The sequence below is a fragment of the Mycolicibacterium sp. SMGY-1XX genome (assembly GCF_059132455.1).
This window is the reverse complement of the sequence record NZ_CP101139.1, coordinates 1775305-1890647: the sequence shown is the minus strand read 5'-3', so window position 1 is coordinate 1890647 and position 115343 is coordinate 1775305. Positions and strand designations below refer to the sequence as shown.

110 protein-coding genes and 1 riboswitch (2 of these 111 only partly in view) are annotated in these 115343 nt (G+C 67.4%); of the genes, 43 read left to right on the top strand and 67 right to left on the bottom strand.

Annotation, left to right across the window (positions count from 1 at the left end):
- Both satS and NL241_RS09300 read left to right on the top strand, forming a co-directional pair.
- Positions 1-366, top strand: partial view of a protein export chaperone SatS gene (satS, locus tag NL241_RS09305; protein ID WP_487691142.1) — the end only. Its footprint begins 918 nt before the window's first position; only the last 366 of its 1284 coding nucleotides appear in the window; the start codon falls outside the window, past its left edge; the stop codon is at positions 364-366.
- Between the two features lie 196 nt (positions 367-562).
- Positions 563-1030, top strand: a complete 468-nt coding sequence (locus NL241_RS09300; RefSeq protein WP_487691140.1) for a peptidoglycan-binding domain-containing protein — start codon at positions 563-565, stop codon at positions 1028-1030.
- Between the two features lie 54 nt (positions 1031-1084).
- Here NL241_RS09300 and NL241_RS09295 read toward each other — a convergent pair whose 3' ends face one another.
- Genes NL241_RS09295 through NL241_RS09285 form a run of 3 tightly spaced genes read right to left on the bottom strand, consistent with a single transcriptional unit; the run spans position 1085 to position 3860 of the window.
- Positions 1085-2170: an adenosine deaminase gene (locus NL241_RS09295; RefSeq protein ID WP_487691138.1), complete on the bottom strand. Its 1086-nt coding sequence runs from the start codon at positions 2168-2170 to the stop codon at positions 1085-1087.
- A complete protein-coding gene (locus NL241_RS09290; RefSeq protein WP_494397357.1) occupies positions 2167-3453 on the bottom strand; it encodes a thymidine phosphorylase in 1287 nt (428 codons plus the stop codon). The genes NL241_RS09295 and NL241_RS09290 overlap by 4 nt, the downstream gene beginning before the upstream one ends.
- Positions 3450-3860 (bottom strand): cytidine deaminase, encoded by a 411-nt coding sequence (locus NL241_RS09285; RefSeq protein WP_487691135.1) that lies wholly within the window; start codon positions 3858-3860, stop codon positions 3450-3452. The genes NL241_RS09290 and NL241_RS09285 overlap by 4 nt, the downstream gene beginning before the upstream one ends.
- Positions 3861-4106: 246 nt before the next feature.
- Between NL241_RS09285 and sdhC the strand changes: the two genes are divergently transcribed.
- From sdhC to NL241_RS09260, 5 genes are all read left to right on the top strand, one after another.
- Positions 4107-4523, top strand: a complete 417-nt coding sequence (sdhC, locus tag NL241_RS09280; protein WP_487691133.1) for a succinate dehydrogenase, cytochrome b556 subunit — start codon at positions 4107-4109, stop codon at positions 4521-4523.
- Positions 4520-4987 carry a succinate dehydrogenase hydrophobic membrane anchor subunit gene (locus tag NL241_RS09275; protein ID WP_494397356.1) on the top strand — a complete coding sequence of 156 codons (468 nt, stop codon included), beginning with the start codon at positions 4520-4522 and terminating at the stop codon, positions 4985-4987. Before sdhC ends, NL241_RS09275 begins: the two co-directional genes overlap by 4 nt.
- 5 nt (positions 4988-4992) lie before the next feature.
- On the top strand, positions 4993-6747 hold the full coding sequence (gene sdhA / locus NL241_RS09270) for a succinate dehydrogenase flavoprotein subunit (protein ID WP_487691129.1): 1755 nt from the start codon (positions 4993-4995) through the stop codon (positions 6745-6747).
- Entirely contained in the window at positions 6747-7529 is a 783-nt protein-coding gene (locus NL241_RS09265; RefSeq protein ID WP_487691127.1) for a succinate dehydrogenase iron-sulfur subunit, read from the top strand. The genes sdhA and NL241_RS09265 overlap by 1 nt, the downstream gene beginning before the upstream one ends.
- A 185-nt stretch (positions 7530-7714) precedes the next feature.
- Positions 7715-8530 carry a type IV toxin-antitoxin system AbiEi family antitoxin gene (locus tag NL241_RS09260; RefSeq protein ID WP_494398274.1) on the top strand — a complete coding sequence of 272 codons (816 nt, stop codon included), beginning with the start codon at positions 7715-7717 and terminating at the stop codon, positions 8528-8530.
- Between the two features lie 57 nt (positions 8531-8587).
- Here the strand turns inward: NL241_RS09260 and NL241_RS09255 are convergent, their stop codons facing one another.
- Positions 8588-9451: an alpha/beta fold hydrolase gene (locus NL241_RS09255; protein WP_494397355.1), complete on the bottom strand. Its 864-nt coding sequence runs from the start codon at positions 9449-9451 to the stop codon at positions 8588-8590.
- 84 nt (positions 9452-9535) lie between these two features.
- Here NL241_RS09255 and NL241_RS09250 point away from each other — a divergent pair, with 84 nt between their 5' ends.
- Together NL241_RS09250 and NL241_RS09245 are read left to right on the top strand one after the other, a co-directional pair.
- Positions 9536-10036, top strand: coding sequence for a CGNR zinc finger domain-containing protein (locus NL241_RS09250; RefSeq protein WP_487691121.1), 501 nt, complete (start codon positions 9536-9538; stop codon positions 10034-10036).
- Between the two features lie 105 nt (positions 10037-10141).
- Positions 10142-10720, top strand: coding sequence for a carboxymuconolactone decarboxylase family protein (locus NL241_RS09245; protein WP_487691119.1), 579 nt, complete (start codon positions 10142-10144; stop codon positions 10718-10720).
- Here the strand turns inward: NL241_RS09245 and NL241_RS09240 are convergent.
- On the bottom strand, positions 10677-11594 hold the full coding sequence (locus NL241_RS09240; RefSeq protein ID WP_494397354.1) for a sigma-70 family RNA polymerase sigma factor: 918 nt from the start codon (positions 11592-11594) through the stop codon (positions 10677-10679). The two genes, NL241_RS09245 and NL241_RS09240, sit on opposite strands and share 44 nt — an antisense overlap.
- A 184-nt stretch (positions 11595-11778) precedes the next feature.
- Between NL241_RS09240 and NL241_RS09235 the strand changes: the two genes are divergently transcribed.
- Positions 11779-13287, top strand: a complete 1509-nt coding sequence (locus tag NL241_RS09235; RefSeq protein WP_487691115.1) for an APC family permease — start codon at positions 11779-11781, stop codon at positions 13285-13287.
- 15 nt (positions 13288-13302) lie between these two features.
- Positions 13303-14163, top strand: a complete 861-nt coding sequence (locus NL241_RS09230) for a universal stress protein (RefSeq protein ID WP_487691114.1) — start codon at positions 13303-13305, stop codon at positions 14161-14163.
- A gap of 5 nt (positions 14164-14168) precedes the next feature.
- Here NL241_RS09230 and NL241_RS09225 read toward each other — a convergent pair whose 3' ends face one another.
- The 9 genes from NL241_RS09225 to NL241_RS09185 form a co-directional block, all read right to left on the bottom strand.
- Positions 14169-15317 carry an FAD-dependent oxidoreductase gene (locus tag NL241_RS09225; RefSeq protein WP_494397353.1) on the bottom strand — a complete coding sequence of 383 codons (1149 nt, stop codon included), beginning with the start codon at positions 15315-15317 and terminating at the stop codon, positions 14169-14171.
- A 10-nt stretch (positions 15318-15327) separates the two neighbouring features.
- Positions 15328-15696, bottom strand: a complete 369-nt coding sequence (locus NL241_RS09220; protein ID WP_487691112.1) for a cupin domain-containing protein — start codon at positions 15694-15696, stop codon at positions 15328-15330.
- Positions 15697-15721: 25 nt separating this feature from the next.
- A complete protein-coding gene (locus NL241_RS09215) occupies positions 15722-17140 on the bottom strand; it encodes an NAD(P)/FAD-dependent oxidoreductase (protein WP_494397352.1) in 1419 nt (472 codons plus the stop codon).
- A 48-nt stretch (positions 17141-17188) separates the two neighbouring features.
- Positions 17189-18280: an ABC transporter ATP-binding protein gene (locus tag NL241_RS09210; protein WP_487691108.1), complete on the bottom strand. Its 1092-nt coding sequence runs from the start codon at positions 18278-18280 to the stop codon at positions 17189-17191.
- Positions 18270-19070 carry an ABC transporter permease gene (locus NL241_RS09205; RefSeq protein ID WP_487691106.1) on the bottom strand — a complete coding sequence of 267 codons (801 nt, stop codon included), beginning with the start codon at positions 19068-19070 and terminating at the stop codon, positions 18270-18272. Before NL241_RS09205 ends, NL241_RS09210 begins: the two co-directional genes overlap by 11 nt.
- On the bottom strand, positions 19067-19957 hold the full coding sequence (locus NL241_RS09200) for an ABC transporter permease (RefSeq protein ID WP_494397351.1): 891 nt from the start codon (positions 19955-19957) through the stop codon (positions 19067-19069). Before NL241_RS09200 ends, NL241_RS09205 begins: the two co-directional genes overlap by 4 nt.
- A 12-nt stretch (positions 19958-19969) precedes the next feature.
- A complete protein-coding gene (locus NL241_RS09195; protein WP_487691102.1) occupies positions 19970-21103 on the bottom strand; it encodes an ABC transporter substrate-binding protein in 1134 nt (377 codons plus the stop codon).
- A 31-nt stretch (positions 21104-21134) separates the two neighbouring features.
- Positions 21135-21722, bottom strand: coding sequence for a type II toxin-antitoxin system RelB family anti-toxin (locus tag NL241_RS09190; protein WP_487691100.1), 588 nt, complete (start codon positions 21720-21722; stop codon positions 21135-21137).
- A gap of 246 nt (positions 21723-21968) precedes the next feature.
- A complete protein-coding gene (locus NL241_RS09185; RefSeq protein WP_487691098.1) occupies positions 21969-23459 on the bottom strand; it encodes a gamma-aminobutyraldehyde dehydrogenase in 1491 nt (496 codons plus the stop codon).
- Between the two features lie 134 nt (positions 23460-23593).
- On the opposite strand from NL241_RS09185, the gene NL241_RS09180 reads away from it, so the two are divergent.
- The 3 genes from NL241_RS09180 (at position 23594) to NL241_RS09170 (ending at position 26864) form a co-directional block, all read left to right on the top strand.
- Positions 23594-24100: an Lrp/AsnC family transcriptional regulator gene (locus NL241_RS09180; RefSeq protein ID WP_487691096.1), complete on the top strand. Its 507-nt coding sequence runs from the start codon at positions 23594-23596 to the stop codon at positions 24098-24100.
- Complete coding sequence (locus NL241_RS09175) at positions 24097-25485, top strand: aspartate aminotransferase family protein (protein WP_494397350.1); 1389 nt, start codon at positions 24097-24099, stop codon at positions 25483-25485. Before NL241_RS09180 ends, NL241_RS09175 begins: the two co-directional genes overlap by 4 nt.
- Before the next feature lie 155 nt (positions 25486-25640).
- Positions 25641-26864 (top strand): D-alanyl-D-alanine carboxypeptidase family protein, encoded by a 1224-nt coding sequence (locus NL241_RS09170; RefSeq protein WP_494397349.1) that lies wholly within the window; start codon positions 25641-25643, stop codon positions 26862-26864.
- Here NL241_RS09170 and yhjD read toward each other — a convergent pair.
- The 3 genes from yhjD to NL241_RS09155 are packed head-to-tail and all read right to left on the bottom strand — an operon-like array spanning position 26839 to position 29784.
- A complete protein-coding gene (yhjD, locus tag NL241_RS09165; RefSeq protein ID WP_487691091.1) occupies positions 26839-27903 on the bottom strand; it encodes an inner membrane protein YhjD in 1065 nt (354 codons plus the stop codon). The genes NL241_RS09170 and yhjD overlap by 26 nt on opposite strands.
- A gap of 30 nt (positions 27904-27933) precedes the next feature.
- Complete coding sequence (gene trpS / locus NL241_RS09160) at positions 27934-28956, bottom strand: tryptophan--tRNA ligase (RefSeq protein ID WP_487691089.1); 1023 nt, start codon at positions 28954-28956, stop codon at positions 27934-27936.
- 27 nt (positions 28957-28983) lie between these two features.
- Positions 28984-29784: an exodeoxyribonuclease III gene (locus tag NL241_RS09155; RefSeq protein ID WP_487691087.1), complete on the bottom strand. Its 801-nt coding sequence runs from the start codon at positions 29782-29784 to the stop codon at positions 28984-28986.
- 135 nt (positions 29785-29919) lie between these two features.
- On the opposite strand from NL241_RS09155, the gene NL241_RS09150 reads away from it, so the two are divergent.
- From NL241_RS09150 to NL241_RS09135, 4 genes are all read left to right on the top strand, one after another.
- Entirely contained in the window at positions 29920-30771 is an 852-nt protein-coding gene (locus tag NL241_RS09150) for an epoxide hydrolase EphH (protein WP_487691085.1), read from the top strand.
- 174 nt (positions 30772-30945) lie between these two features.
- Positions 30946-31065: riboswitch (SAM riboswitch) on the top strand.
- A gap of 42 nt (positions 31066-31107) precedes the next feature.
- A complete protein-coding gene (locus NL241_RS09145) occupies positions 31108-32454 on the top strand; it encodes a bifunctional o-acetylhomoserine/o-acetylserine sulfhydrylase (protein ID WP_494397348.1) in 1347 nt (448 codons plus the stop codon).
- Between the two features lie 14 nt (positions 32455-32468).
- Positions 32469-33590, top strand: a complete 1122-nt coding sequence (gene metX / locus NL241_RS09140) for a homoserine O-acetyltransferase MetX (protein WP_487691083.1) — start codon at positions 32469-32471, stop codon at positions 33588-33590.
- Positions 33587-34330, top strand: coding sequence for a class I SAM-dependent methyltransferase (locus NL241_RS09135; RefSeq protein ID WP_487691081.1), 744 nt, complete (start codon positions 33587-33589; stop codon positions 34328-34330). Before metX ends, NL241_RS09135 begins: the two co-directional genes overlap by 4 nt.
- 266 nt (positions 34331-34596) lie before the next feature.
- On the opposite strand, the gene NL241_RS09130 is transcribed toward NL241_RS09135, so the two are convergent.
- Together NL241_RS09130 and NL241_RS09125 are read right to left on the bottom strand one after the other, a co-directional pair.
- Positions 34597-34866: a DUF3017 domain-containing protein gene (locus NL241_RS09130; protein WP_487691453.1), complete on the bottom strand. Its 270-nt coding sequence runs from the start codon at positions 34864-34866 to the stop codon at positions 34597-34599.
- 8 nt (positions 34867-34874) lie between these two features.
- Positions 34875-35723, bottom strand: a complete 849-nt coding sequence (locus NL241_RS09125; protein ID WP_487691079.1) for a bifunctional methylenetetrahydrofolate dehydrogenase/methenyltetrahydrofolate cyclohydrolase — start codon at positions 35721-35723, stop codon at positions 34875-34877.
- A gap of 65 nt (positions 35724-35788) precedes the next feature.
- Between NL241_RS09125 and NL241_RS09120 the strand changes: the two genes are divergently transcribed.
- Genes NL241_RS09120 through NL241_RS09110 form a run of 3 tightly spaced genes read left to right on the top strand, consistent with a single transcriptional unit; the run spans position 35789 to position 41068 of the window.
- Positions 35789-36970 carry an NADH:flavin oxidoreductase gene (locus NL241_RS09120; protein WP_494397347.1) on the top strand — a complete coding sequence of 394 codons (1182 nt, stop codon included), beginning with the start codon at positions 35789-35791 and terminating at the stop codon, positions 36968-36970.
- A 54-nt stretch (positions 36971-37024) separates the two neighbouring features.
- A complete protein-coding gene (locus NL241_RS09115) occupies positions 37025-38404 on the top strand; it encodes a cytochrome P450 (RefSeq protein WP_494397346.1) in 1380 nt (459 codons plus the stop codon).
- A 57-nt stretch (positions 38405-38461) separates the two neighbouring features.
- A complete protein-coding gene (locus NL241_RS09110) occupies positions 38462-41068 on the top strand; it encodes an FHA domain-containing protein (RefSeq protein WP_494397345.1) in 2607 nt (868 codons plus the stop codon).
- Between the two features lie 268 nt (positions 41069-41336).
- Here NL241_RS09110 and NL241_RS09105 read toward each other — a convergent pair whose 3' ends face one another.
- From NL241_RS09105 to NL241_RS09080, 6 genes are read right to left on the bottom strand one after another with little or no spacing between them, the layout of a single operon-like run.
- Entirely contained in the window at positions 41337-43106 is a 1770-nt protein-coding gene (locus NL241_RS09105) for a BamB-related PQQ repeat family beta-propellar protein (RefSeq protein ID WP_494397344.1), read from the bottom strand.
- A gap of 36 nt (positions 43107-43142) precedes the next feature.
- Positions 43143-43700, bottom strand: a complete 558-nt coding sequence (locus NL241_RS09100) for a pentapeptide repeat-containing protein (protein WP_494397343.1) — start codon at positions 43698-43700, stop codon at positions 43143-43145.
- Complete coding sequence (locus NL241_RS09095; protein WP_487691072.1) at positions 43697-44269, bottom strand: GTP-binding protein; 573 nt, start codon at positions 44267-44269, stop codon at positions 43697-43699. Before NL241_RS09095 ends, NL241_RS09100 begins: the two co-directional genes overlap by 4 nt.
- Complete coding sequence (locus tag NL241_RS09090; protein ID WP_487691070.1) at positions 44250-44621, bottom strand: DUF742 domain-containing protein; 372 nt, start codon at positions 44619-44621, stop codon at positions 44250-44252. The genes NL241_RS09095 and NL241_RS09090 overlap by 20 nt, the downstream gene beginning before the upstream one ends.
- 6 nt (positions 44622-44627) lie before the next feature.
- A complete protein-coding gene (locus NL241_RS09085) occupies positions 44628-45050 on the bottom strand; it encodes a roadblock/LC7 domain-containing protein (RefSeq protein WP_487691069.1) in 423 nt (140 codons plus the stop codon).
- Positions 45047-47746 (bottom strand): sensor histidine kinase, encoded by a 2700-nt coding sequence (locus NL241_RS09080; RefSeq protein ID WP_494398273.1) that lies wholly within the window; start codon positions 47744-47746, stop codon positions 45047-45049. The genes NL241_RS09085 and NL241_RS09080 overlap by 4 nt, the downstream gene beginning before the upstream one ends.
- 269 nt (positions 47747-48015) lie before the next feature.
- On the opposite strand from NL241_RS09080, the gene NL241_RS09075 reads away from it, so the two are divergent.
- Complete coding sequence (locus tag NL241_RS09075) at positions 48016-48480, top strand: tRNA (cytidine(34)-2'-O)-methyltransferase (RefSeq protein ID WP_494397342.1); 465 nt, start codon at positions 48016-48018, stop codon at positions 48478-48480.
- 80 nt (positions 48481-48560) lie between these two features.
- On the opposite strand, the gene NL241_RS09070 is transcribed toward NL241_RS09075, so the two are convergent.
- Positions 48561-49202, bottom strand: a complete 642-nt coding sequence (locus NL241_RS09070; RefSeq protein ID WP_487691065.1) for a nitroreductase family protein — start codon at positions 49200-49202, stop codon at positions 48561-48563.
- A gap of 23 nt (positions 49203-49225) precedes the next feature.
- Here NL241_RS09070 and NL241_RS09065 point away from each other — a divergent pair, with 23 nt between their 5' ends.
- Complete coding sequence (locus tag NL241_RS09065) at positions 49226-49639, top strand: TIGR03667 family PPOX class F420-dependent oxidoreductase (RefSeq protein WP_487691063.1); 414 nt, start codon at positions 49226-49228, stop codon at positions 49637-49639.
- Between the two features lie 129 nt (positions 49640-49768).
- Complete coding sequence (locus NL241_RS09060; RefSeq protein ID WP_487691062.1) at positions 49769-50605, top strand: alpha/beta hydrolase fold domain-containing protein; 837 nt, start codon at positions 49769-49771, stop codon at positions 50603-50605.
- Between the two features lie 3 nt (positions 50606-50608).
- Here the strand turns inward: NL241_RS09060 and NL241_RS09055 are convergent, their stop codons facing one another.
- The 4 genes from NL241_RS09055 to NL241_RS09040 form a co-directional block, all read right to left on the bottom strand.
- Entirely contained in the window at positions 50609-52078 is a 1470-nt protein-coding gene (locus tag NL241_RS09055) for a wax ester/triacylglycerol synthase family O-acyltransferase (RefSeq protein WP_494397341.1), read from the bottom strand.
- 87 nt (positions 52079-52165) lie between these two features.
- Complete coding sequence (locus tag NL241_RS09050) at positions 52166-52363, bottom strand: hypothetical protein (protein ID WP_487691059.1); 198 nt, start codon at positions 52361-52363, stop codon at positions 52166-52168.
- 122 nt (positions 52364-52485) lie between these two features.
- Positions 52486-52668, bottom strand: coding sequence for a DUF6307 family protein (locus NL241_RS09045; RefSeq protein WP_487691057.1), 183 nt, complete (start codon positions 52666-52668; stop codon positions 52486-52488).
- 109 nt (positions 52669-52777) lie between these two features.
- On the bottom strand, positions 52778-53872 hold the full coding sequence (locus NL241_RS09040) for an aldo/keto reductase (RefSeq protein ID WP_494397340.1): 1095 nt from the start codon (positions 53870-53872) through the stop codon (positions 52778-52780).
- Positions 53873-54167: 295 nt separating this feature from the next.
- On the opposite strand from NL241_RS09040, the gene NL241_RS09035 reads away from it, so the two are divergent.
- A complete protein-coding gene (locus NL241_RS09035; RefSeq protein WP_494398272.1) occupies positions 54168-55094 on the top strand; it encodes an alpha/beta fold hydrolase in 927 nt (308 codons plus the stop codon).
- Between the two features lie 63 nt (positions 55095-55157).
- On the opposite strand, the gene NL241_RS09030 is transcribed toward NL241_RS09035, so the two are convergent.
- Complete coding sequence (locus NL241_RS09030) at positions 55158-58415, bottom strand: error-prone DNA polymerase (protein ID WP_494398271.1); 3258 nt, start codon at positions 58413-58415, stop codon at positions 55158-55160.
- Between the two features lie 109 nt (positions 58416-58524).
- The gene (locus NL241_RS09025) at positions 58525-59172 is read right to left on the bottom strand and encodes a hypothetical protein (protein ID WP_487691053.1); all 648 of its coding nucleotides are present in this window, start codon (positions 59170-59172) and stop codon (positions 58525-58527) included.
- Between the two features lie 122 nt (positions 59173-59294).
- Between NL241_RS09025 and NL241_RS09020 the strand changes: the two genes are divergently transcribed.
- The gene (locus tag NL241_RS09020) at positions 59295-60323 is read left to right on the top strand and encodes an Acg family FMN-binding oxidoreductase (protein WP_494397339.1); all 1029 of its coding nucleotides are present in this window, start codon (positions 59295-59297) and stop codon (positions 60321-60323) included.
- Here NL241_RS09020 and NL241_RS09015 read toward each other — a convergent pair.
- The 5 genes from NL241_RS09015 to NL241_RS08995 all read right to left on the bottom strand — a co-directional run bounded on the left by NL241_RS09015 (position 60314) and on the right by NL241_RS08995 (position 65593).
- A complete protein-coding gene (locus NL241_RS09015; RefSeq protein WP_494397338.1) occupies positions 60314-61507 on the bottom strand; it encodes an enhanced intracellular survival protein Eis in 1194 nt (397 codons plus the stop codon). The genes NL241_RS09020 and NL241_RS09015 overlap by 10 nt on opposite strands.
- 123 nt (positions 61508-61630) lie before the next feature.
- A complete protein-coding gene (locus NL241_RS09010) occupies positions 61631-62077 on the bottom strand; it encodes a hypothetical protein (protein ID WP_487691049.1) in 447 nt (148 codons plus the stop codon).
- Positions 62078-62231: 154 nt separating this feature from the next.
- Positions 62232-63776, bottom strand: coding sequence for an APC family permease (locus tag NL241_RS09005; RefSeq protein ID WP_494397337.1), 1545 nt, complete (start codon positions 63774-63776; stop codon positions 62232-62234).
- Positions 63773-64660, bottom strand: a complete 888-nt coding sequence (locus NL241_RS09000; RefSeq protein WP_494397336.1) for a universal stress protein — start codon at positions 64658-64660, stop codon at positions 63773-63775. The genes NL241_RS09005 and NL241_RS09000 overlap by 4 nt, the downstream gene beginning before the upstream one ends.
- A 63-nt stretch (positions 64661-64723) precedes the next feature.
- Positions 64724-65593, bottom strand: coding sequence for a MaoC/PaaZ C-terminal domain-containing protein (locus NL241_RS08995; RefSeq protein ID WP_487691044.1), 870 nt, complete (start codon positions 65591-65593; stop codon positions 64724-64726).
- A gap of 82 nt (positions 65594-65675) precedes the next feature.
- Here NL241_RS08995 and NL241_RS08990 point away from each other — a divergent pair, with 82 nt between their 5' ends.
- The 5 genes from NL241_RS08990 (at position 65676) to NL241_RS08970 (ending at position 72517) form a co-directional block, all read left to right on the top strand.
- The gene (locus tag NL241_RS08990; protein WP_487691042.1) at positions 65676-66545 is read left to right on the top strand and encodes an acyl-CoA thioesterase; all 870 of its coding nucleotides are present in this window, start codon (positions 65676-65678) and stop codon (positions 66543-66545) included.
- Positions 66546-67238, top strand: coding sequence for a histidine phosphatase family protein (locus NL241_RS08985; RefSeq protein WP_487691040.1), 693 nt, complete (start codon positions 66546-66548; stop codon positions 67236-67238). It abuts the gene before it with no gap.
- Positions 67235-69394 carry a molybdopterin-containing oxidoreductase family protein gene (locus NL241_RS08980; RefSeq protein ID WP_494397335.1) on the top strand — a complete coding sequence of 720 codons (2160 nt, stop codon included), beginning with the start codon at positions 67235-67237 and terminating at the stop codon, positions 69392-69394. The genes NL241_RS08985 and NL241_RS08980 overlap by 4 nt, the downstream gene beginning before the upstream one ends.
- Before the next feature lie 66 nt (positions 69395-69460).
- Positions 69461-71416 (top strand): SDR family oxidoreductase, encoded by a 1956-nt coding sequence (locus NL241_RS08975; RefSeq protein WP_494397334.1) that lies wholly within the window; start codon positions 69461-69463, stop codon positions 71414-71416.
- 39 nt (positions 71417-71455) lie between these two features.
- The gene (locus NL241_RS08970; protein WP_487691035.1) at positions 71456-72517 is read left to right on the top strand and encodes a nucleoside hydrolase; all 1062 of its coding nucleotides are present in this window, start codon (positions 71456-71458) and stop codon (positions 72515-72517) included.
- 9 nt (positions 72518-72526) lie between these two features.
- Here NL241_RS08970 and NL241_RS08965 read toward each other — a convergent pair whose 3' ends face one another.
- The 4 genes from NL241_RS08965 to imuA' are packed head-to-tail and all read right to left on the bottom strand — an operon-like array spanning position 72527 to position 75810.
- Positions 72527-72949 (bottom strand): organic hydroperoxide resistance protein, encoded by a 423-nt coding sequence (locus NL241_RS08965; RefSeq protein WP_494397333.1) that lies wholly within the window; start codon positions 72947-72949, stop codon positions 72527-72529.
- Between the two features lie 45 nt (positions 72950-72994).
- On the bottom strand, positions 72995-73438 hold the full coding sequence (locus NL241_RS08960) for a MarR family winged helix-turn-helix transcriptional regulator (RefSeq protein ID WP_487691031.1): 444 nt from the start codon (positions 73436-73438) through the stop codon (positions 72995-72997).
- Positions 73439-73496: 58 nt separating this feature from the next.
- Positions 73497-75074, bottom strand: coding sequence for a DNA polymerase Y family protein (locus NL241_RS08955; protein ID WP_494397332.1), 1578 nt, complete (start codon positions 75072-75074; stop codon positions 73497-73499).
- A 46-nt stretch (positions 75075-75120) separates the two neighbouring features.
- Complete coding sequence (gene imuA' / locus NL241_RS08950; RefSeq protein WP_487691028.1) at positions 75121-75810, bottom strand: DnaE2-dependent mutagenesis accessory factor ImuA'; 690 nt, start codon at positions 75808-75810, stop codon at positions 75121-75123.
- Positions 75811-76044: 234 nt separating this feature from the next.
- Here imuA' and NL241_RS08945 point away from each other — a divergent pair, with 234 nt between their 5' ends.
- The 5 genes from NL241_RS08945 to NL241_RS08925 are packed head-to-tail and all read left to right on the top strand — an operon-like array spanning position 76045 to position 81164.
- Positions 76045-77010 (top strand): alpha/beta hydrolase, encoded by a 966-nt coding sequence (locus NL241_RS08945; RefSeq protein WP_494397331.1) that lies wholly within the window; start codon positions 76045-76047, stop codon positions 77008-77010.
- The gene (locus NL241_RS08940) at positions 77007-77840 is read left to right on the top strand and encodes an SDR family NAD(P)-dependent oxidoreductase (protein ID WP_494397330.1); all 834 of its coding nucleotides are present in this window, start codon (positions 77007-77009) and stop codon (positions 77838-77840) included. The genes NL241_RS08945 and NL241_RS08940 overlap by 4 nt, the downstream gene beginning before the upstream one ends.
- Before the next feature lie 9 nt (positions 77841-77849).
- Entirely contained in the window at positions 77850-78764 is a 915-nt protein-coding gene (locus tag NL241_RS08935; RefSeq protein WP_494397329.1) for a ferritin-like domain-containing protein, read from the top strand.
- Positions 78765-78768: 4 nt separating this feature from the next.
- Positions 78769-80268, top strand: coding sequence for a flavin-containing monooxygenase (locus NL241_RS08930; RefSeq protein WP_494397328.1), 1500 nt, complete (start codon positions 78769-78771; stop codon positions 80266-80268).
- Positions 80268-81164, top strand: coding sequence for a MerR family transcriptional regulator (locus NL241_RS08925; protein ID WP_494397327.1), 897 nt, complete (start codon positions 80268-80270; stop codon positions 81162-81164). Before NL241_RS08930 ends, NL241_RS08925 begins: the two co-directional genes overlap by 1 nt.
- On the opposite strand, the gene guaA is transcribed toward NL241_RS08925, so the two are convergent.
- On the bottom strand, positions 81165-82727 hold the full coding sequence (gene guaA, locus NL241_RS08920) for a glutamine-hydrolyzing GMP synthase (protein ID WP_487691018.1): 1563 nt from the start codon (positions 82725-82727) through the stop codon (positions 81165-81167).
- Between the two features lie 120 nt (positions 82728-82847).
- Here guaA and NL241_RS08915 point away from each other — a divergent pair, with 120 nt between their 5' ends.
- Entirely contained in the window at positions 82848-83597 is a 750-nt protein-coding gene (locus NL241_RS08915; RefSeq protein WP_487691017.1) for a beta-phosphoglucomutase family hydrolase, read from the top strand.
- On the top strand, positions 83594-85951 hold the full coding sequence (locus tag NL241_RS08910; protein ID WP_494397326.1) for a glycoside hydrolase family 65 protein: 2358 nt from the start codon (positions 83594-83596) through the stop codon (positions 85949-85951). Before NL241_RS08915 ends, NL241_RS08910 begins: the two co-directional genes overlap by 4 nt.
- Positions 85952-86014: 63 nt before the next feature.
- On the opposite strand, the gene NL241_RS08905 is transcribed toward NL241_RS08910, so the two are convergent.
- The 3 genes from NL241_RS08905 to guaB form a co-directional block, all read right to left on the bottom strand.
- Positions 86015-87751 (bottom strand): FAD-binding protein, encoded by a 1737-nt coding sequence (locus NL241_RS08905; protein WP_494397325.1) that lies wholly within the window; start codon positions 87749-87751, stop codon positions 86015-86017.
- Between the two features lie 243 nt (positions 87752-87994).
- Entirely contained in the window at positions 87995-89122 is a 1128-nt protein-coding gene (locus NL241_RS08900; RefSeq protein WP_487691012.1) for a GuaB3 family IMP dehydrogenase-related protein, read from the bottom strand.
- Between the two features lie 22 nt (positions 89123-89144).
- Complete coding sequence (gene guaB / locus NL241_RS08895) at positions 89145-90725, bottom strand: IMP dehydrogenase (RefSeq protein ID WP_494397324.1); 1581 nt, start codon at positions 90723-90725, stop codon at positions 89145-89147.
- Between the two features lie 166 nt (positions 90726-90891).
- Here guaB and NL241_RS08890 point away from each other — a divergent pair, with 166 nt between their 5' ends.
- Complete coding sequence (locus NL241_RS08890; protein ID WP_068915726.1) at positions 90892-91296, top strand: DUF5319 domain-containing protein; 405 nt, start codon at positions 90892-90894, stop codon at positions 91294-91296.
- Between the two features lie 40 nt (positions 91297-91336).
- Here the strand turns inward: NL241_RS08890 and NL241_RS08885 are convergent, their stop codons facing one another.
- The 3 genes from NL241_RS08885 to NL241_RS08875 all read right to left on the bottom strand — a co-directional run bounded on the left by NL241_RS08885 (position 91337) and on the right by NL241_RS08875 (position 94043).
- Complete coding sequence (locus tag NL241_RS08885; protein WP_487691008.1) at positions 91337-92524, bottom strand: anti-sigma-D factor RsdA; 1188 nt, start codon at positions 92522-92524, stop codon at positions 91337-91339.
- The gene (locus NL241_RS08880; protein ID WP_487691006.1) at positions 92517-93095 is read right to left on the bottom strand and encodes a sigma-70 family RNA polymerase sigma factor; all 579 of its coding nucleotides are present in this window, start codon (positions 93093-93095) and stop codon (positions 92517-92519) included. Before NL241_RS08880 ends, NL241_RS08885 begins: the two co-directional genes overlap by 8 nt.
- A 141-nt stretch (positions 93096-93236) precedes the next feature.
- Positions 93237-94043, bottom strand: a complete 807-nt coding sequence (locus tag NL241_RS08875) for a tetratricopeptide repeat protein (protein ID WP_494397323.1) — start codon at positions 94041-94043, stop codon at positions 93237-93239.
- Positions 94044-94451: 408 nt separating this feature from the next.
- Between NL241_RS08875 and NL241_RS08870 the strand changes: the two genes are divergently transcribed.
- Positions 94452-94742 carry a WhiB family transcriptional regulator gene (locus NL241_RS08870; protein ID WP_099023226.1) on the top strand — a complete coding sequence of 97 codons (291 nt, stop codon included), beginning with the start codon at positions 94452-94454 and terminating at the stop codon, positions 94740-94742.
- A 65-nt stretch (positions 94743-94807) separates the two neighbouring features.
- Here NL241_RS08870 and NL241_RS08865 read toward each other — a convergent pair whose 3' ends face one another.
- The 3 genes from NL241_RS08865 to NL241_RS08855 form a co-directional block, all read right to left on the bottom strand.
- Positions 94808-95563, bottom strand: a complete 756-nt coding sequence (locus NL241_RS08865; protein WP_494397322.1) for a hypothetical protein — start codon at positions 95561-95563, stop codon at positions 94808-94810.
- 48 nt (positions 95564-95611) lie between these two features.
- Entirely contained in the window at positions 95612-96481 is an 870-nt protein-coding gene (locus NL241_RS08860) for a DUF4349 domain-containing protein (RefSeq protein ID WP_487691449.1), read from the bottom strand.
- Positions 96482-96598: 117 nt separating this feature from the next.
- Entirely contained in the window at positions 96599-97654 is a 1056-nt protein-coding gene (locus tag NL241_RS08855) for a 3-deoxy-7-phosphoheptulonate synthase (protein WP_494397321.1), read from the bottom strand.
- A gap of 291 nt (positions 97655-97945) precedes the next feature.
- Here NL241_RS08855 and NL241_RS08850 point away from each other — a divergent pair, with 291 nt between their 5' ends.
- A complete protein-coding gene (locus NL241_RS08850) occupies positions 97946-98452 on the top strand; it encodes a nuclear transport factor 2 family protein (RefSeq protein ID WP_494397320.1) in 507 nt (168 codons plus the stop codon).
- Positions 98453-98482: 30 nt separating this feature from the next.
- Here the strand turns inward: NL241_RS08850 and NL241_RS08845 are convergent, their stop codons facing one another.
- From NL241_RS08845 to NL241_RS08780, 14 genes are all read right to left on the bottom strand, one after another.
- Positions 98483-99061, bottom strand: coding sequence for an HD domain-containing protein (locus NL241_RS08845; protein ID WP_494397319.1), 579 nt, complete (start codon positions 99059-99061; stop codon positions 98483-98485).
- A gap of 271 nt (positions 99062-99332) precedes the next feature.
- Positions 99333-100001 carry an RICIN domain-containing protein gene (locus NL241_RS08840; protein ID WP_487690994.1) on the bottom strand — a complete coding sequence of 223 codons (669 nt, stop codon included), beginning with the start codon at positions 99999-100001 and terminating at the stop codon, positions 99333-99335.
- Positions 100002-100081: 80 nt separating this feature from the next.
- The gene (locus tag NL241_RS08835) at positions 100082-101584 is read right to left on the bottom strand and encodes an adenylate/guanylate cyclase domain-containing protein (protein ID WP_494397318.1); all 1503 of its coding nucleotides are present in this window, start codon (positions 101582-101584) and stop codon (positions 100082-100084) included.
- Between the two features lie 201 nt (positions 101585-101785).
- Positions 101786-103411: a chaperonin GroEL gene (gene groL, locus NL241_RS08830; RefSeq protein ID WP_487690991.1), complete on the bottom strand. Its 1626-nt coding sequence runs from the start codon at positions 103409-103411 to the stop codon at positions 101786-101788.
- Between the two features lie 83 nt (positions 103412-103494).
- Positions 103495-103797 carry a co-chaperone GroES gene (gene groES, locus NL241_RS08825; RefSeq protein ID WP_003929249.1) on the bottom strand — a complete coding sequence of 101 codons (303 nt, stop codon included), beginning with the start codon at positions 103795-103797 and terminating at the stop codon, positions 103495-103497.
- A gap of 189 nt (positions 103798-103986) precedes the next feature.
- Positions 103987-104409 carry a nuclear transport factor 2 family protein gene (locus NL241_RS08820; RefSeq protein ID WP_494397317.1) on the bottom strand — a complete coding sequence of 141 codons (423 nt, stop codon included), beginning with the start codon at positions 104407-104409 and terminating at the stop codon, positions 103987-103989.
- Positions 104406-105431: a tRNA (adenosine(37)-N6)-threonylcarbamoyltransferase complex transferase subunit TsaD gene (gene tsaD, locus NL241_RS08815; RefSeq protein ID WP_487690986.1), complete on the bottom strand. Its 1026-nt coding sequence runs from the start codon at positions 105429-105431 to the stop codon at positions 104406-104408. The genes NL241_RS08820 and tsaD overlap by 4 nt, the downstream gene beginning before the upstream one ends.
- Positions 105428-105907: a ribosomal protein S18-alanine N-acetyltransferase gene (gene rimI, locus NL241_RS08810; protein ID WP_494397316.1), complete on the bottom strand. Its 480-nt coding sequence runs from the start codon at positions 105905-105907 to the stop codon at positions 105428-105430. Before rimI ends, tsaD begins: the two co-directional genes overlap by 4 nt.
- The gene (tsaB, locus tag NL241_RS08805) at positions 105904-106542 is read right to left on the bottom strand and encodes a tRNA (adenosine(37)-N6)-threonylcarbamoyltransferase complex dimerization subunit type 1 TsaB (RefSeq protein ID WP_494397315.1); all 639 of its coding nucleotides are present in this window, start codon (positions 106540-106542) and stop codon (positions 105904-105906) included. The genes rimI and tsaB overlap by 4 nt, the downstream gene beginning before the upstream one ends.
- The gene (gene tsaE / locus NL241_RS08800) at positions 106539-107006 is read right to left on the bottom strand and encodes a tRNA (adenosine(37)-N6)-threonylcarbamoyltransferase complex ATPase subunit type 1 TsaE (protein WP_487690981.1); all 468 of its coding nucleotides are present in this window, start codon (positions 107004-107006) and stop codon (positions 106539-106541) included. The genes tsaB and tsaE overlap by 4 nt, the downstream gene beginning before the upstream one ends.
- Positions 106999-108102 carry an alpha/beta fold hydrolase gene (locus tag NL241_RS08795; protein WP_487690979.1) on the bottom strand — a complete coding sequence of 368 codons (1104 nt, stop codon included), beginning with the start codon at positions 108100-108102 and terminating at the stop codon, positions 106999-107001. Before NL241_RS08795 ends, tsaE begins: the two co-directional genes overlap by 8 nt.
- Positions 108099-109208, bottom strand: coding sequence for an alanine racemase (gene alr / locus NL241_RS08790; RefSeq protein ID WP_494398270.1), 1110 nt, complete (start codon positions 109206-109208; stop codon positions 108099-108101). Before alr ends, NL241_RS08795 begins: the two co-directional genes overlap by 4 nt.
- Before the next feature lie 78 nt (positions 109209-109286).
- On the bottom strand, positions 109287-110669 hold the full coding sequence (gad, locus tag NL241_RS08785) for a glutamate decarboxylase (protein ID WP_494397314.1): 1383 nt from the start codon (positions 110667-110669) through the stop codon (positions 109287-109289).
- A 14-nt stretch (positions 110670-110683) separates the two neighbouring features.
- Complete coding sequence (locus tag NL241_RS08780; protein WP_487690973.1) at positions 110684-112096, bottom strand: NAD(P)H-hydrate dehydratase; 1413 nt, start codon at positions 112094-112096, stop codon at positions 110684-110686.
- 76 nt (positions 112097-112172) lie between these two features.
- On the opposite strand from NL241_RS08780, the gene NL241_RS08775 reads away from it, so the two are divergent.
- Entirely contained in the window at positions 112173-112559 is a 387-nt protein-coding gene (locus NL241_RS08775) for a DUF4440 domain-containing protein (RefSeq protein ID WP_487690971.1), read from the top strand.
- Here the strand turns inward: NL241_RS08775 and NL241_RS08770 are convergent.
- Complete coding sequence (locus tag NL241_RS08770; RefSeq protein ID WP_494397313.1) at positions 112550-113458, bottom strand: alpha/beta fold hydrolase; 909 nt, start codon at positions 113456-113458, stop codon at positions 112550-112552. The two genes, NL241_RS08775 and NL241_RS08770, sit on opposite strands and share 10 nt — an antisense overlap.
- A 266-nt stretch (positions 113459-113724) precedes the next feature.
- On the opposite strand from NL241_RS08770, the gene NL241_RS08765 reads away from it, so the two are divergent.
- The gene (locus NL241_RS08765; protein WP_487690968.1) at positions 113725-114117 is read left to right on the top strand and encodes a hypothetical protein; all 393 of its coding nucleotides are present in this window, start codon (positions 113725-113727) and stop codon (positions 114115-114117) included.
- Positions 114118-114233: 116 nt separating this feature from the next.
- On the opposite strand, the gene glmS is transcribed toward NL241_RS08765, so the two are convergent.
- Positions 114234-115343: the 3' portion of a glutamine--fructose-6-phosphate transaminase (isomerizing) gene (glmS, locus tag NL241_RS08760; protein ID WP_487690966.1), read on the bottom strand. The gene runs 759 nt beyond the window's last position; 1110 of the gene's 1869 nt are visible here — the last part of the coding sequence; its start codon lies beyond the right edge, outside the window; its stop codon occupies positions 114234-114236.

The following is a 115343-nucleotide window of genomic DNA, read 5'->3' as shown; positions in this document are numbered from 1 at the left end:
GACCTGTCGGATCTGAGCACCTACGACGACATCCGCACCGCCGCCACCGATGGCTCGCTCGACGTCGACGTCACCGATGAGAACGTCTATGTGCTCGCGGGTCTGGCCGAGGAATTGGCCGAAGGCCCCGACGGGATCGACCGGGATCAGCTCGCGCTGGCCGTCGAACTGCTGCAGGACGTGGGCGACTACTCCGAAGACGACACCGTCGACCGGACCTTGACCGCCGATTCTGCGCTGGGCAAGTTCGTCGCCTACGTCAGCGATCCCGACGCCAACGACCGCCCCGCCGCCCCCCACGCCAAGGCGGTCGCGGAGTTCGAGAAGCTGGAGCGGTTCCTGGAGTCGCGCCTGCGCCGCGAGTAAACCGCGCGCAGCGCCCGTGCGATCTCCCGCGAGCGCGCGTGTCTGTACGTCGCACAGGGGCGTGTCGCGTACAAATACGCGCGCTGGCGCGTACCTGAAACCTGGCTTCGGGTAGTGCTTTACGCTGTTGTGCCCCCTGGTCGCGGGACGAGCATTCCGAGTGTCCGACAAACACACTCATCCAAGGAGTGCGATCATGAGCGATCCGATCATCAAGCTGGGTTCCACCGGCGAGGCCGTCAAGAAGGCCCAGCGTGAACTCATCTACCGGTATTACCTTCCCGACGGCACCGATGACGGCATCTTCGGCCCCGTCACGCGGAACCGAGTACTGCGCTACCAACTCGACCGAAGCGTCGGTGAGTACAGCGCCTACTCGTTCCCGCTGGAGGTCGACGGCATCGTCGGTCCCCAGACGTGGGCGCGGCTGGCACCGCCGACCGTCAAGGAAGGCTCGACCGGCAACGCGGTCTATCTGGCGCAGGAGATTCTGAAGAACTTCAAGTACCCGCCGTACGACCCGGGTCCCATCGATGGTGTCTTCGGCCCGCTGACCAAGGCCGCTGTCGAGAAGTTCCAGACCGACTTCCTCGACTACTACGGCAACCAGCTCAAAGTCGACGGAATCATCGGGCCGGTCACCTGGCGCGCCCTGTGGAGCTGATGTCAGCGGTTTCGGCGCGTTCGTAACCGCTCAGCGGTTACGAACGCGCCGAAATCACCCGATGAGGACGGCGAAGCGCGGCTTGATGATCTCGTCGATGATCGCCAGCCGCTGGTCGAACGGGATGAACGCCGACTTCATCGCATTGATGGTGAACCGCTCCAGGTCACTCCAGCCGTAGCCGAACGCCTCCACCAGGCGCAGCATCTCCTGGCTCATGGTGGTGTCGCTCATCAGCCGGTTGTCGGTGTTGACGGTGACCCGGAACCGTAGCCGGGCCAGCTTGTCGAACGGATGCTCGGCGATGCTGTCGACGGCCCCCGTCTGCACGTTCGAACTCGGGCACAGTTCAAGCGGGATGCGCTTGTCACGCACGATCCCCGCGACGCGGCCCAGCCGGGCGGCACCGTCGGGTGAAAGCTCGATGTCGTCGACGATCCGCACCCCGTGCCCGAGCCGGTCGGCGCCGCAGAACGCGATGGCCTCGTGGATCGACGGCAGACCGAACGCCTCGCCGGCGTGAATGGTGAAGCGTCCGTTGTTGTTCCGCATGTATTCGAACGCATCCAGATGCCGGGTGGGAGGGTAGCCGGCTTCGGCGCCGGCGATGTCGAAGCCCACCACGCCCTTGTCGCGGAACCGGATCGCCAACTCCGCGATCTCCCGTGAGCGCGCGGCGTGGCGCATGGCCGTCACCAGGCAGCGCACCGTGATGGTCTTGCCGTCGGCTCCGGCGGCCTTCTCCCCGTCGGCGAACCCGGCCAGCACCGCGTCGACAACGGCGTCCAGCGACAGCCCCTCGTCGATGTGCAGTTCCGGGGCGAAGCGGACCTCGGCGTACACCACCGAATCGGCAGCCAGATCCTCCACACACTCGTAGGCCACCCGGTGCAGCGACTCCGGAGTCTGCATGACGGCCACGGTGTGCGCGAACGGCTCCAGGTAGCGCACCAGCGACCCGGAATGGGCTGCGGTGCGGAAGAACTCCGCCAACCCGTCGATGTCGGTGGCGGGCAGCTCGTCGTAACCGATCTCGGAGGCGATCTCCAGCACGGTCGACGGCCGCAGGCCACCGTCGAGGTGATCGTGCAGCAGCGCCTTCGGCGCCTGCCTGATGTTGTCGAGCGTCAGTGGAGTCATGACTCAATCCGATCGATGAGGAGGGGACGTGACGCCGGCGCCTGGTCCTGCACACTCCAGGCGCCGTCGAGTTCAGCCAGCGACGCGCTGAACCGTTCGGGAGTGTCGGTGAACAAGGTGAACAACGGGTCACCCGGGGCGACGGGCTCGCCCGGACGGCGGTGGATCTGCAGCCCGGCGCCGGCTTGCACATGCTCACCCGGGGCCGCGCGGCCCGCTCCGAGCCGCCACACCGCCATACCCACCGCCAATGCATCGATGTCCCCCATTGTGCCGCCTCGGGGTGCGGTGACGGTCTCGGAATGCGCGGCTTGCGGCAACGGCGCGGTCGCGTCGCCGCCCTGGGCGGCGACGATTGCGCGGAAGCTGTCCATGGCGGTTCCGTCGCGCAGGGTGTCGGCCGGATCGCGGCCGTCGAGACCGACGGCGGCGAGCATCTCCCGCGCCAACGCCAGCGTCAGCTCCACCACGTCCGCGGGCCCGCCGCCGGCCAGCACCTCGACGGACTCGGCGACCTCCACCGCGTTGCCCACCGCGCGGCCCAACGGGCAGGCCATGTCGGTCAGCAGCGCCCGGGTCGGGACGCCGTGCGCGGCGCCCAGCGCGACCATGGTGCGCGCCAACTCCCAGGACTCCTCGCGCTTCTTCAGGAACGCCCCCGAGCCCACTTTGACGTCGAGCACCAGCGCGTCGGCTCCCTCGGCGAGCTTCTTGCTCATGATCGAGCTCGCGATCAGCGGCAGCGACTCGGTGGTGGCGGTGACATCGCGCAGCGCGTAGATCTTGCGGTCGGCCGGCGCCAGATCGCCGGCGGCGAAGATCGCCGCACCGACCTCACACAGCTGTTGGCGCACTTGGCCTTTGCTGATCTCGGCGGTGAAACCGGGGATGGCCTCCAGCTTGTCCAGGGTGCCGCCGGTGTGGCCGAGCCCGCGGCCGGCGGCCTGCGGGACAGCGGCGCCACACGCGGCGACGATCGGCACCAGCGGGATGGTGATCTTGTCGCCGACTCCGCCGGTGGAGTGTTTGTCGACGAGCCGCAGACCCAGATCGGAGAAGTCGAGCCGCTCCCCCGAGGCGATCATCGCCGCTGTCCACCGTGCGATCTCCTCGCGATCCATTCCGCGCAGGAAGATCGCCATCAGCAGAGCCGCCATCTGCTCGTCGCCGACGCGGGAGTGGGTGTAGGCGTCGATCACCCAGTCGATGGCGTCGCCGGAGAGCCGGCCGCCGTCGCGCTTGGTGCGGATGACGGTCGGAGCGTCGAATGTGAACTGGGTCACTGCCTTTGGCCTCCGCGGGTCAGATCGTCGGGCCCGAATGCGTCGGGCAGCAGTTCGGCCAGCCGCTTCGGGCCGGCGGGGTGGCCGATCAACAGCTCGGCCCCGCCGTGTTCGAACAGCACCTGCCGGCACCGTCCGCAGGGCATCAGGAGTTCGCCGTCGGCGGCCACACAGGCCAGCGCGATCAGCCGTCCGCCACCGCTGGAATGCAGGGCGCAGGCCACAGAACACTCCGCGCAGAGACCCAGGCCATATGAGACATTCTCCACATTGCATCCGGAGACAATTCGCCCATCGTCGACTAGCGCGGCCGCCCCGACCGGAAAACCCGAGTACGGCGCATAAGCCCGCTTCGATGCCTCAATTGCCTTGTCCTGCAGGACATTCCAGTCAATTTCAGTGCTCATCGAGCCCGCCGGCGATTCTCTCTGAATGCATTCACCACACCCCTGTCCTGACCAGGCTATTTAGCAAGGCCACCCTAACTTTGGCGTCACATGCATACCCGGCATCGATTCGGCAATTAGTTGGTTACTACAAATGGGATTAGAGTCCACCCGACGGTTGCCCGAAGCAACAATTGGGAATCGAACACCGCCACGTTGGGGCGCGACGCGCGGCCCCGGCGTCCACCGATGGCGTTGGAGGCGCTGATGAGTACAGCGGCACCGGCACAGCCTGCCAAGCAGGAGAAGCCACGCCGGCGCACCCTGTATCGGGGCGATCCAGGAATGTGGTCCTGGGTCTTGCACCGCATCACGGGTGCAACCATTTTCTTCTTTCTTTTCGTGCACGTGCTCGACACCGCACTGGTCCGGGTCAGCCCCGAGGCCTACAACGCCGTCATCGAGACCTACAAGACGCCGATCATCGGCCTCATGGAGGTCGGCCTGGTGGCCGCGGTGCTGTTCCACGCACTCAACGGCATCCGGGTGATCCTGGTGGACTTCTGGTCGGAAGGACCCCGGCATCAGAAGAAGATGCTGCTGGGCGTCGCGGTGATCTGGTTGTTGGTAATGGTGCCCGCCCTCGTGGTGCTGGGCATGCACATGGCGGAGCGATTCCTATGAGCGCACCTGAACAGTCCCGTGAACGGCCGATCGCGCCGATCCTGGAGAAGAGCTTCGATCGTCCGGCCGGGCTGGACAACCCCCGCGCGCCCCGGCGCCGCGGCGGCATGCCGAACTTCGAGAAGTACGCGTGGTTGTTCATGCGGTTCTCGGGGATCGTGCTGGTGTTCCTGGCGCTGGGCCACCTGTTCATCATGCTGATCTGGGAAAACGGCGTCTACCGCATCGACTTCAACTACGTCGCGCAGCGCTGGGCATCGCCGTTCTGGCAGACCTGGGACCTGCTGCTGCTGTGGCTCGCGCAGCTGCACGGCGGCAACGGGATGCGCACCATCATCGCCGACTACAGCCGCAAGGACTCGACGCGTTTCTGGCTGAACACCCTGCTGGCGCTGTCGATGATCTTCACGCTGGTACTCGGCACCTACGTGCTGCTGACGTTCGACGCGAACATCGGGGGTTGAGAGCAATGATCCAAGAACATCGCTACGACGTCGTGATCGTCGGCGCCGGTGGCGCCGGTATGCGCGCCGCCGTCGAGGCGGGCCCCCGGGCCCGCACCGCGGTGCTGACCAAGCTGTACCCCACCCGGTCGCACACCGGCGCGGCCCAGGGCGGTATGTGCGCCGCCCTGGCCAATGTCGAAGAGGACAACTGGGAGTGGCACACCTTCGACACCGTCAAGGGTGGCGACTACCTGGCTGACCAGGATGCCGTCGAGATCATGGCCAAAGAGGCCATCGACGCGGTGCTCGACCTGGAGAAGATGGGGATGCCGTTCAACCGCACCCCGGAAGGCCGCATCGACCAGCGTCGCTTCGGCGGTCACACCCGTGATCACGGCAAGGCCCCGGTGCGCCGGGCCTGTTACGCCGCCGACCGCACCGGCCACATGATCCTGCAGACGCTGTACCAAAACTGCGTCAAACACGACGTCGAGTTCTTCAACGAGTTCTACGCCCTCGACATCACCCTGACCGACACGCCCAACGGTCCGGTGGCCACCGGTGTCGTCGCCTACGAACTCGCGACGGGCGACATCCACGTCTTCCACGCCAAGGCCATCGTCTTCGCCACCGGCGGCTCGGGCCGGATGTACAAGACCACCTCCAACGCGCACACCCTTACCGGCGACGGCCTGGGCATCATCTTCCGCAAGGGGCTTCCCCTGGAGGACATGGAGTTCCACCAGTTCCACCCGACCGGCCTGGCCGGTCTCGGCATCCTGATCTCCGAGGCCGTGCGCGGTGAGGGTGGACGTCTGCTCAACGCCGACGGGGAGCGCTTCATGGAGCGCTACGCCCCGACGATCGTCGACCTGGCACCGCGCGACATCGTGGCGCGGTCGATGGTGCTCGAGGTACTCGAAGGCCGCGGTGCGGGCCCCAACAAGGATTACGTCTACATCGACGTGCGCCACCTCGGTGCCGACGTGCTCGAGGCCAAGCTGCCCGACATCACCGAGTTCGCCCGCACGTACCTCGGCGTGGACCCGGTCACCGAACTGGTGCCCGTCTACCCCACCTGCCACTACGTGATGGGCGGCATTCCGACCACGATCACCGGCCAGGTGCTGCGCGACAACGACAACATCATCCCGGGCCTGTTCGCCGCCGGGGAGTGCGCGTGTGTCTCGGTACACGGCGCCAACCGGCTGGGCACCAACTCGCTGCTGGACATCAACGTGTTCGGCCGCCGTGCGGGTATCGCCGCTGCCGAGTACGCCGCCAAGCACGATTTCGTGGAACTGCCGCCGGCCCCCGCGTCGATGGTCGTCGACTGGGTGGGTGACATCCTCTCGGAGCACGGCCACGAGCGCGTCGCCGACATCCGCGGCGAGCTGCAGCAGTCGATGGACAACAACGCCGCGGTGTTCCGCACCGAGGAGACGCTCAAGCAGGCGCTGACCGACATCCATGCCCTCAAGGAGCGCTACTCCCGAATCACCGTGCACGACAAGGGGAAGCGTTACAACAGCGATCTCCTGGAGGCCATCGAGCTGGGCTTCCTGCTCGAGCTGGCCGAGGTCACCGTCGTGGGCGCGCTGAACCGCAAGGAATCTCGTGGCGGACACGCGCGCGAGGATTACCCGAACCGTGACGACACCAACTACATGCGTCACACGATGGCCTACAAAGAGGGTTCTGACCTGTTGAGTGACATCCGGTTGGACTACAAGCCCGTGGTCCAGACCCGGTACGAGCCGATGGAACGGAAGTACTGATGACTGCTGTTCTGGACAAGCCCGAAGCCGGCGATTCGCCTCTGCCCCCCATCCCCGACGAAGCGGTGATGGTGACATTGAAGATCGCCCGCTTCAACCCCGAAAACCCGGACGCCGCAGGCTTTCAGAGCTTCCGGGTGCCCTGCCTGCCCACCGACCGGCTGCTGAACCTGCTGACCTACGTGAAGAGCTACCTCGACGGCACCTTCACGTTCCGCCGGTCCTGTGCCCACGGTGTGTGCGGCTCGGATGCCATGCGCATCAACGGTGTGAACCGGTTGGCGTGCAAGGTGCTGATGCGCGACATGCTGCCGAAGAAGGCCGGCAAGCAGCTGACCATCACCATCGAGCCGATCCGCGGCCTGCCCGTGGAGAAGGACCTCGTGGTGAACATGGAGCCGTTCTTCGACGCCTACCGCGCGGTGAAGCCGTTCCTGATCACCTCCGGCAACCCGCCCACCCGTGAGCGGATCCAGAGCCAGACCGACCGCGCCCGCTACGACGACACCACCAAGTGCATCCTGTGCGCCTGTTGCACCACCAGCTGCCCGGTGTTCTGGACCGAGGGTTCGTACTTCGGCCCGGCGGCGATCGTCAACGCGCACCGGTTCATCTTCGACTCGCGTGACGAGGCCGCCGCGGAGCGGCTCGACATCCTCAACGAGGTGGACGGGGTGTGGCGCTGCCGGACCACGTTCAACTGCACCGAGTCCTGCCCCCGTGGTATCGAGGTGACGAAGGCGATCCAGGAAGTCAAGCGCGCGTTGATGTTCGCCCGCTGAGTTCTTTCGCGCGAGCGCGCGTGTTTGTACGGGAACACTCCGTGTTCCGTGTACAAACCCGCGCGCTCGTTGCTCTATCCACAGGGTGACTTTCCGAGTTCCGGGTATCGCCCGACGATCCCGAGGTGCTCAGCGACCTCTTCGACGCCCAGGGCGGCGTAGCGACCTCGGGGCAGATTTTGCGCATGCTCAGCCGTCGCGCCATGCAGTCAGCGCTGGACAGCGGCGAGCTGTGGAAGGTCTGGCCCGGCGTCTACAGCCCGGATGAACCCGACCCCCTCATCAGGCTGAGCGGTCTGGACTTGCGGGCCGGCGAGCCGGTGGCCATATGTCTCGGAACCGCCGCGGCAGCATACGGTTTCGACACCCAGGACGTGATGGATCTCCACGTGCTCAATCCGGCGGGCCAGCTGCTGCGCGACAGTGACGGCCTGGTGGTGCACCGCCGCGAGGGCGCACCGCTGACTGTTGTCGACGGCCGGCCGGCCACCACCGCCGCATGGACCGCCGTCGAAGTGGCCCGCAGTCTGCACCGACCCCGCGCTCTCGCCACACTCGATGCCGCATTGCGCAGCGGCACCTGCACTCCGACGGCGCTGACTCTGGCCGCCGCGCGCCAGAAGGGCAGGCGCGGGATAGTTCAGGTGCGCGAACTGATACCGCTGGCCCGACCCGAAGCGGAGTCTCCGATGGAAAGCGAAGCGCGTCTGGCGATGCGCGACTGCGGCGTACCTGATCCCGAGCTGCAGTACCAGATCGTCGACCGGGACGGACGGCTCTGGCGGGTGGACTTCGCCTGGCCGGAGTTCGCGGTGGCAGTCGAGTACGACGGGTACGACTGGCACTCCGAGCCCGACGACTTCGCAAGAGATCGCCAGAAGCGGGCCGCGTTGATCGAAGTCGGATGGTCGGTCTTGTCGATCGTGGCCGATGACGTCCGCCAGGCCAAGTGGGCGATGGCCCGCCGCATCAAAGGCCAGTTGGTCCGCGCTGCTGCGTGAGCGCGCGCGTTGGTACGCCGGGCACGGAGTGTCGGCGGACAAACACGCGCGTTCGCCCTAGGAGAGGCGGCGGGTCAGGAAGTCGCGGATCAAGGCGACGACCTCGGCCAGATGGCTCTCGAGCAGGAAGTGGCCACCGTCGACCAAGTGGATCTCGGGGTTGACGGCGTCCTCGGCGAATGCCCGGGCACCGTCGGGACCGAAGAACGGGTCCTTGTCACCCCACACCGCGAGCACGGGAACTCTGCTGGCGCGCAGGTATTCGTGCAGCGACGGGTAGAGCTTGGGATTGGTGGCGTAGTCGAGGAACAGCTTGAGCTGGATCTCGGTGTTGCCGGGGCGCGACAGCAGTGCGAAGTCGTGATGCCAGGTGTCGGGGCTGATCAGGCTCTCGTCGGGAACACCTGCGGTGTACTGGAACTTGGTGGCGTCGAAACTGAGGAACTCGGTGAGCGCCTTGGTGGTCTCGGGGGTCTGTTCGCGTTGGTAATCCCACACCGTCTGCCAACCGTCCGTGACGAACCCGGCGTCGTAGCCGTTGCCGTTCTGCGTGATGATCGCCGTGACGGCCTGCGGGTCGCGCAGCGCCAGGCGCCATCCCACGGGCGCACCGTAGTCCTGCACGTACATCGAATACCGGCTGATCCCAAGGCTTTTTAGCAGATCGGCCGTCAGGTCGGCCAGCGCGTCGAAGGTGTAGTCGAATTCGTCGACCGAGGGCGCATCCGAATACCCGAACCCCAGGTAGTCGGGTGCGATCACGTGATACCGGTCGGACAACTCCGGGATCAAGTGGCGGAACATGAACGAGCTGGTGGGGAAACCGTGCAACAGGACGATGACCGGCGCGTCGGGGTCACCGGCCTCACGGTAGAAGAGCTGACGTCCGGCGACGGTGGCGCAGCGATGATGGACGGACATATCTAACTCCTAAAATTATTTTTGGCGGTTACCCCATGGAACACGAGATCGGGTAACCTGTCAACAGGACTTTGGAGGTTAGACATGGATGTGGTTGCCGCCGGCGCCGACGACGAGGTGCTGCTGCTGGATCTGCTCAATACGACGCCGGTCATCGACGGCACCCCCACCGACGGACTGGCCGTTTTCGACACTGCCGCGCACTGGATGACCGACCACGCCATCTCAGCCACCGAGCAGGAGTGGACCGCGCTGCTCCAGGCCCGGGCAGTCCTTCAGGCGATCGTCCGGGGCGACCAGCCGCCGTCGGCCCTGCAGCCCATTGTGGCTGCAGCTCAGTTGGTTCCGACGGCCTCCGAACGCGGCATCGACTGGCAGCTGACCTCGCCGACGGGCGCCGTGCGCGCGGCGCTGGCGTGGGACCGCCTGCGAATCACCAGTCCCGGGCGGATCCGGCCCTGCGCCAACACCGAGTGCCGCCTGTTCCTGATCGACCGCAGCAAGCCGAACACTGCGCGCTGGTGCTCGATGGCAGTGTGCGGCAACCGCATGAAAGCGCGCCGGCATCACAGCCGCAAGTCTTGACGAGCGCACGCTTTTGTACGGAAATGGCCGCGTGTTGACGTACAGACACGCGCGGTCGGCCGAGAGGGATTGTCACACTATCGGGGGCTGGCTCGTCTTGAGTGCATGACCACTTCACGCATCGCACCGGTGCCACCCGACAACGCTCCGCTGCTGACCCGCCTGCTCTACCGCTACGCAAAACGCCGCTTCGGCGCCGTCCCCGAACCCTTCGCCGTCTACGCTCACCATCGCAAGCTCCTGCTCGCGGGCGGGATGCACGAGGGCATGCTCGAGCGCGCCTCCACCACCCTGCCCGCCAACATCCGCGAGCTTGCCGTGTTCTGGACCGCCCGCACGGTCGGCTGCTCGTGGTGTGTGGACTTCGGCTCCATGCTGATGCGACTCGACGGTCTGGACATGGACCGACTGACGCACATCGACGAGTACCGCACCTCGGAGCTGTTCACCGATGACGAGCGCGCGGCCATCGCCTACGCCGACGCCATGACCACCGACGTGCACACCGTCACCGACGAGCAGGTCGCCGATCTCCGGCGACGGTTCGGCGACGCCGGCGTGATCGAGCTGACCTACCAGATCGGCGTGGAGAACATGCGGGCGCGCATGAACAGCGCACTGGGCATCACCGAGCAGGGGTTCAGTTCGGGCGACGCGTGCCGGGTGCCATGGGAGACCCGGTGAACTTGTCCGGATTGGCGACGTCCCAGACCGCGCTGACCTTTCCGTCCACCACCGTGAGCGCGATGATGTGCGGCTGCATGGCCGGGAACCCATCCCCCTCCGGTTTGCCCGGTGTGTAGACGCCCAGGTCTCCGTTGACGGCCGCCAAGCGGCTGGACGTCACGAAGCCCGGACCGTACCGGTGCGCCAACCCGAACAGGAAACGAGCCACCTTGTCCGGCCCGCGGATCACCTGAACAGCGGTGGGTGCACGGCGGTTGGAGTCGCCGGTGAACGTCACCTCGGGATGCAGGAGTGCGACGACGGCAGCCAGGTCACCGCGGGCCATCGCAGCCAGGAGAAGCCCGACCACCTCGTCGTGCTCGTCGGCGCGTGGCGGCGCCGGGGCGTCCGCCACGAGACGCCGCGCGCGTGACGCGAGTTGACGCGCGGCGGCCGCGCTAGCACCGAGCACTTCGGCGATCTCCGAGAACGGCATCCCGAACCCGTCGTGCAGGACGAACGCCACCCGCTGATCGGCGCTGAGCCGTTCGAGCACCACCATCGCGGCGAAGCGGGCGTCCTCGTCGGCCACCACCGCCTCCAACGGATCCGACCCTGCCGCCGTCACCACTGGTTCCGGGAGCCAGTGACCCGCATAGGTTTCGCGCCGGTGCGCCGCAGACCGCAGCCGGTCCAGGCTGAGCCGGCTGACCACCGTCGTCAACCACGCCCGTGGATCGGCGACGTGCTGGTCGGAACGGTCCCAGCGCAGCCACGCATCCTGCACCGCATCCTCAGCGTCGGCAAACGTTCCGGTGAGCCGATACGCGACCGCGAGCAGGTGCGGTCGCAGCGCCTGAAACAGGTCTGCCCGAGCGGCTGCCGACGTCACGAAACCGAGCGTAACCTCGCACCCGAAGGTCGTGGGCGGGCACAGAACACGGGCGGATCGGCCGGGGTCCACCCACACGCACAGGTAGCCAGCCAGCAACGAAATCAGTTGCTGTGTTACTCGCAGGAAAACTATTCCGTCGTAAAGTGCCGCAGCAACCACTCGAACCGTATATTTTGCGACCATGGCAATCGCTGAACCGCCGGCCCCCGCCACCACCGGCAAGGGCCTGCAAGCCGGTGCCCTCGGGCTCGTCGGAAACATCGTCATCGGGCTGGCCGCCGTCGCTCCCGCCTACAGTCTGGCCGCCACCCTCGGCTACGTCGTGCTGGCAGTCGGGGACAAAGCGCCGTCGATGTTCGTCCTGGCGTTCATCCCCATGCTGCTCGTGGCCTTCGCCTACAAGGAACTCAGCCAGGACACGCCGGACTGCGGCACCACCTTCACCTGGGGCGTGAAGGCCTTCGGCCCATGGATCGGCTGGATCGGCGGCTGGGGTCTGGCCGTGTCGGCAATCATCGTGCTGGCCAACGTCTCCGAGGTCGCTGCGATCTATCTGTTCAAGTTCCTGGGTCTGGATTCCCTGGCCGACAACCTGACGGCCAAGGTGCTGCTCGGGTCGTTCTTCATCTTCGCGATGACCCTGCTGAGCGCCCGCGGCATCGTGGTGTCCGAACGTGTGCAGAACGTCCTGATCGCCATCCAGTTCGGCGTCCTGATCGTCGTCAGCGTGTGGGCACTGGTACGCGTCTTCTCCGGTACCGCAGGTGAGCAGGCCATTTCCCCGTCGCTGTCGTGGTTGCTGCCCACCGGCCTGGACTCCTCTTCGATCGCCGCGGCCATCATCTTGTGCATCTTCATCTACTGGGGCTGGGACGCCTGCCTGGCCGTCGGCGAGGAGACCAAGAACCCGGGCAAGACACCCGGGATCGCCGCCGTCATCACCACCCTGATCCTGGTCTGCACCTACGTGCTGGTGGCCTATGCGGTGCAGTCCTTCGCCGGCTTCGGCGACACCGGGATCGGGTTGAACAACGAGGAGAACGCCGACGATGTGCTGACCATCCTCGGCGAGCCGGTGGCCGGCAGCATCGCCGCCTCCCTGCTGCTGCTGACCGTCTCGATCTCGGGTTTGTCCTCGACGCAGACCACCATCCTGCCCACCGCGCGCGGCACCTTGTCGATGGCGGTCTACGAGGCCATCCCGAAGCGGTTCGCCAGCGTCCACCCGCGGTACATGACACCGGCTTTCGGCACCATCGTGATGGGTATCGCGGCGCTGTTCTTCTACCTGGTGTTGAGCTTCCTGTCGGAGAACGCGCTCGCCGACTCGGTGGCCTCGCTGGGCTTGGCCGTCGCCTTCTACTACGGCATCACCGCCTACGCCTGCGTCTGGTACTTCCGCCGCACACTGTTCCAGTCAGCCCGTAACCTGTTCTTCCGCGGTATCTTCCCGCTGCTGGGTGCGCTCGCCATGACCTGGGCGTTCGTCCAGAGCGCCAAGGACATGATCCAGCCCGACTACGGCTATACCGCGTTCGGATCCATCGGCGGGGTGTTCGTGCTCGGCGTCGGCATGCTGGTGCTCGGCATCCCGCTGATGCTGGCATGCTTCGCGTTCGGCACCAAGCGGTTCTTCCGCGGCGAAACCCTCAACGCCACCACCGAAGTCAAGGTCCCGGACACCTTCTAAAGAGAGAGTCCTGCAATGCATCTGACAGTCGGGTATCTGGCGACCCCCACCGGCAACGACGGCATCGCCCTGGCCGCGGACCTTGCGCTGACGTTCGACGCGAGCGTCGATGTGGTGCTGATCGTGCGGGAAGAACTGCCCGACGGGCATCCCGGCCGCGCTGAATACCAGCAGCTGCTGGTCAGCAAGGGCGAGGCCTGGGTCGCCGAGGCGGTGGCGAAACTGGCCGGCTGGGGCGTCACCGCCGGCTCGGCGGTCCTGGTGGGCGAATCGTTCGCCCAGTCACTCATCGACTTCGCCGAAAGCAAGTCCTCGGACATGATCGTGGTGGGCGGCGCCAAGGACGGGTTCTTCGGCGGGCACACCATCGGCCCGGTGGCCGGGGCGCTGCTGCACTGCTCCCCCATTCCGGTGGCGCTGGCGCCGCGCGGCTGGGGTGACGAACCACCGGTCAAGATCTCCGAGATCACCGTCGCCGTCCCCACCACCGATCGCACCGACAACCCATTGCCCATCGCGTTCGCGCTTGCCAGTGCGGCGGCGCTGCCGCTCCGCATGGTCTCGCTGGTCACCCTCGAATACGCCACCGACGACAGCTCCAAGGCGGTGACCCGGCGCCTGCAGGTCGAAGCTGCCGAACAGAACCTGCTCACCGCCGCCCGCACCGTTCCGGAGGCGCCGGACATCCAGTCTCTGGTGGCCGACGGCAGCACCCTGGAATCGGCACTGCGCAAGTTGAAATGGGCCGACGGCGACCTGCTGGTGATCGGCTCCAGCCGCTTCGCGGCACCACGCCGGATCTTCCTGGGGTCGACGGCAGCGCGCATCCTGGCCGGTGTCGATGTGCCGGTGCTCGTGGTGCCCCGCGTGGAATGAGGTTCTCAGTGCCTACCGAGCACGTTCGGTCCGGACCGCGCGGGTAGCCCCGCGGCGAACCGGTCCGACGACAACGCCGCGATATCCGCATCCGGGGTCGCCCCCTCGGCGAGGTCTGCCAGGACCTCACCCATCAGCGCGGAGAACTTGAAACCCTCGCCCGAATCGCCACACGCCACCACCACGCCGCCGTCGAGCACGTCGATGATGAACTTGCCGTCCGGTGAATCCGTCCACGAACACACCTGCGCGTCGAGCACCTCGGGTGTGACCGTCGCCAGATCCGCCTCGACCCGGCTACGAATCACACTGGTGCGCGCCGGATCCGGGGTCCGGTCGACGTCGTCCTCGCGGTAATCCCTGAGCGGCCCGTCCAGACCCACCTTGTAACCGACCCCGGGCGTGGGCATGGCGTAGATACCCGGTTGTGTATCGGTGGGGCCGTCGAACAGGCAGGGGAAATCGTCGTAGTGGTGCGGGCGGGCGCGGTCGCCGAAGTGGACCACCTGTTCCAGGTACGGGTGCAGCGGAACGTCGATGCCGAACGCTTCGTTGAACGCCGACGCTGCGGGGCCCGCAGTCACCACCACGACGTCGGCGTCCAACACCTCACCGTCCCGCAGCGACACCCGCACCCCGGACGGCGTGGTTTCGACGCCGGACACCGAGTGACCGAACAACGCTGTGCCTGATGCCGTTTCGAACAACTCCAGCTGTGCCCGCAGTGACGCCGCCGCCAGCACAATGCCGGCTTCCGGCTGCCAGATCGCCTCGCGACCGTCCGGCCGCAGCCCCGGCCACCAGCGCCCCACGTCACCCGGGCTCACCGGGGTGTGGGCGATGTCAAAGGCGGTGAGGGTGGCGGTGAGAGCGGGCAGGGACTCGTCGTCGCGCCACAGCAGCCCGCGCCGCTCGAAGACCGTGACACCACTTCGGTGCTGCAGCCGTGCCATGGCTTCCACACCCCGCATCGACAACCGCACCCGAGCGCGGTCCGGGTCGGCCAGCCGCCACAACCGGGTCGGCCCGGTGGACGACGACTGCGGGTTCTGCACTCCGAAGCGGTCCACCAGCGTCACCGCATGGCCGCGCTGGGCCAGTTGCGCGGCGGCCGGCAGCCCCCAGGCACCCGCACCGATCACGACGGCCTTCACTGAACGAGCCTCAATTACTCACGCTGACAAACGTTTTGCGGATGGTCTCCCGGACCACCCACGTGCCGCGCCAGCCCTTGGGGAGCACCAGGAGGGAACCCGGCGCGATGTCGGCGCTCACCCCGTCCTCACCGACCACGGTGCCCGAGCCGGTGAGGATGTAGCAGACCTCGGTGTCGTTCGACCGGTCGGCGGTGAATTCGCCTGGGCCGCACTCCCAGATCCCGGCGAGTGCGGACGGACCCGACCACACCTCGGCGATGGCTTCGAGTTGATTGTCCCGGCTCGTCGGTTTCGGCGCCGGGTCAGGCAGCGCGGCGCCGGCCGCGTTGACGTGCTGCAGCGGCGTGTGCTGCACCCCGGTCGGGTTGGCGCTCATGTGGTCTCCCTCGTGCTGCGCCGGATCAACGTCCGGCGATCTTGTTGGCGATCTGGGCGAGCTTGCTGGTGCGAGAGGTCTCCTCGCTGAACTCCCGCCGGTCCGCGGTGCGGTACATGGCATACATGCCCTGCACACCCAGCCAGCGCAGCGGCTCGGGCTCCCAGCGGCGGACGCGCCGGCCCACCCAGGGCAGCCGCGTCAGTTCGGTGTCACGCGTGAGCACCAGATCCGCCAGAGTGTGGCCGGCGAGATTGGTGGTGGTCAGTCCGCTGCCCACGTACCCACCCGCCGTGCCGAGCCCGGACCGGGCGTCGAAGTCCACGGTGGCCGTCCAGTCGCGCGGCACACCGAGAACACCACACCAGGCGTGCGCGATCGGAACGTCCTGCGTGGCGGGGAACATGTCGTGGGTCAGCGAGGTCAGTGCATCGATGGTCCACTGCTGAGTGGCACCGCGGTCGTCGGTGCGCGAACCGTACCGGTACGGAATTCCCCTGCCGCCGAGTGCGATCCGATTGTCCGCGGTGCGCTGCGCATACATGTAGCCGTGTGCGTAGTCGCCCAGCAGTTCGGCACGGCGCCAACCGATCTGGTCCAGTACGGGGTCGGGCAGTGGTTCGGTGACGATCATCGACGAGTTCATGGGGAGCCACTCCCGGCGCTGCCCGGGGATGCTGGCGGTGAAACCCTCCAGGCACCGCAGGATCGACGGCGCGCGTACCGTCCCACGATCCGTCACCGCGCGGCCCTGCTCGATGGCCGTGACGGCGGTGTGCTCGAAGATGGTGACCCCCATGCCCTCGACCACGCGAGCCAGGCCCTGCACCAGTTTCGCAGGCTGCACCCGGGCGCAGTGCGGGCTGAACAGACCACCCAGGGCGCCGTTGATCCGGATGCGGGCATCCAGTTCGTCGCGGCTCAGCAAGACAAAATCCTCGGGTGCGGCACCCCAACTCTGTTCGTACGGGATGGTTTCGAGCAGCCGGCCGTACTGCGCCTGGTTCCGCGCAACATGGAGTACACCGTCTTTGGCGATGTCGGCGTCGATGCCTTCTGCGTCCGCAACCGAGATCACTTCATCGACGGCACCCCGCATGGCACGCATCAGGGTTGCCACCCCGTCGCGGCCGTGAGTGGACGCGTAGGCGTCCCGGGACCCCGCCAGCTCTGCCGACAGCCAGCCACCGTTGCGCCCGGACGCGCCGAACCCGGCGAACTCCTTCTCCAGGATGACGATTCGCAGATCCGGTTGTTCGCGTTTGAGATAGTAGGCAGCCCACAGCCCGGTCAGTCCGGCCCCGACGATGCACACATCGGCTTCCTGGGATCCCGGCAGGGCCGGCCGCGACTCCGGGAAGCCCGAGGCGCGGTACCAGAACGACACACCCCCGTTGATGAAGTCGTTGGACAGTGTGCCGGTAGCGGATCGGGATGACGACATCATTGTGCTCCGTTCGTCGTGAGTTCAGTTGATTGCGAGAAGGGTGATCTAGACCGTGTCGGCGGGCAGCACCGTCGCGTTCTCCGGGGCGAACGTCAACCAGATCTGTTGTCCCGGCTCCACCCGGGTGATGTTCCCGGCGCTCTCTCGCACCAGGACAGTGGTTCCGTCGTCGACCCGCACCTCCACTTTGCGGGAACTTCCGAAGTAGATGTCCTGGATCACGGTGCCCGGCACGGCATTCACGCCGTTGGGGCGGTCGCCGTCGGGCGTGATGGTGATCCGCTCGGGGCGAACCACCACGGCGACGGCTGCTCCGCGAGCGGCTTGGCCCCGGGTGGCAACAATGCGGTTGCCGAAGCTGTTGACCTCTCCGGCATTCTCGGCGGAACCGTAGAACAGCGATGACTCACCGAGGAACCGCGCCACGAAGACACTCGCCGGGTGCTCGTAGAGCTCATGGGGAGTCCCGATCTGCTCGATCCGGGCGTTGTTGAACACCGCGATGCGGTCCGACAACACCAGCGCCTCGTCCTGGTCGTGGGTCACGTAGACGAACGTGGTGCCGAGTTCACCGTGGATTCGCTTGATCTCGAGCTGCAGTGAGTCGCGCAGCTTCTTGTCCAACGCCCCCAGGGGTTCATCCATCAGCAGCACCCGGGGGTCATAGACCATGGCCCTGGCCAGCGCCACCCGCTGCTGCTGACCGCCCGAGAGCTCCTTGGGCGTGCGCTTGCCGAACTTCTCCAGGCCCACGGTCTCGAGGGCGTCGGCGACCTTCTTGCGCCTTTGCGCCTTCGGTACCTTCCGTTGCCGCAGCGGGTATTCGACGTTGTCGGAGACCGACATGTGCGGGAAGAGGGCGTAATGCTGGAACACCATGCCGATGTTGCGCCGGGACGGCGGAAGGTCGGCCACCGGGCGGCCGTCGACCAGCAGCTCCCCCGCGGTGACGTCGACGAAGCCGGCGATCATGTTCAGCGTCGTCGTCTTCCCCGAGCCGCTCGGACCCAGCAGGGTGAGGAACTCACCAGGCTGCGCATCGAGATCGATGGAGTCGACGGCGGTCACCGAGCCGTACTTCTTGGTGAGTCCGCGCATGGCGATCGAGGCGCCGTGCGGCGCCTTGTCAGTGGGCACGATTTCTCCAACTGGTGTAGATGCCCGCGATGACGGTCAGGCCCGTCGTCAGGGCAAGGATCAGGGTGGCCGCGGCGGCGATCGTGGGGTCGGTGTCCCGGGTGACCGACGCGTACATCTTGACCGGCAGGGTCTGCAGGTAGGGGCTCTGGATGAACAGTGACAACACCACTTCGTCGAAACTCGTCGCGAAGGCGAACAACGCGCCGGACAGCACACCCGGCGCCACCAGGGGCAAGGTGACCGTCCGGAACGTAGACCACCGACTTGCCCCGCAGATCGCCGCGGCATCCTCCAGGCGCCGGTCGAACCCCTGCAAGCTGGCCATCACCGGGATGATGACGAACGGCAGTGCCAGCACGCTGTGCGCTGCGACGAATCCGAAGGTTGTCCCGAGCAGGTTCAGCCGCAGGAACACCGCGTAGAGCCCGATGGCGACCACGATCACGGGAACGATCATGGGAGCCAGCAGGATTGCCCTGATGCCCTGCACACCGGGAATCACGTTGCGGCTCAACGCCACCGCCGCTGCCGTCCCGGCGACCGTGGCGACGATGGTGACCAGAACCCCGACGCGAAGGCTGGCCTGCAGGGCCGCCATCCAGGTCGGGTCGCTGAAGAACGTGGAGTACCACCTGCCGGACCAACCGGTCGGCGGGAAGGCGAAGGACGGCTTGTCGGTGAAACTCAACGGGATGACGATCAGCGACGGGGCGATCAGCCAGAGGGACACTGCCGCGCAGAACAGCATCAGCAATGCGCGCCACAGCGCGTTGACTCTGCGGGTCATGCTGTCCGCTCCTTTCGACTGCGCCGCAACAGGTACATCAACACCACCAGCACCAGGAGCGTGATGAGCAGCAGGACCACCCCCATGGCGCCGGCCCGGCCCCACGCCAGCAGGCTGGTGACCTGCGCGTAGATCTGCTGACTGATGAGCGCGTTGTCAGGTGCACCCAGCAGGGCCGGTGTCACATAGAAGCCGAGGCTGCTGATGAAAGCCATGAGGCAGCCCGCACCGATTCCCGGCAGGGACAAGGGAAGCCAGATCCGGAAGAATGACACAGCCGGTCGCGCGCCCAGGCTGGAGGAGGCCAGGATCAGTCTCCGGTCGATGCCGGCCATCACCGCATACAGCGGCAACACCATGAACGGCAACAGGATCTGGCTCATGCCGATCACCACGCCGAGATTGGTTCGGATCAACTGGACATCACCCAGGCCGACGAGCGACAGCAGTTGCTGGATGGGCCCGCCGTCCTGCAGCAGGATCACCCACGCGAAGGTGCGCACCATGAGGCTGGTCCAAAACGGCACCAGGACAATCAATGTGAGCAGGATGCGTACCTTCGGCCCGAACGCCACCATCGCGTAGGCGTAGGGATAACCGAGCAACAGGCAGATGACCGTCACCTCGATGCCGGTGGTGAAGGTCCGCAGCAGAACCTCCCGCTGCACGGCATCTCCGAGGTACCACTGGAAGTTCTCGAACCCGAGTACCGGATCGCTGAAGGCTCGCCACACCATCACCACGAGCGGGAGCGCGAACACCCCGACCACCAGAATGATCGCCGGCAGGAGCAACGCCATGGCCCCGCGACGCCCGGACGGGCCGCCGGCGACCGTCGCTCGGCTCGCGGGCGCCGCACCCCCGGAGAGAACCTCCACCATCGACATGACGGATCAGCCTCAGCCGGCCAGCCAGTCGGTGTACGCCGTGATCATGGCGTCCTGGTTCTCCGACCACCACGGCAGATCGATCGGGAAGCGGTCCGCGAGCCGTTCCGGCGAGGTGGTCAGATACGACTGGGCGAGCTCGTCGAGTTGCGGCTTGGCATCGACGTTGATCGGGCTGTAGGAGGTCAACTCGGTCAGCTTCGCCTGCTGTTGTGCGCCGAGGTAGTAGTTGATCAGTGCCATGGAGGCTTTGGGGTTCTTCGCGCCCTTGGGAACCGCAATGGTGTCCGCCTCCGGCATCCACTGGTCCCACATCGGGGCGAACGGCGCGCCGTTCTTCACCGCCGAGTACGCACGCCCGCTCCAGACCAGTGCCATGTCGACCTGGCCGGCTTCGATGAGCTGTTGTGCCTGTGCGCCGGTGGTCCAGAACACGAAGTCATCGCGGATGCTGGACATCTTGTTGAGCGCGCGTTCCGCGTCGATCGGGTACACCGCGTCGGGGGCGACCCCGTCTGCCAGCAGTGCGCCCTCGAACACCCCGGGATCCAGCTCACCGGAGATGCCCTGCATGCCGCGCTTGCCGGGGAACTTGGTGGTGTCGTAGAAATCAGCCCACGTCTTGGGCGGGTTGGCGCCGTATTTTTCGGTGTTGTAGACGACGATCAGGCCGTAACCCATTGCCGGAACCGAGCATTCATCCGTTTGCGCACCCTCGGGGATCTTGCTGGTGTCGACGATGCTGGTATCGATCGGCAGGAACAGCTCGCCACAGTTCTTGGCGGAGAACACGTTCGTGGTGTCGACGACGTCCCAGGTGACCGCGCCGGAGTCCACCTGCGCCTTGATCTTGGAGTTCTCCGTCGGACCGTCTTGCAGGATGGTCGCGCCGGATTCCTTGGCGAACGGTTCCAGGGCAGCCTTGGTCTGCCCCTCCTGGAAGATCCCGCCGTAGGAGACGAAGGTGAGCGTAACGCCCTCCAGTGCACCGGCTTTGACTGTTCCGGCCTGCGGCGGCCCGCTTCCGAGATCGACATCGGCGGCCGGTGCGGGCCCGGAGGAGGAGCACGCCGCCGTCAGGGCGGTGATGGCGGCGGCCGCGGCCAGCGCGACCGGTACGCGGCGGGAACGCGTTGAGGGGGTCATGGGGTCTCCTTCGGGGCGGATGGACGAAAACTCAGTTGGTGGGTGGGCTGACGATCCAGAGCAACTCGACCGGGGAGTCGCTGAGATTGTGGACGGTGTGCGGGATGGACGTGCGGTACTCGGCGCTGTCACCGGCGTGCAGTTGGTAGGTGGAGCCGTCGAGTTCCAGCGTGGGGCTGCCCACGACGGCGATCAGGATCTCCTGGACGTCGCCGTGCACGTAGGCCTCCCCCGCGGTTGCGCCGGGTGCGAACTCCGCCGCATACACCTCGAGGTTGCGAAGGGGCTTCTGCGACAACAGATATTTGGCGCTGAAGTCCGACACCTCGATGACGGGCCGCGCAGCCTTGCGCAGGATCCGCACGTCGTTGGCCTGTTGATCGGTGAACAGATCGGGCAGGGTGATCCCGAGCTCTTCGGCGAGTTTGCGCAGGGTGCCCACACTCGGGTTGGCCTGCCCGCGCTCGACCTGGCTGAGGAATCCCGGTGAGATGCCCGCGCGTCCGGCGAGCTCACGCAACCGCATCTTCCGGGCCTGACGGAATTCGCGAATCCGCGCGCCGGTATCTGCGTCGGAAGACTCCGTGGCCGTCCCGAGACTCCGCGTCCCCGCATCCATCCGAATGATCCGTTCGGCAGAAGTGATCTGGAATTTACATCTCAGCGAACATTTTGTTCGCTCTGGACGCAATACTAGGACGAACACGCCCGCTGGGCAAGACCTGGATCACAATCGGCCCCCGATGTGCTCCCGGTCACAGCCATGCGCCCATCCGGACCGGCCTGCTGCAACCGGGACGCGCGAACAGCTCGCCCGTTCCGGCACGAAACGGGCGAGTGTGACCGCTCCCGGAACGGGGTGGTACTACCGCTTGGCGAAAATGGTTCGGTGCCATGCCTTGTCGGCCACCGCGGTGATGTCGCTCATCACGTGCTTGATGGTCAGGTACTCCTCGAAGGAGTAATCGCTCATGTCCTTGCCGAAGCCGGAAGCGCCCACCCCGCCGTGCGGCATCTCGCTGATGATCGGGATGTGGTCGTTGATCCACACACACCCGGCATTGATCTCCCGGCTGGCGCGCTGCGCCCGGTACACGTCGCGGGTCCACGCCGAGGCAGCCAAACCGTATTCGGTGTCGTTGGCCTGACGCAGTGCGTCATCGTCGTCGGTGAACGACCGCACGGTCAGCACCGGCCCGAACACCTCGTCCCGATAGATCTCGGAGTTCTCGTCGACGTCGGCAACAAGCGTGGGCCGGTAGAACGCACCCGGCAGGTCCGGCGCCACCCCACCGCTGACGATCCGGCCACCCTGTCCGGGGGCACGTTCCACCATCCCGGCCACCTTCGCCCGGTGGGCGGTGGAGATCAGCGGGCCCAGATCGGTGTCGGGATCCTGCGGGTCCCCGACCACCAACTTGTCCATGACCTCACCCACCCCGGCCACGAAGTCGTCGTAGAGGTCACGAGCCACGATGGCCCGGGTGGCCGCGGTGCAGTCCTGACCGGAATTGATCAGCGATGCCGCCACCGCCCCTTGGATGGCGGCGTCGAGGTCGGCGTCGTCGAACACCACGAACGGCGCCTTGCCACCGAGTTCGAGCTGCGTGCGGTGCCCGTGCACCGCCGCCGCGGCCATCACCTTCCGACCCACCGCGGTGGACCCGGTGAACGTCACCACGTCGACGTCGCGATGCCCCGCCAAGGCGGTGCCCACGTCGTGGCCGGCACCGGTGACGACGTTGAGCACCCCGTCAGGCAGACCCGCCTCGGTGGCGATGCGAGCCAGCGTCAATGTGGTCAACGGCGTGAGCTCGGCAGGCTTGATCACCACGCTGCACCCGGCGGCCAGAGCCGGAATGACCTTCCAGACGGCCATCTGCAGGGGGTAGTTCCACGGCGTGATGGTCGCGACCACGCCGACGGCCTCCCGGCGGATGCTCGAGGTGTGATCGCCGGAGTATTCGGCAGTCGCCTTGCCCTCCAAATGCCTTGCCGCACCGGCAAAGAACGCGATGTTGTCGATGCTGCCCGGCACGTCGAACTCGCGGGCCAGGCGGACCGGCTTGCCGGTCTGGCTGACCTCCTCGGCAATGAAGACCTCGGCATTGGCCTCCACCAGTTCGGCCAGCTTGGCCAGCACCGCCGACCGTTCCGCGGGGGTGACCGACTTCCATCCCTTCAAGGCCCGGCGCGCGCAGGACACTGCGGCATCGACGTCTGCGGTGGTGGCCAGCGCCAACTCGGCCACGCTTTCGCCGTCGGCCGGATTGATCACCCGGTGCAGCGGCCCGCTGGTGCTGACCGCAGCACCGTCGATCCAGCTGGAAGCCACTTTCTGCGAGACGCTTGTCATGGGTGCCACGGTAACCGAACGCCCGTGCTCAAACCAGCGTCTGTCTACGTATTCCTGCGGCCGTCGGCAATCAGACTGAGGATATTCTCCGTATTAGTTGCTTCGGGCAACTGAATCCGTGCACAATCAGGGACATGCGCGAAGCGGGAGGAGCCGGCCCCGGGCATGTTCGCGCGGGCGCCCCCATACCGGCCATGCAACTGGACGAACTGTCCAAGGCCATCATCGAGAACCTTCAACAGGATGGCCGTCGATCCTATGCCGGAATCGGCAAGGCTGTCGGATTGTCCGAGGCAGCCGTCCGGCAACGGGTGCAGCGACTGGTCGATGCCGGCGTGATGCAGATCGTGGCCGTCACCGACCCGATGCAGCTCGGATTTGCCCGCCAAGCGATGATCGGCATCAAATGCACCGGGGACACTCTCAAGGTGGCCGACGAGCTGTCCAGGATCCCCTCCGTCGACTACGTCGTTCTGACCGCGGGCTCGTTCGACGCCATCGTCGAAGTGGTCTGCGAAGACGACGACGACCTGCTGGCCCTGCTCAACACACAAATCCGCGCCGTCCCAGGGGTGATATCCACCGAAACGTTGGTCTATCTGAAACTCGTTAAACAGCAATACAATTGGGGTACGCGATGACAATCATCTCTGATACTGATCAAGCCCAGGCGGGTGATCTGTCGGCCAAGGCCGACCGCCACCTCTGGGGACACTTCGCCCGCCACGGCAAGGGGATCACCCCGCCGATCATCACCCGCGGCGAAGGTGTACACATCTACGACGACAAGGGCAAGCAGTACATCGACGGCCTGAGCGGGCTGTTCGTGGTGCAAGCCGGCCACGGCCGCGCCGAGCTGGCCGAAGCCGCCGCCAAGCAGGCCGAACAGCTGGCCTTCTTCCCGCTCTGGTCCTACGCCACGCCGACGGCCGTCGAACTGGCTGCCCGTATCGCCGGCTACGCGCCAGGTGATCTGAACCGGGTGTTCTTCACCACCGGCGGCGGCGAGGCCGTCGAGAGTGCCTGGAAACTGGCCAAGCAGTTCTTCAAGCTGACCGGCAAACCCGGCAAGCACAAGGTGGTTTCGCGTTCGATCGCCTACCACGGCACGCCGCAGGGCGCACTCGCCATCACCGGCATCCCGGCGTTCAAGGCTCCGTTCGAGCCGCTGACCCCGGGTGGCTTCCGCGCACCGAACACCAACTTCTACCGCGCGCCGGCACAATTCGCCCACGACGAAAAGGCGTTCGGCCAGTACTGCGCCGACCGCATCGCCGAGGCCATCGAGTTCGAGGGCCCCGACACCGTGGCCGCGGTGTTCCTCGAGCCGGTGCAGAACGCCGGTGGCTGCTTCCCGCCGCCGCCGGGATACTTCGAGCGGGTCCGCGAGATCTGCGACGAGTACGACGTGCTGCTGGTCTCCGACGAGGTCATCTGCGCCTACGGCCGCATCGGGTCGATGTTCGCGTGCAGCGACTTCGACTACGTACCGGACATCATCACCTGCGCCAAGGGGCTCACCTCGGGCTACTCGCCCATCGGCGCGATGATTGCCAGCGACCGGCTGTTCGAACCGTTCAACGACGGCTCAACGGTTTTCGGCCACGGCTACACCTTCGGCGGGCATCCGGTCTCAGCGGCGGTGGCGCTGGCCAACCTCGACATCTTCGAGCGCGAGGGCCTCAACGACCGGGTGAAGCAGAACGCCCCGGTGTTCAAGGCCACTCTCGAACAGCTCTACGACCTGCCGATCGTGGGTGACGTCCGCGGCGAGGGCTACTTCTACGGAATCGAGCTCGTCAAGGACAAGGCCACCAAGGAGACGTTCAACGACGAGGAGAGCGAGCGGCTGCTGCGCGGGTTCCTGACGCCGGCGCTGTGGGAGGCCGGCTTGTACTGCCGCGCCGACGATCGTGGCGACCCAGTGGTGCAGCTCGCGCCGCCGCTGATCTCCGGGCAGAAAGAGTTCGACGCGATCTACGACATCCTGCGCAACGTGCTGACGGAGGCCTCGGCGCGCATGTAGATCGTCACAGCAGAAGCACTCGAGGGCGGGAATTCCACGGAGTTCCCGCCCTCGGGTGTCTGCGGATCAAAACAAGCCCCAGAAACAACATCGATCACACCAGTCACAGCGCGCCATCGCTCAAACCCGCCGCCCGTCGCCTAATCTCCAACTCGATGGGCACCACACGACCTCTGATCCGGCACGCCGCCGCATTGGCGGCGGCCCTGCTGATGCTGAGCAGCCCCGCACTCGCGCACGCCGAGCCGGCGCCGGACGCCTGCCCCTACCGCGTCACCACTCCCCCTGCGGTGGACGCCTCCGAAGTACCCAAGCCCGGCGACCCCACCCCGGCATCACTGGCGGTCCCCGCGAAGCCGGTGGGCGGCGACGCCCTCGGCGGCTGCGGCATCGTCGCCGCCCCCGACACTCCCCCGGTTCCCGGGGATGTCTCCGCGGAGGCCTGGCTGGTCGCCGACATGGACACCGGCGACGTGATCGCCGCGCGCGACCCGCACGGCCGCCACCGCCCCGCCAGCGTCATCAAAGTGTTGACCGCGCTGGCGTCGCTCCAGGAACTCAACCTCAACAAGCAGGTGCCCGGCACCCAGGACGACGCCAATGCCGAAGGCACCAAGGTGGGTGTGGGCCCCGGCGGCTTCTACACCGTCAACGACCTGCTGCACGGCCTGATGATGCACTCCGGCAACGACGCTGCGCACGCGCTGGCCATGCAGCTCGGCGGCTGGGACACCGCGCTGGGCAAGCTCAACACCCTGGCCAGCAAGCTCGGCGGCCGCGACACCCGGGCGGCCACCCCGTCGGGGCTGGACGGTCCCGGCATGAGCACCTCGGCCTACGACCTCGCGCTGTTCTACCGCTACGCCTGGCAGAACCAGACATTCACCGACATCGTGCGGACGCAGTCCTTCGATTTCCCGGGCCGGGACGGCAATCCGCCGTACGAGGTGGTCAACGACGTGAAGCTGCTCTACAACTACCCCGGCGCTCTGGGCGGCAAGACCGGCTACACCGACGATGCCGGGCAGACTTTCGTCGGCGGCGCCGAACGCGACGGCCGCCGCCTGATCGCGGTGCTGTTGAAGGGCACCCGCCAGCCGATCGCTCCGTGGGAACAGGCCGCCCGCCTGCTCGACTACGGCTTCAGCCTGCCGCAGGGCACCAAGGTGGGCGAGCTGGTGGATCCGGACCCGTCGCTGCTGCCCAAGGACAAGCCGACCGACGACATCGCCGCCGCGGCGGCCGCACAAGCTGCCACCATCATCCCGGCGGCCGACGCCGTACCGGTGCGGGTGGGCGTCGGCGTGGTCGGCACCGTCGTGGTCTTCGCTCTGATCATGGCGGCACGCGCCGTCAATCGCCGTTCTGGCCCCGCCTGAACCTCGAAAGCCCCAGCACGCCAACGGCTCCCGCCGCTACCGCGGCAACCGTCTGCAGCGGCCCGATACCGGGCCGCGTGATCACCCTGGTGTTGATGACGGCCGGCTCCGGTGGCGCCACGATGTCTTCCCGCAGGTTGTCTTTCGACGTGGCCGCCCATGCCGTGGCGAACAGCAGCAGCCTCGCGGTGATGTAGGCGAACACCATCAGACCGAGCACCGGACCGAACGTCGCACCGGCGGGTCCGGTGACCACGGACGCCAGATAGATCGACGCCACCTGCTTGAAGACCTCGAACCCCACAGCGGCGATCAGCCCGGCCCGGATACTGCTGCGAAAACTGATGGACTCCCGCGGCAACCGGGCGATCATCGAGGTGAACAACAGCCAGGACACCACCACCGACATCACCAGCGACGCTGCCTGCAGCGCCACCCCGAGCCCCGGCACGTCACGGATGCCGAAGAAGCCGAGGACGGTTCGCATCGTGCCGCCGCTGCTCAGCGCGGAGAGTGCGAAGGTCAGCAGGATCGCCGCGAACACCGACACCAACGCCAGCAGGTCGGAGATCTTGGTGCGGACGAAGCCGTCGGGCTCGTCGCGGAACCGCCCCCACATCTGGCTCAGGGCCTCGCGCAGATTGCCGATCCAGCTCAGCCCCGCCCACGCCGCGGTGGCCAGACCGATGACACCGACGGTGGTGCGCGACTCGATCGCGGAGTCCATCAGCGTGACGACCTGTTCGCCCATGTCGCCGGTGATCGTCGACCGGATCCAGGCCTCCACTTCGGCCATCAGGTCGGGCCGGCTGGCCAGGATGAAGCCGGTGATCGCAAAGCCGACCATCAGCAGCGGGAACAGGGCGAAGATGGTGAAGTAGGTGATCCCGGCGGCGTAGAAATCACCCTTGGAGTTGGTGTAGCGCTCCTGCGCCAGCATGACGTGGTCGAACCAGTGCCACCGCGCCCGATACCGGTCCAGGATCCCGGGTTTCTGGTCCTCGTCGGAGGCTTCTTTGTCGTCGGTCGGCGCCGTCATCTCTGCCTCCTGGGTAGACCACGGTCGTCGTCAGGGTCGTCGCGGAAGAAAACCTAGCTGGTCGTATACCCGTTGCAACGTCGTCGCAGACACTTCACGAGCGCGGTCGGCGCCGGCGGCCAGGATGGACTCCAGCTCGGATTGGTCGGCGAGCAGTTCGTCGACGCGCGTCTTGATGGGCGTGACGAACTCCACCACCGCTTCGGCGGTGTCTTTCTTCAGGTCGCCGTAGCCGCGGCCGTCGTAACCGGCCACCAACGCGTCGATGTCGGCCCCGGTGACCGCCGACTGGATGGTCAGCAGGTTCGACACCCCCGCCTTGGCCTCCCGATCGAACCGGATCTCGCGCTCACTGTCGGTGACCGCCGAACGAATCTTCTTGGCGGTCTTGGCCGGGTCGTCGAGCAGGCTGATCAGACCTGCGTCGGTGGCCGCCGACTTGCTCATCTTGGCGGTCGGGTCCTGCAGGTCGTAGATCTTGGCGGTCGCCTTGGGGATCATGGCCTCGGGCACCACGAAGGTGTCGGGGAATCGCGCATTGAACCGCTGCGCCACGTCCCGGGACAACTCGAGGTGCTGACGCTGATCCTCGCCCACCGGCACCAGATTGGTGTCGTACAGGAGGATGTCGGCGGCCATCAGCACCGGATAGGTGAACAACCCCACCGTGGTGGCGTCGGCCCCCTCCTTCTGCGACTTGTCCTTGAACTGCGTCATCCGCGAGGCTTGCCCGAAACCGGTGAAACATCCGAGCGCCCAAGCCAATTCGGTGTGCGCCGGTACGTGGCTCTGCACGAAGACGGTGGCGCGCGCAGGGTCGACACCCAGTGCCAGGTACTGCGCGGCGGTGGCCAGCGTGCGCTTGCGCAGCACCGCGGGATCCTGGGCGATGGTGATGGCATGCAGGTCGACGACGCAGAAGTAGGCGTCGTAACCCTCCTGCAGCGCCACCCATTGCTTGACCGCGCCCAGCGCGTTGCCGAGGTGCAGCGAATCGGATGTGGGTTGCGCGCCGGAGAACACGACCTGGCGCGCACTGCTGGAGTCACTCATGATGGGTCGATCTTGTCACGGCCGTGATCAGGAGTATTCGACGGTTACCGGGCAATGGTCAGACCAGCGCAGCGCGTAGGCCTCCGGCCGTTCCGTGGTGACGGTGGCGACGCGCGCGGCCAGCTTCTGGGTGGCCAACTGATAGTCGATGCGCCACCCCGCATCGTTGTCGAACGCCTTGCCGCGCCACGACCACCACGCGTACGGCCCCGCGACGCCGGGATGCGCCTGACGCACGACGTCCACCCAGCCGCTGTCGAGCAGTTCGGACAGCCACTGCCGCTCGCTCGGCAGGAACCCGGATTTCTTGACGTTTGCCTTCCAGGCCTTGATGTCGTTCTCGGTGTGGGCGATGTTCCAGTCGCCGCAGATCACGGCGTCGCGGCCGGTGCCGCTGAGCTCGGCCATGCGCTTGGCCAACGCCACCATGAATCGTTCCTTCTCCAGCTGCCGCGGCGTCTCGGCTTCACCGGTCTGGACGTAGACACTGGCGACGGTCAGGTCGTCGATGTCGACTTCCAGGTAGCGGCCGTGCTCGGCGAACTCGTCGACCCCGACGCCGATCCGCACGGCCTGGAACGGGTGGCGGCTCAGCACCGCCACGCCGTTACGGCCCTTCAGATGAGGTTCGGCAGACGCCAGGTGCCAGCAGTCGTCGAGCGCGGGCGCCAGGGCCTGGGCCAGCTGTTCGTCGTCAGCGCGGGTCTCCTGCAGGCACACCACATCGGCGGGGGTCTGGGCCAGCCAGGGCAGCAGGCCGAGGTTGTCGGCGGAGCGGTGCTTGACCGCGGCGCGGATGCCGTTGACGTTGATGGTGCTGACGATCACGGAGTGCGACCTTAGCCGGAGGACGAAGCGGGGCGAGGCACGAGCCCCGCTGAGGAGCCCGGCGCAACCCACACGAGCCGGAGGCGATACCGCCGGTATTGCGGTACCGCCGGTATCACCTTAATGTCGAACGACATGAATTCCCCCACCGTTGGGCGCCCCCCGATCCATCAGGGCACGGGCGAACCGATCCTGCTCCTGCACCCGTTCCTGTGCTCGCAGAATGTCTGGCGCACCGTCGCCGACCAGCTCTCCGATACCGGACGCTTCGAGGTGTTCGCCCCCACCATGGCGGGTCACCACGGCGGACCCACCGTGGGTTCGTGGATCATGGACACCGCGCTGCTGGTGGACCACGTGGAACAGCAGCTCGACGAACTCGGCTGGGACACAGCACATGTGGTGGGCAACTCGCTGGGCGGGTGGGTGGCTTTCGAACTCGAGCGACGGGGCCGCGCCCGCAGCCTCACCGCCATCGCCCCAGCCGGCGGCTGGACCCGCTACTCACCCACCAAGTTCGAGACCATCCTCAAGTTCCTGGCCGGCGGCCCCGCACTGCTGGCGGCCCGGCTGATCGGGCCACGGATCCTGAAGCTGCCTTTCACCCGCAGACTGGCGACCCTGCCGGTCAGCGGGCCGGCCGACGGGCCCAGCGAACCGGACCTGCTCGCCCTCGTCGAAGACGCCACCCATTGCCACGCCTACATCGCCTTGCTCATCAAGACGCTGACCGCGCCCGGACTGCTGGAACTGTCCGATATCCGCACCCCGGTGCAGCTGGTGCTGTGCGAGAAGGACCGGGTGTTTCCCACCCCACGCGGCAATCGCCACTTCACCGAGAACCTGCCGGCCGGGTCGACGATCCACCGGCTCGATGGCCTGGGGCACATCCCGATGCTGGAGGCACCGGGTGTGATCACCGAACTGATCACCGAGTTCGTCGACGCCAACACCACGTCGCTGCGGGAGGCGCCCCCGGCGGGCTGACCCGCGCTTTTCCGCCCACATATATGTGCCAGCCGACGCCTCACCGGCGTGTCGCAGAGTTCGGCACATATATGTCCGGCGGGGTGGGCGTTTTGAACGCCAGGACGTTGCGTTGGCAACGCCGAGCACTCACCCGCTGGCACCCGGCGACACCCGTGCGATACGCTGCCTACCGGTCATGAGCGCCAGCGACAAGCCCCGGCTTGCTGGCCGGCAACCCTCCAACCGCGGTGGGGTGCCCCGGGAGACGACCAGGTTGAGTAGCCGCTCGCGGCTACACGGCAAGCGCGGGTCCGGCATGGACGGGCCCCCAGAACTGATGGAGGCTCGACAGTCGTGACTGAACCCACCGATCCCACCCTGAACTGGTCGTTCGAAACCAAGCAGGTACACGCCGGGCAGAGCCCGGACGCCGCGACCAACGCGCGGGCCCTGCCGATCTACCAGACCACCTCGTACACCTTCCGCGACACCGACCACGCGGCGGCGCTGTTCGGCCTCGCCGAGCCGGGCAACATCTACACCCGGATCATGAATCCGACCACCGATGTGGTGGAGCAGCGCATCGCCGCACTCGAAGGCGGGGTCGCGGCCCTGTTCCTGTCCTCGGGCCAGGCCGCGGAGACGTTCGCGATTCTCAACCTCGCCAACGCCGGTGATCACATCGTGTCCAGCCCGCGCCTCTACGGCGGCACGTACAACCTGTTCCACTACACATTGCCCAAGTTGGGTATCGACGTCACCTTCGTGGAGGACCCTGACGATCTCGACTCGTGGCGCAAAGCCGTCGCACCGAACACCAAGGCATTCTTCGCCGAGACGATTTCCAATCCCCAGATCGACATCCTCGACACCCCCGGCGTCTCGGGAGTGGCTCACGAGCACGGCATCCCGCTGATCGTCGACAACACCATTGCCACCCCCTATCTGATCCAGCCGATCAGCCAGGGCGCCGACATCGTGGTGCACTCGGCCACGAAGTACCTCGGTGGGCACGGTTCGGCCATCGCCGGGGTGATCGTCGACGGCGGCAGATTCGATTGGACGCAGGGCCGCCATCCCGGCTTCACCACCCCCGACCCCAGCTACCACGGCGTGGTGTTCGCCGACCTCGGGGCGCCGGCGTTCGCGCTCAAGGCCCGGGTTCAGCTGCTGCGTGATCTCGGCTCGTCCGCGTCGCCGTTCAACGCGTTTCTGATCGCCCAGGGACTCGAGACGTTGAGCCTGCGCATCGAACGGCACGTCGCCAACGCCCAACGGGTCGCCGAGTTCCTCGAAGCCCGCGACGACGTGCTGAGCGTGAACTACGCCGGACTGCCGTCCTCGCCATGGCATGAACGGGCAAAGTCGTTGGCGCCGAAGGGAACAGGTGCGGTGTTGGCGTTCGAACTGGCCGGCGGCATCGAGGCCGGCAAGGCGTTCGTCAACGCACTGACGCTGCACAGCCACGTCGCCAACATCGGCGACGTCCGGTCACTGGTGATCCACCCGGCCTCGACCACCCACGCCCAGCTGACTCCCGAGGAGCAACTGACCACCGGTGTCACGCCGGGCCTGGTTCGGCTGGCGGTCGGCATCGAAGGGATCGACGACATCCTGGCCGATCTCGAGCAGGGTTTCGCCGCGGCGAAGGCGGTCGGCGACGGGCAGGTCGCCGATCCGAATGCCGTGGCGGCCTTTTGAGCGAGGAGTGTCCTGTGACGATCTCTCCTGAGTTGACCGCCACGCTTCCCGCCGAGGGAGAAGTCGGTGTCATCGACATCGGCCCACTCACGCTCGAAAGCGGCGCGGTACTCGACGATGTCAGCATTGCCGTCCAGCGCTGGGGCGAATTGTCCCCCGCCCGCGACAACGTGGTGATGGTGCTGCACGCGTTGACCGGCGACTCCCATGTCACCGGCCCGGCCGGCCCCGGCCATCCCACCCCGGGCTGGTGGGACGGTGTCGCCGGTCCCGGCGCCCCGATCGACACCGACCGCTGGTGCGCGATTTCCACCAACGTGCTCGGCGGGTGCCGCGGCTCGACCGGACCCAGTTCACTGGCTCGTGACGGCAAACCGTGGGGTTCCCGATTCCCGGTGATCTCGGTGCGCGACCAGGTCAACGCCGACGTCGCTGCGCTGGCCGCGCTCGGCATCACCGAGGTGGCGGCCGTGGTGGGCGGGTCGATGGGCGGCGCACGGGCGTTGGAATGGGCTGTCAGCCAACCGGATTCGGTGCGTGCCGCGTTGATCCTGGCCGTCGGCGCGCGGGCCACCGCCGACCAGATCGGCACCCAGTGCACCCAGGTGGCCGCCATCAAGGCCGACCCCCACTGGCAGGGCGGCGACTATCACGGCACCGGCCGCGCACCCGAGGCAGGACTGCAGATCGCGCGCCGCTTCGCGCACCTGACCTACCGCGGCGAAGTCGAGCTCGACACCCGGTTCGCCAACGATGCCCAGGGCGACGAGAACCCGCTCGACGGCGGCCGGTACGCGGTGCAGAGCTACCTGGAACACCAGGGCGGGAAGCTTTTGGCGCGATTCGATGCTGGAAGCTATGTGGTGTTGAGCGATGCGCTGTCCAACCATGACGTCGGCCGCGGCCGCGGTGGCGTGACCGCCGCGCTGCAGGCGTGCCCGGTGCCAACCGTGGTCGGGGGCATCACCTCCGACCGGCTGTATCCGCTGCGGCTGCAACAGGAGATCGCTGATCTGCTGCCGGGCTGCGACAAGCTGGAGGTGGTCGACTCCATCTACGGCCACGACGGTTTCCTGGTGGAGACCGAAGCGGTAGGCCAGTTGGTGCGACGGACGCTGGAGCTGGCCGCGCGGTGAGCAGGTCATCGAGCTCCTGGCAAGAGCTGTCGCTGTCGTTCGGCTCGGCGGCGGCCGCCTACGAGCGCGGCCGCCCGTCGTATCCACCCGAGGCCATCGACTGGCTGCTGCCGCCCGGCGCGCAGAAGGTCCTCGACCTGGGTGCCGGCACGGGCAAGCTCACCACCCGGCTGGTGGAGCGCGGGTTGGATGTCGTTGCTGTCGATCCACTGGCCGAGATGCTCGAAGTCCTCAGTGCCGCACTGCCGGACACCCCGGCGCTGCTCGGTACCGCCGAGGAGATCCCGCTGGCCGACAACAGCGTCGACGCGGTGCTGGTGGCCCAGGCCTGGCACTGGGTGGACCCCGAGCGCGCCATCCCCGAGGTGGCCCGCGTGCTGCGGCCCGGCGGACGGCTGGGGCTGGTGTGGAACACCCGCGATGAACGGCTGGGCTGGGTCAAGGACCTGGGCCGGATCATCGGCCACGAACGCGACCCGTTCAGCCAGGAAGTGACCCTGCCCGCGCCGTTCGCCGACATCGAGCGCCACCACGTGGAGTGGACGAATTACCTGACCCCGCAAGCGCTGATCGATCTGGTGGCCTCGCGCAGTTACTGCATCACCTCCCCCGACGAAGTGCGTACCCGCACGTTGGGTCAGGTGCGCGAACTGCTTGCCACACATCCCGCACTGGCCAGCTCCACCGGACTGGCGCTGCCGTATGTGACCGTCGGGATCAGGGCTTCCCTGTCTGGCTGAGCAGCCTCTGGCCGCGTCGAGTTCGCTGAGCAGCAGCCCGAATCCGTTGGCGCGGATACTGAGTCGAAGCGGTGGGCTGGGCTCGTGATCGTCGAGCCAGTGCCTGACCTCGGGTGCAGCCGGTGCGCCGAGTGCATTTCGATGTGCAGGCCCGGCAAGGTGTCCGGGAAGTTCTGACCCCCGGATGTCGCGCGTTCCAGTAATGCCCCCATGACGGCACTTTACGGACGCGTCGACACCGCGGCGTCGGGTCTGGCGCCGAAATGTCAGCTGGTGCCGAGCCGGTCGATGGTCCAGGCGATGTAGATGACGGCCGCCCCCACCGACGCGGTGGTGAGGAAATCGATGCCTTTGGTGCGGACAGCCAGCAGACCTGCACGGTCGTCGGGCAGCGCCAGTCGCAGCACCGCGGCGACGCCGACGGCGATGCCTAGCAGCAGCGCACCCCGGCGCCAGTAACCCGCGGCCACCAGGATGAACGCGGCCACGAAGATCAGCCCGACCGTCACGATCGGCCACTGAGTCCGCAGCCGCATCCGGAGGTTCACGCGAACTTCTCGGCTCTTTCCACCACGTTGGTGAGCAGGAACGCGCGGGTCAGTGGGCCCACCCCACCGGGATTCGGCGAGACATGGCCGGCGACCTCCCAGACGTCGGGGTGCACGTCCCCGGTGAGCTTGCCGTCCACCCGGCTCACCCCGACGTCGACGACGGCGGCGCCCGGCTTGACCATCTCGGCGGTCACCATGTGGGGCACCCCGACCGCGGCGATGATGATGTCGGCTTCGGCGGCCAGCTCCGGCAGATGACGAGTCGCGGTGTGGCACAACGTGACTGTGGCGTTCTCCGAACGGCGGGTGAGCAGCAGCCCCAGCGGCCGGCCCACGGTCACCCCGCGGCCGATGACCACCACCTGGGCGCCGGCGATCTCCACCTCGTAGCGGCGCAGCAGGTGCACGATGCCCCGCGGGGTGCACGGCAGCGGGGCGGGCTCGTTGAGCACCAGCCGGCCCAGGTTGGTGGGGTGCAGGCCGTCGGCGTCCTTGTCGGGGTCGACGCGCTCCAACGCAGCGTTCTCGTCCAGGTGCTTGGGCAGCGGCAACTGCACGATGTACCCGGTGCAGTCGGGATTGGCGTTGAGCTCGTCGATGGTCTCCTCGAGCGCCGCCTGGCTGATATCGGCGGGCAGGTCACGCCGGATCGAGGTGATGCCCACCTTGGCGCAGTCGGCATGTTTGCCGCGGACATACGCCTGGGATCCGGGATCGTCTCCCACCAGGATCGTCCCGAGTCCGGGGGTCCGCCCCTGAGCGGTCAGCGCCGAAACCCGTTCTTTGAGGTCGACGAAGATCTCGTCGCGCGTGGCCTTACCGTCCAGAACTTTTGCACCCACGCTGGACATTGTTCCATCCGCCGTTTCGTTGACACCGTCGGCAACGGCGTGTTGAGGTTCGAAGTATGAACACCAGCCCAGATGTGTTCAGTCCCGCGAAGCTGGGGCCGTTGACGCTGCGCAACCGCATCATCAAGGCCGCGACCTTCGAGGCGTCCACCCCCAACGCCCTGGTGACTGATGACCTGATCAACTACCACCGCAGACCCGCGGCCGGTGGTGTCGGCATGACCACCGTGGCGTACTGCGCCGTCGCCCCGGGCGGACGCACCGACGGCTGGCAGATCTGGATGCGTCCCGAAGCGGTGCCCGGTCTGCGGCGACTCACCGACGCCGTCCACGCCGAGGGCGCCTTGATCAGCGCGCAGATCGGCCACGCCGGACCGGTGGCAAATGCCCGCACCAACAAGGCGCAGGCCCTGGCCCCGGTGCGGTTCTTCAACCCGATGTCGATGCGCTTCGCCAAGAAAGCCACCCGAGATGACATCCGGGAGGTGACCGAAGCCCACGCCAACGCGGCCCGGCTGGCCATCGACTCCGGTTTCGACGCCGTCGAGATCCACCTGGGCCACAACTATCTGGCGAGCTCGTTTCTGAGTCCGTTGATCAACCGCCGTGACGACGAGTTCGGCGGGTCGCTGGAGAACCGCGCGAAAGTGGCGCGCGGCACCGTGCAGGCGGTGCGCCGCGCCGTCGGCGACCAGATCGCGGTGACCGCCAAGCTGAACATGGCCGACGGAGTGCGCGGCGGCATCAACACCGAAGAGTCACTGCAGACCGCGAAATGGCTGCAGGACGACGGTGGGCTCGACGCGATCGAGCTGACGGCAGGCAGCTCGCTGGTGAACCCGATGTACCTGTTCCGCGGCGACGCGCCGGTCAAGGAGTTCTCCCGGGCGTTCAAACCGCCGATGCGCTGGGGTGTGCGGATGATGGGCAAGAACTTCCTGCGCGAATACCCCTACCGCGAGGCCTATCTGTTGCGCGAGGCTCGGTTGTTCCGCGCCGAGCTGACCCTGCCGCTGATCCTGCTCGGCGGCATCACCAACCGGGAGACCATGGATCTGGCCATGGCGGAGGGCTTCGAGTTCGTCGCGATGGGCCGTGCGCTGCTGGCCGAACCGGACCTGATCAACCGTATTCAGGCCGACAGGGATGTGCGCTCGGCCTGCACGCACTGCAACCAGTGCATGCCGACCATCTACAGCCACACCCACTGCGTGCTGACCGGCGCCCCGGATCGCTGAGACCGCTCTCCCGGTGACTGTTTCGGCCAGTTCAGACCGGGTAGCTCAGCTGAGATGTCGTCCACTGAACACCCCACTTTGTCGGGAGCGCGGGCACTGGCCGCGCTGGCCGACTTGGCGTTGCCGTCGGTGGCCGCAGGCGCGGTCCTGCGCCGCAAACCGGTGGTGAAACTCCTCGAACGCACCCAGGCCGACCGGCGGGCGATCAAACGGCTACGTCAGCTGCGGCACCAATTCCATGGCGCGCCAGTTCTTTTGGACCTCAAACTACGCAAGATGCTGGTGGTCACCCACCCCGAGGACGTCGCCTTCGTCCTGAACCAGTCGCCGACGCCGTTCCACCCGGCCAACGTCGAAAAACGTAAGGCGCTGAGCCAGTTCCAGCCACACGGAGTGCTCATCTCGCCGCGACGGTTGAGGATCGAACGTCGGGCCGTCAACGAGGCCGCCCTCGACACCGCCGAACCCCTGCACCGGTTGGCGGCCGAGTTCGCGCGTGTCATCGACGAGGAAGCGCGCGACCTCACCGACCGCGCGCAGGCATCCGGCACGTTGAGCGCGGCGGACTTCGAGATCACGTGGTGGCGGATGGTGCGCCGGCTCACCCTGGGTGATCGCGCCCGCGATGACGAGGCCATCACCGACGATCTGCGTCGACTCCGCTCGGCGGCCAACTGGTCCTTCGCCGCGCGCCCGCACCGGCGCGTGCGCGAGCGGTTCTTCGCCGGGCTGCGTCACTACGCTGTCCACCCCGATCCGCGCAGCCTGATGGGTGCTCTGCTCGAGATCCCGGCCGACCCCGCTGTCGATGCTCTGGGGCAGGTGCCGCAGTGGCTGTTCGCCTTCGACGCCGCCAACATGGCCACCATCCGGGCGTTGGCGGCCTTGGCCACCCATCCGCGACAGCTCGGGCACGCACGGGCCGACTCGGGGCACCCGCACCTGCCGAAGCTGCGGCCCTACCTGCGGGGCTGCGTGTTGGAGTCGGTTCGGCTGTGGCCCACCACCCCGGTGCTGCTGCGTGACATCGCCGGCGACGCGCATTCCGAGGACATCGAATGGGGCGCGGCGTCAGGCCTCGTCCGCGTGCCGCGCGGCACCGGGGTGTTGATCACCGTTCCGGCCTTTCACCGCGACCGTGAGCTGCTGGCATTCGCCGACGACTTCGAACCCACCCTCTGGGTCGACGGCCGCGCTCAGCAATATCCGCAATTGGTTCCGTTCAGCGCCGGACCCGTGGAGTGCCCGGGGCGCAATCTGGTGCTGTTCAGCACCAGCACGATGCTCGCGCAACTGTTGTCCCGGCTGGAGCTGCGGCTGCTGGCCGACCACGGCTTGAACCCCGAGGCTCCCCTCCCGGCGACGCTCGATCAGTACGGCCTGCGCTTCGCCGTCCGGGCCCGGATCGCGATGGGGCCGGCACCGACGCGCTGACCGTGCCGCCGCGCGGCCACCCGCGTGGAATGAATCCCTACGGTTAGAGTTGACGCGATGTCTCGACCAGCCGCACCTGCACTGACCGTTCGGCATGACGGGTCTTCGCGCACTTTCGCCGCGGGCAATGATGTTGTTGTCGGCCGGGACTTGCGTGCTGACGTACGGATCGCCCACCCGTTGATCTCACGTGCGCACCTCGTGCTGCGCTTCGATCACGGTCGCTGGCTGGCGATCGACAACGGGTCGCTCAACGGCATGTTCGTCAACAACCGCCGCGTCGCCAACGTGGACCTGCGCGACGGGCTGGCGGTCAACATCGGCAACCCCGACGGACCCCGGCTGGAGTTCGAGGTGGGCCGGCACACCGGGTCGGTCGGCACCCCGCCGCAGACCGCAGCCGTGCCGGTGGCCCCCCGCCCAGGCACCGGAACCCATCCGTCGCAGCCGCAGTACCCGACCGGTGGCGGTTCCTGGGGAACCGCGGGCTCGCCGTCGGCGCCGATGTCGCGTCCGCACACCGGCTATCAGACACCGCCGCCGCACTACCCGACCGGGGCGCGTCCGCAGGCCCCCTACTCCCCGCCGAGTCAGTCCCAGCCGGCATCGCGTCCGCCCGCCTCGGGTGCGATGCCGACACAGATGGGGCCGACGGCCATTCCGCCGAAGTCCTCCGACGGCTCCAACCTGGCCACCAGCATGCTCAAGATCCTGCGGCCGGGCCGGGCTCCCGAGGTGCCCGCCGGCGGGATCAAGATCGGTCGCGCTACCGACAACGACATCGTCATCCCCGATGTACTGGCCTCGCGCCACCACGCCACCCTCGTCCCGGCCGCTAGTGGGGCGGGGACCGCGGAGATCCAAGACAACCGCAGCATCAACGGCACGTTCGTCAACGGCCAGCGGGTCGAGGCGGCCGTCCTGCGCGAGGGTGATGTGGTCACCATCGGCAACGTCGACCTGGTGTTCACCGGCGGCACCCTGGCGCGGCGGTCGGAGACCCAAGCCGCCACCCGCACGGGCGGGCTCGAGGTCCGCGGCCTGACATGGACCATCGAGGGCAACAAGACCCTGCTGAACAACATCTCCATCGACGCCCGCCCGGGCACGCTGACCGCGGTGATCGGGCCGTCGGGTGCCGGTAAGTCGACGTTCGCCAAACAGGTCGCCGGCCTCACCCACCCGACCGACGGCCGGGTGACCTTCGAAGGCCACGACATCCACGCCGAGTACGCCTCCCTGCGCTCCCGGATCGGCATGGTGCCCCAGGACGATGTGGTGCACGGACAGCTGACCGTCAAACAGGCGCTGATGTACGCCGCCGAGTTGCGGCTGCCGCCGGACACCACCAAAGAAGACCGCGAACGCGTCGTCATGCAGGTCCTCGAGGAACTCGAGATGACCAAGCACCTGGAGACACGCGTCGACAAGCTCTCCGGCGGTCAGCGCAAACGCGCCTCGGTGGCACTCGAGCTGCTGACCGGGCCGTCGCTGCTGATCCTCGACGAGCCCACCTCCGGCCTGGATCCCGCACTGGACCGCCAGGTCATGACGATGCTGCGCCAGCTGGCCGACGCCGGCCGCGTGGTGCTGGTGGTCACGCACTCGCTGACCTACCTCGATGTGTGCGATCAGGTGCTGCTGCTGGCACCGGGCGGCAAGACCGCGTTCTACGGACCGCCGAGCCAGATCGGGCCGCAGCTGGGCACCACCAACTGGGCCGACATCTTCTCCTCCGTCGCCGGTGATCCGGACGAATCGCACCAGCGGTTCCTGGCCCGCAGCGGTCCACCGCCGCAGGCCGAGGCCTCCGAAGCACCCGCCGACCTGGGTAAGCCGGCGAAAACCAGCGTGCGACGGCAGTTCTCGACCATCGCGCGCCGGCAGATGCGGCTGATCGTCTCCGACCGCGGCTACTTCATCTTCCTGGCGTTGCTGCCGTTCATCATGGGTGTGCTGTCGCTGTCGGTGCCGGGCACCGTCGGCTTCGGCGTGCCCGACCCCATGGGCGACGCTCCCAACGAACCCGGCCAGATCCTGGTGCTGCTCAACGTCGGCGCCATCTTCATGGGCACGGCGCTGACGGTGCGTGACCTGATCGGCGAACGCGCGATCTTCCGCCGTGAGCAGGCGGTGGGGCTGTCGACGACTGCCTACCTGCTGGCCAAGGTCTGTATCTACGCGGTGTTCGCGATCATCCAGTCCTCGATCGTCACCGCCATCACCATCCTCGGCAAGGGGTCGCCGACCCAGGGCGCCCTGACGTTCCTGAGTCCCACCGTCGAACTGTTCGTGGTCATGGGTGCGACGACCGTGACCGCCGCGATGGTGGGTCTGGCGCTGTCGGCGCTGGCGAAATCCAACGAGCAGATCATGCCGCTGCTGGTGGTGGCCGTGATGAGCCAGCTGGTGTTCTCCGGCGGCATGATCCCGGTGACCGACCGCCTGGTGCTCGATCAGCTGTCGTGGATCACCCCGGCCCGCTGGGGCTTCGCGGCCTCGGCCTCGACCGTCGACCTGATCCATCTGGTGCCCGGGCCGCTGACGCCCAAGGACTCACATTGGGAGCACACCGGCAACGCCTGGTGGTTCGACATGGGCATGCTCGGCGCGCTGTGCATCGCCTACCTCGGTTTCGTGCGCTGGAAGATCCGGCTCAAGTAGGTCGGCGGGCCCCTTCCCCAGCCCCCGCGACATATGTGTGGATCTCGACGCGACACGCCGCGCGAACGTCGCTGGGGACATATATGTGGCGGCCAGGGCCCCTGCCCCCGCCACATATGTGTGGATCTCGACGCGACACGCCGCGCGAACGTCGCTGGGGACATATATGTGCCGGCCAGGGCCCCAGCCCCCGCCACATATGTGTGGATCTCGACGCGACACGCCGCGCGAACGTCGCTGGGGACATATATGTGCGCGCGGCCAGACCTCAGCGGTAGCCGTCGAGGTAGACGCCGTCGCGGGCAGTGCGCAGTGCGAGCAGAACGCCGGGTGCCGCGCCGATTCCTCGAAGCGTCCCCCACTGCTGCTCGATGCCCGCGCGCGGTGCGCAGGTCTGGCGATCGAACGCCTGCAGGATCTGCACAGAACTGTCCGGAGTCGGCCAGGCCGTAATCGGGAGGACGAACTCGTCGGCCAGCCAGGCGACCGCGGTCTCGGTGTGCGGCATGGCAGGTGCGGTCAGCGGCGCCGCACAACGCTGAACGCCATCGGCGCCGACGACAGCGATGTGCGGAGCGTCGTGATACAGCGCGGCGAGGATCTCGGCGGCGGGGGCTGCGCTTGGAACCACGTCGACGGGTTTCAGTGTGCTGTCCACCAGCTCACCCGCGGCGGTGAAGTAACCGTCATGCTCGCCGGATCCGCCCCGGATGGAGAACACCGCCCCGTCGTCACCGGCCGGGGTGAGCACGACCTCGACGTAGCTCCGGCCGGGATCGGGTAGTTGATCTGACACCACCGGCACCGTCGTCACCACCTCACCGGTGGCCGGATCGACCGTTGATGCCGTGACCGACAGCAAGCCGCCCGACTGGCATTGGGTGAACAACAAGATGGCCGTGGCACCCTCCACCACCTGGCTGCCGAAGTAGTCGCCTTGGCAGGGTTTCGGAACGGGGATGCGCCACAGCTGTGCGCCGGTGCGGGAATCGAACGCGGCCCAACCGTCATCCCAGCGCGCGACCAGCTCACGAACCGGCCAGGACCAGTCCGCCAGCCCCATGTTCGAGTTTCCACGAGTGCCGAACGCCGCCAGACGCAAGGGATCGCCGCTCGTCCACAGCTGCTCGCCGGTCATCGCATCGAGAGCGACAAGCGACGACGCCTCGTAGCGGCCCATGCGACCACTGCTGCGAACGATGATGATGCGTCCGTCGTCGTACACGTTGGTCTCGACCACACGGCTGTCACCCGGCCCGGTGCGTCGGTAGTGCCACCGTGGCGCGCCGGAGGAGTCGTAGGCCGTCAGCGTGCCGTCGTCGAGCACGACGAACCCGGGACCGGCTGCGGCGACGCCGATGCCGGAGCCGTCCGGATGACTGTCGAACTCGCCTCCATCGGACAACTTCAGCGAGAACACCCGATCACCCAGCGTGGCGGGCACTGCCGGAACGGGCACTTCACCGGCGTGCGGGGCGTCGACGAATCTGCTGTCGTCGCCGGCGCGCACGGCTGCCCACACGGCCGCTCCCGAGCCGACGGCGGCGAACGACAGCACGAGGACAGCCGACAGCGACAGCAGGCGTCGGCGCGGTGGTAACGGGATCAGACCGAACAACCCGACTGCGCTGCCGACCGCAGCCAGCAGCCAGGCCGTCAGCGCCGCCGGCAACTGCTGGCTGCGAACAGAATCCGGCAGCACCGTGCGCAGCGTCGTGAGGACATCACCGACGTTGGTCAGGAAGTAAATGGCAGCGGCGGCGGCCACGAGCGCCGCGGCCACGGTCACCATGAGCCAACGCGTCAACCGGGCCCCCACGAGAAGAACCAACAACAGCGCGCCCACCCCCACCGCGATCCAGGCGGCAGGCACGGGATCGACATACTCGGGTAGTTCGCTGACCTCGGCGGGGATATCCGATCGGCTGGCGGCCGTCAGGCTGAAGACACCGAGACCGACCGCACACACCAACACCACTGCGGCAACCAGCGCGAAGCCCTGCGCGATCCGCCACCACAGCCCCCGACCCTGCACCATCAGTGCATTACAGCGGGCCAGCCCTGAACGAGCAATTCACTCCCCGTGCACGTCGAGCCCGTGGGCAGCGGCGAAGGCCAGCGCCTGCGGCAGGTCGATCCGCGCACCGCTCAGCGACGCCAGTGTCCACAGATCGGGATCCACCCGCGCGCCCCGCAGATCCGCGGAGTCCAGCCGCGCTCCCCTGACCCGCGCGCCCGTCAGATCTGCCCCGCGCAGCACCGCCTTGCGCAGATCGGTCTCCACCAGCCCCGCTTCGCGCAACCGGCAGCCGGCCAGGTTGGCCCCGCGCAGATCGGCGCCGGCCAGCACCGCCAGGGTGAAGTCGACTTCGTCGAAGACGATGGGCCGCAGGCGGCAGTCGGTGAACACCGACCCCATCAGACTGCAGTTCCGAAACGCGCTGTGCCACAGCGAGCTGCGAGTGAACCGGCAGTTGCGAAACGCCGAACCCTGATGCTCGGACTCGGCGAGGTTCACGCCACTGAAGTCGCAATCGTCGAACACCACCCGGTCGGTACGCAACCCCACCAGGTCGTCGTCACGAAAGTCGTGGCCGACGAATTCACGGTCGGCCCACACGGTCTCCGTCACGCTGACAGCGACTCCAGCGCGTACTCGCTGACGGCAATGAGGGCGTCCTTGGCGGAGTCACGGTTGCGCGCGTCGACGGTGATCACCGGGATCCGATCCGCCAACGCCAACGCGGCGCGCACCTCGTCCACGGCGAACCGCTGCGCCCCGTCGAACTCGTTGACGGCCACCAGGAACGGGATCTTGCGGTCCTCGAAGAAGTCGACGGCGGCGAAGCTGTCCTCCAGCCGGCGGGTGTCGACCAGCACGATCGCGCCGATCGCGCCGTGCACGAGGTCGTCCCACATGAACCAGAAACGGCGCTGCCCGGGTGTACCGAACAGGTACAGCACCAGGTCGTCGCCCAGGGTGATGCGACCGAAATCCATCGCGACGGTGGTGGTGGACTTGGCCGGGGTGGGTTCGAGCTCGTCGACGCCGGCGGACACATTGGTCACCATCGCCTCGGTACGCAACGGCATGATCTCCGAGACGGCGCCCACGAAGGTGGTCTTGCCGACCCCGAAACCACCGGCGATGACGATCTTGGTGGAGGCGGCATCGCGTCTCTCAGAGTGCCCTGAGCCCACGGAGCGTCCTTCCTATGAGTTCACGACGATCGTCGGTGGTCGAGCTGTCGGTCAGCGTGGTGTGCACTTGAAGGTAACCCGAGGTGACCAGATCACCGACGAGGACACGGGCGACACCAAGTGGAACATCCAGCCGCGCCGAGATCTCGGCCACCGATGGGCTCTTGATGCAGAGCTGGATGATCCTGCCGCGCAGATCGTTGGGCGGCCAGCGGTGGAACAGCGCGGACTGCACCGTCTGGATGGGCGCCGCCAGGGGCAGGTCGACCGCGCTCTCGGTGCGGCCCGCGGTCAGCGTGTAGGGCCGGACGAGGTTGGCCTCACGGTACGGGTTCGGATCCGGCGGGTGCATCGCGGCTCACGAGGTCTGAGGTGCCCGGCGGCGGGTGGAGGAGACCACGCCGCCGACGCGTTCGGCCAGCACCGCCATCTCGTAGCCCACCTGTCCGATATCGCAGGACTTCGACGCCAGGGTGGCGAGTTGGCTACCGTCGCCCACCTGCATGATCAGCACGTAGCCGTGGTCCATCTCCACCACCGATTGCAGCACCCGCCCACCGTCGAACAGCTGCGCGGCGCCGGCGGACAAACTCGCCAGCCCGGACGTGACGGCGGCCAGCTGGTCGGCCCGCTCAGGCGGCAGGTGTGCGCTGGAGGCGATCAGCAGGCCGTCCACCGAGACCAGAACGGCGTGTGCGACACCGGGGATGTCCCTGGCGAATTTCGACACCAGCCAGTCGAGCGGATTCTCCTGTTGGGCCGCACCCGGAGCGGAACTCATTCGTGATCGTGCCCTTCGGTCGAGTTGCTGTGGGCGGCTGAACGGCCTGCGTGGACACCGGAGAAGTGACTGCCGAGCGCGGAGCGGATCGCGTCGGGATCCCGGGCCTCGGCGGGTTCGCGCTGTTCGGCCGCACCGTTGGCCGGAATCGAGGCCGCGCCGCCGGGGACCAGCCGGGCACCCGGCCGGCGCACCGGCAATCCGTGGTCGGTGTGCGATTCCACCGGCACGTTCTCGACTTCGGCCGCTGCCGCCCAACCGTTGTCCCACACCGATTTCCAATCCTGCGGTGTGGCCAGCTGCTGCAGGTCCTGCGGGTCCACCAGCCACTCCGACATCATGTTCTGGTAGATGAGGTCCACATCGGAGCTCGTGGCTTTCGGCTCGGATTCCGGTTGCTCGTCGGACACCACCGGTGGCTCTGGTTCCGGGATGTCCCGGTGCTCCTGGGCCTCCCACTCCGCCCGCCGCCGTGAGGCGAAGAACCCGGACGTGTCCGCGGGCGCCTGCCCAGTGGGAATCTCGTCGTCCTGTGCAGTGCCGGACCACCACGTCTGCTGCTCACCAGGGGGCGTCGCCTCGGCGGGCGTACCGGTGATCCCGCTGGAACCGGGCGTGCGACGCGGCAGCGGAGTCACCGAGGCCGGGGCGTCCTGGACGGCAGCGGGGTCCACCCGTGGGGTGTGCGAACCGGGCCCGACGGGGTCCTGGAACAGCGAGCGCTCGACGGGCGGCTCCGGCTGCACGACCGCCGGGGCCGGTTCGGGCTGGGTGAACGCCGCGTTGTTCTGGAGCAGTTCGGGCGGAAGGTAGAGCTGGGCGGTGGTTCCGGTCTTCGTGCCGTTGCCACTGACCAGCAGTCGCACCGTCATACCGTGTTGGCGGGCCAACCGGCCCACCACGAACAGGCCCATGTGCCGGGTGCTGTCGGGGCTGACTTCCCCGCCGGCACCCAGGCGCATGTTGGCGATGCGCAGGTCGCCGTCGGTCATCCCGAGACCCGCATCGTCGACGTCGACCAGTACGCCGCCGTTGCTGGTGTGTACCGCCGTCACCCGGACCTGTTCGGTGGGCGGTGAGTAGCGCAGCGCATTGTCGATCAGCTCGGCGAGCAGGTGCACCGCATCACCGGAGACGGGGCCCAGCACCGCACAGTCCGGCACCATTCCGGTGTCCACCCGCTGGTACTCCTCCACCTCGGAGACCGCGGCGTTGATCAGCGACACCAGGGGAAGCGCCTCGCTGTGCTCGCGGGTCACCTGCGCGCCGGCGAGCACCAGCAGGTTGGCGCCGTTGCGGCGCAACCGGGTTGCCAGATGGTCGAGCCGGAACAAACTGTCGAGGCGGTCAGCGTCCTCTTCGTTGCGCTCGAGCTGGTCGATGAGCGACAACTGTTGATCCACAAGCGATTTGTTGCGCCGCGACATGGTCTCGAACATGTCGTTGACCGTCACCCGCAGCCGCGCTTCGTCACCCGCCAGCAGCAGCGCCTGCGTGTGCAGTTCATCGACCGCGTGGGCCACCTGCCCGATCTCTTCGGTGGTGTGGATGGGCAGCGGGTCCGGTTCGCGTTCGTCGCCGGCTTTGACGCGGTCGATTTCACGCAGCAGATCCTCGTGGGCGATCTTCAGTGCGCCGTCGCGCAGCCTGCGCAGCGGCCGGGTCAACGACCGGGCCACCACGACGACGATGCCGAGCACCAGCAGGATGGTCACCAGGACCACCGCGGCGTCCCGGATGGCGTCGCTGCGTGCGTCGGCGGCCTCGGCCCGCACCGTGGTGGTGATGCTCTCGGTGGTGTCGGTGATGAGCCGCTGTGCGATGTCGTCGGTGGTCTGAATCGATTGCAGCAGATCAGGATTGCCGATCAGCGGAATGCCTGGATTGGACAGCACCTCGAGCCGCTGCACCATCTGCGAGCGCAGGCTCGACGCGTCGTCGGAGGCGCCGCCGAGCAACTCGGCCATGCCGCGGACGGTGGACGGTTCGGTGCCGGCGAGCGCCACCATCGACGAACGCAACTCCGGTTCGGGCAACGCCGCACCGCCGTCGACGAGCATGCGCTGCATCGCCATCTGGCCGCGGGCACCGACGGCGCTCGCCAGGCCTTCGGCCTGCACGCGGACGTTCTCGTCGGCCACCCGGACCGATCCGGTGATGGCCGTTTCGGCGGTCAGCAGCAGCGGCGAGAACGTGGTGACCTGTTCGCGCAGAGTCGCATTCCCGGCGTCGACCCGGTCCAGTAGCTCGCGCCCCAGCGTCAGCAGGTTGGTCGCGGCCAACCGCACATCGGAAGCCGGCGCGACGGTGTCCGTGCGCTGCTGCAGTTCGGCACTGGCAGCGTCGTATTCGGCATCCGCCCCGCCGACGTCGCCGCTGGACGCGTTGGCCACGAGCGCGTTCTGCAGCGCCGCCATGTAGTCGTTGACCGCCGGCACCAGGTCGGCGCGCTCGGCGGCCACTTTCAGGTCGCGGGCCTCGGAGATGCTGGCGGATACCCGCACGCCGCCGAACACCCCGGCCAGCAACAGCGGGACCAGCGCGATGGCGGCCACCTTCCAGCGCACGGGCCAGTTGCTCAGCGACCAGCGCGGCGGCTTGCTGATCGGTGCGGCGGCCGGCGGTATCAACGCGGGTTCGGGATAGGCGCCCGGCTGTCCGGCACCTGCCCCAGCGCCGGCGGGCCGATCGAACATCGTCACCGCGACGTGTCCGTCTCCCGCGCCGCGCGAGCATTCGCGCCGCTGCCTGGTGGTGCTTCGGCCTCGTTCATAGGACTTCCTGCTGATTCGACCCGCGGCGAGAGTGTCGTGGGCGCAATTCGCGTGGCAATTCGAGCAGTATGACAGCACCCGGAAAGGTGCTCCACAGTTCTCACTGAACAGGCGGAGTCATTAGGTGCACTGACGGCCGTCAATGGCGGTCCAGAGCAAATGATTCGTAACCGAACTGACATCATCGAGTGATGTTCCGACTGATGTTCTACTCGCCCCGCATCGCGCCGAACACCGGAAATGCCATTCGAATGGTCGCCGCGACGGGTGCGGAATTACATCTTGTCGAGCCGCTGGGATTCGACCTCTCCGAGCCCAAATTGAAACGTGCGGGCCTCGACTATCACGACCTCGCGTCGGTGACGGTGCACTCTTCGCTGTCCGCGGCATGGGAGGCGCTGCGCCCCGAGCGCGTGTACGCGTTCACCGCGCACGCCACCACCTCGTTCGCCGACGTCGGCTACCTCCCCGGTGATGTGTTGATGTTCGGGCCCGAGCCCACCGGCCTGGATCAGGAGACGCTGGCCGACCCGCACATCACCGCGCAGCTGCGGATCCCGATGCTGGCCGGCCGGCGCTCACTGAACCTGTCGAACGCCGCGGCGGTCGCCGTGTACGAGGCGTGGCGCCAGAACGGGTTCACCGGTGCCGTCTGACCCCCCGCCCCCCTTGGCGCGAGCGAGCGTGTTTGTCCGGCAACACGCCGCTCAGCGCGTACGAAAGTGAGCGCTCGCGCTTACCAGGTGTCCCAGTGCGTCAGCTCTTCGGCGGGCAGCCGCTTGGCCTTCTTGAAGTCGGTGCCCTTGGTGTAGGCGATCGGGAACAGCCCGCCCTGGGCGTACTTGTCGAACGGGATGCCCAGGATATCGGCGACCTGCTTCTCCCCGTCGCCCATCAGGTGCAGCGACGTCCAGGCCGAGCCGAGGCCCCGTGACCGCAGCGCCAGCATGAAGCTCCACGTCGCCGGCATCAGCGAGCCCCAGAAGCCGGCGCTCATCCCGGCCGGGGCGCCGTCGGGCCGGCCCTCCAGGCACGGGATCAGCATCACCGGCACCTCGTGCAGATGGTCATTGAGGTACTTCGCCGAGTCGACGACCAAGGGCGTGCGCTCGTCGCGGCTGTCGCCGTACTGCGGCTTCTCCGCCTCGAGATAGGGCGTTGCGGCGATGCGGTAGACGTCGGCGATGGCCTTCTTCTTCTCGGCGTCCTCCACGAACACCCACTGCCAGCCCTGGGCGTTGGACCCGGTGGGCGCCTGCAATGCCAGGTCAAGACATTCGAGAAGCACCTCGCGGGGCACCGGCTTGTCCAAGTCGAGCCGTTTGCGCACCGAGCGGGTGGTCGTCAGGAGTTCATCGGCAGACAGGTTGAGGGTCATGACCGGAGACTACATTCGGACGAATGACCGCTGAACTGACGCCAGAGGTGACGGACCGCCTCACCAACGACGATTTCGGATGGCTGACCACGATCGCCCAGTCCGGATTGCCGGTGCCCCGGCTGATCTGGTTCCTGTTCAACGGATCCGAACTGTCGCTCTACACCCTGCCCGGCGCGGCCAAGGTGGCCCACGTCCGGAGGCATCCGCAGGTGAGCCTGAACCTCGACTCGGACGGCCAGGGCGGCGGCATCATCGTGGTCGGCGGTACCGCACGCATCGACGCCGAGGGGGTCGACTGCCGCACCGACGAGCCCTACTGGACCAAATACGCCGGGCACGCCGAGAGCATCGGGATCGCCGACGCCATGGCCGATTACAGCACCCGGATCACCATCGGTGTCGACAAGGTGTGGACCACCCCCACCGCGGGTTGATCGACAGCCGTTCTGGTCCCCCTATGGGGAGGAAAAGGAGACGCCGTGTTCGGCCTCTGCACACGCTTGGCTGCCGACTCCGTGGCGCGCTTGTTCGCCGCCACCGTCAGTCCCGCACCGAAGGAGACAGTGCGATTTCCCGAAATCGAAGGTCACACGAGCGCGCTGTCGATTCCGACCAGGCACGGCGCCGTCTCGGCCACCGTCTATCACCCGCAGCCTGAACCGGACCACACCCCGGCGGTGTACGTCAACATCCACGGCGGTGGTTTCGCCGTCGGCCACCGCGACCAGGACGACCCGTGGTGCCGCTACCTCGCCGCACACGCCGGCGTGGTCGTGGTCAACACCGATTACGTTCTGACTCCCCGACACCGGTTTCCGGCGCCGGCCGAGCAGATCTTCGATGTACTGCAGTGGGTGTCATCGCAGCATCGCGACTGGGATGGCGGCCGCCTGTGCGTGGGTGGTCAAAGCGCCGGAGGCAGCCTCGCGGCGGCGGCGTCCCGGTTGGCCCTGGAGAACGGCGGCCCGCCAATTCTGTTGCAGGTATTGCACTATGCGCCACTGGATCTCGTGACGGCCACCAGGGACAAGCACAGTCCGCTGGGATTGAAAGCGGTGATGAAACCCTGGATGGGCGAGGTGTTCGACACCGCGTACATTCCCGACCGGCAGCAACGGCGCGACCGGCTGGCCTCGCCGGCATGGGGCACCAACGGTGACGATCTGCACGGTATCGCTCCCGCCGTGGTGGTCACCGCGGAGTTCGACCGACTACGCGGCGAAGCCGCCTCCTACGCAGACAAACTGGCTGCGGCCGGTGCGCTGGTGGCCTACCACGAGGTGGCCGGGGTGGATCACGGTTACAACATCATGAGCGACGATCCCGAGGCCGTCGCCGCCACTCGGCGGATGTACCGCATGCTCGCCGAGCACGTCCAGCAGGTGACCAGGCTGCCCTGAGGCTTACCGGATGCTGGAGCGGACGACGCCGGTATTCCGGCCGGCCCGTTCGTCGGCCTCGATTTTCAGTTCGCCCACCACATCTTCGATGCCACGCGCGAGCGATGCGACATCGTCGATGTTGTCGGGGCAAGCGACGACACCCACGGCCAATGTGCCGCCGTAGGAGACGGCGGTGACGTTGAGATTGGCCCCTTCGAGCAACGGCGCCAGAGCGTGGATACCCACGACATGCGCTCCGGCGCAATAGATTTCCTGACGGGGGCCGGGAACGTTGGAGGTGATGGCATGAGCCACCGGAGAGTGGAAGCGCGACAGTTTGAGGCCGGTGTAGACACCCATGGCCATGCCGATGACCAGAGGGGGAACGACGTCGATGACGTCGGCGAGGTTGACCGGAGGCGCCGCCCGTCGTCCGTTCTTGATCTTGGCTGTGGCGTCGTGCACGCTGGCCAGCTGCTGCGCCGGATCAGCCAGATCGACCGGCAGTTTGACGACGACCGGCGACCAGCTGTTGGACGCGTCGCAGTCGACCCCACGTGTCGAGATGGGCATCATGGTGCGCAGCGGACGGCTGGGCACCGTGTCATGGATTTCCAACCACCGACGCACCGCCGATGTCGTCGCGGTCAACAGAACATCGTTGACGGTGACCTCGAACGTCGTGGTGATGACGCGCAGATCCTCCATCGACACCGCGGCGAACGCGACGCTTCGCCGTGCGGTGAGCGGGGCATTCAACAGGGTTCGCGGTGAGCTCTCGTCCTTCTCCGGCACCGGACCATCGCCTCGCTGTGGGCCGCCTGCGAGTAGCCGGTGGACCGATCCGCGCGCGGTTTCGACCACCGATCTGACCGCGACGGGACCCAACCTGGCGGCGATCCGAACGCCGACAGCGGTATTGGCCGCGATTTCATCGATCACGTCCCACGCCCTGGCGGCAGCGTCGGGCATCTCGGCGCCGTCTTGCTGTGGCGCCGAGACGAACTCGACATCCGGGTCACCGGTCATCAGTGCGGGCAGCACCGACGTCACCGCGCCCACCCCATCGGCCATCGCGTGGGAGAACTTGATCAGCACCACGAGCCTGCCATCAGACAGACCCTGTACCACCCAGGCATCCCACAGCGGACGATTGCGGTCCAGCGGCTGCGCGTGCAGCTCGCCGATCAGAGTGGTCAGCTCCTGCATGGTGCCGGGCTCGGCCAGCCGCACGCGGTGCAGATGCTTCTGGACGTCGAACGCGGGGTCCTCGACCCATGACGGCTGACCCAAGCCGAAGAGTTTGGTGAGCAGGCGCTGACGAAATTCCGGCATCGCCGCGGTACGTTCGGCCAGCAGCTTGTGGATCGCTCCTGCAGTCAATTCGCCGCGCGCCGTCGGGTCGCAGAACAACACAGCCGTCACGTGGGTGGACATCACGGATGTTTCGCCGTGCAAGGCGAAACCGTCAAGGCCGGTCAATCGGTTCATGCGCTCCATCTCTCTGCGCGCCGAGCAGCGAAACCGCTTGGTCTGCAACACATTCCAGCGGTCACCGGCGGCGAGTCCGGCGAGGGATCAGCGCCAGAACCCGTTCCTCTTCGATGTACTGCGATCGCCGTCGACATGGGTCCACTGTCCCGACTCGTAGCGGTATGCGTCTTTCACGCCGCCACGCGTCACGTCCAACGTGCCGTCCTTGTGCTCGATGTATCTGTCGCCGAATCGCATGTATTTGTCGATGCCGCCGTCAGCGAGCGTCACGGTGACTGTCATGGTCAAACCTCCAGATGAGCCGCTGATATCGGCTCATAGCGCGGCCACCCCGGTGGGGAGCAGTCGGACGGACACACGGACTCCAAGCGCCGCCGAAGAAGCGGAGCCCAGCGGGGCTGCGCTCAGCGCACCTTTTCGGGAATCGAGTTCAGTGTGGCCAGGACGTGTTCGGCGAGTTTGCCTGCTTCGGCGTTGTCCAGCTTGGAGTGCGCGCTGATGGTGTCCGTGACGAGCTGGAGGCGAATTTCGTAGGGACTGCGAGAAGTTGTGAGCGAAGCCATCGGACATCCTTTGTAGTCGAGCATATTCGCTCATAACTGAGCTGCTCGATACTCACGACCTTACGCTGATTCCCGGCCACCGTGTGCTCGATGAGCATGCGGACGTTCGTGACGCGAATGCCGTCCTGATACCTCACACCCAGTTACGCACGTCGCCGGAGTAGCCGCCGGGCTTGTCGCCGACCTTGACCCCGGGGCTGATGATCAGCTGCTGGTATTGCGGGGTGAACATCTTGTAGACCGATTGCGGCGGTACAGCGCTCGCCTGATCGAGGGTGACCCGCAGGTCGGCAGGCAGCTCGAAATCCAGCGCGGCCATGGTGCCGGCGAGTTGCTGGGCACTGCTGGCGCCGACGATGGCCGCCGCGATGCCGGGTTGGGTTGCCACCCAGTTGATCGCGACCTGCGCCATCGACACCCCGAGCTTGTCGGCGACCTCTGCCAGTGGAGTGAGCAGCTGCCAGTCTCGGTCGGTCAGATCGAGTGCCGAGGCGCCCGTGACACTGAGCCGGCCGCTTCCGCCCACACCCCGATCCCCCGCGTGGTACTTACCGCTGAGGAAACCCTGCCCCAGCGGACTCCACGCCGTGATTCCCATGCCGAGGCTCTGCCCCATCGGGACATGCTCGGTCTCGATCACCCGCTCGATCAGCGAGTACGGCAACTGCAGATTGATCAACGGCGTGAGGTTGTTGGCCACGGCGAAAGTCTGCGCCTGGGCGGCATACCACGCCGGAGTGTCCGAGACACCGGCGTAGCGAATCTTGCCTGAGCGCACCAGATGATCGAAGGTCTGCATCACCTCCTCGACCGGGGTCAGCCGGTCCCAGGAGTGCAGGAGGTACACATCGATGTAGTCGGTGCGCAACCGGCGCAATGATGCCTCCACGGCTCGCACCATGTGTTTGCGGCCGTTGCCGCCTCCGTTCGGGTCCCCGGGGAACATGCCGTTGGTGAACTTGGTGGTGAGCACCACCCGGTCACGCACCCCGGCCTCGGCGAGGAGCTCCCCGAGGATGGTCTCACTCTCACCGGCGGTGTAGAAATCCGCGGTGTCGAGGAAGTTGCCGCCCGCGTCGAGGTACTGATGCAGGATCGGGCGTGATTCGTCGATCGTCTTCCCGTAAGAGGCTTGGTAACCACTGGTCCCGAAGTTCATCGTTCCCAATGCAAGTCGGCTCACGCGTAAGCCGGACCGGCCAAGCAGGTAGTACTGGTCAAGCGCCATCGTCGTCACTCCATCTCTGAAACACACCGAATCCACAGCTGGTTACGGTCAGCGTCGGGGTTCATGTTCACACTGCGTTCGTCACTGTCCGCGGCTGACCACGACCACTGTGCGACAGACAAATTGGACTCACAAGTCCACTCTGTGTGACCCGCGCTGACCAGCTGCTGCTGGAGAGCGCCGGGCAGGTCGGCACATTGGACTTGCAAGTCCAGTGGGGCCTCACCACGATGAACCTGTGCTCACTCGTCGCGCTTTCGCCCAAGGACTCGGCCTCACTGTTGCCGCCACCTCGATTCTCAGCAGTGCGTCCGCACACGCCGCCCCGGCCTCATTCGCCCCGCTCAAGAGCGTCGACGCCGGCGAGCTGACCGTTGGTTACGCCGAAGCCGGGCCGCCGGACGGGCCGGTGGTGGTGCTGCTGCATGGCTGGCCCTACGACATCCACAGCTACGTCGACGTGGCCCCGCTGCTGGCCGCGCAGGGTTATCGGGTGTTGGTGCCCTATTTGCGCGGATTCGGGACCACACGATTTCGCGCGAACAACGCCAACCGAACGGGCCAGCAGGCCGCCCTCGCCCAGGATGCCGTCGACTTCCTGGACGCGTTGCACATCGAGCGCGCCATTGTCGGGGGATTCGACTGGGGCGCAAGAACTGCCGACATCGTGGCCGCGGTCTGGCCACAGCGCTGCAAGGCGCTGGTATCGGTGAGTGGATATCTGATCGTCAACCTCGCCGCAAACCAGCGACCGTTGACACCGGAAGCTGAACACGGCTGGTGGTACCAGTACTACTTCGCGACACCACGCGGCGAAGACGGTTACCGCGCCAACACCCACGCATTCAACAAGCTCATCTGGCAGGAAGCCTCACCCGCATGGCAGTTCGACGACGCCACCTACAACCGAAGTGCCACCGCCTTCGACAATCCCGATCACGTCCAGATCGTGATCCACAACTACCGTTGGCGCCTGAGCCTGGCGCCCGGCGACCCGCGATACGCAGCGCTCGACGACCAGTTGGCGACGAACCCCAAGATCTCGGTGCCGACGATCACCATCGGTAGCGACTTCGACGGCCCGAACAAAGACGGCGCCGCCTACCGCACCATGTTCACCGGCGCCTATTCGCACCGGGTGCTCGACGGAATCGGGCACAACGTGCCCCAGGAAGCGCCGCGGGAGTTCGCCGACGCCGTCGTCGCGGTGGACGCCTACTGAGGTGTTCCCGGAGCAACGCGCCGATGTCCTCACGGCGGGCGGGCAGTTGTCCGGTCGGTGCACTCAGCGGAAGTCCCGGGACTTCGACCCGACCCGCATCGACAACTTCTCCATGCGGTCCGCCACCACCGTGACCGCGCCCGAGGCATTCTGGACGATGCCGCGCACCATCAGCGCCGGCGCCGTCTGCGCCAGTTTGCGATGTTTGCTCCACAACCCGACCGAGCACACCACGTTCACCATCCCGGTCTCGTCCTCGAGGTTCATGAACGTCACGCCCTGCGCGGTGGCGGGACGCTGGCGGTGCGTCACCGCCCCGGCCACCAGCACCCGGGTGCCGTCGCGTACCCCAAGCAACTCGGCAGCGGGGATCACCCCCATGGCATCGAGGTCGTCGCGCAGGAACTGGGTGGGATAACTGTCGGGTGAAACGCCGGTGGCCCAGACATCGGAGGCCGCCAGCTCCACATCACTCATGCCGGGCAGGGTGGGCACGTGCGACGACGAGCCCACCCCCGGCAACCGGTCCGGACGCTCCGCGGCCGCGGCCCCGGCCGCCCACAGCCCTTCGCGCCGGGTGATCCCGAAACAACCCAGTGCGCCCGCGGTGGCCAGCGCCTCTGTCTGTGGGACCGACAGCTGCACCCGGCCGGTGAGATCCAGCAGAGAAGCAAAGGGACCGTGGGCATCTCGGTTGTCGACGATGCGCTGCGCCAGATCGTCTCCGATGTTCCGGACCGCGCCCAGCCCCAGCCGTACCTCCAGACCCGCGTTCTCCAGCGTGGCGTGCGCCAGGCTGGCATTGACATCCGGGCCGTGCACCAGCACTCCGTGCCTGCGCGCGTCGGCCACCAGCGTCTGCGGTGAGTAGAAGCCCATGGGCTGAGCCCGTAGCAGGGCCGCACAGAACGCCGCCGGGTGGTGCAGCTTGAACCACGAGGAATAGAACACCAACGACGCGAACGACAGCGAATGACTCTCCGGGAAACCGAAATTGGCGAATGCCTCCAGTTTCTCGTAGATCCGGTCGGCCAACGGCCCGGTGATGCCGTGTTGCTCACGCAGACCGTCGTAGAACCGGCCACGCAGTCGCCGCATCTTCTCGGTGGACCGTTTGGAACCCATGGCCCGGCGCAGCTGGTCGGCCTCGGCGGCGGTGAAACCCGCGCAGTCGACCGCCAATTGCATCAACTGTTCCTGGAACAGCGGCACTCCCAGGGTTTTCCGCAGCGCCGGTTCCATCGACGGGTGATCGTAGACAACGGGTTCCACACCGTTGCGTCTGCTGATGTAGGGATGCACCGAGTTGCCCTGGATCGGCCCGGGCCGGATCAGCGCCACCTCCACCACCAGGTCGTAGAACACCCGCGGTTTCAGTCGCGGCAGGGTGGCCATCTGCGCCCGCGACTCCACCTGGAACACCCCCACCGAGTCGGCTTTCTGCAGCATCTCGTAGACGGCCGCCTCCGAGAGATCGAGCTTGGCCAGGTCCACCTCGAGGCCTTTGTGTTCGGCCACCAGGTCGATGGCGTAGTGCAGAGCCGAGAGCATTCCCAGGCCCAGCATGTCGAATTTCACCAAACCTATTGCCGCACAATCATCTTTGTCCCACTGCAGCACACTGCGGTTTTCCATCCGCGCCCATTCCACCGGGCATACATCGGCGATGGGCCGGTCGCAGATCACCATGCCGCCGGAGTGGATGCCCATGTGCCGAGGCAGGTTCTTGATCTGCATGGCGAGGTCGATCACCGGTTCGGGAACACCGGCAACGTGCTCGGATTCGGCCAGGTTTCCCCACTGGCCGATCTGCTTGCTCCATGCGTCCTGCTGGCCTTGGGAAAAGCCCAGCGCGCGGGCCATGTCGCGGACGGCGCTGCGGCCACGGTAGGTGATGACGTTGGCCACCTGTGCGGCGTAGTCACGGCCGTATTTGTTGTAGACGTACTGGATGGCCTCCTCCCGCAGGTCGGATTCGATGTCGATGTCGATATCGGGTGGCCCGTCCCGCGCGGGTGAGAGGAACCGCTCGAAGAGCAGGTCGTTGGCGATGGGATCGATGGCGGTGACACCCAACGCATAACAGACCGCGGAGTTGGCCGCCGAACCCCGGCCCTGGCACAGGATCTTGCTGTTGCGGCAGAACTGGGTGATGTCGTGCACCACCAGGAAGTAGCCCGGGAAGTTCAGTCTGGAGATGATGTCGAGTTCCCGCTCGATCTGTGCGTACGCCTGGGGTGCGGCATCGCGTGGCCCGTAGCGCCGCATGGCACCCGCCATGGTCAGCTCCCGCAGATAACTGTCTTCGGTATGGCCGTCCGGTACGTCGAAGGGCGGCAGTTGCGGAGCGATGAGCTGCAGACCGAAAGCGCACTGCTCCCCCAGTTCAGCTGCGGCGGTGATAATCTCGGGCCGCTGAGCGAACAGCCGGGCCATCTCGTCACCCGAGCGCAGGTGTGCGCCACCGAGCGGGGCGAGCCAACCTGCCCCTTCGTCGAGAGACTGCCGCGCCCGGATGGCGCCCATGGCCATGGCCAGCCGGCCACGGTCCGGTGCGGCGAAGTGCGCACCGGTGGTGGCGATCAGCCCCACCCCGAACCGCGGCGCCAACGCAGCCAGGACGGCATTGCGTTCGTCGTCGAGCGGGTGGCCGTGGTGGGTCAGCTCGATGCTCACCCGGTCCGCACCGAACCGGTCCACCAGGTCCGCGAGTGCGCCCGCCGCGGCCTCCGGTCCGCCGTCCGACAGCGCTTGCCGGACATGGCCTTTGCGGCATCCGGTGAGGATGTGCCAGTGCCCGCCGGCCGCCTCGGTCAGCGCGTCGTAGTCATACCGGGGTTTCCCCTTCTCGCCGCCGGCCAGGTGCGCAGTCGAGATCTGCCGCGACAACCGCCGGTAACCCTCCGGTCCACGCGCCAGCACCAACAGATGCGGACCCGGCGGATCCGGGACCTCGGTACGGGCACCGTTGCCCAGCGACAGCTCCGCGCCGAAGACCGTCTGCATGTCGAGTTCGCGCGCGGCTTCGGCAAATCGCACCACGCCGTAGAGACCGTCATGGTCGGTCAGCGCGATGGCACGCAGGTCCAGCCGCGCAGCCTCCTCGACAAGTTCTTCCGGGGTACTGGCCCCATCGAGGAAACTGTAGGCCGAATGGGTGTGCAATTCGGCATAGGGCATCCGGGACCGGACCCGCTGCTCTCCGGTGGGCTCGTACGCCTCCCGCTTGCGCGACCATGCCGGACTGTCCCCGCCGTCACCGGTGGGCTCTTTGAACGGCATGCCGGCGCGGCGCGGCTTGCTGTTGAGCACCCGCTCCATCTCGCCCCAGCTCGGCGGCCCGAGGAACTTGTCCACCGCAGCAGTCTATCGAACAATTGTTCGAGCGGCACCGTTCGAGGAACGCACCCCAACACCTGATTCACGATGCTCAGTCGGTGACGTCGCCCTCCGTTTCACCCCGAATCAGCGCAGGCTCGGGGCTCATCTCAACCTGCCCATCGCATCCTGGCCGAATGGTCTCGGCGTGGGCTTTGACAGTCGCCAGCGTCGCCCGCAGAACATGTCCGACGAACGGCCGGACCAGGTGCCAGTACAGCAGGAACCGGCGACGTACGGCCGCGTCGGTGGTGACGGTGCGGCACTCGTAGCTCAACAGCGTCCGGTGTCCGTACGGCCGCACCGAGAGATTGGCCGCGATCTTGCCCCACCCCGGCTCGGCGAAGCGGGTGAACTCGTCGACCGTCACCTGACGCCACTCGATCACCGGGGTCCAGAACCGGCCCACCGCACCGAACGCGATCTCGCGCTCGTCGCTGCCCAGTACCAGCCACCCTGGCAACCCGCCGTCCGCGATCACCAGCGACGTGGGCACCGGCGGCGCTGCGCCGACCAACCTCGCCGGCAGCCCGCGCAACCACATCGCCGCCAGCAGAATCGGGGTCCGCACCGTCAACAGGTCCAGCTCGCGAGCCACTTGAAGCACGCACCGCGGGTCGGCTTCCACCACACAGTGTTCGGTCAGCACCGCGTCGTAGCGGGGCATCACCGCTTCGATGATCATCCGGTCGGCGGTCATGTCCTCGAGTGTCGGGCTGCAACGCACGGCGCAACCAGTGCCCGAAGTCCTCGATGCCCGGGACTTTGTGGCCTTTCGGCGTCCCCTGCCCGCGACGGACAGTGGGAGCGGTGGTGGTGAAAATGAGTGACACAGTCAAGACCGATGACACAGTGGCCAACATCGACCTGATCAAGAAGGTCGTCGAGCTGGCCGGGCGCGCGCCGTCCCTGCACAACAGTCAGCCCTGGCAGTGGGTGATCGACGGCACGGGCCTGCAGCTCTGGCTCGATCGCAGCCGTATCGTCCGCCACACCGATCGTGGTGGGCGGGAAGCTCTGATCAGCTGCGGGGCGGCGCTGGATCATCTCCGGGTGGCCGCGGCCGCATCGGGATGGCAGACCTTCGTCGAACGATTCCCGAACCCGAACCGGCCCGAGCATCTGGCGACCATCGAGTTCTGGCCTGCCGAGTTCGTTTCGGCCGCCACCCGGTGCCGGGCCGACGCCATCCTGCGCCGCCACACCGACCGGCTGCCCTTGCGGGCGCCCGAGGGACTCAACGTCCTGGTGCCGGTTCTGCAGCACCTGATCGACGACGATTCCGCCCGTCTCGACGTGCTCCCCGCAGCGCTCTTACCCGAGTTGCTCGAAGCATCGGCCCTGACCGAGGCGACACGTCGATACGACGCCTCCTACCAGGCCGAGTTGGATTGGTGGACAGCGCCATTCGAACTCGACCAAGGCATTCCACCGGCACTGCTCAACGGTGTCGCCGACAACGACCGCGTGCCCGCCAACCGCAACTTCCCGGCCGCCGGACACCCGGCGACGCACCGCGGGGCGGACCAAGACCAGGCCGTGATACTGGTGCTGTCGACCCCCGACGACACCCCCGCCGATGCGGTGGCCTGCGGCGAGGCACTGTCCACGGTGCTACTGGAATGCACCGCCGCCGGGCTGGCCACATGCACGGTGTCCCACGTGACCGAAGTCGCCGCCGCCCGTGCGGTGGTCGCCGAACTGGTCAACCGTCACGGGGTACCGCAGGTGCTGATCCGGGTGGGCCGCGCCTCCGAGCTCGACGAGTACCTGCCGCAGGCCCCGCGCCGCGAACTTCACGACATCCTGCGGATGCGGCGTCCGGAAGTGGGCACGCCGGATCAGAAGTGAAAACCGAGCTCCGCGGGGACGTCGCTGCGGAACGCCTGGTCCATCTGAACCACTAGTGCACGGTCACCGCACCGGATCCGGTTGGCCGCCGCCAGGTCGAGCACGCTGTGCACACCGAAGTAGACACTGCCGAGCACATCGAGGTCCAACCGCAGATCTGCCGGCGCATCCGAAGGTGCACACTTGGCCTCACCGTCGCGCACCTCGAGCATGAATCGTCCACCGTCAGAACGGAACTGGTCGCCCACATCCAAGACCATGCTGACGTCGGCGAGGTACCGGCGCGCCTGTAGCGCAGCCGGGACATCCATGATCCGCAGCCACAGGGCGTCCTCCTGCCAGGTGGTCTTCACCTGCCGCGAGTCCACCAGCAGGTACGGCAGCGGGTCAGCCGGGAAGGTGTCGATGAGAACTTCCTCGATCAGGTCGAGACCGAGCAGCGTGCGCCACAACGCCGCGTGCGCCTGCGGGGTCACGGCGGTCACGGCCTCCACGTGGGCCACCATGGCGGCGCCGTGCTTGACCCGGTAGAGGGCCCATCCGTCGGGGTGCAGCAGTCCGAACCATGCTGTGCCGCCGTCGCGGTCGGATTCCCGGTCGGCCAGCAGGTCGTCCCACAGCGCGTCGGGGCAGGCCAGACCGCCCGGAGTGGCGCGCCGCCAGCGGTCGTAGATCTCGGCCAACTCGGCGCGGTGCTCGCCGGGGTGCACCAGCCGCACCTCACCGTCATCGAAGGCGTCGGCGTGGAACCGGGCGAACCGCCGCTGCACCGCGAAGCGCCGTTCTATGGTGGCCGGGCCGTATCCGAAACGCCCGTAGATGCCGCCTTCGCTGGCGGTCAGCGCGGCGATGGGATAACCGTCCGCCGCGACCCGGTGGTGCAGTTCGGCGTACATGTCTCGCAGCACCCCCCGCCTGCGGTGAGTGGGTGCCACGGCGACCGCGGACACCCCGGCGGTGGCCACGATGGCGCCGCCGGGCACCGTCAGCTCCATGTCGAGATAGCGCGCCATTCCGATGATGTCGTCACCGTCGGGAACAACGAGCGAGCCGTTGTCGGCCACCATCACCTTCCACGGCGGCTGACTCTCGGGGGTTGTGTAGGCGCCGAAACAGGTTGCGGCCAGCCGCGACATCGCCTGCTGGTCGTCGTCGGTCGCAGACCGTACTGACCACTGACTCACATGACCACAGTGCCATACGGCGCAAACGGATTAGGGAGCGCTGGTGCTTCACGGTGGTCCGACCGTGAAGCACCAGCACCGGTCTCGAACAGACCTCTTGCGCCTGAACTCGAAGCCCCCGAGCTAGCAGCTCCGGGCCAGCGCGCCGGTGACCGTGCCGTACGGCCCGAATTTCACCGATGCTCCGAGGACACACGTCTCGAAGTGGATGTTCTTGGTGAACCAACCGTATAACTCGCGAACGGGTTCGGGAAGCTGTGACACCAGAACCATCGGGTCGAGATGGAACAGAGTGGCGTACGGCGCCGGCGGCTCCGGGTTGGATTCGCCGATCCAGATCCATTTGTTCTGCAGCGGTGCGTTGTACGGCGTTTCCGACGGTCCTACCAGAGCGCCCGCGGTGTCATCGAGATACGCGGTGGCCAGGAACGCGGAGTTGCCGACCGCCTGTGCAGCTGCAGCCGTGATGTCCTCGTCCGCCTGGGCCAGCGCTGCCGGCGTGAGCACTGCTGCCGCCGTGAGCGCAACGGCAGCGGTACTGATTTTCACCCTGTCGGCGATACCTGTCATACATCCCCCTTTTCGTGTGGTTTTCGTGCGCGACAACCACAGTTGTCGCACGCGGCTTGACACGCGTCAACTTCGGGAGATCAAGATCACAACTCGCGTTTACCGCAGGTCACAGCGGTGTGTCTACCACATGACGAGAAACCGACAGCAGGGCTCAGAAACGGTCGGCGGGAACGGCCCTGTCCATCGTGGCTCCGGTGAAGAACTCCGGGCGGCGCGAGCGCATGACCAACATCAGTACCGCCCCCAGCAACAACAGACCGAAGCCGATGAAGAACACCAGGCCGATGCCACCGATGGACGCGCCGCTGGCGTTGTCCGGGTTCATGCTCTCCTTGACCGAGATGATGAACACGGCCGCCAGAATCAATCCACCCAGCAGCGGGAACAGGAACTTGAAAACGACGTTGTGCGCGCTGGCGAACAGTTCACCGCGGAAGTACCAGACACAGGCGAACGCGGTGATGCCGTAATACCAGCAGATCATGATGCCAAGGGCGGCAATGGTATCCAGCAGTATCGACTCCGACAGCAGGCTCACCAGGGTGTAGAAGACACCGGTCACCAGACCGGCGACCGCGGTGCTGAACGACGGTGTGAGGAACCGCGGGCTGATTTCGGCGAACTTCTTCGGGAACGCACCGTAGGCCCCCATCGCCAGCATGGCGCGCGCGGCAGGCAGGAACGTCGTCTGCAGGCTCGCGATCGAGGAGGCGAACACCGCCAGGTACAGCACCAGCCCTCCGGTGTCACCGAGCACCGGACGGGCCAGCGCTCCGAACACGTTGGCCGAGTTCTCCTCGTTGCCCAGTCCCAGGCCCTCCTCCCCGACGCCGGCATACATCATCACCGCGACGGCAACCAGCAGATAGGTGATGAGAATCGAGATCACACAGAGCAATCCGGCGCGCCCCGGCACCTTGGTGGGGTCCTTGGACTCCTCGCCGAGGGTCAGGCAGGTGTCCCATCCCCAGAACGCGAAGATCGAGCCGGTGACACCGATGACGAACGCGCCCATGGCCAGACCGGAGAAGGGGTTGAACCAGTCGAGGTCGAAACTCAGGCCCGCCGGCGCGTCCCCGCGGCCCACATGCGCGATCGCCACGACCGCGAAGGCCACCAGCACGATCATCTGGAACCCGACCAGCACGTACTGCACCTTCTCGCTGGTGGTGATACCACGGCTGGCGATGAAGGTGGCCACGCCCAGGAACGCGAGTGTGCTGACGATGTTGACGGCGGTGTTGTAGGCCAGGTCGGCGATCGACGGCTGATCCACCAGTTCGGCGATGAACAAGTAGAAGAACTCGACTGCGATGGCGGCCAGATTGGACAGCACGATGATGGTGGCGATCACCATGCCCCAGCCACACATCCAGCCGACGTAGGGACCGAATGCCTTGGTGGACCACGTGAATGACGCGCCGCAGTCCGGTGCCCGCGAATTCAGCTCGCGGTAGGCGTACGCGGTGAGGAACATCGGAATGAAACCGGCGATGAAGATGGCCGGCATCTTCAGCCCCACCGCGGCGACGATCAAGCCGATGCTCGCGGTCAGCGTGTAGCCGGGCGCCACCGACGAAATGCCGAGCACCGCACCGGAGAACGTACCGACCTTCCCGGCGGCCAGACCTTTGGCAACCAGACCCGCATCTGCTTCGGCGCGGTGCAACTGGTCTCCGGATGACGTTTCGGTCATGGCAGGTCCTCCTCACCGAATTGTTCCCGGGGTACGACGACCATGGGCACCTCGAGGACACGCAGCATCTTCGCCGCGGTGGAGCCGAGGAACAATCGGCGCGGCGCGCCGAGCCGGCTGGAACCCACCATGATCAGATCGCCATCGCGCCAGTCGAGTTTGTTCACCGCGGACTCCACCGACGGGCCGTCCACAATGGTGGCTTCCACCGGGAATCCCTCGGGCAGTTCGTGTTTGGCCGTCTCCAGAGTTTGGCGGGCATGATCGAGGGCGCGTTGACGCACGGCCTCGTCGTCACCGCGCAGCGAACCGAACATCGGGTCCAGCGCCACCAGCGACACCAGCCGCAGCGGGGTACCCGCCGCGGCGCTGGCCCGCACCGCCGTCGACAACAACAGGTCGGCGCCCTGCAGTTGCCCCAGCGCGCAGGTGACCTCACGGACCCGTTCCACCTTGGAATGGCGGGTGCCCCGCGGCGCCAGAGCCAGAGGCACCGGCGCGGAATGCAGCAGCTCCCCGGTGACCGACCCGATGGAATATCGTCCGATCAGGCCGTCCCCGGCGGCCCCGACGACGATCGCCTCCGCACCCAACCGGGCCGACTCCTCGATCAGACCGGCCGCGAACGACTCGTTGGAGGACACGTGTGTGGCTACCTCGATGTCCTCGGGCACCGACGCGGCGGCGGCATCGAGCCAGGATTGCGCATGGTCGGCCAAAATCTCGTCGTACCCGCCGTCCGGCACCAGACCGGGGCGCATCCGGTCACGGGGCAGCACCAGGCACAGGTCCAGCGCCGCACCGAGGGTGCGGGCCAGCCGTACCCCGAGAGTCAATCCGTCATCGCCGCTGGGGGTGGCGAGGTAACCGACGATCAGCCGCATGCGGTTCATCCTGGCAGCCACGGCGGTTCGCAACGTGGGATCGCCCGAATTCGGCGGGCGCCGTCACGCAGTGAAGGTGGCGACCCCGTCTTCGAGCACCAGCCGCGATCCCGAACCGTCGGGGGCGGCCGCCTCCGTGGTGAACAGGGCCTGGCCGGGTTCGGTGCGCCAGATCGACGTGGTGAGCGTTTCCCCCGGGAACACCGGTGAGGTGAATCGTGCCGACATCCCGGTGATCCGCGAGGCGTCGCCGCCACCGAGATCGGCGACCAGGGCGCGGCCCGCGAAACCGTAGGTGCACAGCCCGTGCAGGATCGGTTTAGGGAAGCCGGCGAGGGTCTGCGCGAACCAGGGGTCGCTGTGCAAGGGGTTGCGGTCACCGGACAACCGGTAGATCAACGCCTGATCGTCACGCGTGGGCATCGCTGTACGCGAATCCGACTCCCGCTGCGGCAGTTCCGGAGCCGCGGGCCGCGTGCCGGGTTGCCCGCCGAATCCGCCGGCGCCGCGGATGACGAAGGTCGCTAGCGTCTCCACCACCACCTCGTCGGTGCTCGGGTCTGTTCCGCGCGCCCGCAGCATCACGATGGCGTTCTTGCCTTCACCTTTGTCCTGCAGGTCGGCAACTTCGGACTCCACCAGCAGTTTGCCCGCCGGCGGGAGCGGCCTGGCCAGCTGGATCTGCTGCGAGCCGTGCAGCAACATCCCAAAGTTGAACTCGCCGATCTTGCCGATGGCCGGGAAACCGATGCAGGCGATCACCGCGTAGGTGGGCAACACCTGTTGGGTCACCTCGTGGCTGTTGTCGGTGGTGAAGGCGAGATCGGCGGTGCCGCAACCGACGCCGAGCGCGTAGAGCATGGTGTCGCGGTCGGTCCACTCGAAGACGTAGGGGTCGGCCTTCGCGCCGATGGCCGTCGGATCGATCGCCATTGAGGCTCCCTTCGCATCTCTTTCCCCCGACATTACTGACCCGGATGCGCGCCGCGGCGACAGACATGGCCTTATAGAAGGCGTGCCGCAGACACTGAAGGACGTCTTGGAACTGTTCGCCGTCGAGGATGTCGGCGGCGGCACCTACCTCGGGCCGCAGCCGGTCGACGATGTGGAACGGGTGCGCGTGTTCGGCGGGCAGGTCGTCGCCCAGGCCATGGCCGCGGCCGCACGCACGGTGCCGGGCCGGCTGCTGCACAGCCTGCACGTGTCGTTCCTGCGCCCGGGCAACCCCAACCGCCCGTTGGAGTACGACGTCGTCTCACTGCGGCAGGGCCGCACCTTCTCCACTCGCCGGGTGACCACCCGGCAGGGCGAGGTGGTGGTGATGGAAGCGATGGTCTCGTTCATCGAGCCCATCGACAACGGCGACTACCACCAGCCCATGCCCCTGGTCGCCGCCCCGGAGAGCCTCCCCAGCCTCGAAGAGCAGCTGGCGCCCTACATCGACGAGGGCTATGCGGAGCTGGTGCGGCTGCGGCTGTTCGAGATGCGCTACATCGATCCCCCACCCCGGGTGGCCGTCGACGCCGGGGTTCCCGACGAGGCGGTGTGCCGGCTGTGGCTACGGGTGGAATCCGCACCGCCACCGCAGTTGCTGACAGATCCACTACTGGCGACCTGTCTGCTGGGCTATGTCAGCGACTGGACGATCCTGGACCCGGTGCAGGTGGGCGTCGGCAAGACGTGGCAGAACATGGAGACCATGGCGTCGCTGGACCATGCCATGTGGTTTCACCGTCCCGTCGATTTCTCCGACTGGCTGCTCTACGACCAGCGCGCACCCAGCGCGATCGGCGGCCGGGGGCTGGGAACTGGGCTGATCTACAACCGCAGCGGCGAACTGGTCTGTACGGTGACCCAGGAAGGTTATCTGGGAAGGCGGCGCTAGATGCCCAGGTTCGTCAAGGCGGCGGTCACGGTTGCTGCGGTGGCAGTGGTGGGTGCGTGTGGTTCGGAACCTCCACCCCCGGAATCGATCACGGTGACCTTCGTGCGGCACGCCGAGTCCGAGGGCAACGCCTCCGGGCTGATCGACACCTCGGTGCCGGGCCCCAGCATCACCGCCGACGGCCAGAAACAAGCCGAGCAGGTGGCAGACGAGTTGCGCGACAAAGACTTCGACGGCATCTATGCCTCGTCGATGGTGCGCACGCAGCAGACCGCCGCACCGTTGGCCGAGGACCTCGGCGAGCAGGTCGACGTGTTGCCGGGACTGCAGGAGATCCCGGCCGGGTGGTTCGAGGGCACGCCGGAGGCCGACGCCGTTTCCACCTACGGCTTGGCACCCATGCAATGGCTGCAGGGTGAGCGGGACGCCCGGATCCCCGGCGCCATCGACGGCAACCAGTTCAACGAGGAGTTCACCGAAGCCGTGCAGCGGATCTACGAAAGCGGTGACAAGAACGCCGTCGCCTTCTCCCACGCCGGCGCGATCATGACCTGGACGCAGATGAACGTCTCCAATCCGGACGGGGAACTGCTGCGGTCGCATCCGCTGCCGAATGTCGGTCAGGTGGTGATCAAGGGCAACCCGGTAACGGGCTGGACGCTGGTCAGCTGGGACGGCCTCGCGCAATCATGAGTGTCACCCACACGTTCTGCCGGTACTGCCTGGCCTCGTGTGGAGTCGACGTCACCGTCAGCGACAATCGCGTCACCAAGATCGCCGCAGACAAGCAGAATCCGCACAGCTGGCAGGATTTCTGCGCCAAGGGCCGCAACGCCGCCCAAGTGGTGGAACATCCTCGCCGTATCCTGGCCCCGATGCGCCGCGTCGGCGACGGTTATGTCGAGGCTTCGTGGGAGGAGGCGCTGGCCGATATCGCGGTGCGGCTCAACGCCGTCATCGACGCGGGCGGCCCAGACGCGGTGGGCGCGTATTACGGCAATCCCGCCGGCTTTTCGTCGTCGAACATCGTCTTCATGAACGCCTGGCTGGACGCGATCGGCACCCGTAACCGGTATGCGGTGGGGTCGGTGGACCAGAACGCCATGCATGTGGTGTCCTCGGCGATGTACGGCTCGCAACTGCTGGCGCTGGTCTCCGATATCGACAGCTGCGACTACTTCCTGCTGGTGGGCACCAATCCCGCTGTGAGCGCCTGGAATTGGCTGGAGTCGGCGCCCGGTGGTTGGCGCCGGGCGCTGGAGCGCCAGAAGGCCGGTGCGACGATCGTGGTGGTGGATCCGGTGCGCACCGAGAGCGCCGAACGCGCCGATGTGCATCTGGCGGTGCAGCCGGGCCAGGATTGGGCGCTGCTGCTGGCGATGGTCAAGGTGATTTTCGACGAGGGCCTCGAGCATCGCCGCGACTGTAGCGAACTGGCCACCGGGACAGACGAGCTGCGAGCCCTGGTGGCGTCGTGCGATCTCGATGACCTGGCGTTGCGGTGTGGGGTGCGACGGCCTGAGATCGAACAAGTGGCACGGGATTTCGCGGCAGCCCGCGGCGCCATGGTGGTGACCCGCACCGGGGTGTCGCTGCACGCCTCGGGCACGGTCGCCGAGTGGCTCGGTCATGTCTTCAACCTCATCACCGGGCGGATGGACCGTCCGGGCGGACGACGCTTCGAACGCGGGTACATCGACACCCTGCGCTTGTTCGACATGGTCAAAGAGCAACCCCATCGCAGCCGGCTGGCCGGCCGCGAGATGGTGGCCGGCGCCCACGCATTGGCCGAACTGCCGGACGAGATCACCACCCCCGGCCGTGGCCAGATCCGGGCGATGCTGATCAACAGCGGCAACCCGGTGGTGTCCGGGCCCGACGGCGCCCGGCTGGACGCGGCGCTGGCCGGGCTGGATCTGCTGGTGGCCATCGACTTGGTGCAGCGCGAGAGTCATCGGCACGCGCACTGGCTGCTCCCGGCCGCACACTGGCTGGAGCGCGACGATCTGTTGGCGTTCACCAGCGGCATGCACGACCAGCCCTACATCCAGTACGGCCGGCGAGCTGTGCAGCCGCCGCCCGGGGTGCGGGAGGAGTGGCGTATCTTCACCGACCTCGCGATCGCCATGCGCCGGCCGCTGTTCGGTGCGCGCGGAGTCAACGGTTTCATCTCGGCCACCCGCCGTGTCGCCTCGTGGGCCCGGCGGCCGTCGCTGGAGTTCGGGCCGCATTGGTTGCACCGGCTGATGGTGTTGACGAGCCGGAAAGTCAACGGCCGCAGGCTGACCTGGCGTGATCTGGAGGACAATCCGCACGGGTTGGTGCTCGGCCCGCGCGAGTACGGCCACTTCGCCCAGGCGTTGCGCACCCCGGACAAGTTGGTGCAGGTGGCGCCCGCGGAGTTCGTCGCCCGGGCCCGCGAACTGCTGGCCGGGCCACATCCGGTGGCGCCCGAGGGATATCCGTTCCAGCTGGGCAATCGCCGGCACCGGCATTCGATGAACTCGTGGCTCAACGAATTGCCCGGTCTGCATCCGGCGGGCAGGGACAACGGCGTGCTGATCAATCCTGCCGACGCGGCGCTGTACGGCATCGCCGACGGCGATCGGGTGCGGCTGTTCTCCCCCGTCGGCTCGGTGGAGCTGGTGGCGTCGGTGTCCGAGCGGCCGCGCCCAGGCTTGCTGGTGGTTGAACATGGTTGGGGCTCACGGGTTTTCGATCCTCGCGGCGGGCGTCCCCCGGAATCGTTCGGCGTCAACCGCAATCTGCTGATGGACCGTACCGATCTGGACCCGCTGTCGCAGACTCCGGCCCTGAGCTCCGGCTACGTCGCCCTTGCCCGGCTGTAGTTGTCACAACCGCACCCCCTGTCAAGGTTGGTTGACGCGGCGCGATGGAGCGAGCACCATGACCTCATGCGCTATGTCGTTACCGGCGGTACCGGGTTCATCGGGCGCCACGTCGTCAGCCGAATCCTGCAATCCGACCCGGACGCCGACATCCAGGTGCTGGTGCGGGCGTCGTCGCTGGGCCGCTTCGATCGTCAGCCCTGGAGCAGCCTGGTCACCCCGCTGATCGGTGACCTCCTTCAACCCGGCCTCGGCCTGGCCGACGAGCTCGGCCACGTCGACCATGTGGTGCACTGCGCCGCGGTGTACGACGTGACCGCACCGGAGGCCGATCAGCGTGCCGCCAACGTCGACGGCACCCGCGCGGTGATCGACGTGAGCGTGCGGCAGAGCGCACTGCTGCATCACGTGTCGTCGATCGCGGTGGCCGGCACCTACGCCGGAGTGTTCACCGAGGACGATTTCGACCTCGGCCAACAGCTGCCGACGCCCTATCACCAGAGCAAGTTCGACGCCGAGAAGCTGGTGCGCAGCACACCGGGATTACGCTTCCGCATCTACCGGCCCGCGGTGGTGGTGGGCGACTCACGAACCGGCGAGATCGACAAGATCGATGGCCCCTACTACTTCTTCGACCTGCTGGCCAAGCTCGCTACACTTCCGCGGCTCACCCCGCTCGCGCTGCCCGATGTGGGCCGGATGAACATCGTGCCGGTCGACTACGTGGCCGACGCGCTGACGGCGCTCATACACACCGACGGCTACGACGGCCAGACGTTTCACCTGACGGCGCCGAAGTCGGTGGGCCCGCGGGGGTTCTACCGTGCCCTCGCCCCGGCGGCGGGGCTGCCCCTCCACCCCGTCGCGATGCCCGACGCGGTCGCCGCTTCGTTCCTCGAGGCACGCGGGCGAGCGAAAGTGTGGCGCAACATGGCGGCCACCCAACTCGGCATTCCGGCCGAGCTCTTCGACTCCGTGGCCATGACGTCGGAGTTCACCGCCGAGCACACCCGAGAAGCGTTGCGCGGGACGGGTATCGAGGTGCCAGAGTTCCGGTCGTATGCGCCGGCGCTGTGGCGTTTCTGGGCGCAGCAGCATCAGTCCGGCGAACCGCTGGCCGGACGGCACGTCATCATCACCGGCGCATCCAGCGGCATCGGCCGGGCCGCGGCCCTTGCGGTAGCCGCCCGAGGGGCGACGGTGTTCGCCCTGGCCCGCAACGGCCAGGCACTCGACGAGCTGATCACCGAGATCCGCCGCGCCGGCGGGCAGGCGCATGCCTACACCTGCGACGTCACCGACTCCGCCTCGGTGGAGCACACCGTCGCCGACATCCTGGGCCGCTTCGGTCATGTCGACTACCTGGTGAACAACGCCGGGCGCTCGATCCGGCGATCTGTCGGCGCCTCCACCGACCGGTTCCACGACTACGAGCGGGTCATGGCGGTGAACTATTTCGGCGCGGTCCGCATGGTCCTGGCGTTGCTCCCGCATTGGCAGGAACGACGGTTCGGCCATGTCGTCAACGTCTCCAGCGCCGGAGTGCAGGCCAGCTCGCCGCGGTATTCGGCCTACCTCCCCACCAAAGCGGCACTGGATGCGTTCGCCGAGGTGGTCTCGACGGAAACGCTGTCGAGTCATGTGACGTTCACAACCATCCACATGCCCCTGGTCCGCACACCGATGATCACCCCGTCACGACGGCTGAACCCGGTACCGGCGATCAGCGCCGAACACGCCGCGGCCATGGTGGTGCGCGGGTTGATCGACAAGCCGGTGCGCATCGACACCCCCTTGGGCACGCTCGGAGACGCCGGTCGTTACCTGGCCCCGAAGCTGTCGCGGCGGCTGCTGCACCAGCTGTATCTGGGTTATCCGGATTCCGCCGCGGCGCGCGGAACGGAGGCCCCGGCCGCCGTCAACGTGACACGCCGGCCGCGCCCGGCTGCCCGGGTTCCCCGGGTGCGGATACCAGGCCCGGTCAAACGCGCTGCGCGACTGGTGCCCGGCGTGCACTGGTGATCACGGCCAGACCCGGTCGGTGACGGTAGGGTCTTCGAAATGACCACGGCGGCTGAATCCACGGACGGCATCCCGGTTTTCGTCGATGTCGACACCGGGGTGGACGACGCGATGGCGTTGGCCTATCTGCTGGCCAGCGACGGTGTCGACCTCGTGGGAATCGCCTCCACGGGCGGCAACGTCGCGGTGGACCAGGTGTGCGAGAACAACCTGGGGCTGCTGGAACTGTGCGGCGCCGGCGACATCCCGGTGTCCAAAGGTGCACCGCGACCGTTGGTGACGCCGCTGCGCACCGCCGAGGACACCCACGGACCGCGGGGACTCGGCTACGCCGAGCTGCCGCCCACCGAACGGCGCCTCACCGAGCACGACGCCGCCACCGCGTGGGTGCGGGCGGCGCACGCCCATCCTGGTGAGCTGGTGGCCGTGGCAACCGGTCCGCTGACCAATCTGGCGCTGGCGATGCGCCTGGAGCCCGGGCTGCCCCGACTGCTGCGGCGGCTGGTGATCATGGGCGGGGCGTTCGGCTACAAGGGCAACACCACCCCGGTGGCCGAATGGAACATCAGCGTCGACCCGGAGGCGGCCGGCGAGGTGTTCAGCGGATGGAACGCCGCCTGGGGGCTGGATGCACCCGGACACGTGCCGATTGTGTTGGGGCTCAACCTGACCGAGCACATCGCGATGACACCGGCCGTGCTGGCCCGGCTGGCCGCGGCCGCGGATTCAGCGACCATGACGATGAGCGTGCTCGATACCAGAGGTGTCCGATCGGCGGCGGCCAATCCGCTGATCCGTGTCCTCGAAGACGCGATGCGGTTCTACTTCGAGTTCCACTACGACCAGGGCGAAGGCTATCTGGCCCACTTGCACGACCCGCTCGCGGCAGCGGTGGCGCTCGATCCGGAACTGGTGCGCACCCGGCCGGCGACGGTCGATGTCGAGTTGACCGGCACACTGACCCGCGGCATGACCGTCGCGGACTGGACCGGCATCTGGGGCCGCGAACACAATGCGCTGATCGGCGTGGACGTCGACCCGACGGTGTTCTTCGACCGGTTCATCGACCGGGTGGGACGCTTCGCCCGAGGGCTGGCCTGATCGGCGCGGCTAGTCGTCGGTGACGGTCAGCGTCACGTCGATGTTGCCGCGGGTGGCGTTGGAGTACGGGCACACCTGATGCGCTTTGTCGGCCAACTCGACGGCGGCGTCGTGGTCGACGTGCGGCAGGGTGATCTCCAGTTCGACGGCCAGCCCGAAGCCGCCACCCTCGAGGTTGCCGAGGGAGACCTTGGCGCCGACGGCGGAGTCGCTGACGTCGGCCTTGGCCTCGCGGGCCACCAGGCGCAGCGCGGAGTGGTAGCACGCCGCGTAGCCGATGGCGAACAGCTGCTCGGGGTTGGTGCCGGTGCCGCTGCCACCCATCTCCTTGGGGATGGACAGGTCGAGTTCCACCTTGCCGTCGGAGGTGGTGGCGTGGCCGTCGCGTCCGTCGCCGGTGGCCAGTGCCTCTGCGGTGTAAATAGCTTGCATGCCATGTCCTTTCAGGGTTTTGCGAGGGTTTTGCGGGTTGGGGCCTTACTGGGTGGGGTCACGGACGACCGCGGTGAGCCGGTTGACGTCGTCACGCAGCCGGATGACGTCCTGCTCGGTCATGCCGGAGCTGCCCAGCGTCTCGGCGAGCCGTTCCGGCACACAGCGCACCTTGGCCTCGAGCCGGCGACCGGCCGTGGTGAGTGCGACGCGCACGGACCGCTCGTCGAGCTCCGAGCGCTGCCGGTCGATCAGTCCGCCGACCTCCATTCGCTTGAGCAGCGGTGACAGCGTGCCCGAATCCAGTTGCAGCCGTTCACCGAGCTCGCGGACGCTCATCGGGCCTTCGTCCCTGAGCACGATGAGGACCAGGTACTGCGGGTAGGTGAGGCCAAACTCCGTCAACAACGGCCGGTACGCGGCGGCTACAGCGCGGGACGCGGCGTACAGCGCGAAACACAGATGGTCGTCGAGGCTCAGCTTCGCCATGCGCACCACCGTAGCACAACCGAATTGTGCACAACTTAATTGCCCTCAATCTATACCCCTACTCGTATACCCCCTCCACATACCAACGTCGGCGCCGATAACACAGCAGCAACGCCCGGGCGCAGTCGCCAGCCCGGGCGTCACTTTCCAGCAAGACCTGTACGCGCGCAGTGCGTCCCGCCGAGGCCGCCTGTGGGTCCCACCAGCGCTCGTCGACCTGCCACGGCCCCGCCCACCACTGCAGGTCACCCCGGAAGGCCTTGGTTCGAACACCTTTGGTGTCGGGCGAATCCAACCTGGCCGGGTCAGAGCTGAACAGCCCGCGGCCGGTGACCCGCACCGGGTTGCCGTGTGCGTCGAGTAACTCCACCGGTTCGTCGAGGACAACGGTGGGCGACGGCTCGGGCAGTTGACCCGGCCAGGGCTGCGCCGGATCCGCCATGGGTACCAGCTCATCCCCCAATGGCGTCAACGTAATTCGTTCGACAGGCCCGCGGCCGCCGCTGAGCACGGGAACCTTCACCGCCTCGGGACCGAGCAAGCCCTGCACTCGAACCAGCGCCCGGCGCGCCCGCAACCGATCCTCATCACCGAGCCCGCCCCACAGCGGCAGCTGCAACGCCCCCGCGGAGACCACCTCGACCGGCTCCAGACGCAACTGGACAATGGGCGCACTCGGACGGTCTCCCGGGTTCCGCCGGTTCAGCCAGCCATCGAGCTGCCAGCGGATCCGATCAGCGGTGGCGTCCTCGGTCAGTGGTTCGGCACACCGCCATACCCGTTCCAGCTCCTCACCTTTGGCGGTCACCGCATGGATGCCCAGCCGGGTGCAGCCCACCCCCGCTGACTCGAGGCTCCGGTGCAGTTCACTGGCCAGCGACCGCCCGGCGAAGGCCGCGGCGTCCACCCGGTCGATCGGCGGATCGCAGTTCATGACGGCAGCCAGGTCCGGCGGCACCTCTCGCCCCGAGGGGCCCCGCATCGGTTCGGCACGGGCGAGCCGATGCGCCAGCACCGCGTCGGCTCCGAAACGAGAGGCCACATCACTGCGCGTCAGCTCGGCGAACTGCCCGAAGTTACGGATTCCCATGCGCCACAGTAGATCTGCCAAATCTGCGCGCCCCGGCGAGGAGAGGCTGGGTTCGGTGGCCAGCTGCCGGATGGACAATACGGACAGGAACTTCGCATCCCCGCCGGGATCAACGAGGCGGCCGGCCCTGGCCGCGAACACAGCGGTGGGAAGTTGATCGGCGATTCCGACCTGGCACTCGGCCCCACCTGCTGCCACCGCGTCGGTCAACCGTTCCGCGGCAGCTTCCTCGGAGCCGAAGAACCGCGCCGCTCCCCGCACCGACAACACCATCAACCCTGGCCGCAGCACTTCAGCCCGCGGTACCAGCGCATCGACGGCGGCCGTCACCTCCTCGAAACAGCGGGCATCACGCATGGGATCAGCCGTCACGACGTGCAGATCAGGGCAGCGTGCCTGAGCTTCCCTTCGACGCAGGGCGCGCTTGACCCCCGCCGCACGCGCTGCCGCCGAGCAGGCGATGACCCGGTTGGCCAGCGTGACCGCCACGGGTGCGGTGGCGGGCAGTTCCGCCGACAGTGCCGCCGCCACTGCGGGCCAGTCCATGCACCAGATCGCCAGCACTCGCGAGGGCGTGCGTGAGCGGGCCACCTCAACCCGCCAACGACCGGGAGCGCGCGCCGCGCCCGGTGCCCCGGAACGCCACCTCGACCCGGCCGATCCGTCCACACCCCGGGACGGCGCCGATCGTCATGCCGTACCCGCGTACCCGCGCCTCCAGCCGCAGTGCCGCCCCCGGCCAGTCGCCGCCCGTTGCCAGCAAGGTGCAGCCCCGGTGCTGGGCCCGGGCCGTCACCGCCCGCGCCCGGGTAGGGGCCACCGATCTGCCGTTCAATCCGAGCACCACCAGGTCCATGCCGTCCATCAGCACCGCCGCCACCTCCACCGGGTCGGTGCCCGGGTCAGGTATCACTGCGAGCCGGCTCAAGTCGGCCCCCATCTCGACCGCCGCCAACAACCCGGCGTCGGGGTGACCGACGATTGCCACATGCCCTCCGTCGGCCGTCACTGCCGCTGCCAAGCTCAGCGGTAGTGACCGGGCCCCGGACAGCACCGCCACCACTCCCCTGGGCAACCCCGACGGAAGCAGCTCACGTAGCGATTCAGGGACAGCCAGCAAACTTTCCGAGGTAGGTAGGGCATCCGTTTCCGCCGGTTCGATAGCATGGCCACGCCGACCCGCCCCCACCTTGCCCGACACATCCGCAATCTGGCTGCGCAGCTGTTTCAGCAGCTCAGCCCGGTCGTCCTGAACATGAAGGGGCGAAACCGCTGCCGTCACCATCCACCTCCAGCCTGATCCGCTCACACATCCCTCGAACGCATGTTCGATTTCTCGAGTAAACACCCACCCACCGACAGAATCAAGCGGACCGATGCGCCCGGAGACGCGCGGGACCAGTGGTACGGACGAGACTCCAGAGATCGACGAAGATGCTGACATCGCCAAATAGTGTCATTGACAAATGTCACTATTTGCTGTTGCATTCCCCGCACCTACCCGATGGAGGTTGCGATGGACGCAATTCCGGCCCGCGGATCCCTGCGGTCACGCGTCGGCGCCCGGCTCAGCGCCCTCACGCTCCGACAACTCAGCGCCGTGTTGCCACCCGAACAGCCGTGGGGACTGTGGGCGTCGCGCCACATCGTCGCCACCGTCATGGAGGTCTTCGGCCCGTCCCTGTCGGGGGTCCGCGTCGAACCCATCGACGACACCCTGCCCGACGGACGCCGAGTGGTCGGCGAATGGATCACCACCTCCCCGGACACAACAGGGCAGGCCATCTACTACCTGCACGGCAGCGGTTATGCGTTGTGCTCCACCCGCACCCACCGCCGCCTGGCGGGCTGGCTGTCGGCGCTGGCCGGCGCACCGGTCTTCTGCCTGGACTACCGGTTGGCACCGGCACACCTGTTCCCCACCGCCGCAGACGATGTGCACGCCGGCTGGGACTGGCTACAGATCACCCGTGGTCTCCGCGCCGACCGCATCGTCCTGGCCGGCGATTCCGCAGGCGGGCATCTCGCCGTGGACCTGCTGCTCCACCATGGCACCGCGAAACCCGCGGCGGTGGTGCTGTTCTCGCCGCTGGTCGATCTCACCTTCACCCTTGCGCGCCACCGTGAACAGCTGCGCCCCGACCCCGCCATCAGAGCCGCAGACGCCCGGCGGCTGGTGCAGATGTACTGCCGGGGAATCGAACCCGATCACCACCGCCTCACCCACCAACTGAGGGGACCGCTACCGCCCGCCCTGATCCAGGCCGGCGGCACCGAGATGCTCGCCGCCGACGCCCACCACCTCGCCGACACCTGGCGAGCCGCCGGCGGTGACTGCGAACTGCAGATCTGGCCCGATCAGGTCCACGTGTTCCAGGCGCTGCCGCGGCTGACCCCCGAAGCCGGCGATGCCATGCAACAGGTGGCTGCCTTCGTCCGAAACCGCCTCAAGCCCAGCCACATTCACACGAAAGCGGGATGACATCCATGTTCTCCTCCCGACGCAGCCGCAACGGCCACGCCGTCGTCACCGGCGCGGGCAGTGGTATCGGCGCCGCCTTCGCCGTCGAACTCGCCGACCGCGGCAACCAGGTGCTCTGCAGCGACATCGACGACGCTGCCGCGCAACGCACCGTCGACGCGATCACCGACCAGGGCGGCCGAGCACTGGCCCACCACTGCGATGTGACCCGACTCGACGAGGTCACCGAACTCGGCCACGCGGCCCGGTCCTGGTTCGGGACCGTACCCACCCTGGTGATCAACAACGCCGGAGTGGGCGCCGGAGGCCACCCGATCGGCGACATCCCCATCGAGGACTGGCAGTGGACTCTCGGAGTGAACCTGTGGGGGCCGATCCATGGCTGCCACGTCTTCGCGCCCATGCTGCGGGACGCCGGGGGCCCGCGCGGCATCATCAACGTCGCCTCGGCCGCCTCCTTCGGGGCCGCACCGACCATGGCTGCCTACAACGTCAGCAAGGCCGCGGTGCTCTCACTGTCGGAGACCCTGGCCGCCGAGATGTCCGGCACCGGCGTGGATGTCACGGTCCTGTGCCCCACCTTCGTCAAGACCAACATCGTCACCTCCGGCCGCATCACCACCGACTCCACCCATCTGGCGGATCGACTGATGCGCTGGACCGGATTCAGCCCGGCGCGGGTGGCGCGCATGTGCCTGGACACCCACGACCGCGGAGGCCTGTACTGCATGCCCCAGCCCGATGCCCGGATCGGCTGGGGTGTCAAACGATTCGCACCCACCACCTACACCCGCACCATCGGCCTCGTGTCACGCCTGGCCCACCAGTAAGGAGAAGTCATGGACATGGATCTCATGCTCACCAAGATCAAGGACCGGCAGTGGGCGTTGGCCGACATCGACTGGGACGCCCCAGGGGCCGAGCTGATCACCGATGAACAACGGCCGAAACTCAAGGCGTTCATGGCCGACCTGTGCTGGATCGAGAACATCGGTGCCCGCGGCTTCGCCGCACTGGCCAAGAAGGCGCCCACCCCCACCATCGCCGAGATCTACCGCTACTTCCACGCCGAGGAGCAGCGCCACGCCAATGCCGAACTGGCTCTGATGAAGCGGTGGGGCATGCTCGACGACGGCGAGATGCCCGAACCCAACATCAACATCCGGCTCGCCATCGAGCGGCTGGACCGTTACGCCGACGGCATGTCGCTGTCGATCCTGGGCACCGTGATCCCGATGCTCGAGGTGGCGCTCGACGGGGCGCTGCTGAAATTCCTGCTCGATGAAGTGCACGACCCGGTGTGCCATCAAGTGTTCGAGAAGATCAACAACGACGAATCCCGGCACATCGCCGTCGATTTCGAGGTTCTCAACATGATCGGCTTCGCCGATGCCCGCAGGCTGGCCATCGAGTTCGTAGGCAACGTCGCCACTCCCGGCCTGATCATCGGCGCCCTGATGTACGTCCCGCTGCTCAACCGGATCCGCAACGAGATCATCGGTATGGGCATGGAACCCGAGATGCTCTACAACGCCGTCAAACGCTTCAGGAAACTCGGTGAACGCGGCGAGAAGACCTGGCGGGTACCCACCTATCAGGTACTCAAGGTGCACTCCCGCGCCGTGGTGAACCCCCACCACCCTTACCATCTGCTGGCCAACTCCATGGTGTGGCTGTCCGAGCGGTACCCTCGTCCCCTACTACGGCCCATACCCTCCTGGTTCAAGGAACTGACCCACGAACCGGCGGCCTGACATCATGGCACGCAACCCGATTCACGACACCCTGATCATCGGCGCGGGTTTCACCGGCATCGGCGCGGCGACCAAGTTGCGCCAAGCAGGCGTCGAGGACATCGTGCTCCTGGAGCGCAGCGACCGGGTGGGCGGTACGTGGCGCGACAACAGCTACCCCGGCGCGGCGTGCGACATCCCGTCGGTGCTCTATTCGTTCTCGTTCGTCCCGAACCCGAACTGGTCACGCACCTACTCCGGGGCAGCCGAGATCTGCGCCCACATCGAGGCCATGGCCGACGAGTTCGGCGTGCGGAAACACATCCGGTTCAACACCGAACTCACCGGACTGACCTTCGACGAGGACACCGGCGTGTGGACCGCGAACACCGACCAGCGCAAAACCTTTCGTGCCCGCACCGTGGTGCTGGCATCGGGTCCGCTACCGGACCACAAACTGCCCGACATCCGCGGTATCGACACCTACCGTGGGACGGTCATCCACAGCGCCCGCTGGGATCACGACTACGACTTCACCGGGAAGCGGGTCGGGGTCATCGGGACCGGCGCCAGCGCCGTGCAGATCGTGCCCGAACTGGTCAAACAGGCCGAGTTCGTCAAGGTGTTCCAGCGGACCCCGGGCTGGGTGCTGCCGCGGCTGGACATCCAAACCCCGAAGCTCGCCCGCACCGTGTTCGCCAAAGCGCCGGCCACACAACAACTTGCGCGCCGGGCGCTGTACTGGGGACACGAAGCCAGCGCCACCGCACTGGTGTGGAACACCCCGTTGACCGCGCTGGTGGCTCGCCTCGGCAAGCTCCATCTGCGCCACGCCGTCAAAGATCCCTGGCTGCGCCGGCAGCTCACCCCGGCCTTCACCCCCGGCTGCAAACGGATGCTGATGTCCAGCGACTATTACCCCGCGCTACAACGGGACAACTGCAAGCTCATCGACTGGCCGATCGCCACCATGAGTCCCGTCGGCATCCGCACCAGCGACGGAATCGAACACCACCTCGATTGCATCGTCGTCGCCACCGGCTTCGACGTCCATCTCACCGGACCACCGTTTCCGGTGCTCGGCATCGGCGGTCGGACCCTCGCGCAGGAGTGGGCCGGTGGCGCGCAGGCCTACAAGAGCATCAACGTCCACGGCTATCCCAACCTGTTCGTCATGACCGGCCCCAACTCCGGGCCGGGACACAACTCGCTGCTGGTCTACGTCGAAGGCCAGCTGGAGTACGCCACCCGCGCCATCACCACCATTCTCGGCGAGAAACTGCGCTATCTCGACGTCCGCGCCGAAGTGCAGCAACGCCACAACGCCACGCTCCAACGGCGGTTGACGAAGACGACGTGGATGTCCGGCTGCACCAGCTGGTATCTGACCGCCGACGGCGTCAACGCGTCGATGTACCCCGGCTTCGCCACCCAGTATCTTCGACAGATGCAGGATTTCCGGCGCAGCGATTACACGGCGGTGAGCATGGTGACCCGGAGCGCCCTGGTTCACTCCTCGGCCTGATGGCGCCCAAACAGCCGTCCGGGCCCGTCGGCACGATCCTGCACAACCTGCGCCGGGCGCCGCGCCGGCTCGGGCGACAGTCGCGTGACGTCGTCGAGAACGCGGTGTCCCAGCTCTTCCACGCGGTGGTCTCCTCCCCGGACGCCGCAACGGGTTCCTCGGGTGAGTACCGCGTCGAGGAGCTGGCCCGGCTGGCTGACACCGCCACCCGCAACATCCGGGTCTACCGCGACCGCGGGCTGCTGCACCCGCCGATGCGGGTCGGCCGGATCGCGCTCTACAACGACACCCACCTCACCCGACTACGCCTGATCACCTCGATGCTGGAACGCGGCTACAACCTGGCCCATGTCGACGAGATGCTCAGCGCCTGGGAGCAGGGCAAGGACCTGGGCGCGGTGCTCGGCCTGGAATCGGCGATCGTCGGCACCTGGGCCGCGGAGAAACCCCAGACCATGCCAAGGGCGCAGGCGCTGGCGTTGATCGACGACGCGGCGGCGTTCGACCGCCTGCTGTCGGTGGGTCTGCTCCGTACCGACGGCGACGACGTGACGGTGATGCGGCCGGCTTTGATCGAAGCTTTCCGCGAGATGCGCGGGTTCGGTGTGAGCTACGACACCCTGATCGACGTCCACGAGCAGGTGCTGCCGCACATCGCCGAGATCAGCCGCATCCTGGTCCAGGCCGGCGCCGCGCACGTGCTGCCGAAGATCACCCCCGGGAAGTCACTGCCCGACGACACCGAGGTGGCCGAGTTGGTCACCATGCTGGTGCGTTTTCGTACCCAGGCGGTGGCCTCGGTGACCGCCACCTTGGCTCATTCGATCGAGAGCACCATCGAGGCACTCGTCAGCCAGTTGCTGGCCGAGTTCATCGAGAAGGACGAGCCGGACTGATCACTCCCACTCGATGGTGCCCGGCGGCTTGCTGGTGATGTCCAGCACCACGCGGTTGACCTCGGGCACCTCGTTGGTGATGCGTGTCGAGATCCGCTCGAGCACCTCGTAGGGCACTCGGGTCCAGTCGGCGGTCATGGCGTCCTCGCTGGACACCGGGCGCAGCACGATCGGATGCCCGTAAGTGCGTCCGTCGCCCTGCACACCGACCGAGCGCACGTCGGCCAGCAGCACCACCGGGCACTGCCAGATCTGCGCGTCCTGACCGGCCGCGGTCAACTCCTCGCGAGCGATGGAATCGGCCCGCCGCAGGGTGTCCAACCGCTGCGCCGTCACCTCGCCGACGATGCGGATACCCAGACCGGGGCCCGGGAACGGTTGGCGCCCAACGATTTCCTCGGGCAAGCCGAGCTCACGGCCAACGGCGCGCACCTCGTCTTTGAACAGCAGGCGCAGCGGTTCGACCAACTTGAACTTCAGATCGTCGGGCAGGCCGCCGACATTGTGATGGCTCTTGATGTTGGCGGTCCCGGACCCGCCGCCGGATTCGACGACGTCCGGATACAGCGTGCCCTGCACCAGGAAGTCGACCTCCGGGCCGCCGTCCTCGACGATATCGCGGACCGCACCCTCGAACGCCCGGATGAACTCGCGGCCGATGATCTTGCGCTTGCCCTCGGGATTGGTGACCCCGGACAGCTTCTCCAGGAACGTGGCCTCGGCATCGACGGTCACCAGCTTGGCCCCGGTGGAGGCGACGAAATCGCGCTGCACCTGATCTCGCTCACCGGCGCGCAGCAACCCGTGATCGACGAACACACACGTCAGGCGGTCACCGATGGCGCGTTGCACCAACGCCGCGGCCACCGCGGAATCCACCCCACCGGACAACCCGCAGATGGCACGGCCGTCCCCGACCTGGTCACGGACCTGCTCGATCAACGTCTCGGCGATGTTGGCGGCCGTCCACTTGGCGCCGATCCCAGCGAACTCGTGCAGGAACCGGCTCAGCACCTGCTGGCCATGCGGGCTGTGCATCACCTCGGGGTGATACTGCACGCCGGCCAACCGGCGGGCCCGGTTCTCGAACGCCGCCACCGGCGCCCCGGAACTGCTGGCCACCACATCGAACCCACTGGGCGCCTCGGTGACGGCATCCCCATGGCTCATCCAGACCGGCTGCATCTCCGGCAGACCCGAATGCAGATCGCCACCAACGACATTCAGTTCGGTGCGGCCGTACTCGCTGGTGCCGGTGTGCGCGACGGTACCGCCGAGCGCCTGCGCCATCGCCTGGAATCCGTAGCAGATACCGAACACCGGCACGTCGAGGTCGAACATCGCCGGATCGAGCTGCGGCGCACCCTCGGCGTACACGCTGGACGGGCCACCCGAGAGCACGATCGCCTGCGGGTCCTTGGCCTTGATCTCCTCGACCGTCGCGGTATGCGGGAGGACCTCGGAGAACACCCGCGCCTCGCGGACACGACGAGCGATCAGCTGCGCGTACTGCGCACCGAAGTCGATGACGAGCACAGGGCGTGGGGAGGGATGATCTGCCACTGGGCCAGTCTAGTCGGGCCCGGTCAACGAGCCGGTGCGAGGCACGAGGCGCCGGGGCGGAAGGGCCGGCGCGACCGACGACACACATGCCGCACGTGCGGATCGGGTACGTCTGATGTCGTGTTCGGATTACCGGAGAACGTACGCACCTGCCTGTTCGACCTCGACGGCGTCCTCACCGACACCGCCAGCGTGCACACCAAGGCCTGGACGAGGATGTTCGACGATTTCCTGCGCGCCCGGGCGGCCCGCACGGGACAGCAGTTCGTGCCCTTCGACCCGGCCGAGGACTACCGCACCTACATCGACGGCAAGAAGCGCGAAGACGGCGTGCGGTCGTTTCTGGCCGGCCGGGGAATCACCTTGCCCGAAGGCGGCACCGGCGACAGCGCCGACGCCGAGACGGTGCATGGACTCGGCAACCGCAAGAACGACATGTTCCAGCAGACGTTGCACACCGATGGTGTGACCGTGTTCGAGGGTTCCCGGCGCTACCTGCAGACGGTCAGCGACGCCGGCTTCGCCATCGCGGTGGTGTCCTCCAGCGCCAACACCCGCGAAGTCCTCGAGCTCACCGGACTGGACCGATTCGTCGACGTCCGCGTCGACGGAGTGACGATGCGCGACGAGAACATCCGCGGCAAACCGGCCCCCGACTCCTTCCTGCGGGCCGCCCAACTACTGGACGCCGAGCCCGCTGACGCCGCAGTTTTCGAGGACGCCCTGGCCGGCGTCGAGGCCGGTCGGGCCGGCGGCTTCGGCATAGTGGTCGGTGTGGACCGCCTCGATCAAGCTGACGCCCTCCGACGCCACGGCGCTGACATCGTCGTCACCGACCTCGCCCAGCTGCTCGAGACGGCAGCCCAGTGATCAGCCAGGACATCTTTCCCGTCGACCCCTGGCACATCCGTGAAACCCGACTCGAATTCGATCTTCTCGACGAAGCCGAATCACTGTTCGCTCTGTCCAACGGCCACCTCGGTCTGCGAGGCAATCTCGATGAGGGCGAACCGAACGGCCTACCCGGCACCTACCTCAACTCGTTCTTCGAGATTCGCCCGCTGCCCTACGCCGAAGCCGGATTCGGCTATCCCGAAGCGGGCCAGACGCTGGTCAACGTCACCAACGGCAAGCTGTTCCGGCTGCTCGTCGACGATGAGCCCTTCGACGTGCGCTACGGGGAGCTGCTGTCGCACGAACGCACCCTCGACCTGCGCGCGGGAACCCTTACCCGCGAAGCACATTGGCGCTCCCCCGCCGGGAAACAGGTCAAAGTGCATTCGACGCGGCTGGTGTCGCTGGTGCACCGCAGCGTGGCGGCCATCGAGTACATCGTCGAGGCCGTCGACGAATTCGTGCGTGTCACAGTGCAATCCGAGTTGGTCACCAACGAGGACCAACCCGACACCGAGGATGACCCGCGCGTCTCGGCCGCGTTGAAGGACCCGCTGCAGGCGGTCCACCACGAAAACACCGATCTGATGGCGCTGCTGGTGCACCAGACCCGCGGCAGCGGACTGATGATGGCCGCCGCGATGGATCACGACATCGACGTTCCGGGCCGGGTCGAGACCGCCACCGACGCGCACGAGGATCTGGCCCGCACCACGGTGATCTGTGGGCTTCGCCCCGGCCAGAAGTTGCGCATCACCAAGTATCTGGCCTATGGCTGGTCCAGCCTGCGGTCGCGGCCGGCTCTGCGCGACCAGGTGTCCGGGGCGATCACCGGCGCCCGCTACGCCGGGTGGCAGGGCCTGCTCGATTCTCAGCGCGAGTATCTCGACGACTTCTGGGACTGCGCCGACGTGGAAGTGGAAGGTGACGCCGACGTGCAACAAGCCGTGCGGTTCGGCCTGTTCCACGTGCTGCAGGCCAGCGCCCGCGCGGAGCGCCGCGCGATCCCGGGCAAGGGGTTGACGGGCAACGGCTACGACGGACATGCCTTCTGGGACACCGAGGGTTTCGTGCTTCCGGTGCTCACCTACACCGTCCCGTCCGCCGCCGCCGACGCATTACGTTGGCGGGCAAGCACGCTGGATCTCGCCAAGGAACGGGCAAAGACCTTGAGCCTGAAGGGGGCAGCGTTTCCGTGGCGCACCATCCGGGGCGAGGAGTGCTCGGCCTACTGGCCGGCAGGCACGGCGGCCTGGCACGTCAACGCCGATATCGCGATGGCGTTCGAGCGCTATCGCCTTGTCACCGGCGATGATTCGCTGGAACGCGAGTGCGGGCTGACCGTACTGGTAGAGACCGCCCGGTTGTGGATGTCGCTGGGCCACCACGACAGACACGGTGTCTGGCATCTGGACGGGGTCACCGGCCCCGACGAGTACACCGCGGTGGTGCGCGACAACGTGTTCACCAACCTGATGGCGGCGGGCAATCTGCGGGCGGCCACCGAGGCCTGCCTGCGTCACCCCGATGCCGCCCACGACCTCGGAGTGACCAACGAGGAGACTGCCGCGTGGCGCGATGCCGCCGGGGCCGCCCACATCCCGTTCGACGAGGAACTGGGTGTGCATCAACAACACGACGGCTTCACCACACTGCGGGAGTGGGATTTCGACGCCGACGCCAGCTATCCGCTGCTACTGACCCAGCCGTACGTGCGGCTGTATCCGTCGCAGGTGGTCAAGCAGGCCGACCTGGTGCTGGCAATGCAATGGCAGAGCCACGCGTTCACCGAGGAGCAGAAGGCGCGCAACGTCGACTACTACGAACGGCGCACCACGCGTGATTCCTCACTGTCGGCGTGCACGCAAGCGGTCATGTGCGCCGACGTCGGGCACCTCGAACTTGCACACGACTACACCTACGAGGCCGCGCTGATCGATCTGCGCAACCTGCACAAGAACACCCGCAACGGCCTGCACATGGCATCACTGGCCGGCGGCTGGACGGCGCTGGTGGGCGGATTCGGCGGGTTGCGTGACGACGAAGGCGTGCTGTCGCTCAACCCGCAGCTGCCCGACGGCATCGGGCGCCTGCGATTCCGGTTGCGCTGGCGCGACTTCCGCCTGACCGTCGACGTCACCCACGACGACGTCACCTACACCTTGCGAGACGGTCCGCACGGTGCGCTCAGCATCCGGCACGCCGGAGAGGACCTACGGCTCAGCACCGACGGGCCCACCACCGTGGCCATCAAGCGGCGCCACCCGCTGCTGCCCGCACCGCACCAGCCGCCGGGGTGTGAACCCATGCGGCACCGACTCAAGAGCTGACCGGCGCGTCCCGGTCCAGGGGAAGGAAACAGGGCGCTGCAGCACAGGTGAGACGTCGGCCAGTCAGCCGGCCGAGGTCACCGGTTCGATCGGCAACTGCCGCAACGCACCTGGTGCGTCGTGGGGTACGACGGGATTGCGCGGCGCGATGGGCGCCAGCCGACGATAGGGCTCGCCTTGGGCCGGACGCAGGTCGTCCTCCCCTTTGTTGGGCCACAGCGACGCCGCCCGCTCGGCTTGAGCGGTGATGGACAGCGACGGGTTCACTCCGAGATTCGCCGAGATGGCCGCCCCATCGGTGACATACAGCGTCGGATAGTTGTAGACCCGGTGGTAGGGGTCGATGACACCGTGTTCGGCATCCGCGGCGATGGGGGCACCGCCGAGGAAATGCGCGGTCAACGGGATGTTGAACATCTCGCCCCACGTGCCGCCGGCCACACCGTCGATCTTCTTGGCGATCCGCCGGGTCACCTCGTTGCCGACGGGGATCCACGTCGGGTTCGGCTCGCCGTGGCCCTGCTTGCTGGTCAATCGGCGTTTCCCGAACTTGGTGCGTTTCGTGTATGTGGTGATGGAGTTGTCGAGGTGCTGCATCACCAGTGCGATCATCGTCCGCTCACTCCAGCGACGCGCGTTGAGCAACCTCAGAGTCCCGCGCGGATCTTCAGCTGCGTTGTGCAGCAACTGCTTCCACCGCGGGATGTCGGTGCCATCCGGACCGTTGCCGTCGGTCATCAGGGTCTGCAGCAGACCCATCGCGTTGGAGCCCTTGCCGTAGCGGCATGGCTCGATGTGTGTGTCCGGCGTCGGATGGATCGACGACGTGATCGCCACACCGTGGGTGAGATCCAGATCGTCGGACACCCGGAGCCGGCCGGCCCCCACGATGGACTCGGAGTTGGTGCGCGTCAGCACCCCCAGCCGTTCGGACAGTTTCGGAAGCGTGCCGGTGTCGCGCATCTTGAACAGCAGCTTCTGGGTGCCGAACGTGCCTGCGGCCAGCACGACGTGGTTGGCCGTGAAGGTGCGCTTGTGCCGGCGAATGCGACTGCCGGTGCGGACGGTCTGCACCTCCCAGAGCCCGTCGCCGCGCTGGTGCAGGCTGGTCACGGTTGTCATCGGATGTATCTCCGTCCCAGCGGATTCCGCGAGACCGAGGTAATTCTTCAACAGCGTGTTCTTGGCACCGTACCGGCAGCCCGTCATGCAGGACCCGCACTCGATACAGCCCGTGCGCTCAGGTCCGGCACCGCCGAAGTACGGATCGGGCACCCGCTTGCCCGGGGTCTTGGTGCCGTCGGGCCCGAAGAACACGCCCACCGGGGTGGGCACGAAGGTGTCGCCGACGCCCATGTCATCGGCGACTTCTTTCATGATGCGGTCGGCGTCGGTGAACGTCGGGTTGGTGACGACGCCGAGCATGCGCTGGGCCTGCTCGTAGTGCGGCATCAATTCCGATCGCCAGTCGGTGATGGCCTTCCACTGCGGGTCGTTGAAGAACGGGTCCGGCGGGACGTACAGCGTGTTGGCGTAGTTCAGCGACCCGCCGCCGACACCTGCTCCGGCGAGGATGAGGACGTCACGCAGGAGGTGGATGCGCTGGATGCCGTAACACCCGAATTGTGGGGCCCAGAGGAATTTGCGGAGGTTCCACGAGGTCTTGGCGAATTCCTCATCGGCAAACCGCCTGCCGGCTTCGAGGACGCCGACCCGGTAGCCCTTCTCGGTCAGCCGCAGCGCCGTGACGCTTCCGCCGAACCCCGACCCGATGACCAGCACGTCGTAATCAGGAGCCATGGCCACAGTATGAACTTACCGGCCGGTAACAAGCTAGTGAGGGTTGCCTAACATCGTTGCCGAGTCGCCACATATATGCGGATTACGACGCGACACGCCGACTGGCCGTCGTGGCACACACATATGTGGCGGCGCCGACGCCCAGCCGGCCCACATATATGCGGGTTTACTACCCGACACGCCGACTGGCCGTCGTGGCACACACATATGTGGCGGGCCAGGGCGCGGGCCAGGAGAGCGGGGTCAGGAACCGACGGCCAGGCCGACCTTCTGGAATTCCTTGAGGTCGCAGTAGCCGGCTTTGGCCATGGACCGGCGCAGACCGCCGACCAGGTTCAGCGTGCCGAACGGATCATCAGACGGGCCGTTGAGGACCTGCTCCAGCGACGGCCGCTCCCCGTCGGCGACCTGCAGCAGGGCGCCGCGGGGCAGCGACGGGTGCGCCGCAGCGGGCGGCCAGAACCAGCCGTCGCCCTGGGCCTCGGCCGAGGCCGCCAGCGGCGTACCCAGCACCACAGCGTCGGCGCCGCAGGCGATCGCCTTGGCCAGCTCGCCCGAGGTGTGGATGTCGCCGTCGGCCAGCACGTGCACGTAGCGGCCGCCGGTCTCGTCGAGGTACTCGCGCCGGGCCGCAGCCGCGTCGGCGATCGCGGTGGCCATCGGCACGCTGATGCCGAGCACCTCGTTGCTGGTGGTCACGCCCCAGGTGGAGCCGTAGCCGACGATGACACCCGCGGCGCCGGTGCGCATCAGGTGTAGCGCGGTCCGGTGATCCAGCACGCCGCCGGCCACCACCGGGATGTCGAGCTCGGAGATGAATGTCTTGAGGTTCAGCGGTTCACCGTCGGAGGCCACCCGCTCCGCGGAGATGATGCTGCCCTGGATGATCAGCAGATCGATCCCGGCGGCCACCAGGGTGGGGGTCAGCGCCTGGGCGTTCTGCGGGCTCACCCGCACCGCGGTGGTGACACCCGCTTCGCGGACCCGCGCGACGGCCGCACCCAGCAGATCGAGATCCAGCGGTGCGGCGTGCAACTGCTGCAACAGCCGAATCGATGCGGACGGCTCGGGCTCCTTGCCCGCCGCCTCGACCACCTGCGCCACCTTGGCTTCCACATCGGCATGCCGCCCGATCAGGCCTTCACCGTTGAGCACGCCGAGACCGCCGAGACGGCCCAGCTCGATGGCGAACTCCGGGGAGGCCAGCGCGTCGGTGGGATGGCTGACCACGGGGATCTCGAACCGGTAGGCGTCGAGCTGCCACGCCGTCGACACGTCCTTGCTCGAGCGGGTGCGCCGCGACGGCACGATGTTGATGTCATCGAGTTCGTACGTCCGCCGGGCTGTTCTGCCCATGCCGATTTCAACCATGTCACGCATATTGATGCGACCCCTAGCGCGAGTAGTAGTTCGGCGCTTCGACGGTCATCGTGATGTCATGCGGATGGCTCTCTTTGAGGCCCGCCGCGGTGATCCGCACGAATTGCGCCTGCTGCAACTGCTCGATGGTGGCCGCGCCGGTGTACCCCATGGCGGCCCGCAGACCGCCGGTGAGCTGGTGGATGACCGTCGACAGCGGTCCGCGGAACGGGACACGGCCTTCGATGCCTTCGGGCACCAGCTTGTCCTCGGACAGCACGTCGTCCTGGAAGTAGCGGTCCTTGGAGAAGGAGCCGCGGTCGCCGGCACTCCCCCCGTTCGAACGGCCCTGCATGGCGCCCAACGATCCCATGCCGCGGTAGCTCTTGAACTGTTTGCCATTGACGAAGATCAGGTCGCCCGGGGCCTCGGCGGTGCCGGCCAGCAACGAGCCCAGCATCGCGGTGGACGCGCCGGCGGCCAGCGCCTTGGCGATGTCGCCGGAGTACTGCAGGCCGCCGTCGGCGATCACCGGAACCCCGGCGCGCTTGGTGGCGGCGACGGCTTCCAGGATGGCCGTGATCTGCGGTGCGCCCACACCGGCAACCACCCGCGTGGTGCAGATGGAACCCGGCCCCACACCGACCTTCACCGCGTCGGCTCCGGCCTCCACCAGCGCCAGTGCTGCGCTGCGGGTCGCGACATTGCCGCCCACCACCTGTACGCGGTCGCCGACCTCGGCCTTGAGCTTGCCCACCATGTCGAGCACCCGGCGGTTGTGGGCATGCGCGGTGTCGACGATCAGGACGTCCACCCCGGCGTCGACCAGCGACATCGAACGCAACCAGGCGTCGTCGCCGACACCCACGGCGGCACCGACGAGCAGCCGGCCGTCGCTGTCCTTGGTGGCCAGCGGATGCTGCTCGGTCTTGACGAAGTCCTTCACCGTGATGAGGCCGGTCAGCTTGCCGTTGCCGTCGACGATCGGCAGCTTCTCGATCTTGTTCCGCCGCAGCAGTCCCAGAGCCGCATCGGCGCTGACGCCCTCGCGGGCGGTGATCAGCGGCGCCTTGGTCATCACCTCGGCGACGGGCTTGTTCTGGTCGACCTCGAACCGCATATCGCGGTTGGTGATGATCCCGACGAGCGCACCGCTGCCGTCCACCACGGGCAGACCCGAGATCCGGAAGCGCGCACACAGGGCGTCGACCTCGGCCAGCGTGTTCTCCGGCGTGCAGGTGACCGGGTCGGTCACCATGCCGGCCTCAGAGCGTTTGACGGTCTCGACCTGGGCGGCCTGCTCGGTCAGCGGCAGGTTGCGGTGCAGCACACCCATACCGCCGGCGCGGGCCATGGCGATCGCCATCCGCGCTTCGGTCACGGTGTCCATGGCCGAGCTGACCAGCGGCACGCGCAGCCGGATCTTCTTGGTGAGCTGACTGGAGGTGTCGGCCGTGGCGGGAATGACGTCCGAGGCGGCCGGGAGCAGCAGCACGTCGTCGAAGGTCAGACCGAGCATGGCGACCTTGTTGGGATCGTCGCCGCCGGTGGGCACGCGATCCTCGTAGAACGCGGGTGTGGCGTTGACCTCGACATCGGAAATTGGTCGAACCATCAGTGGGGCCTCCAACAACAGCAGTGCCTCCACGAACAATGCGGAGTGAGGAACCCATCCTATCGGCTCGCCGGACCGATCTGGACGCCCCCGGGAGCCCGGCATGCCACTTGCGCAGGTAAGGATCAGCTAGCGCGATAGCAGCACGGCTGCGTACTGTAGAGGCGTGCGCGACCACCTCCCGCCGGGTTTGCCGCCCGACCCCTTCGCAGATGACCCCGCAGACCCGTCGGCGGCCCTCGATGCGATCGAGCCTGGGCAACCGCTCGACCCGCAGGAACGGACGGCCGTCGAGGCTGACCTGGCGGACCTCGCGGTTTACGAGGCGCTGTTGGCGCACAAGGGAATTCGCGGTCTCGTCGTCTGCTGTGACGAATGCCAGCAGGATCACTACCACGACTGGGACATGCTGCGGGCAAACCTGCTGCAGCTGCTGATCGACGGCACGGTCCGCCCGCACGAGCCGGCTTACGATCCCGAGCCCGACTCCTACGTCACGTGGGATTACTGCCGCGGCTACGCCGATGCGTCGCTCAACGAAGCGACCTCCGACAGTGATGGATATCGCTGAAAGCTGACCCCGAATTCAACTGACGCTCGATCCCGAGCCGTCAGTTGAATCCAGGAATCGGCAGTTGAATCAGAGGCCCACCCGGCACGGTTGTGGTGGTCGGTGTCACCGTCACCGGCGACTGCTGCACCGGCGCTTCCTCTTCCACGGTCGGCACCGTCTCGGTTTCCGCCTCCACCAATGTTGAACTCGGCGCCACCGTCGACGGCAACGGCGCCTCGGCCGCGGCCTCCGTCGTGGTGGTGGTCGTCGTGGTCGTGGTGGTCGGAGCCGTCGTGGTGGTGGTCCGCACCGAGGACGACGTGGTGGTGGTCGTGGGTGCTGTCGTGGTCGGGCTGGTGGTCGTCGGGGCGGTGGTGCTCGGCGCAGACGACGGAGTGGGCGATGGTGCCGTGGTGCTGGTGGGTGCGGGGGCATCCACCGACGACGTTGGCGCCGTCGTGTCGGCCGGCGTCGTGGTCTCCCCCGGCGTCGTGGTCTCGGTCGGCGCCGTCGTCTCACCCGAGGTGGTCTCGGACGGCGGCGTCGTCTCCGACGACGTTTCCGACGGCGGGGTGACCTCCACCGCGGGAAGCGGCAACGTCAGCGACGGGTCACCCGGCGCCGGCGGCGGCAAGGTGGCCGCCGGGTCACGGGTTTCGACCTTGACGTTGAGTTCATGCCATTCGTTGACCAGTTCCTGCTTGCGAGTGGTGTCCTCGACACCGGCGACCGCCGTGGTGACGGTCTCCAGCTTCTGTTGGGCCTGTGCCCAGTCGCCCTGGTCGATCAGGCGCTGCACCTCGGCCATCTCGGTCTGCGCCGCCAACGCCACCCGGTCGTCACGCACGGACTGCGGTTCACCGAACAGGGCGGTCCGCATGCCGTAGAGCGAGTCACCCGGACCCGAGCCGGCCACCACCGCACCGAACCCACCGATACACATCACCGCCGCGGCCACCGAGCCCACCACCGCGAGATGGCGGCGGGTGCCCTTGGGGGCGGTCGGGCGGGCAGACACTCCGCGCTGCAACGCCATCATGGCGTCGTGCTCGCTGATCAGATTCGTCGCCGGCGGCCGGCGCACCCCGTCGCGCCAGCCCTCGAGCAGCGAAAGCAGTTCGGCTTCACCGGCATCCGACGGCCGAACCCGGTACTGACCGGCCAGCGCATCGAGCAGTTGATCACTGTGGGCGATGGCGTCCAGCGATTCTGGATCGCCGGCACCCCGCCTTCCGAAATCAGGCATAGTCGTATCCCGTCGCCGTGATCTCGGACTTCAATCGCGCCAGGGCGCGGTGCTGCGCCACGCGCACCGCGCCTGCGGTGCTGCCCACGGCCTCAGCAACCTCTTCGGCGGACATCCCGACCACCACACGAAGAATCAAGATCTCGCGTTGCTTCTCCGGGAGGACCTTCAGCAGGGCTTCCATCCGCGCGGCCGAATCGGCGTTCATCGCCAGCTGTTCAGGACCGGCGTCGACGCTGAATCGCTCGGGCACGACATCGGTGGGGTCAGCCTTGTTCCGGCCGGCCGCACGGTGTGCGTCAGCTACCTTGTGCGCTGCAATGCCATACACGAAGGCCAGGAAGGGTCGTCCCTGATCCTGGTATCGCGGCAGCGCCTGCATGGCGGCCAAGCACACCTCCTGAGCCACGTCATCAGCTGAGAGACCGCTGCGTTCCGCGGTCCCGATGCGTGCCCGCACATAGCGGACGACGATCGGACGGATGGTCTCCAGCACTTCCCGGAGCGCATTCCGATCACCGGCCACCGCGTCAGCAACGACGGCGTCGAGACGTTCTCCTGGAATTGTCATCGACGGCGATATCTCCAACGTTACGAACCGGAGGTCTCCCGGCTGATTGGCTCTGCTAAACAATAGCGACCGGCACCCCGCACCGGCGTCCGGCGGGCGCCAGCACCCCGGCGCGTCGCCCTGATCGACACTCGCCGGTGATCACCGCTCGAAGAGCCCTCCGCGATATTCGATGAGGGCCGCAGCATCCTCCCGAATGCTCCTGACCTGCGATTGCGGGTGAGTGCCGCTCCCGATACCGGCCAGCAGGCTCGCCACCGCCCACCGCAGGGGCAGCAGGCCCCACCGCTCTGTCTCGGCCAGCGCCGCATCGGCGACCGTGCGCGCCTCGTCCAGCTGCGCATCGGTACACAGTGCGGCAGCCAACACGATGTGGCTCTTGGTGCGATGCCGCGGCGAGACCCCGCCGCGGGCGGCCCGCTCGACCCCGGCCCGCGCGTAACGGACCGCCTCGGCTCCGTCGCCGCGCGCCATCGCCAATTCGGCTCTGACCCACGCCAGCCGGACGGCCTGGCGCGGCGGACCCGACGAGAGCTCGCCAGCGGCATCCAACAACGTCTCGGCAATTCCGAAGCGGCCCATCCCGAGCGCATCGGCCGCCAGCCCCACCACCGCGTCGGCACGGGCCTGGACGTCCTGACCGGCCCACCGCAATGCCAGGCCGTCCCAGTGCCGCGCCCGCGCGTGCCAGCCCAGCTGCCGCCACAACGACGCCGTGGTGCTGCAGGCAAGCGAGGACAAGGCCGACTCGGGCCGGGCCGTCCGGCGAAGTCGAGCCAGGTCGGCGTGCGCGACGGCGTATCGCCCTTGGCCGCCGGCGGCGACGGCCCGCCACCACAGCTCGGTCGGCGTCGTCGCCGAGGGAAGTGGCCAGCACTGCCCGGATTCACCGAACGCAGCCGCCTCCAGGGCCGCCGCAACCGCTGGGCGTCCGAATTGCGAGGTCACCGGCGGCACGCTATCAATCTTCGAGAAGGCTCGGCCAAAGCGGCGTGAAAATCGTTTCAACGGCCCTTTGGTTAACAATTTGTCGTCGGCACGTTAACGGCAGATCAACTGCCTGCCGGGCGCTAGGAAATCCACCGGTGACGCCAATGAATCCGAACTGCGGATTTTGCCCGAGAATGGCCTCTGACCTTGCGCTCTTACCACGGTTTCGGTCGCTTAACACGCTCAAGGATGAACGCGGTGTAAATTCTTGAGCCCCCGCTATGTCATTGAGCACATGCTTAGGCTATTGACGGAGTTTCCTAAGCGCCCCTACTTTGTCCTCACGAGTAGTCATCGGCGACAGCACTCGGATCGGTTCCACAACTCACGCGTTATCAAATATGCGCGGAGAGAGGGGTTTTCCAAATGCCACAGCCGCAGCAGCTACCTGGCCCCAACGCCGACATCTGGGATTGGCAGATGCAGGGACTTTGCCGGGGCGTCGATTCTTCGATGTTTTTCCACCCCGACGGCGAGCGCGGCCGGGCCAGGGCACAGCGTGAAATGCGTGCCAAGGAAATGTGCCGACGCTGCCCCGTCATCGCTCAGTGCCGTTCACACGCTCTGGCAGTGGGAGAGCCCTACGGCATTTGGGGTGGCCTGTCCGAGTCCGAGCGTGAACTGTTGCTGAAACGCGGTATTCGTCGCACCGCGTGAGCGCAACCACCACCTGATCGGGCGCCCGGCTTCCCGCGAAGCCGGGCGCTTCTGTGTGGCAGCGGTTACCGGCCCGCCACGCCGATTTCGGCGGAAACGTGCCGAAGCGGGTCGAATGCATCAAAACGTCCCTGGCCCACCACCGCGACGCCGCGCTGCGGTAGCCGGAAGTTGCCGAGCCGGGCCTGGACCGGCAGTGCCGCCGTGGGACCGAGATCCTCACCGAACAGCTGCGCACGGGAGCTGGTGACAGTCCAGATCAGCTTCGGGGCGATCCGGTAGTGCTGACCGTTGGGCAGTGTCCCGGCCAGGCGAAGTTCACCGGTGCGCAGCAACGGCCCCGCCACGCGGCCGATGACGCCCAGCGCGCGCGGGTCCGTCCACACCCGCTCCGGCAGCCGCTCCCCCACCCAGCTGAGCGCGGTGGACGCCGGCGTGTGCCCCAGCTGCACCGTCCAGTGCAGTATCTCCGGGACCTCGATGACGACGGTGTGGTCGTCGGTCCAGGTGGCGTCGATCAGGCACTGGTGGGCCTCGTTGGTGGCCGAACTGAAGTACCGCGCGCAGCTGGTCTGGGCGGGGGTGGTGGCGTAGAACGTCCACACGCCGGTGGGGTCGCGATGCCAGACCGTGCGGTAGCCGGGCGTGGCACCCGGGAGGAACGACGCCGCCGGGAAATCGCGGAATGCCAGGTAGTGGCCGTTGGCGAACGGCAGGCCCATGACTCCGAAGCCGGTGACACTCTCGCCGGCCCCGGTGGGCAGTGTGGGGGCGTGCGCCACCGCTTGGGCGGCACTGCGTGGGGTTCGTGTTGTGGTCATGTACCGATGGTGGCGGCGACGCCGTGGCCGCACATGGGGCGTTGGCCCCTATCTTTCGCTGCCGGGTTCCCCTGCTGACTCGCCCTCGCCCTCCGCCGCGGGGGCAACGGCCACGGCGGTGGGTCGGTTCTTCTGCCTGCCGCCGAGCCACCGGGTCAGCCCGATGCAGAGCACCGCCACAAAGGCGAGCACCGCCAGCCACGGCAACATCAGACCGAACAGGAGTACCGCACTTCCGGTGACGGAAACCAGTGCATCCCAACCTCTTTCGACCTGACCGAAGAAGCCCCGGTACTGCTGCGGAACCGGCCCACCGATCTGTTCGGCGACGAAGGTGACATCGACGGTGCTCAACTCGATTCGGTCGCCGAGTGCCTCGCGCTGGGCCCGCAGACTGTCCAGCTCGGCCTGCCGCTGCGACAACGCGTCCTCGGCCGTGATCAGAGCGTCGGGATCGTCGGCGTCACGCATGATCGCCAGTAGCCGGTCCACCGACGTCTGCAGCGCCCGGATCCGCGCATCGAGGTCGACGCGTTGCGCAGTCACGTCCTCTGAGGTGGTCTGGGCGAGTTCGACGGTGCCCAGATTCTTGAGTTCGCGCACCACAGCGTCGAGCTCGGAGGCAGGCACCCGCAACACCACCGATGTCTGCGCCCGCCCGGTCCCCGACCCGGAATCCTCGGTGCGCCCGTCGACGCGCCCGCCGGCGTCTTCGACGATCACCGCGGCCTGGTCGGCGGCCGCAGACGGATCGGCGACCGTCATCCGCACCGACGCGGTGGTCACGACATCCCGTTTGTCGGTGGCCGCCTCGGGGGCGGGCGCTTCGGCCGGAACGGGCCCGGCCATCCCGTCACCCATGCCGCCGCCCGCGGGGTGGGGAGAGTCCGGATTGCTCGCACATGCCGTCAGCAGCAGCGCGATCAGGCACAGCAGCAGAACCTTCACCCGTGTCATACCCCGGAATTTAGTCGGTCGAGCGGACCGGTGAGAGTGAGTTGCGCGGCGACGCCCACCCCCAGTGGTCGCCGGGACTCAGCCGCGGGCAGCCAGCTGACGCAGCACCGAATCGGTTGCACTCCAGTCCATGCACTTGTCGGTCACCGACTGCCCGTAGGTCAACGGACGCGCTTCGGGTGCCTGCGCCCCGGCCACCAGGAAGCTTTCCAGCATCACTCCGCTGACCGGCAACCCGTCGCGCACCAGTTGCGCCACCTCCGCGGCGACTCGAGCCTGGCGCAGATGATCCTTGCCGGAATTGGCGTGGCTGCAATCGATCACGACCCGGCCCGGCAGCCCGGCCGCTGTCAGCGTTCCCGCCGCCGCGCGCACCGACGCCGCATCGTAATTCGGACCGTCCGTGCCGCCACGCAGGATCACATGGCAGTCCTCGTTACCGGTTGTGCTCACCAACGCACCACGACCCAGATCGTCCATGCCGAAGAAAACATGCGGGGCCGCAGCCGCTTTCACGCCGTCGACAGCCACCTGCACATTGCCGTCGGTGCCGTTCTTGAACCCGACCGGCATCGACAGACCCGACGCCAATTGACGATGCACCTGCGACTCGGTGGTGCGCGCGCCGATGGCGCCCCAGGCCACCGCGTCGGCGATGTACTGCGGGCTGGTGGGCTCCAGGAACTCGCACCCCACGGGCAGACCGATGTCGATGACGTCGAGCAGCAGTTGACGGGCGGTGCGCAGGCCGCGGGCCACATCGAAGGTCCCGTCCATCCCCGGGTCGTTGATCAGACCCTTCCACCCGATGGTGGTGCGGGGCTTCTCGAAGTACACCCGCATCACCACTTTGAGCCGGTCGCTGAGCTCGTCGGCGACCTTGATCAGCCGGCTGGCGTAGTCCAGCGCCGCGGCCGGGTCATGCACCGAGCACGGCCCCACCACGACGAGCAGCCGATCGTCACGGCCGGCGAGGATGTCGGCGACCTCATCGCGGTCACGGGCCACGCGCTCGGCACGACGAGCGCCCAACGGGAACTCGGTCAACACGTCATGCGGGCTGGGGATCTCGCTGAAACTCTGGATCCGACGGTCGGAGGTGACCTTCGGGGCGGCGATCTGCGCCAGATTCACGGTGGTGCCTTCCTGGTACGGGCACCGAGGTGGAAGTCCGGCGCCCTTGAATGACAAAAGGCAGCGACCTGGTGGTCACTGCCTGGGCTCCGGGTGGATGCGTGCTTAACGCTGCGCTTTATCGGCTCCGCCCGGAGCCTTGATAAAGCGCCAATAGCTGGCACGCACACCGATGTTCACGGCGTCCAGGGTATACCGACCGCTACGCCCCGCAAAACCGGGCCGGGTGCACGCACCCTAGGACTACTGCACCCTGCCTGAGAAGTGCAGAACGACAGTACGTTTTGAACCATGACCACATCTCGATGGACAACCAGAGCGGCGGTCGCCTTGCTGAGTGCGGCCGCCGCTGTCAGCGGATGCGCCAGCGCGCAGGCCGAGCCTTTCGACACCGCCGAACACCGCAACCTGACAATCGTGCAGGACGCCTTCACCCGCGGAGTGGGGGCACCGGACACCTTCTACGCGATCCTGGCCGATGACGTGCACTGGACCGTTGCGCGGGCCGACGCACCCTCGACGTACACCAGTCGCCAGCAGTTCCTCGACAGTGGCGCCAAACCCGTCGTGGACCGGCTGACCGGCCAGATCCAGGCGCAGGTGCACGAGTTGATCGCCGCCGACGACCAGGTGGTGGCCCGGTGGCGCGGGACCGCCACGGCACTCGACGGCAAGCCCTACGTCAACGAGTACAACTGGGTCATGACCATGCAGAACGACCGGGTGACCGAGGTGGTCGCGTACCTGGACATGGAGTCCCTCGACGAGTTGCTGACGCGCGTATCACCGCCGGCGTAGCGGCCGACCGTCAACAGTTCCGCACCCGCGCTACCCGTCGAGAGGATTGGCTTTGATCCGGCCGGCGGCGTCACTGGCGATCGACACCGCAGCCGCCCCGTCCGGTTTGCGGCGAGCCTGATCTTCGAAGCACGCCAGGAACTCGCTACCGAAATCGCCCCTGGGATAGCGCGCCAGAATCTGCTGCCGCGTGTGATCCGGGAACTCCTCGGGCCGCCGTCCGACCACATCCCAACTGGTGGCGACCTGCAAGAGGTGCGATTCGGGGTCATCGTCGGACGCGACGTCGTCGCGCATGTGCAACACGATGATCTCCTTGGCTCGGGCTGCCCGACCGGTCGGCCAACCGGCCGCCACCGCGAACACCCATGCCAGGTCACCGCCGGCCTCCTCGAACGGCAACCGGTGACTGTCGAACGGGTCGGTGAGGCCGATGTCGTGTAGCAGCGCCGAGACGTAGTAGAGCTCGTCGTCGAAGGCGATGCCGTGGGCGTTGCCGTACGTCGCTCCCCACAGATACGAGCGGACGCAGTGATTCAGCAGTGCCGGTGAGTAGTACCGGGTGGCAACGTCGAGTGCCGCGCTCGCCGCCGGGGTGGTCGGAAACATGGTCAGCTGTGCTTTCAGCGGGGGAAAACGGCGTCGGCGCAAGCGGATTCGCATGACTTCTGGTGCGCCGGTTTCATGGGCGTGGGCGAGGCGGCCATCGGGACTCCTCTCGTCATGAACGGGTCCTGGCATATTTCACACCTCGGTGTGGTGGATGCGGGTGGAAATCAACAAGCCCGATCGACCGAATTCGACACGGAAGGTACCCCCGGGCCACACGGCCCGGGGGTACCAGTTTGCGGAGGCGCGTCGCACGCCATCAGCGAGTGCGTCAGTGCGGCCCATGGCCCCCAGGAAGATCCCAGAACTGATTGACATTGTTGAAGCAGGTCCACTGCTGCAGCGCAGCACCTTGTTTGGGACGATTGGCCAGCGACGGCCCGGGGTTCCACGCGTCGAGACATTTGCCACTGTGGCGCGCCCGGATGATGGTTCTGACGTTGTCGCAGAACGTCATCGGCTGGCACGTCACGTACGGGTCGGTGACCAGCTCCGTGAACCACAGCTGGCTCGGGCCTCCATGGCAGTCGAAGGTTTGAACGCGTGCTCCGTCAGCGCCGCTGGCGTTGTTGACATCGAGGCATTTGCCGCCGTGCCGAACCTTCAACTGGAAGTCCGATCTGGGATTGTTCGGGTCGACCGGGACGATGTCGAATTGCTGATTGGCCCCACCCCAATACGGCCACAGCAGCGTGAAAGTGTTCTCTGTCGAGCCATTCGGCGCCGGCACATCCACCACCATTCCCGTGTAGTGGTTGACGATCCTGAATGGATCAGGTGGGTGAGCGGCGGCAAGTGGCGGGCACAGGCTGAACCCCATCATGAGTGCAGCCAGCGATATCAGCCGGACAATGTGTTTGGACATAGCGGATCCTCCCCGTTCCGTGAACAACCCAACTGCGGACTGTGACCGGGTGATTCGGTCGCCCTTGATCGTCATGGACATGGGGTGGTTTGAGATGCGTAGTGGGCTACCTGCGGCGATTGCGAGCTTTTCAAGAGCGTCAGCCGGCGGTGCGGTCACGCCGCCGGGTCGAGGGCGAAGACCTGCACCGGAGCCGACTTACCCTTCAGGGCAAACGATCCCCGCTCGGTGAGCCCCGATGGCGGGGCAGCCAGTGCCTTGACGCAGTCACCGGTGAGGAGTATGCGGTCACCGGTGGCTTTCGTGAGTTGCTCGACGCGGGCCGCCACATTGACGGCGTCCCCGATCAACGTGAATTCGAGCTTTCCGCCACCACCGATGGTGCCCGCGATCACCACGCCGGTGTTGATGCCGATACCGATTCGCAGCGTGCCGGCGAACCGCTCTGCAACCAGGCGCTGGATCACGGTAGCGGCCGATACAGCCGCATCAGCATGACCCGCAAGCTCATTGGGCGCGCCGAACACCGCCAGGGCACCGTCGCCGAGGAATTTGTTCACGTGCCCACCGGCCTGGACGACCGCGGGCACCACCACCTCGAACAGGGTGTTCAACCGGGCCACCGTGTCCTCGGCCGTGTTGGCCTCAGCCCACGGCGTGAAGTCGCGGATGTCGACGAACATCACCGTCAACTCTCGACGCTCACCGCTGAAGACATCGTCACCCTGCTCGAGCAACCGCACCGCCAAGCCCGGGTCGACATAGGTGCCGAATGCTGCCTGAAGTCGCCGCCGCTCCGCCAAACCCGCCTGCATACGGTTGAAGGACCCCGCCAGCGCGCCGAGATCGTCGTCCTGGACCACCGGCAGGCGTCGGCTGTAGTCACCGGCGGCCACCCGCTCGGTTCCTCTGGCGAGATCGCGGATGGGTTGCAGCAGAGGCGAATACGTGGCCCAGAGCGAGGGCCCGCTGACGAGCACCAGTGCACCGCCGAGGGCGAGCGCCAGCAGAGGACCGTGCCTGGCTACGTCGAACACGGCTCCCAGCAAGGCACCCAGAATGGTGAACGCGAACCCCACCACGAGCATGGCCGCCATGGTCCACGTGGCGAACGTCGGGCGAGTGCGCGGCAGGGAATCGCCGATCTCCGTACCCGCGGTGATGGCAACCCTGGCGGGCCGCAACGCCCCTTCGACGTAACTGTGCAAAGTGACCAGCTGGCCGGCGGTTCCGGCGATGGCGCCCATGATCGCGTACTGCATCAGCGTCGACCCGCCGGCTCCGGCGATCATCCCGACACCGGCGAAGAGGGCCGCGGCCCAGAAAACCGTGGCGATCACCGCCGTCACGAGGACCTTCCTGCCATAGCTGTAGGTGGCGTGCAGTGCGGTTTGTCGGTCGATGTCCTTGCCGGCGGCCCACTGCGCGAGCAGGCGAGCCTCCTGTGCGCGGGGGTGTACCAGCACGTACAGGTGCACCAGCGCGGCCACCACGGTCACCGCGGCCGCCTCGAGATAACGATCAGAGCCCTCGAAAGCGACGATGCACAACGTCCAAGCCAGATAGGGCGGCAGCACCAGCGGGAGCGTGAGCGCCCAGCATGCCCAGGGATATCTCGTCGCGTACCGATCCCACGCCCACTGCCACATGCGATCCATGCCAATTACGAAACACCCGCTCCGATCACGCCGGGGGTGTTTCCGCGCACTACTGCCCCACCGAGATCTCGCACCCGGGCCGAGTGTGTACTTGTGGCACGAGTTCCGGCCTCAGCGCGTACACAACCCCACGCTCGACGCTGCATGAACGAAAACACCCCCGGCCCAAGCGGACCGGGGGTGTTTCGTCAGAGCTACGAACTAGTGCGCGTGGCCGTGGTGCCCGTGCCCGTGGGCGTCGGCCGGCTCCTCAGCCGGCTTCTCGACAACCGCGGTCTCGGTGGTCAGCACCATGCGGGCCACCGACGCGGCGTTGAGCACCGCGGAGCGGGTGACCTTGACCGGATCGATCACGCCGTCGGCGACCAGGTCACCGTAGGTCAGCGTGGCCGCGTTGAAGCCGTGGTTGTTCGGCAGCTCTTCGACCTTGCTGACCACGACGGCGCCGTCGAGACCGGAGTTGGCGGCGATCCAGAACAGCGGCGCCGACAGCGCGCTGCTGAACACCTCGACGCCCAGGGCCTCGTCGCCGGAAAGCGACGAACGCAGCCCGTCGAGCGCCTTGCGCGCCTGCACCAGCGCGGATCCACCGCCGGCGACGATGCCCTCCTCGACCGCGGCCTTGGCCGCTGCCACCGCGTCCTCGACGCGGTGCTTGCGCTCCTTGAGCGCGGTCTCGGTGGCGGCGCCGACCTTGATGACGGCCACGCCGCCGGCCAGCTTGGCCAGTCGTTCCTCGAGCTTTTCCCGATCCCAGTCGGAATCGGTGGTCTCGATCTCGGAACGCAGCTGGGCGACACGACCGGCGAGGGCGTCCTTGGTGCCGCCGCCGTCGACGATCACGGTGTCGTCCTTGCTGACCACGACACGACGGGCGCTGCCCAGCACGTCGAGGCCCGCTTCACGCAGCAGCAACCCGACGTCGGGATTGACCACCTGGCCACCGGTGACGATGGCGAGGTCCTCCAGGAACGCCTTGCGGCGGTCACCGAAGAACGGCGCCTTGACGGCCACAGCCTTGAGCGTCTTGCGAATGGCGTTGACCACCAGGGTGGACAGCGCCTCGCCTTCGACGTCCTCGGCGACGATCAGCAGCGGCTTGCCGGCTTCGGCGACCTTCTCCAGCAGCGGCAGCAGGTCGGGCAGCGAGCTGATCTTGTCGCGGTGCAGCAACACCAGCGCGTCTTCGAGGACGGCTTCCTGGGAGTCGAAGTCGGTGACGAAGTACGCCGACAGGAATCCCTTGTCGAAGCCGACGCCCTCGGTGACTTCGAGTTCGGTGTTCAGGGTCGAGGACTCCTCGACGCTGACCACCCCGTCGCTGCCGACCTTGGTCATGGCCTCGCCGACCAGCTCGCCCACCTCTTCGTCACGGGACGACACGGTGGCGACCTGCCCGATGGAGACCTTGTCCGAGACCGGGGTGGCCGCGGCCAGCAGGGCCTCGGACACCGCGTCGGCGGCCTTGCCGATACCCGAGCCCAGGGCGATCGGGTTGGCGCCGGCGGCGACGTTGCGCAGTCCGGCCTTGATGATGGCCTGCGCCAGCACGGTGGCGGTGGTGGTGCCGTCACCGGCGACGTCGTTGGTCTTGGTGGCCACCGACTTGACCAGCTGGGCACCGAGGTTCTCGAACGGGTCCTCGAGGTCGATCTCACGGGCGATGGTCACACCGTCGTTGGTGACGGTGGGGCCGCCGAAGGCCTTGGCGAGAACGACGTGGCGGCCGCGGGGGCCCAGGGTGACCTTGACGGCATCGGCGAGCTTGTCGACGCCGACCTCCATGGCACGGCGCGCAGTTTCGTTGAATTCGATCTGCTTACTCATATTGGTTCTTCCCTATTACGAGTTCCGCCCCGGACATCACCCGCACGAAGGTGCGGGGATCTCCGGGGCAGGACACGGATCGCTTACTTGGAGACGACGGCCAGCACGTCGCGAGCCGACAGGATCAGGTACTCCTCGCCGTTGTACTTGATCTCGGTGCCGCCGTACTTGCTGTAGATGACGACGTCGCCCTCAGACACGTCCAGGGGAATCCGCTTCTCGCCGTCCTCATCCCAGCGGCCGGGGCCAACTGCGACGACGGTGCCTTCCTGCGGCTTCTCCTTGGCGGTGTCGGGGATGACCAGACCGGAAGCGGTGGTGGTCTCGGCCTCGTTGGCCTGAACGAGGATCTTGTCCTCGAGTGGCTTGATGTTCACGCTCGCCACGATGGAGCCCCTTCACTCAGTGGTGTGCGGCCCGGGCGGTGCCCGAACCGGGTTTGCAGTACTCAGGTGTTCGGCATCCGGTCACACCCTCGCGCCGTCGTCGCGGGAGCCGACACAGGGGGTGTCCGCCTGCCATCTAGCACTCTATACATGCGAGTGCTAGCGCTCAAGGTTCGGGGTTGCCGAGAGTCACAGGCCGATCAGCAGATGCGCCGACACATCGCCGACCATCTCGACATCTACCTGCCGTTCGGTGAAATACCACGCCACCTCGTCCCGGGCGAAAGTGTCGGCGTAGCGCCCCACCACGATGGGTTGCAGCGCCACCGTCTCGGTCTGCTGGACGACGCAGAAGGTGGATCGTGCGGTCGCGGTGTCACCGTCGATGTCGACGATCGGATTGAGCACCAGATGCCGCGTCCGCGGGGTGTTCCCGGCATCGGGATAGCGCCGGGTGGTCTTCGCGAACAGCGCGGCGATGGCCTCGGCACCGGCCACCCCGGCGAATGTTGCGCGGCCCAGCAGAAGTCCCACACGAAAGAAATCGCCGGCGTCGATCAGCTCGGCGTAGCGGTACAGCAGTTCGTGGATCTCCAGTTTGTGGGTGTTCATGCCACCTGCCCCTGCACCACCGGTAGCCCCGGGTCGCTGGCCACGTCCAGCGCAGACGGTGCCGCCCCAGCGGCCATCAGATGCGCCGCGAAGGAGGCGATCATGGCGCCGTTGTCGGTGCACAACCGCGGCCGCGGCACCCGCAACGTCAAACCCGCCGCCGCGCAGCGCTGTTCAGCGAGTTCCCGCAGCCGGGAATTGGCGGCCACGCCGCCGGCGATCAGCAGAGTCGACACCCCCAGGTCGGTCGCGGCGCGCACGGCCTTCTTGGTCAGCACATCGGCGACGGCCTCCTGGAAACCCGCCGCCACGTCCGCGGTGTCGAAATCCGGGTGGCTCTCCACATAGCGGGCCACGGCGGTTTTGAGCCCGGAGAAGCTGAACGCATACGGCGCATCCCGTGGGCCGGTCATGCCGCGCGGGAAGACGATGGCCTCGCGGTTGCCGGTGCGGGCCAGGTCGTCGAGCACCTTGCCGCCGGGGTAGCCCAGCCCCAGCAGCCGGGCCACCTTGTCGTAGGCCTCCCCCGCGGCGTCGTCGACGGTGGTGCCGAGTTCGACGATCGGCTCGCCGAGCGAGCGCACATGCAGCAGGTGGGTGTGCCCACCGGAGACCAACAGGCCCACGCTCTCGGGCAGCGGCCCGTGATCGAAGACGTCGGCGGCCAGATGCCCGCCCAGGTGGTTGACCCCGTAGAACGGCACCCCCCAGGCGGCGGCATAGGCCTTGGCGGCGGCCACCCCGACCAACAGCGCACCGGCCAGCCCGGGGCCGATGGTGGCGGCGACGACGTCGGGGCGCTTGATCCCGGCGTCGGCCAGCGCACGGCGCATGGTCGGTCCGAGGGCTTCCAGGTGTGCGCGGGACGCGATCTCCGGAACGACGCCGCCGAAGCGGGCGTGTTCGTCCACGCTGGAGGCCACCTGATCGGCCAGCAGGGTGACAGTGCCGTCCTCGTCGAGGCGGGCGACGCCGACACCTGTTTCGTCACATGAGCTTTCGATTGCAAGGATTATCCTCATGCTGGCTCTCCGATCGGTTCACGGCGCATGGTGTAAGCGTCGGCGCCGCTGCCCTGGTAGTAGCGCTTGCGCAGTCCGATGGTGGCGAACCCGGCCGACTCGTACATGGTGATGGCGCCTGTGTTGTCGGTGCGGACCTCGAGGAACACCGCCGCGGCGTCGGCGTCGGCGCGCTCAAGCAGCGCGTCCAGCAACCGGCGCCCGATGCCGTGCCTCTGGTAGGCAGGGTCCACCCCGATGGTGTGGATCTCGTATTCGAACGGCGGCTGATTGCCCAGGCGGGCGATCCCGGCGTACCCGACGAGCGTGCCGCCGGCGCGGGCCGCGAAGTAGTGGGTGTGCTGGGCGGCGATTTCGTGCGCGAACGCCGCCGCCGGCCAGGGGTCATCGCCGGGGAACAGCTGCTCTTCCAACTCGGCGCACCGCGACGCGTCGGCCCGGGTCAACGGGTCGAGCAGCACCGGAACCGTCGTCACGTCCCGGCCTGCCGTTCCGCGAGCGTCTTCGCGTCCGGACGGCGCAGGTACAGCGGCACCAAGGGTCCCGGATCGGCATTCCAATCCGCCACGGCAGCAGCGAGTTCCACCGGTGACGGGTATTCGGGTCCGACCACCGGGAGATCGAACAACGCCGCGTGTGACGGTGATCCGGCCACCACCGCCACACCGTCGGCCGGCACGTCGGCGGGCGGGTTGACCGCCGGCCCGTCGGTGCGCACACCGTCGCGGTAACGCGCCCAGTAGACCTCGCGGCGACGCGCATCGGTGACCACCAACGCCTCCCCGTCCACAGCCCCGCCGATCCCGTCGAGGCTGCACACCCCGAACACCGGGATGTCGAGGGCGTGCCCGTAGGCCGCGGCGGTGGCCATCCCCACTCGCAGGCCGGTGAACGGGCCCGGTCCGGTTCCCACCACCACCGCGTTCAGCTCAGCCATGGTGCGGCCGCTATCGGCCAGAGCGGCAAGCACATTGGGGGTCAGGGTCTCGGCGTGCGCGCGGGCGTCGACGGTGACACGGACCGCCAGCGTGGTGATCACGTCATCGACGGCGACGACGGCGGCGGTGACAGCCGGGGTGGCGGTGTCGATGACCAGGACGGTGCGCGTCACGAGGTACTCCACTGCCAGACCGCGGTGCGAGTGTCGGAGTCGGCCAGCCGTTCGAGTCGCACATCGAGATGATGGTCCGACAGCCGTTCGGCCAAGCCTTCCCCCCATTCCACCACCACCACGGCGTCGTCGAGATCGGTGTCGAGATCCAGTGAGTCCAGTTCGGCCAGCAGGTCGGCGGCAGCGTGATCGAGCAGCCGGTACACATCGACGTGCACCAGCGCGGGCGCACCCACCCGTCGCGCCCGGTGCAACCTGGCCAACACGAACGTCGGTGAGGTGATGGGCCCGTCGACGTCGAGAGCCTCGGCGATTCCCTTGGTGAGCAACGTCTTTCCCGCCCCCAGCGGCCCGGAGAGCACCACCACGTCGCCGGCGCGAAGCCGCGCACCGAGCCGCCGGCCCAGTGCCACGGTGTCGTCCGGGCTGGCCAGCTCCGCAGTTCCCGACTCCCGCTCAGCCACGGATGCGCGCCCGTTCCTTGAGCCGCCGGGTGAGCGCCACCAGCTTGTTGGGGGTGGCCCGGTCGACGAGTCGCACCAGGGCATCGTCGATCGGGTCGGGCTGCTCGAGCTGCACCAGATGTCCGGCACCGCCGACGATCAGCAGTTCGGCCTTGGGCAGCTCAGCGGCCAGTTCCTCGGAATGTTCCGGGGTGGTCAGGACGTCTTTGGACCCGCAGGCCACCAGCGTCGGGATCTTGGCGAGCACCGGCAGCGCCGCGGTTTCGTCATGCACCCCCAGGGCGTGCAGGAATCCGACCATGGTGGCCACCGGGGTGTCGTGGATCATCTCCTCGGAGTACTTGGCGACGGTGGGGCTCACACGGTCATCACCGAAAGACGCCGCCTGCAGCACCGGGGCCAGCACCCAGCGCACCGCACCGCGTCCGCGGTGCACCATCCCGGGTGCATAACGCGCGGCGAAGCGAGCGGCCTCCAGCGCCGGGTTCTGCAGGATCTCCCCCAGCGGAGAACGCGAAAGACCAGATCCGGCAGAGGAAATGACGGCCGCGCCCACGATGTGGCCACCGTACCGGCGGGGGAATTGGCGGGCGTGCGACAGCACGGTCATCCCGCCCATCGAATGCCCTATCAGCACCACCGACCCCTTTGGCGCCATGGTGGTCAGGATCAGCTCGAGGTCCTGACCCAACTGCTCGACGGTGTAGGTGCTGGGGTCTGCCGCCCCGGACCGGCCGTGCCCACGCTGGTCGTAGAACACCATCCGCACCTGATCGCCCCACATCAGGCTCAGCTCGCGACGCTGGAAATGAAATGCGCCCATGTTCATACAGAAACCGTGGGCGAACACCACGGTCACCGGGGCGTCGACCGGCCCGACCTCACGCACCACCAGGTCCACGCCGTCCGGGGTGGTCACCACACCACCGCGATCGGCTTCCAGCAGTGCGAAATCCTCGGCGGTGTAGGGATCTTCGGGTACCTCACGCCGGGTCATCGAACGCGCCACCGAGGCGCCGGCCACCGCGCCGACGGCACCGAGGCCGGTCGCACCCGCCAGCCATCGCCCCCAGCGGGGCTTGTGGTGCGCGGTCATCGGCCGCCTCCGCGGTAACTGCGCACCACCCGGGCGCGGGGGCTGGTCGCGACCTCGTAGTTGATGGTGCCCAACAGGTCGGCCCAGTCCTGGGCGGTCTGCTCACCGGAGGTGCCGGGGCCGAACAGGATCGCCTCGTCGCCCACGGTGACGTCGGCGGCACCCACGTCCACGACGAACTGATCCATGCACACCCGCCCGATGCTCGGGCAACGGACACCGTTGATCAGCACCTCGATCCGGCCGCCCAGGGCGCGGAAGATGCCGTCGGCGTAACCGAGGGGGATCAGGCCCACGGTGGTGTCCCGATCGGCCACCCAGGTGTGCCCGTACGACACGCCGTCCCCGGCGGCGAGCGACTTCACCAGTGTCACAGGAGCTTTCAACGTCATCGCCGGGACAAGCCCGAAATCGCCACGCTGCGGGATGGGGCTCAGGCCGTAGACCGCGACACCGGGCCGCACCATGTCGAAGGCGAGATCGGGCCGGGTCAGCGTGGCGGGCGAATTGGACAGATGCGCCACCTCGAACGGCAATCCCTGTGCGCGGGCGTACCCGCACATCTCGGTGAAGCGTTGCCGCTGTTGATCGTTGACCGGGCTGTCGGGGTCGTCACCACAGGCGAGGTGACTCATGATCCCCCGCACCCGCACCGCATCCTCGGCGACAGCGGCCCGCAGTGCGGTCACGAGTTCGGGATAGTGCGCGGCAGGCACGCCGTTGCGGTTGAGCCCGGTGTCGACCTTGACGGTCAGCGTCGCAGTGGTGCCGGTGCGCCGCACCGCGTCCAGCACCCCGTTCAGCTGCTCCAGCGAGGACACCGCCAGCTGCACGTCGGCGGCCACCGCCGGGGCGTAATCGGTGCCCGGCGGGTGCAGCCAGGCCAGCACCGGGGCCGTGACGCCGTCGCGGCGCAGCGCCAGCGCCTCCCCGATGGTGGCGACTCCGAGTTCGGCGGCACCGGCCGCCAGCGCGGCCCGGCCCACCTGGGTGGCGCCGTGCCCGTAACCGTCGGCTTTGACCACGGCCATCACCGCAGCTGAACCGGCGTGCTCGGCGAGCACGCGGACATTGTGCGCGATCGCGTCGAGATCGACCTGCGCCATCGGGGTCGCCAGAGGCGTCTGGGTTGTATTCACCGCCGTCGATTGTCCCAGAAAGCCGTCGACGCCTGTCCAGCGACGTCAGTGCGCGAAGTGCGCCACATCGTCGAAGGTGCCCTGCGGCTGGATCTTGTCCATCTTGTCGAGCACCTCGATCAGGTCGTCCTTGAGCGCGCGGGCCAGGTCGGTGGAGAAGCCCTCCCGGACGACGATGCGCAGCACCGCCACGTCCTCGGCGCCCTCCGGCATGGTGTAGGCAGGCACCTGCCAGCCGTAGGACCGCAGCCCCGCGGAAACGTCGAACTCGGTGTACCCGTGCTCGCCGGTCAACCGGAACGCCACCACCGGGATGGCCGAGCCGTCGGAGATCACCTCGAAGTGATCGCTGCGGTGCAGTTCGTCGGCCAGCCAGCGCGCGGTCGAGGACAGACAGCTCATCACCTGGCCGTAGCCGGCGCGGCCCAAGCGCAGGAAGTTGTAGTACTGGCCCACCACCTGGTTACCGGGGCGGGAGAAGTTCAGCGTGAACGTCGGCATGTCACCGCCCAGGTAATTGACCCGGAACACCAGGTCCTCGGGCAGGTGATCGGCGTTGCGCCACACCACGAACCCGATGCCCGGGTAGGTCAGTCCGTACTTGTGGCCGCTGACGTTGATCGAGGCCACCCGCGGCAGCCGGAAGTCCCACTCGAGCTCCGGGTGCAGGAACGGGACGACGAATCCGCCGCTGGCGGCGTCGACGTGCACGGGGATGTCGAGGCCCTTGTCGGCGGCCAGCCGATCGAGTGCCGCGCAGATCTCGGCGATCGGTTCGAGCTCACCGGTATAGGTGGTGCCCAGGATGGCGACGACGCCGATGGTGTCCTCGTCGACGTGCTCGAGCACCTGCTCGGGGGTGATGACGTAACGCCCCTCCTCCATCGGCAGGTACCGCGGTTCCACCTCGAAGTAGCGGCAGAACTTCTCCCACACCACCTGGACGTTGGCGCCCATCACCAGGTTCGGGGTCCTCTTCTTCCAGCCGTCACCCACGCGCTCCTTCCACCGCCATTTCAGGGCCAGCCCGCCGAGCATGACGGCCTCGCTGGAACCGACGGTGGAGACGCCGACGGCGCTGGAGGGGTCGTCGTCGCGCAGATTCTCGGCGTGGAAGAGGTCGGCGACCATGCACACGCAGCGCTGCTCGATGGCGGCGGTGGCGGGGTACTCGTCCTTGTCGATCATGTTCTTGTCGAACGTCTCGGCCATCAGCTTCTCGGCCTCGGGATCCATCCACGTGGTCACGAAGGTCGCCAGGTTGAGCCGGGAGCTGCCGTCGAGCATCAGCTCGTCATGGATGAAGCGGTAGGCCGCGGTGGGTTCCATCGCCTCGTCGGGCAGCCGTAGCGACGGGATCGGCGCGGTGAACATTCGCCCGGTGTAGGCCGGGGTGATCGATGACGACGCCCGATTGATGTGCGGCATGGTGTCCTTCCGAGTCAGAGGCTGGCGATCGAGGTACGTAGATGAGCGAGGATGCGCGAGGCCGACGTCGGCGCCCCGCGTGGGCCCGGATCGAGTGCCGACAGCCCGGCCGCGCGGGCGTGCACGAACGCCGCCGCGGCGGCCGCCTCCACCGGAGGAAGACCCGAGGCGAGCAGCGCGCCGATCACTCCGGACAGCACATCACCGGAACCGGCGGTGGCCGCCCAGGACTGCCCCGCCGGATTCAGGTAGACCGGGCCGCCCGCGTCGGCGATGACCGTGACGTTGCCCTTGAGCAGGACGGTCACCCCCAGGGTGTCCGCCAAGCGCCGGGCGGCGCCGATGCGGTCCTCACCCGGTTCGCGTCCGGCCAGCCGCTTGAACTCCCCGGCGTGCGGGGTGAGCACCGTGGGCGCGGTGCGGTTCTCCAGCAGTTCGGGATGCGCGGACAAGATGGTCAGCGCGTCAGCGTCGGCGATCACCGGCAGGTCGGTGTCGAGCGCGAAGGTCAGTGCCCGCGCGCCGTCCTCGTCGGTTCCCAGGCCGGGCCCGACCACCCATGACTGCACCCGCCCGGAAGAGGCCAGGTCTTTGGTGGCGATGACTTCCGGCCAGTGCGAGACCACTTCGGCGGCCGCCGTGCCCGCGTAGCGCACCATGCCGGAGGTGGCCGCCACCGCCGCGCCGGTGCACAGGATCGCCGCGCCGGGATAGGTGGCCGAGCCCGCCAGGATGCCGGTGACCCCCTGGGTGTACTTGTCGTCGGTGCGACCCGGGATGGGCCAGCGGTCGCGGACGTCGGCCGCCTCGAATCCGAGGACGTCGGTATCGGGCAGGTCCAATCCGATGTCGATGAGTTCGACGCGGCCGCAGTCGGCCAGCGCGTGTGCGGGTTTGAGTCCGCCGAATGTGACGGTGAGCGCGGCACGTACAGCGGGCCCCGGGGTGGCGCCGGTGTGGACGTCGACTCCGCTGGGGATGTCGACGGCGACGACGGGTGCGTCGGTGGACTCGAACACCGCGGCGGCGTTGGCACGCAGCGGGCCGGATCCGGAGATGCCGACCACCCCGTCGATCACCAGATCCGCAGTGGGAGAGAGCTTTTCGACGATACGTCCACCGGCCGCGCGGAACGCGCGCAGACCGGCGGCGTGGGCCCGCCCGGGGTCGAGCAGCACCGCCTCGGCGGCCACCCCGCGCCGGCGCAGCAACGTCGCCGCCCACAGTGCGTCGCCGCCGTTGTCACCGGAGCCGACGACAGCCGACACCATCCTGCCGGCCACTGCGCCGGTCCGGATCCTCAGTTCGCCGGCGATCGCGGTGGCCAAGCCGTGGGCTGCCCGCCGCATCAGTGCACCGTCGGGAAGGCCGGCCAGCAGCGGCGCTTCGGCCGCACGGATCACCTCCGCGGAGTAGTAGTGCCGCATCAGCCCTCTGGTCGTTGTGATGTTCCTGGCGTGATTCCGCTCAGGTTACGTGCTCGACGCTGTTAACGTCCCGAGCATGGGCGCGTGTGGTCCTGCCGATCGGCTTCTCGAGGAGTTGGTGACGCTCGAGCAGCGCGGGTGGCAGTCACTGTGCGACGGCACCGGCGGCGACTTCTGCCGCGAGGTCCTGGCCGAGGACGCGCTGATGGAGTTGAGCAACGGCGTCATCATGGACCGCACCGCCGTCACCGCCACGCTGGCGAGGACTCCGCGGTGGTCCGGCTACGCGATCGTGGGCGCGCACCTGGTTTCGGTGGGCGCCCGATGTGCGGCGCTGGAGTACATCAGCACCGGGTATCCGCGCGAGAACTGCCGCGCGCTGGTGGGCACGGTCTGTTCGATGTATCGGCGCGGCGAGCACGGGTGGAAGCTCGTGTTGTGCCGGCACACCCGTCAGAGGTGAGACGCCTCCACCGCGCCCCAGAACCGGTGTGCCCGCTCGGCGATCTCCACCGGATACTCGCCGTTGATGGCGTGCGATGCCTGCGGCCAGATCTCGATCTCGCCGTGTCTCAAGACTTTTCGTGCGTGCGCGGCGGCACGCTCGGCACGTAACACCACGCTGCGACCGGCCAGCAGCGCCAGCACCGGGATCTCGACGCTGCGCAGCTGCGCGTCGGTGAAGCGCGTCGGCGCCGGTAGCCGCAGCACGAAGTCGCTGGTTCCCGCCGAGATCAAGCCGGCCGCCTCGGCTGCCGCGCCGATGTCCGAGCCGCCGGCGATCCAGCTCAACAGCCGCCGGCGCACCCACTGCGGCACCCCCGGCACCACCATCGGGATCGAGGCCGCCAGCATCGGCAGCGGGATGCGGTCGAAGGTCATCGCCGGATCCAGCAGGGTCAGCGACGCCGTGCGCCCCGGGCACCGCACGGCGTGGTTCACCGCCGCCCAGCCACCGATGGAGATGCCGCAGAGGTGCACGCGGTCCAGGCCCAGGCCGGTGAGAGTGTCGTCGAGCCAGCGCGCCTGATCGGCGGCGTCGGCGATCGGCGCGGTCTGCACCGACAGACCGGGCTCACCGAGCAGGTCGAGGCAGTAGACGTCGCGGTGCTGCAGCAGCGGAGGCAGATTGGTGGCGTACACCGGGGTGGGGCCGTTGCGCCCGGGCAGCAGCAGAACCGGCGCACCGTCACCCCGGCCGGCGAAACGGTACACCCGCACCACGCCGAAACTGGTCGGCACGTCGCGGATCTCGGCCACCGGCGGCAGCGCGGCGAAGCACGACCGGTAACAGGTCAGGAAGTCGGCGAACGCCTCGGCGCTGCGGAAGTGCCCGATCCTGTCGTCGGCAGCGATCCGCACATCGGGAACGGCGAGGTCAAACGGAGCGTCGATGGGCCCAGTGTAAATCGACGCCGGCTCATCCTTCCGGACGGCGACTCACCTCCCCGGCCTCGTCCCTCACCCGCCTCGGCGCCCGCCGCCACATCCTCCCGGACGGCGACTCACCTCCCCAGCCTCGTCCCTCACCCGCCTCGGCGCCCGCCGCCACATCCTCCCGGACGGCGGCTCACCTCCCCGGCCTCGTCCCTCACCCGCCTCGGCGCCCGCCGCCTAGACTCGCCCGCATGGTCTACGGCATGCCGCCACCACCACCGGCCCCGCGCAAACCACCGATTTCCGGTGTGGACATGGGCATTTCGATCACCGCCATGGTGCTGACCGTGGCGTTTGCGGCGTTTGCCGCGTTCATCGGGATATTCATGCTGGCATTCCTGGACACCTGCCCGCCGGCGACGTGCAGCGTCGAAGGCGCAATCGGCGCCGTCGGCGGGACCCTGCTGATCACCGCGGTCACCGGGGTCATCGGGATCACCGTGGCGATCATCCAACTCGTCCGGCGCAGCCTGGCCTGGCCGGTGGCGGTTGGCACATTGGTGCTGTGCATCCTGATCTGCGTGATCGGGATCAACGTCTTCGGGGCCGCCGTGGGCGCCGACGACGGGTGGCTGTTCGGGTAGCCGGCTGTCGGGCCTAGTTCCGCGACATATATGCGGTTGACCGCGCAACACGCCGCTGGGCTGTCGCCACGCACATATATGTGCCCAGCTGAGGGCCCCGCGCCGTCGTCCTCGGGCTACTCGACGGTGACAGACTTGGCCAGGTTGCGCGGCTTGTCCACGTCGTACCCGCGGGCCTGAGCCACTGCGGCGGCGAACACCTGCAGCGGAATGGTGGACAGCAGCGGCTGGAAAAGCGTTGACACCGCCGGGATCTCGATGAGGTGATCGGCATACGGCCGCACCGTCTCGTCACCTTCCTCGGCGATCACGATGGTCAGCGCACCGCGCGCCTGGATCTCGCGGATATTGCTCAGCAGCTTGGAATGCAGCATCGCGGCACCCTTGGGTGAGGGCATGACCACGATCACAGGCAGATCGTCCTCGATCAGCGCGATCGGGCCGTGCTTGAGCTCGCCGGCGGCGAAGCCTTCGGCGTGCATGTAGGCCAACTCTTTGAGCTTCAGCGCACCCTCGAGTGCCACCGGGTAACCGACGTGCCGGCCCAGGAACAACACCGTCGACGACGACGCGAACCTCTTGGCCACCTCGTTGACCGGGCCCATCCGGGTCAACACCTCCGACACCAGGTCCGGCATGGCCTCGAGCTCTTTGTATTCGCGCTCGACCTCATCGGGGTACTTGGTGCCGCGCGCCTGCGCCAACGCCAGGCCCACCAGGTAGTTCGCGGCCACCTGCGCCAGGAACGTCTTGGTGGAGGCCACGCCGATCTCCGGGCCGGCGCGGGTGTAGAGCACCGCATCACATTCGCGCGGGATCTGGCTGCCGTTGGTGTTGCAGATCGCCAGCACCTTGGCTTTCTGCTCCTTGGCGTGCCGCACCGCCTCCAGCGTGTCGGCGGTCTCGCCGGACTGGCTGATCGCGATCACCAGCGTGCTGCGGTCCAACACCGGGTCGCGGTAGCGGAACTCGCTGGCGAGCTCCACCTCGACCGGCAGCCGGGTCCAGTGCTCGATCGCGTATTTGGCCAGCAGCCCCGAGTGGTACGCGGTGCCGCAGGCGACGATGAACACCTTGTCGATCTCGCGCAGCTCCTGATCGGAGAGCCGCTGCTCGTCGAGAACGATGCGGTTGTCGACGAAATGCCCCAGCAGTGTGTCGGCGACGGCCGCGGGTTGCTCGGCGATCTCCTTGAGCATGAAGTACTCGTAGCCACCCTTTTCCGC

Coding starts and splice junctions, on each gene's coding strand:
- NL241_RS09300 (WP_487691140.1), top strand. CDS start 563: ATGAGCGATCCGATCATCAAGCTGGGTTCCACCGGCGAGGCCGTCAAG.
- NL241_RS09295 (WP_487691138.1), bottom strand. CDS start 2,170: ATGACTCCACTGACGCTCGACAACATCAGGCAGGCGCCGAAGGCGCTG.
- NL241_RS09285 (WP_487691135.1), bottom strand. CDS start 3,860: ATGAGCACTGAAATTGACTGGAATGTCCTGCAGGACAAGGCAATTGAG.
- sdhC (WP_487691133.1), top strand. CDS start 4,107: ATGAGTACAGCGGCACCGGCACAGCCTGCCAAGCAGGAGAAGCCACGC.
- NL241_RS09275 (WP_494397356.1), top strand. CDS start 4,520: ATGAGCGCACCTGAACAGTCCCGTGAACGGCCGATCGCGCCGATCCTG.
- sdhA (WP_487691129.1), top strand. CDS start 4,993: ATGATCCAAGAACATCGCTACGACGTCGTGATCGTCGGCGCCGGTGGC.
- NL241_RS09265 (WP_487691127.1), top strand. CDS start 6,747: ATGACTGCTGTTCTGGACAAGCCCGAAGCCGGCGATTCGCCTCTGCCC.
- NL241_RS09260 (WP_494398274.1), top strand. CDS start 7,715: ATGCTCAGCCGTCGCGCCATGCAGTCAGCGCTGGACAGCGGCGAGCTG.
- NL241_RS09255 (WP_494397355.1), bottom strand. CDS start 9,451: ATGTCCGTCCATCATCGCTGCGCCACCGTCGCCGGACGTCAGCTCTTC.
- NL241_RS09250 (WP_487691121.1), top strand. CDS start 9,536: ATGGATGTGGTTGCCGCCGGCGCCGACGACGAGGTGCTGCTGCTGGAT.
- NL241_RS09245 (WP_487691119.1), top strand. CDS start 10,142: ATGACCACTTCACGCATCGCACCGGTGCCACCCGACAACGCTCCGCTG.
- NL241_RS09235 (WP_487691115.1), top strand. CDS start 11,779: ATGGCAATCGCTGAACCGCCGGCCCCCGCCACCACCGGCAAGGGCCTG.
- NL241_RS09230 (WP_487691114.1), top strand. CDS start 13,303: ATGCATCTGACAGTCGGGTATCTGGCGACCCCCACCGGCAACGACGGC.
- NL241_RS09220 (WP_487691112.1), bottom strand. CDS start 15,696: ATGAGCGCCAACCCGACCGGGGTGCAGCACACGCCGCTGCAGCACGTC.
- NL241_RS09215 (WP_494397352.1), bottom strand. CDS start 17,140: ATGTCGTCATCCCGATCCGCTACCGGCACACTGTCCAACGACTTCATC.
- NL241_RS09205 (WP_487691106.1), bottom strand. CDS start 19,070: ATGACCCGCAGAGTCAACGCGCTGTGGCGCGCATTGCTGATGCTGTTC.
- NL241_RS09200 (WP_494397351.1), bottom strand. CDS start 19,957: ATGTCGATGGTGGAGGTTCTCTCCGGGGGTGCGGCGCCCGCGAGCCGA.
- NL241_RS09195 (WP_487691102.1), bottom strand. CDS start 21,103: ATGACCCCCTCAACGCGTTCCCGCCGCGTACCGGTCGCGCTGGCCGCG.
- NL241_RS09190 (WP_487691100.1), bottom strand. CDS start 21,722: ATGGATGCGGGGACGCGGAGTCTCGGGACGGCCACGGAGTCTTCCGAC.
- NL241_RS09185 (WP_487691098.1), bottom strand. CDS start 23,459: ATGACAAGCGTCTCGCAGAAAGTGGCTTCCAGCTGGATCGACGGTGCT.
- NL241_RS09180 (WP_487691096.1), top strand. CDS start 23,594: ATGCGCGAAGCGGGAGGAGCCGGCCCCGGGCATGTTCGCGCGGGCGCC.
- NL241_RS09175 (WP_494397350.1), top strand. CDS start 24,097: ATGACAATCATCTCTGATACTGATCAAGCCCAGGCGGGTGATCTGTCG.
- NL241_RS09170 (WP_494397349.1), top strand. CDS start 25,641: ATGGGCACCACACGACCTCTGATCCGGCACGCCGCCGCATTGGCGGCG.
- yhjD (WP_487691091.1), bottom strand. CDS start 27,903: ATGACGGCGCCGACCGACGACAAAGAAGCCTCCGACGAGGACCAGAAA.
- trpS (WP_487691089.1), bottom strand. CDS start 28,956: ATGAGTGACTCCAGCAGTGCGCGCCAGGTCGTGTTCTCCGGCGCGCAA.
- NL241_RS09150 (WP_487691085.1), top strand. CDS start 29,920: ATGAATTCCCCCACCGTTGGGCGCCCCCCGATCCATCAGGGCACGGGC.
- NL241_RS09130 (WP_487691453.1), bottom strand. CDS start 34,866: ATGCGGCTGCGGACTCAGTGGCCGATCGTGACGGTCGGGCTGATCTTC.
- NL241_RS09120 (WP_494397347.1), top strand. CDS start 35,789: ATGAACACCAGCCCAGATGTGTTCAGTCCCGCGAAGCTGGGGCCGTTG.
- NL241_RS09115 (WP_494397346.1), top strand. CDS start 37,025: ATGTCGTCCACTGAACACCCCACTTTGTCGGGAGCGCGGGCACTGGCC.
- NL241_RS09110 (WP_494397345.1), top strand. CDS start 38,462: ATGTCTCGACCAGCCGCACCTGCACTGACCGTTCGGCATGACGGGTCT.
- NL241_RS09105 (WP_494397344.1), bottom strand. CDS start 43,106: ATGGTGCAGGGTCGGGGGCTGTGGTGGCGGATCGCGCAGGGCTTCGCG.
- NL241_RS09090 (WP_487691070.1), bottom strand. CDS start 44,621: ATGCACCCGCCGGATCCGAACCCGTACCGTGAGGCCAACCTCGTCCGG.
- NL241_RS09085 (WP_487691069.1), bottom strand. CDS start 45,050: ATGAGTTCCGCTCCGGGTGCGGCCCAACAGGAGAATCCGCTCGACTGG.
- NL241_RS09080 (WP_494398273.1), bottom strand. CDS start 47,746: ATGTTCGATCGGCCCGCCGGCGCTGGGGCAGGTGCCGGACAGCCGGGC.
- NL241_RS09075 (WP_494397342.1), top strand. CDS start 48,016: ATGTTCCGACTGATGTTCTACTCGCCCCGCATCGCGCCGAACACCGGA.
- NL241_RS09070 (WP_487691065.1), bottom strand. CDS start 49,202: ATGACCCTCAACCTGTCTGCCGATGAACTCCTGACGACCACCCGCTCG.
- NL241_RS09065 (WP_487691063.1), top strand. CDS start 49,226: ATGACCGCTGAACTGACGCCAGAGGTGACGGACCGCCTCACCAACGAC.
- NL241_RS09055 (WP_494397341.1), bottom strand. CDS start 52,078: ATGAACCGATTGACCGGCCTTGACGGTTTCGCCTTGCACGGCGAAACA.
- NL241_RS09050 (WP_487691059.1), bottom strand. CDS start 52,363: ATGACAGTCACCGTGACGCTCGCTGACGGCGGCATCGACAAATACATG.
- NL241_RS09045 (WP_487691057.1), bottom strand. CDS start 52,668: ATGCTCGACTACAAAGGATGTCCGATGGCTTCGCTCACAACTTCTCGC.
- NL241_RS09040 (WP_494397340.1), bottom strand. CDS start 53,872: ATGGCGCTTGACCAGTACTACCTGCTTGGCCGGTCCGGCTTACGCGTG.
- NL241_RS09030 (WP_494398271.1), bottom strand. CDS start 58,415: ATGGAGCGGGTGCTCAACAGCAAGCCGCGCCGCGCCGGCATGCCGTTC.
- NL241_RS09025 (WP_487691053.1), bottom strand. CDS start 59,172: ATGACCGCCGACCGGATGATCATCGAAGCGGTGATGCCCCGCTACGAC.
- NL241_RS09020 (WP_494397339.1), top strand. CDS start 59,295: ATGAGTGACACAGTCAAGACCGATGACACAGTGGCCAACATCGACCTG.
- NL241_RS09010 (WP_487691049.1), bottom strand. CDS start 62,077: ATGACAGGTATCGCCGACAGGGTGAAAATCAGTACCGCTGCCGTTGCG.
- NL241_RS09005 (WP_494397337.1), bottom strand. CDS start 63,776: ATGACCGAAACGTCATCCGGAGACCAGTTGCACCGCGCCGAAGCAGAT.
- NL241_RS09000 (WP_494397336.1), bottom strand. CDS start 64,660: ATGCGGCTGATCGTCGGTTACCTCGCCACCCCCAGCGGCGATGACGGA.
- NL241_RS08995 (WP_487691044.1), bottom strand. CDS start 65,593: ATGGCGATCGATCCGACGGCCATCGGCGCGAAGGCCGACCCCTACGTC.
- NL241_RS08985 (WP_487691040.1), top strand. CDS start 66,546: ATGCCCAGGTTCGTCAAGGCGGCGGTCACGGTTGCTGCGGTGGCAGTG.
- NL241_RS08980 (WP_494397335.1), top strand. CDS start 67,235: ATGAGTGTCACCCACACGTTCTGCCGGTACTGCCTGGCCTCGTGTGGA.
- NL241_RS08975 (WP_494397334.1), top strand. CDS start 69,461: ATGCGCTATGTCGTTACCGGCGGTACCGGGTTCATCGGGCGCCACGTC.
- NL241_RS08970 (WP_487691035.1), top strand. CDS start 71,456: ATGACCACGGCGGCTGAATCCACGGACGGCATCCCGGTTTTCGTCGAT.
- NL241_RS08965 (WP_494397333.1), bottom strand. CDS start 72,949: ATGCAAGCTATTTACACCGCAGAGGCACTGGCCACCGGCGACGGACGC.
- NL241_RS08960 (WP_487691031.1), bottom strand. CDS start 73,438: ATGGCGAAGCTGAGCCTCGACGACCATCTGTGTTTCGCGCTGTACGCC.
- NL241_RS08955 (WP_494397332.1), bottom strand. CDS start 75,074: ATGGACTGGCCCGCAGTGGCGGCGGCACTGTCGGCGGAACTGCCCGCC.
- NL241_RS08945 (WP_494397331.1), top strand. CDS start 76,045: ATGGACGCAATTCCGGCCCGCGGATCCCTGCGGTCACGCGTCGGCGCC.
- NL241_RS08940 (WP_494397330.1), top strand. CDS start 77,007: ATGACATCCATGTTCTCCTCCCGACGCAGCCGCAACGGCCACGCCGTC.
- NL241_RS08935 (WP_494397329.1), top strand. CDS start 77,850: ATGGACATGGATCTCATGCTCACCAAGATCAAGGACCGGCAGTGGGCG.
- NL241_RS08930 (WP_494397328.1), top strand. CDS start 78,769: ATGGCACGCAACCCGATTCACGACACCCTGATCATCGGCGCGGGTTTC.
- NL241_RS08925 (WP_494397327.1), top strand. CDS start 80,268: ATGGCGCCCAAACAGCCGTCCGGGCCCGTCGGCACGATCCTGCACAAC.
- NL241_RS08905 (WP_494397325.1), bottom strand. CDS start 87,751: ATGGCTCCTGATTACGACGTGCTGGTCATCGGGTCGGGGTTCGGCGGA.
- NL241_RS08900 (WP_487691012.1), bottom strand. CDS start 89,122: ATGGTTGAAATCGGCATGGGCAGAACAGCCCGGCGGACGTACGAACTC.
- guaB (WP_494397324.1), bottom strand. CDS start 90,725: ATGGTTCGACCAATTTCCGATGTCGAGGTCAACGCCACACCCGCGTTC.
- NL241_RS08885 (WP_487691008.1), bottom strand. CDS start 92,524: ATGCCTGATTTCGGAAGGCGGGGTGCCGGCGATCCAGAATCGCTGGAC.
- NL241_RS08880 (WP_487691006.1), bottom strand. CDS start 93,095: ATGACAATTCCAGGAGAACGTCTCGACGCCGTCGTTGCTGACGCGGTG.
- NL241_RS08870 (WP_099023226.1), top strand. CDS start 94,452: ATGCCACAGCCGCAGCAGCTACCTGGCCCCAACGCCGACATCTGGGAT.
- NL241_RS08865 (WP_494397322.1), bottom strand. CDS start 95,563: ATGACCACAACACGAACCCCACGCAGTGCCGCCCAAGCGGTGGCGCAC.
- NL241_RS08850 (WP_494397320.1), top strand. CDS start 97,946: ATGACCACATCTCGATGGACAACCAGAGCGGCGGTCGCCTTGCTGAGT.
- NL241_RS08845 (WP_494397319.1), bottom strand. CDS start 99,061: ATGTTTCCGACCACCCCGGCGGCGAGCGCGGCACTCGACGTTGCCACC.
- NL241_RS08840 (WP_487690994.1), bottom strand. CDS start 100,001: ATGACGATCAAGGGCGACCGAATCACCCGGTCACAGTCCGCAGTTGGG.
- NL241_RS08835 (WP_494397318.1), bottom strand. CDS start 101,584: ATGGATCGCATGTGGCAGTGGGCGTGGGATCGGTACGCGACGAGATAT.
- groL (WP_487690991.1), bottom strand. CDS start 103,411: ATGAGTAAGCAGATCGAATTCAACGAAACTGCGCGCCGTGCCATGGAG.
- NL241_RS08820 (WP_494397317.1), bottom strand. CDS start 104,409: ATGAACACCCACAAACTGGAGATCCACGAACTGCTGTACCGCTACGCC.
- tsaD (WP_487690986.1), bottom strand. CDS start 105,431: ATGAGGATAATCCTTGCAATCGAAAGCTCATGTGACGAAACAGGTGTC.
- NL241_RS08795 (WP_487690979.1), bottom strand. CDS start 108,102: ATGACCGCGCACCACAAGCCCCGCTGGGGGCGATGGCTGGCGGGTGCG.
- alr (WP_494398270.1), bottom strand. CDS start 109,208: ATGGCGCAGGTCGATCTCGACGCGATCGCGCACAATGTCCGCGTGCTC.
- gad (WP_494397314.1), bottom strand. CDS start 110,669: ATGCCGCACATCAATCGGGCGTCGTCATCGATCACCCCGGCCTACACC.
- NL241_RS08780 (WP_487690973.1), bottom strand. CDS start 112,096: ATGCGGCACTACTACTCCGCGGAGGTGATCCGTGCGGCCGAAGCGCCG.
- NL241_RS08775 (WP_487690971.1), top strand. CDS start 112,173: ATGGGCGCGTGTGGTCCTGCCGATCGGCTTCTCGAGGAGTTGGTGACG.
- NL241_RS08765 (WP_487690968.1), top strand. CDS start 113,725: ATGGTCTACGGCATGCCGCCACCACCACCGGCCCCGCGCAAACCACCG.